Genomic DNA, 115,343 nt, shown 5'->3' with positions numbered 1-115,343 from the left:
GGCCGCCCTGTGCCAGGGAGTTCATCCGGCGGCCCGCCTCGCGGATGAGGAGGGGGACGGCCGCGGTCATCTTCGTCTCGATGAAGCCGGGGGCCACCGCGTTGACCGTGACGCCGTGGTCGGCGGCGGCGCGCGGGGCCAGGGAGCGGACGAGGCCGATGACGCCGGCCTTGCTGGCCGCGTAGTTGGTCTGGCCGTTGTTGCCGGCGATGCCCGCGATGGAGGCGGTGGCGACGATCCGGCCGCCCCGGTTGACCGTGCCGGCCTTCAGCAGGGCGTCGGTGGTGCGCAGGACGCTGTCGAGGTTGACGTCGATGACCGAGGCCCAGCGTTCGGCGGGCATGTTGGCGAGCCGCCGGTCGCGGGTGATGCCGGCGTTGTGGACGAGGATGTCGAGCCCGTCGGGGGCGGCGGCCGCGATGCGTTCGGCCGCGTCGTCGGCGGTGATGTCCAGGGGGAGGGCGGTGGCGCCGAGGCGGTCGGCGGTGCGCACCAGGTCCTCCTGGGCCTGCGGGATGTCCAGGCAGATGACGTGGGCGCCGTCGCGGGCCAGGACCGAGGCGACGGAGGCCCCGATGCCCCGGGCGGCGCCGGTGACCAGGGCGGTGCGGCCGGCGAGCGGGGCGGCCCAGTCGGCGACCGGGTCGGGGGCGGCGGCGGTCACCTCGATGACCTGGCCGCTGATGTACGCGGACCGGGGTGAGAGCAGGAAGCGGAGCGTGGACTCGGCCGAGGCGACGGCCTCGGGGACGATGCGGACCAGCTGCACGGTGGAGCCCTTGCCGATCTCCTTGCCGAGGGAGCGCACGAACCCCTCCAGCGCCTGCTGGGCGGCGGCCTGGTGGTGGTCGTCCGGGGAGGGCCGCACCCCGAGGACGACGACCCGGCCGCCGGGGGCGAGCGAGCGGACGACCGGGTGCAGGGCCGTGTGCACGGCGGCGAGCCCGGCGGCGGTGTCGACGGCCGTCGCGTCCAGCACGAGCGCGGCGGGCCGGTCGGCGCGCGCGACCACCTCCAGGCCGGTCGCGGCGAGGATCGCGGCCAGCTCCTGGGTGACGGCGGACTCCCCGGCGGTGAGGTGGAGGACCGGGCCGGTGAGCGCCGGTGTCTCCAGGGTCCAGCGCCGCAGCCGCGCGGGCTGCGGGAGGCCGAGCTTCCGGGTGAGGAACTTGCCGGGTGCCGTGCCGGTCAGGTGCAGATAGCGGTCGGCCATTGTCCAGACTCCCTGCTCGGTCGTAGATTTACTCCGGAGTAAGGTTACTCAAGAGTCAGGAGCTGGTCGAGATGAGTTGGTCGAGTTGATCCCCCTCGCACTCCCGCAGCCCCGCCGGGTCGCGGTCATCGGCGGAAGTCGCATTCCCTTCGCGCGCTCCGACGGGCCCTATGCACAGGCATCCAACCAGCAGATGCTGACCGCCGCGCTGAACGGGCTCGTCGAGCGTTTCGGGCTCCAGGGGGAGCGGGTCGGCGAGTTCGCCGCGGGCGCGGTCCTCAAGCACAGCCGGGACTTCAACCTGGCCCGCGAGACCGTGCTCGGCTCGCGGCTCGACCCGCGCACCCCCGCGTACGACGTCCAACAGGCGTGCGGTACCGGCCTCCAGGCGGTCATAGCCGCCGCGAACAAGATCATGCTCGGGGCCGTCGACTCGGCGATCGCGGGCGGCACCGACACCACGAGCGACGCGCCGCTCGGCGTCAACGACGAGCTGCGCAGGCTGCTGCTGTCGGTCCGGCGCGCGAAGTCGGCGGGCGGCCGGGCGAAGGCCCTCACGGGCGTACGGCCCCGGCACCTCGTCCCCGACATCCCGCGCAACGCCGAACCCCGCACCGGCCTCTCGATGGGCGACCACGCGGCGGTCACCGCCCGGCAGTGGGACATAGCCCGCGCCGACCAGGACCTCCTGGCCGCCACCAGCCACCAGCGCCTCGCCGCCGCCTACGAACGGGGCTTCCTGGACGACCTCGTCGTCCCGTACCTCGGCCTGGACCGCGACCAGAACCTGCGCCCCGGCTCCACCGTCGAGAAACTGGCCACGCTGAAGCCGGTGTTCGGTACGGACCACCCGGACGCGACGATGACCGCGGGCAACTCGACCCCGCTCACGGACGGCGCCGCGACCGTGCTCCTGGCGAGCGAGGAGTGGGCCGAGCGGCACGGTCTGGAACCGCTGGCATACCTCTCCCTGTACGAGACGGCCGCGGTCGACTACGTGGGCGGCGAGGACGGGCTGCTGACGGCGCCCGCGTACGCCGTGCCCCGGATGCTGGAGCGGGCCGGGCTCTCCATCGAGGACTTCGACCTCTTCGAGATCCATGAGGCGTTCGCCTCCCAGGTGCTGGCCACGCTGGCCGCCTGGGAGAAGCAGGGGCTCGCGCCCGTCGACCGGGACCGGCTCAACGTGGCGGGGTCCTCCCTCGCGACCGGGCACCCGTTCGCCGCGACGGGCGCCCGGATCGTCGCCACGCTCGCGAAGCTCCTCGCGGAACGGGACGCCCCGGGCCGGGGCCTGATCTCGATCTGCGCGGCGGGCGGCCAGGGCGTCACGGCCATCCTCGAACGCGTGTGAGGACGCGCCCCGCGAGGACGTGCGCGGTGCGCGGCGGGACCGCCCGCCGTGTCCACCCTCGCGGGGCCTGGCAGCACCCCCCGGCCGCCGGCCACGCCCAGCGCCAGCCGTACAACACCAGCCGTCCAGCGCCGACCGGCCCCAGCACCTCGTACGAGCACCAGCCGGCTGTCACCGCCGGTCCCAGTGAAGCGCCCGACCCCGATGCCGAGGAGCCGCACGTGTCCACGCCACCCGCCCCGTCCCCCGCACCCGCCGCCCCCGTCCTGGTCGAGCCGGCGAAGGTCCGGGCCGCCGACGGCACCGTCCGGCAGGTCTCCGTACCGGCGTTCGCCCCGCCCGTCCGGCGCGGCTCGCTCGCCGAGATACCGTTCGACAACGCCCGCGAGGCCCCCGCCGACGCCGTCCTCAGCCGCAAGCAGCCGGACGGCGGCTGGCAGGACGTGACGGCGGCCGAGTTCGCCGCCGAGGTGCTCGCCGTCGCCAAGGGCCTGATCGCGGAGGGCCTGCGCGGCGGCGACCGCATCGCGATCATGGCCCGCACGACGTACGAGTGGACGCTGCTCGACTTCGCCGCCTGGGCCGCCGGGCTGGTCACCGTCCCCATCTACCCGACCTCCTCCGCCTTCCAGGCCCGCTGGATACTCCAGGACTCCGGGGCCGTCGCCTGCGCCGTCGAGACCGCCGACCAGGGCCGGATCATCAGCCAGGAACGCAAGCAGCTCGGCGGCCTCGTCCACCTCTGGCAGTTCGACACGGGCGCGCTCGGCCGGCTGAAGAAGCTGGGCAAGGACCTCCCGGACGACGTCGTCGGCGCCCGCCGCGCGACCCTGGAACCGGAGACCCCGGCCACCCTCATCTACACCTCGGGCACCACGGGCCGCCCCAAGGGCTGCGTGCTCACCCACGGCAACTTCTTCGCCGAGGTCGACAACGCCATCGAGCTGCTGCACCCGGTCTTCAAGTCGGTCAGCAAGTACCCCGCGTCCACCCTGCTGTTCCTGCCGCTCTCGCACGTCTTCGGCCGGATGGTCGCGATCGGCTGCCTGCGCGCCCGGGTCCGCCTCGGCCACGCCCCGTCGATCCGGACCGAGGACCTGCTCGCCGACCTGGCCGGTTTCAAGCCGTCGTTCCTGCTGGCCATCCCGTACGTCCTGGAGAAGGTCTACAACACCGGCCGGGCCACCGCCGAGAAGATGGGCCGCGCCTCCTCCTTCGACCGGGCGGCCCGGATCGCCCAGCGCTACGGCCAGGCCGTCGAGGCCGCCGAACACGGCACCGGCCCAGGCCCCGGCCTCGGGCTGCGCGCCGCCCGCGCCCTGTACGACCCGCTGGTCTACCGCCGCATCCGGGCCGCGCTCGGCGGCCACGTCCGGTACGCGATCTGCGGCGGCTCCCCGCTGGGCCGCCGGCTCGCCGCCTTCTACGCGGGCGCCGGCATCGAGATCTTCGAGGGGTACGGACTGACGGAGACCACCGCCGCCGCCACCGTCACCCCGCCGCTCAAACCCCGCCTGGGCACGGTCGGCTGGCCGATGCCCGGCACCGCCGTCCGCATAGCCGACGACGGCGAGGTGCTGCTCAGCGGCGGGCAGGTGTTCAGGGGCTACTGGGACGCCGGGCGCGGTGAGGCCGTGCCCGTACTCGACGGCGGCTGGTTCGCCACCGGCGACCTGGGCGCGCTGGACGAGGACGGCTACCTCACGATCACCGGCCGCAAGAAGGACATCATCATCACCTCGGGCGGCAAGAACGTCACCCCGGCCCCGCTGGAGGACTGGCTGCGCGCCCACCCGCTGGTCAGCCAGTGCATGGTGGTCGGCGACAACCGCTCGTTCGTCACCGCCCTGATCACCCTGGAGCCGGACGGGCTCGCGCACTGGCGGCGGATGCGCAAGAAGCAGGACGTGCCGATGCGCGAACTCGTCCACGACGAGGAGCTGCGCACGGCCCTCCAGCGCGCGGTGGACGAGGCCAACCGGCTCGTCTCCCGGGCCGAGTCGATCCGCAAGTTCACGGTCCTGCCGGTGGACTTCACCGAGGAGGGCGGGCACCTCACGCCGTCGCTGAAGCTGAAGCGGGACGCCATCGCGCGGGACTTCGCGGAGGAGATCGAGGAGCTGTACCGGAAGTGAGGGTGGCGACCTGACCGCGTCCGGGCGGGGACGGGGCGCGGTCAGGCGGGGGTGTCGGGGGGCGGCGTACCCGGTTTCGTGTGGAGGAGTTCGCGGGCCTGCTCAGCCGCGCGGGCAATGGCCTCGGACACGTGGTCCAGGAACCGGGCCATGTTCTCCAGGCGGGTGCCCGCCGGGGTGTCGTGGCCGAGGACGGGGGCGCCCTGGCGCGCGGTCAGCGCGAGCTGGGCGGTCGAGTGGGCGCTCGCCATCATGGACTCGTACATGATGTCGTCGTCCACGGTGTAGCGCTCGCGGCGGCCCCCATCACGCTTCCTGCGGACCATGCCCTGGCCCTCCAGGTACGTGATCGCCTTGGAGACGGACGCCGGGCTGACCCCGAGGCGCTCGGCGAGACCGGCGGCGGTGAGGCTCCCGCTGTCGGTGAGGGACAGGCAGGCCAGCACCCGGGACACCATCGGCGGCGCGCCCGACGCCATGATCACCGCGGTGAACACCTCCTCGTACGCGCGCACCGCCTCGGGGTCGCGCCCGTACGGCTGCGGGGCCGGGCGCGCCTCGCGGGGCTCGGCCTTCCTGCGGCGGTGGGCGCGGTGCTCGGTGGCGCGGTGGGCGGCCTCGGCGCGGTAGCCGGAGGGGCCGCCGTTGCGGGTCACCTCGCGGGTGACCGTGGAGGTGGGGCGGTCCAGGTTCCGGGCGATCTCGGCGTAGGCCAGGCCGTCGGCCAGGCCCCGGGCGATCTGCCGGCGTTCCTGCTGGGTGAGCCTGCCTCCCGGCATCGCGGTCTCCTTCGTGGCCCGGGCGCGGTGGCCCTGGGACGGCCGATGGGCCGACTATAGCGTTCGCGCTCATTCCATTGCAACGAGCGGTGTGGCTGATCGTTGCGTTATGTGTGTGTCATTGCATCAACTTACTGGCTATGAACTGGGGTTATTGGGTTCCGATGCGCGTGAGTCGTTGCCCGTATCGTGAACGCAACGTAGCGTTTCTGGCATCGGAAAGTACGGGCCGGTGGGGCCCGCACGACCGGAGAAGGCCCTGAAGGAGCTTCTGCCATGACGAACCCGGCCATCGCGGCGAGCGGGCTGCGCAAGGCGTACGGCGACAAGGCCGTGCTCGACGGGATCGATCTGCGCATCCCGGCCGGGACCGTGTTCGCGCTGCTCGGCCCGAACGGCGCCGGCAAGACCACCGTCGTCAAGATCCTCTCCACCCTGATCTCGCCCGGCGCCGGCTCCGGCGGGATCAGCGTCGGTGGCCACGACCTGGCCGCCGACCCGCAGGCGGTGCGCGCGGCGATCGGCGTCACCGGGCAGTTCTCCGCCGTGGACGGGCTGATCACCGGCGAGGAGAACATGCTCCTGATGGCGGATTTGCACCACCTGTCCAAGGCCGAGGGGCGGCGGACCGCCGCCGAACTCCTGGCCCGCTTCGACCTCACCGACGCGGCGAAGAAGCCCGCCTCCACCTACTCCGGCGGCATGAAGCGCCGCCTCGACATCGCGATGACCCTCGTCGGGAACCCGCGCATCATCTTCCTGGACGAGCCGACCACCGGCCTCGACCCGCGCAGCCGCCACACCATGTGGGGCATCATCCGGGGCCTGGTCGCCGACGGGGTGACCGTCTTCCTCACCACCCAGTACCTGGAGGAGGCCGACGAACTCGCCGACCGCATCGCCGTACTCCACCGCGGCAGGATCGCCGCGGAGGGCAGCGCCGACGAGCTGAAGCGGATCGTCCCCGGCGGGCACGTACGGCTGCGCTTCACCGACCCGGACGCCTACCGCGCCGCCGCCCTCGCCCTCGCCCTCGGCGAGGCCACCGCGGACGACGAAGCCCTCTCCCTGCAACTCCCCAGCGACGGCACCCAACGCGACCTGCGCGCCATCCTCGACCGGCTGGACGCCGCCGGCATCGAGGCCGACGAACTCACCGTGCACACCCCCGACCTGGACGATGTCTTCTTCGCGCTCACCGACGCCGCCGTCCCCGCCCCGGCCGAGGAGGCCGTCCGATGAGCACCCTCTCCCTCGCCGTGCGCGACTCGGCCACCATGCTCCGCCGCGACCTGCTGCACGCCCGGCGCTACCCCTCGCTCACCCTGAACCTGCTGCTCACCCCGGTGATGATGCTCCTGCTGTTCGTCTACGTCTTCGGCGACACCATGAGCGGCGGCGCGGGCCGCTCCGCGTACATCGCGTACATCGTGCCGGGCATCCTGCTGATGACCATCGGTTCGACCACCGTCGGCACCGCCGTCTCGGTCTCCATGGACATGACCGAAGGGATCATCGCCCGCTTCCGCACCATGGCCATCCACCGCGGCTCGATCCTGTTCGGGCACGTCATGGGCAGCGTCCTGCGGACGCTCATGAGCGTCGTGGTCGTCGGCGGGGTCGGGGTGGTCATGGGCTTCCGCTCCACCGACGCCACCGTCCTGGAGTGGTTCGCGGCCTTCGGGCTCCTCGCGCTCTTCGCCCTGGCCTTCACCTGGATAGCCGTGGGTATGGGCCTGGGCAGCCCCCATGCGGAGGCCGCCGGCAACAACGCCACGCCGCTGATCCTGCTGCCGCTCATCTCCAGCGCCTTCGTCCCGCTGGAGTCGATGCCCGGCTGGTTCCGGCCGATTGCCGAGTACCAGCCCTTCACGCCGGCCATCGAGACCCTGCGCGGCCTGCTGCTCGGTACGGAGATCGGCCACAACGGCTGGCTCGCGGTGGCCTGGTGTGTCGGTCTTACCGTCCTCGGCTACTTCTGGTCCAGGGCGCGGTTCGCCCGCGACCCCGAGTAGGCGGTCCGCGCGGTTCACCCCTTCCCCTTGCCTGATGACCCGTCAGATAAGACGATGGCCCCCAACGGCCGTCGCATGACGGGTCGTCAGGTAAAGGGGAAGGGGTCGTGCGGTGCCGATACCACTCACCGGGCCGCTGTCGTACGGGATGCAGCTGCCGATCCAGTCGCAGAGCGCCCTCTACGCCGAGCCGTGGGAGGCCGGGGCCACCCCGGCCGACCTCGCCGAGATCGCCAGGACCGCCGACCGGACCGGATTCGCCTACATCGCGAGTTGCGACCACGTGGCCGTACCGCGGCGGCTCGCGGCGGGCATGGGCACCGCCTGGTACGACCCGGTGGCCAGCCTCGCCTTTCTCGCCGGGGTCACCGAGCGCGTCCTGCTGATGAGCCACGTCGCCGTCGTCGGGCTGCGCCACCCGCTGGTCACCGCCAAGCAGTACGCCACCCTCGACCACCTCAGCGGCGGCCGGCTGATCCTCGGGGTCGGGGCCGGCCATGTGCGCGAGGAGTTCGATGCGCTCGGGGCCGACTTCGACGGGCGCGGGGCCCTGCTGGACGAGACGATCGACGCGCTGAAGGCCGCGCTGGGGCCGGAGGAGTACCCGGAGTTCGCGGGGGAGCGGTTCTCCTTCGCCGGGCTCGGGCAGCTGCCGCGCCCGGCCCAGGAACGGGTACCGCTCTGGGTGGGCGGCTCCTCGCCCGCCGCGGTGCGCCGGGCCGCCGTGCGGGGGGACGGGTGGCTGCCGCAGGGCGACCCCCGGGACCGGCTGCCCGCGCAGATCGCCCGGCTGCACGCCCTGCGCGAGGAGGCCGGGAACGCCGAGCCGGTCGTCGTCGGCGCCCTCACCGAGCCGCTGTACGTGGGGGAGCCCGGCTGGCCCGTGGGGCGGCGCACGCTCAGCGGGAAGCCGCAGGCGCTGGCGGAGTCGCTGCGCGCGTACGCCGCGATGGGTGTGCATCAGATCCAGGTGCGCTTCCGCAGCCGGGGCGTGAGCGAACTGACCGATCAGATGGCGGCGTTCGCCGCCGAAGTCGCACCTCACCTCGACAGGTAGGAGTCAGGCCATGGGCAAGCTGGACGGGCGGACCGTGCTGATCAGCGGGTCCGCGCGCGGGCAGGGCGAGCAGGAGGCGCGGCTCTTCGCCGCCGAGGGCGCCCAGGTGGTGATCGCCGACGTGCTGGACGAGCAGGGCGCGGCGCTGGCGAAGGAGCTGGGCGAGGAGTCCGCGCTCTTCGTGCACCTGGACGTGTGCCGGGAGGAGGACTGGCAGGCCGCCGTCGCCACCGCGAAGGGCGCCTTCGGGAAGATCGACGGGCTGGTCAACAACGCGGGCATCCTGCGGTTCAACGAGTTGGTCTCCACGCCGCTGGAGGAGTTCCAGCAGGTGGTGCAGGTCAACCAGGTGGGGGCGTTCCTCGGGATCAGGACCGTGGCGCCGCTGATCGCGGAGGCCGGGGGCGGCACGATCGTCAACACCTCCTCGTACACCGGGCTCACCGGCATGGCGTTCGTCGGGGCGTACGCGGCGAGCAAGCACGCCGTGCTGGGCCTGACCCGGGTGGCGGCGGTGGAGCTGGCGGCCAAGTCGGTCCGGGTCAACGCGCTGTGCCCGGGTGCGGTGGACACCGCGATGACCAACCCGGCGGCGCTGGACCCGGACGCGGACCCGGAGGAGACCAAGGAGGCGGTGGACGCGCTCTACCGCAAGCTCGTGCCGCTGGGCCGGATCGGCCGGCCCGAGGAGGTCGCGGCCCTCGCCCTCTTCCTGACCTCGGACGACTCCTCGTACATCACCGGGCAGCCGTTCGTCATCGACGGCGGGTGGCTGGCGGGCGTCAGTCTCTTCTGACGTAGCGTCAGGTATTGACGGGCCGGGGCCCCGGTGGAACAGTCGGACACACATCACGACCTGACGGAGCGTCAGAAACGATTGAGGACGGTGAACCCCCTTGGAATTCGGGCTCTTTGTACAGGGGTACGTGCCCGCCGCGCGGGCCCAGGCGGACCCCGGGGCAGAGCACAAGGCGCTGATCGAGGAGACCGAGTACGTCATCCAGGCGGACAAGTCCGGCTTCAAGTACGCCTGGGCCTCCGAGCACCACTTCCTGGAGGAGTACTCGCACATCTCCGCCAACGACGTCTACCTGGGCTACCTCGCCCACGCCACCGACCGCATCCACCTCGGCTCCGGCATCTTCAACCCGCTCGCCCCGGTCAACCACCCGGTCAAGGTGGCCGAGAAGGTCGCCATGCTCGACCACCTCTCCGAGGGCCGCTTCGAATTCGGCTCCGGGCGCGGGGCGGGCAGCCACGAGATCCTCGGGTTCATGCCGGGCATCACCGACATGAACCACACCAAGGAGCTCTGGGAGGAGACCATCGCCGAGTTCCCCAAGATGTGGCTCCAGGACGAGTACGTCGGCTTCCAGGGCAAGCACTGGTCGCTCCCGCCCCGCAAGATCCTGCCCAAGCCGTACGGGAAGTCCCACCCGGCGATGTGGTACGCGGCCGGCTCGCCGTCCTCGTACGCCATGGCCGGGAAGAAGGGGCTCGGCGTGCTGGGCTTCAGCGTGCAGAAGGTCTCCGACATGGAGTGGGTCGTCGACTCCTACAAGACCGCCGTCAAGGACGCCGAGCCGGTCGGTGACTTCGTCAACGACAACGTGATGGTCACCTCCACCGCGATCTGCGCCGAGACCCACGCGAAGGCGGTCGAGATCGCGGTCGGCGGCGGGCTCAACTACCTCCAGTCGCTGCTGTTCCGCTACCACGACACGTTCCCCCGCCCCGAGGGCATCCCCGAGTGGCCCGAGCTGCTGCCCGAGTACACCGAGGAGATCATCGAGCTGCTGATCGCCGAGGAACTGATGATCTGCGGCGACCCGGACGAGGTGCTGGCCCAGTGCCGGAGGTGGGAGCGGGCGGGGGCGGACCAGCTGAGCTTCGGGCTGCCGATCGGGATCGGGCGCGAGGACACGCTCGAATCGATCCGGCTGATCGGTGAGCACGTGATCCCGAAGATCGACACGGACCCGGTCCACCGGACGACCCGGTTCCGGGACGCGGCGTAGTCCCGGGGGCGCTGCCCCCGAACCCCCGCGCCTCAAGCGCCGGCGGGGCTGGTTTCTCAAGCCCCTCCGGCGCTTGAGGAGCGGGGCCGGGGCGGAGCCCCACAAACCCAGCCCCTCCGGCGCTTGAGGAGCGGGGTGCGGGGCGGAGCCCCGGTAACGGGAAGGGGCGGGTAGGGGAACAGGCCCGCCGCAGGCGCCCCGCCCCCCATCGCACCCGGCTCGCCCCCCCGCACGGGCGGCGTCTTCCCGGACCGCCGCTCCCCGCCGGGGTGCGTACCGCGGCCGTACGCACCCCGGCGCACCACCCACCATCCACAGGAAGGGACCCCCCATGCTCGACCACCTCATCCGCGGAGCGACCGTCGTGGACGGCACCGGCGGTCCCTCCTACGCCGCGGACGTCGGCGTCCGCGGCGGCCGCATCGCCGTCATCGCGGAACCCGGCACCGTCACCGAGGAGGCCGTGACCAGCGAGGACGCCACCGGGCTCGTCCTCGCACCCGGCTTCGTCGACCCGCACACGCACTACGACGCCCAGCTGTTCTGGGACCCGTACGCCACCCCCTCGATGAACCACGGCGTCACCACCGTCGCCGGCGGCAACTGCGGGTTCACGCTCGCCCCGCTCCACCCGGACCGGCCCGAGGACGCCGACTACACGCGGCGCATGATGGCCCGGGTCGAGGGCATGGCCCTCAAGGCGCTGGAGGAGGGCGTCGACTGGACCTGGTCCGGCTTCCGGGAGTACCTGGACGCGCTCGAAGGCCGTATCGCCGTCAACGCCGGCTTCATGGTCGGCCACTGCGCGCTGCGCCGCCATGTGATGGGCGCGGACGCGGTCGGCGGGCAGCCGACGCCCGAGCAGATGGACGCCATGCTCGGCCTCTTCCACGACGCGATGGACGCCGGCGCGTGGGGCCTGTCGACCACGCAGTCCTCCACCCACTCCGACGGCGACGGGCAGCCGGTCGCGTCCCGGCACGCGCTGCCGGAGGAACTGCTCGCGCTCTGCCGGGCCGTCGGTGAGCACGAGGGCACGCAGATCGAGGCGATCGTGGCGGGCTGCCTCGACCAGTTCGCGGACGAGGAGATCGACCTGCTCGTGGACATGACGGCCGCCGCCGGGCGCCCGCTGAACTGGAACGTCCTGACCATCGACGCCGCCGTCCCCGAACGCGTGCCGCGCCAGCTGGTCCCCAGCGAGCGCGCCCGCCGGGCGGGCGGCCGGATCGTGGCGCTGACCATGCCGATCCTGACCCCGATGAACATGTCGCTCGGCACGTTCTGCGCGCTCAACCTGATCCCCGGCTGGGGCGACATCCTCGCCCTGCCCGTACCCGAACGCATCGAGCGGCTGCGCGACGCGGACACCCGCGCCGAGATGCTGCGCCGCGCCGACAGCAAGGAGGCCGGGGTCTTCCGCCGCCTCGCGGACTTCGGCCGGTACGTCATCGGGGACACCTACAGCGCGGCCAACGAGGGCCTGACCGGCCGGGTCGTGAAGGACATCGCGGCCGAGCGCGGCCAGGACCCCTTCCACTGCCTGGTCGAGATCTGCGCCGCCGACGAGCTGCGGACGGTCCTGTGGCCGATGCCCACCGACAACGACCCGGACTCCTGGGCGCTGCGCAAGGAGACCTGGGAGCACGAGGACGTCCTGCTCGGCGGCTCGGACGCGGGCGCGCACCTGGACCGGATGTGCGGCGCCCCGTACACGACCCGCTTCCTCGGGGACTGCCTGCGCGGCCGGAAGCTCGTACCGCTGGAGCGGGCGGTGAAGATGCTGACCGACGACCCGGCGCGGCTGTTCGGCCTGCGCGAGCGCGGCCGGGTCGAGGAGGGCTTCCACGCCGACCTCGTCCTGTTCGACCCCGAGCGCATCGACGCCGGCCCGGCGACCCTCGTCCACGACCTGCCGGGCGACAGCCCCCGGCTCGACTCCAAGGCGCTCGGGATCGTGTCGGTCCGGGTCAACGGGGTGGAGACCCTGCGCGACGACAAGGTGACCGGGGCGGTCCCGGGCACGGTCCTGCGCTCCGGCCGCGACACCCGGACGGTGAGCACGCAATGACCACCACGCCCCAGCGCCTGTTCATCGGCGGCGAGTGGACCGAACCGGCCGACGGCCACTACGAGGTGACCGACCCGGCCACCGAGGAGACCGTCGGCCTCGCCCCCGAGGCGAGCCGCGCGCAGGTGTACGAGGCGGCGACCGCCGCCCGCGCCGCCTTCACCTCCTGGTCCCGCACCCGCCCCGAGGAGCGCGCCGCGATCCTGGACCGCGCAGCCACCCTGATCCAGCGGGACGCGGCCGCCCACGCGGACCTCGCCCGCGCGGAGAGCGGCGCCACCACCGCGACGGCCCGGGGCATGCAGGTCGCCGTGGGCGCGGCCCGGTTCCGGCGGTACGCGAAGGGGGCGCTCGAACCGGTCGAGGAGGCGGTCGCGCCGCAGATCAACGAGGCCGGGCCGATGGGCCGGGCCGGGGTCTTCGGCGCGCTCGCCGTACGTCAGCCGGTCGGCGTCGTCACGTGCATCACCTCGTACAACAACCCCTGGGCCAACCCGGCGGGCAAGATCGCCCCCGCGCTCGCCATGGGCAACACCGTCGTCGTGAAGCCGGCCCCGCAGGACCCGCTCTCCGTCTACCGGATGGCCGAGGCGCTGGCCGAGGCGGGCGTCCCGCCGGGCGTCGTCAACGTCGTCAGCGGCTCGGCCCCGGCGGTGGGCGAGGCGGCCGTCGACGCGCCGGACGTGGACATGGTGAGTTTCACCGGTTCCACGGCGGTCGGTCAGCGGATCGCGGAGGTCTGCGGCCGTTCCATGAAGCGGCAGTTGATGGAGCTGGGCGGCAAGGGCGCGGCCCTCGTCTTCGAGGACGCCGACCTGGACGCGGCGGTGGCTGGCATCGGTACGACGTTCTCGTTCTACAGCGGACAGATCTGTACGGCTCCGACCCGCGTCCTGGTCCAGCGGGGCGCCCAGGACGCGCTGATCGCCAAACTGGCCGCGTACGCCGGGTACTTGACGGTCGGAGATCCGGCGGTGAAGGGCACGGTCGTCGGCCCGGTCATCTCCGCCGCCCACCGCGACCGCGTCGAGTCGTACGTGGAGCTGGGCCGCAAGGAGGGGGCCCGGATCGTCACGGGCGGCGAGCGCCCGGACCCGACCGGCCGGGGCTTCTACGTCGCCCCGACCCTGCTGGCGGACTGCACCCCGGACATGCGGGTGGTGCGGGAGGAGATCTTCGGCCCGGTCGTGGTGGTGGTCCCCTTCGACGACGAGGAGGAGGGTATCGCGCTGGCCAACGACAGCGACTACGGGCTGATCGACTACGTCTGGTCCGGCGATGTGGCCCGCGCCTTCCGGGTCGCCCGCAGGCTGCGGGCCGGCGGGGTGGGCGTCAACACGATCGGCCGGAACATGGAGGCGCCGTTCGGCGGGTTCAAACGGAGCGGCGTCGGCCGGGACGTGGGCTCGTACGCGCTGCACGCGTACAGCGAGGTGCAGGCGATCGTCTGGCCGGGGTGAGAGAACCCATTATCTCGCCATCAAGTATCTTGACATCGAGAGAGTGACCCGGCAGGCTTCCCCAGGTCTGTTGATCTCTTGATGCCGAGATACCTGGGGGTGGGCGGCGGTGCGACGCGCAGGGGCGGGCACGCGCGGGGCGGCGAGGACGGCGGGGGCGCCGAAGCGCGGCCCGGGTCTGCTGGCCCAGCTACGCAACCCACCGGGCGGCCGGGACGCCCGGATCATGCTGCTCGCCTTGGCCGTCGACCGCACCGGCTCCGGCCTGTGGGCGGCGTCCTCGGTCCTCTACCTCACCTTCGTCACCCACCTGAGCGCCCAGCAGATCGGCGTCCTGCTGGGCACGGCCGGTGTCGCGGGCATCGCGGGCTCACCCCTCGCCGGGCGCCTGGCCGGTCGCTTCCCGGTCCGCCCGCTGCTCATCGGCTGCCACCTGCTGCGGCTGGTGACGCTCACCCTGGTGCTGCTCTGCGCGGACTTCGAGGCGCTGCTCCCCGTGATCGCGGTGACCTACCTGGGGGACAGGGCGGCCAAGACCCTGGAGATGCTGTTCGCCACCCGCGCGGCGGGCGAACGGCGCGCCGCCTACCAGGCGTTGTCCCGCAGCGCCGCCAACGCCGGGTACGGGGTCGGCGCCGGGATCGCCGCCATCGGCCTCGCCATCGGCACCACGGACGCCTACCGCGCCCTGATCCTCGGCAACGCCCTCTCCTTCGTCGTCGCCGCCGCGCTGGTGTGGCGCACGGGCGAGCCGGACGGCCGGACGACGGAGGTGGCGCGGGCGGTGCCCGTACCCGGTGCCGCGGCCCCCGCCCGCCCCAAGGGCCCCTGGCGGGACCGGGGTTACCTCCGCTTCGCCCTGCTGGACATCCCCATGAACCTGGACGACTCCGTCCTCGGGGTCGGCCTGCCCCTGTGGCTCGTCAACCGCACCTCCGCCCCGCACGCCCTCGTACCGGCCTTCCTCGTCATCAACACCGTGCTCGTCGTCGTACTCCAACTGGCCGTCTCCCGAAGGGCCGAGGGCCCGCGCCAGGCGGTACGGGCGGTGCTGCTGTACGGGGTCCTGATGTTCGTCTCCTGCGCCCTGCTGGCCGGCGCCACCGGCGGCGGGACCTGGGCGGCGGCCACCGTCCTGCTCGCGGCGGCGGTCCTGGTCACGATGGCCGAGCTGATGCGCTCGGTCAGCTCGTGGGAGCTGGCCGTACTCCTGGCCCCGCCGGACGAACGGGCCGCCTACCTGGGCGTGGCAGGCATGTCCCAGTCCATCCAGAAGTCGGCGGGCCCACCGCTCCTGACGGGCGTGGTGATGGCCGCGGGTCCGGCGGGCTGGTTGGCGCTGGGGGTGGTGGTCGCGGGGGTGGCGGTGGTCCAACAGCGGTGCTGCGGACGGAGGTTGCGGACTGCGGAGGCCCCGGCGGCGGAGCGGACCCGGCCGGCCGGTGCCCCCGCCGGCGGGACGGCCTGACGCCCGCTCTCGGGAACACCGGGCTCGCGATCCGCCGGTGCCTCGGCCTGGCGCCCCGGACCGCATACGTTGGAGCGGTCACGCGACAACGACGGAGGTGCCTTCGTATGCGGATCGCCACCACGATCTTCCTCACCGACGAGACCATCACCCCGGTGCGGCTCGCGCACCAGCTCGAACAGCGCGGGTTCGCCGGGCTCTACCTGCCCGAGCACACCCACATCCCGGTGAGCAGGGAGACCCCCTATCCGGCGGGCGGCGAACTGCCCCGCGAGTACGGGCGCACCCTGGACCCCTTCGTCGCCCTCGCCCAGGCCGCGGCGGTCACCGAGCGGCTGGCCCTGGGGACCGGCATCACGCTGATCGCCCAGCACGACCCGATCGACCTGGCCAAGCAGATCGCCACGCTCGACCACCTCTCCGCCGGCCGCTTCACCCTGGGCATCGGCTACGGCTGGAACGTCGAGGAGGCCGCGGACCACGGGGTGGCCTGGTCGACGCGCCGGAGCCTGGGCCGCGAGCGGCTGGCGCTGATGCGGGCGCTGTGGGCGGCGGAACCCACGCCCTACGAGGGGGAGTTCGCCTCGGTCCGGGCCAGCCACGCGCACCCCAAGCCCTTCCAGCAGCCGCGCGGCCCGCTGACCGGCCCGCGCACCCTGATCGGCGGCGCCGCGGGCCCCAGGCTCTTCGCCCACATCGCGCAGTCCGCGGACGGCTGGCTCCCGATCGGCGGCCGGGGCCTCACGGAGTCCGTCCCCCGGCTCCGCACCGCCTGGGAGGCGGCGGGCCGCGACCCGAAGGACCTCCACGTCGTCCCGTACGCGGTCCTCCCGGACCCGGGCAAGCTGGCCCACTACGCGGACCTGGGCATCGAGGAGATCGTCCTCCAACTGCCCCCGTCCGCCGAACCGGAGGTGCTGCGGACGCTGGACGCGTACGCGGCGTACCTCTGAGCGCGCGCAGGTCCTGTTCGGCCTCGTCCCGCTCGCGGAAGCGCAGCGTCGAGTCCGACGACATTACGTCTCCGTCCGCCGCGAACCGGTAGGTCCAGCGGAACGTGACCAGGGGCCCGGCCACCTCGGTCACCTCGACCCAGGACTCGACCGGGCCGGTGCCCGGGACCTCGGTCACGCTGCGGGAGTTCTCGGGGGTCCACTCCTCCCAGGTGCGCCGCGCCGGATCGCGCGTCTCGAAGACCAGGCGTCCGCCGGGGCGCAGCGCCTCATGGGCTCCCCACAGGGACGCGTGCCAGGCATCGGGGTCGGCGATGGCCTGGGCGGCGTTCGCGGTCACCGTCGCGTACCCGGGCGCGACGCCCGTACACCGCATGCTGGTTGGTCACAATAGAGTCACCCAGCCTCCCCAATTCCCGCACATCTTGTCCAAAGTAATACTGTCATTCCACTCGAAGTGGCGTATGCCGAGACGTGGGGGGACCACATGGCCAAGGTGTTGAGCCGGCGCAAGCGGATCTGGATAGGCGGCATCGCCCTGTTCGCCTTCGGGGCGGTGGGCTGTACGCAGTCCGGGCAGGACGACGCGGCCTCCGTGGCGGCGACGAGTGCCGCGCCGGCCCCCACGGTCACGGTGACCGTCACGGCCACGGCGACCGAGACCGCCACACCCGCCCCGGCGCCCACGGTGACCGAGACGAAGACCGTGAAGGTGCCCGGTCCGACCGTCACGGCGACCGTCACCAGGGCGACCTCCTCCGGGTCCGGTGGCAGCGGGTCCGGCAGCGGTGGGTCCGGTGGCGGTGGGACCACGGCGACCAGCACGTGTTCGATCCGCTCCAACGCGGGGAACTGCTACAGCGCCGGCCAGTTCTGCCGGAACAGTGACCACGGCGCCCTGACGACCACGGCCGCCGGTGCCCGCATCAAGTGCAGTTACAGCGGGAGCGCCTGGCGGTGGACGTACGCGTGAGGGCAGGGCGGCGGCGGAGCGATCTGCCACCCCGGGGCTGACCGCTCCGGCTTCGATCGTCCGTTCGGAGCTCGGTGATAGCTTGGCACGCCAGTTCTGACGTGGACGCTTTGCCAAGGGGGACCCATGCAGCAGTCGGTGCGGAGTCGGATGGTGGCTGGAGCGGCGGCCGGGACGTTGGCCCTGCTCTTTGCCTCGGGCTGTTCGTTCAGCGTGGGTGGCGACAAGGTCGTCAAGAAGGCCGAGGTCGCCAAGCGGGCCTCGGCCGGCCTGGGCAAGGTGGCCGGCCGCGAGCCCGAAGGCGTGACCTGCAAGGACGACCTCAAGGCCAAGGTCGGCGAGACCGTGCGCTGCACGTTGACCGACAGCGGAACGAAGCAGGGCATGACGGTCACCGTGAAGTCGGTCGACGGCGACAACGTGAAGATGGACTACAAGGTGGACGGCGGATTGGACACCGGCGCCTCCCCGGACCCCCAGCCCAGCGACTCCGCACAGCCCACCGACACGTCGAGCGGCGACACCGGCGGGGCGCACTCCGTGGACAAGGCGGAGGTCGCCCGCAAGGGCAAGGCCGCCCTGGCGGCCCAGGTCGGCAAGGAGCCCGACGCCTTCTCCTGCCCCGTGAACCTTCCCGCCCGGATGGGCGCCACGATCCGATGCCGGCTGACCGATGGCAGCGAGCAGTACGGCGTGACGGTCATCGCGAAGTCCGTCGTCGGCGGCAAGGTGGACATGGGCTTCAAGGTGGACGAGACGCCGGCCGGCTGAGCGGGGCCGGACGGACGGCGAGCGTCGGGCCCGTGCTCGCCGTCCGGCTGGTCAGCCCTGACGCGCGTACGTGACGAACGCGGCCCAGGCCGTGGGCGCCACGTCGAAGTGGGGACCCGGGATGTTCTTCGAGTCGCGGACGTGGACGGCGGAGGCGCAGGAGGCGACCTCGATGCACTGCCCACCCTCGCCGCTGCTGTAGCTGGACTTGCGCCAGTCGTAGGCGACCTCGATGCAGTTGCCGCCCTCACCCGTGCTGTAGCTGCTCTTGAACCAGTGCAGTTGCTCGGTGTTCATCGCTCTCCCAACATCTTCTCAATCAGTGCTAGGGACTCCCTCGGGGAGAGAGCCTGCGCCCGGATAATCCCATAGCGCTCGCTGTAGAAGCGCACCTCTTCTGGCTCGGTGATCAGCCGTGCATGCCCGTACAGCTCGGTGTAGGCCACTTGGGAGCGTCCCTTGGGGGTGATCAAAGTGAACGTGCCGTCGAGTGCGGGATGTTCATCGCGATCCGTAGGCATTACCTGAATCTCTACGTTACGCAGGCGTCCGACCCGCAGGAGTTGCCGCAGCTGGTCCACGTGCACATCACGCCTCCCGAGGGGGCGCCGTAGGGCGGTTTCCTCCAGTACGTAGCTGAAGGTTGGCGCAGGCCAGCGTTCGAAGACCTGTTGTCGCGCGAGCCGGTCGGCGACTCGCTTCTCGATGGTCTCCTCGCTCAGCAGCGGACGCCGCTGGGTGAATGTGGCTCGCGCGTACGCCTCAGTCTGAAGCAGGCCAGGCACCACCTGCGCGCTGTACTCATGCAACGCAACCGCCTCCGCCTCCGTCCGGGCGAAGTCCCGGAACCACCCCGGATGCCGCGTACGCGACCGCGCCAACGCTTCCCGTACCTCGTCCGCCGCCGCCTCCAGCAGACCGCCCGTGTTCAGGGCGCGGTCGGCGAGGACCAGGAACTCCGGCTGCGGGGTGCGGACGCCCCGTTCCATCGCGGAGATCAGGTCCTCGCCGCAGTGGGTCGCCGTGGCCAGTTCCCTCTGGCTCATGCCCGCGCGTTCGCGCAGGAACTTCAGCTGCCTGCCCAGCGCCCTGAACAGGTGCGCGGTCCCGTCCGATTCGGCCGGACGCTCCGGCCGCTCTTCACGTTGCGTGTTCGTCATCTTCCCCGTACCGCCTCTGTCCGTCCGGTCACGGCCGACGTCCCGTACAGCCGGTCGGGCGGGCCCGTACAGCGTTACGGAGTCGTGGTGTCACTCCTGGTCAGCGTACGAGCACACGGCCACGCTGAGTCACATGAACGCCGAAATCACCCTTGTGGGTACCGAATTCGTCCAGCGCTTCAGCGCATCCCGTCGAGGCGCCCGGCTCGCCCGCCGTCTCGCCGTGCACCAACTGGACGCGTGGGGCGTGCCGTACGGGAGCGAGCTGTCCGACGACGTGGCGGTGGTGGTGGCCGAGCTGGCCGCCAACGCGGTGCTGCACGGCCATGTGACGGGGCGGGACTTCGAGCTGCGCGTGCTTCCCGTGGCGGACGGGTTCCGCGTCGAGGTGTCGGACGCGCGCGGGGAGCGGCGGCCGGAGGTGTGCGCGGGCGGTCCCGGTGCGGAGGCCGGGCACGGGCTCCGCCTGGTCGAGGCGCTGGCGGCGGAGTGGGGCGTGGCCGAGCGGGTGGTCGGCAAGACGGTGTGGGCGCGGGTGGCTCGGGGGGATGACCGCCGGCCGGCGGTCAGCCGACGCGGCCCACGTGAATGACGATGATCGTGACGTGGGTGTCCTTGATCTCGTACAGCACTCGGTAGCGCCCGACGTGCATGCGGCGCAGTGCGGACGAGCCGTAGGGCGCCGCTCCTTCGGGGAGCGGGTTCTCGGCGAGCAGATCGACGGCATCCATGAGCAGGCGCAGTCCGTCCGGGTCGTCCTTGAGGAACCGGGCGGCCCGGTCGATGGCGTGCTCGTCCCAGGTGATCAGGTAGGTCAACCCTGCTCCAGGCCGAGCCGCGCGCGCACCTCGTCGTGAGGAACGGTTTCCACGGCACCGGAGGACCGGCGGGCCTGGTACTGGGCGAGAGCTAGAGCGTCTTCCAGCTCGGCGAGCTCCTGAGGGTTGATCAGTATGGCCGCCGGCTGACCGTGGTCGGTGATCGTGATGCGCTCGCGGGCATTCGAAGCACGACGGACAAGCGAACCGAAGCGGGCGCGGGCCTCGGTGATCGGGAATGTGTCACTCATGTAATGAAGTGTACACTTTGTTGCGGTTCTGTTCAGTGGGTCGCGCGTCCCGTACCCGAGAGGGGTGAGCGCCCCCTACAACGCCCGCAGCGCCCGCACTCGCGTCCGTCCCGGCGCCTCCTCCGTCGGTTCCGGCGGCTCCGCCGGCCCCGCGCCCTCCACCAGCCCCGGCAGCTCCGTCAGCGCGGACACGTGGAAGTCCGCCGTCTCGACCACGTCCGGGTGGTCCGCCCACCAGTAGCCGGCCGCCCCGCGCCGGATGTGGGCCGCGCGCAGGCCCGAGGACTTCGCCGGGAACAGGCCGCGCGCCGGGTGGGCGCCCACGTAGAGCGTGGCGCGGGGGTCCGCGCCGGAGGCATCCAGGACGCGGGCGAAGAACTCCGGGTCCGGGGGCGCAACTCCCCACTCCCCGGAGGTGGCCACCAGGTCGGCCGGGAGGTCGAGGGCGCGCAGCAGCTCGCCGGCCTTCGCCGTTCCGTTGCCCGCGACCACCACCCGTACGCCCAGCTCCCGCAGCCGGGCCAGGGCCGGGCGTACGTCCGGGTAGAGGTCCGACTCGTCGAGGTGTTCGCCGCGCCCGGCGGCCGCGCGGGCGTGGGCCGCCTCGGTGACGTCCATACCGGGGCGCAGCAGGGTCAGCGCGTCGGCACTGTCGCGGCCCTGGGCGACCGCCGCCCCGACCAGGGCGCTCAGCGTGTGCGGTGGGACGCCGAGCCAGTCGGCCCAGGACGCCCAGTACCGGTCGTCGCGGATGAGTGTTTCGCCGATGTCGAGGACGATCGTTTCCATCACCGGGCCGAGCCTACGGGGCCCGGACCCGCGTACGGCCGAGGCACAAGGGGCGTGCGTGACCTGCGGGAGAACCGCGCATTCGGCGGTCACCCGCTCGCTCGTATGCTCGTTGGCATGACCGATCCTCAGCGCGGACGCCCCACCACCAATTCGATGAGGCGTGCGCTCAAGCGTGCGCGTGACGGAGTCGCCCTCGACAGCGCGGAGGCCGCGGTCCTGCTCCAGGCGCGCGGCGACGATCTGACGGATCTCGCCGCGTCCGCCGCCCGGGTGCGGGACGCGGGCCTGGATGCGGCGGGGCGGCCGGGCGTCATCACGTACTCCCGCAAGGTCTTCATCCCGCTGACCCGGCTCTGCCGCGACAAGTGCCACTACTGCACCTTCGTCACCGTGCCGGGCAAGCTGCGGCGGGCCGGGCACGGCATGTTCCTGTCGCCGGACGAGGTGCTGGCCATCGCCCGTGAAGGTGCCGCGATGGGCTGCAAGGAGGCGCTGTTCACGCTCGGGGACCGTCCGGAGGACCGCTGGCCCGAGGCGCGGGAGTGGCTGGAGGCCGAAGGTTACGACGACACCCTCGCGTACGTACGCGCCATGGCGATCCGGGTCCTTGAGGAGACCGGGCTGCTGCCCCACCTCAACCCCGGGGTGCTGACCTGGACCGACCTCCAGCGCCTCAAGCCGGTCGCGCCGTCCATGGGGATGATGCTGGAGACGACGGCGACCCGGCTGTGGTCGGAGCCCGGCGGCCCGCACCACGGCTCACCCGACAAGGAACCCGCCGTACGGCTGCGCGTACTCGAAGACGCCGGCCGGTCCAACGTGCCGTTCACCACCGGCGTCCTCATCGGCATCGGCGAGACGTACGAGGAGCGGGCCGACGCGCTGTTCGAGCTGCGCCGCACCGCCCGCGCCTACCACGGCATCCAGGAAGTCATCGTCCAGAACTTCCGCGCCAAGCCCGACACCGCGATGCGCGGGATGCCGGACGCGGAGCTGGAGGAGCTGGCCGCCGCCATCGCCGTCGCCCGGCACATCCTCGGCCCGTCCGCCCGCATCCAGGCCCCGCCGAACCTGGTCGACGCGGAGTACGCCCTGCTCATCGGGGCCGGCATCGACGACTGGGGCGGGGTCTCGCCCCTCACCCCGGACCACGTCAACCCCGAGCGCCCCTGGCCGCACATCGACGAACTCGCCGCCCGCACCGCCGAATCCGGCTTCACGCTGCGGGAACGGCTGACCATCTACCCGGAGTTCATCCAGCGCGGCGAGCCCTGGCTCGACCCCCGGCTGCTCCCGCACGTGCGGGCCCTGGCCGACCCGGAGACGGGCCTCGCCCGCGAGGGCGCGATCCCCGCCGGGCTGCCCTGGCAGGAGCCCGACGAGGGCTTCAACGCCTCAGGCCGCACCGACCTGCACCGCACCATCGACACCGAGGGCCGCACCGGCGACCGCCGCGACGACTTCGACGTGGTGTACGGGGACTGGGAGGCGCTGCGCGAGGCGGCGGCCCCCGGGATGGTGCCCTCGCGTATCGACGGCGATGTGAAGACCGCGCTCAGCCAGGCCGCCGACGATCCGACGCGGCTCACCGACGACCAGGCGCTCACCCTGCTCCACGCGGACGGCCCGGCCCTGGACGAGCTGTGCCGGATCGCGGACACGCTGCGCCGGGACGTGGTCGGGGACGACGTCACGTACATCGTCACGCGCAACATCAACTTCACCAACGTCTGCTACACCGGCTGCCGCTTCTGCGCCTTCGCCCAGCGCCGCACCGACGCCGACGCGTACACCCTCTCCCTGGACCAGGTCGCCGACCGGGCCGCCCAGGCGTGGGACGTCGGCGCGGTCGAGGTCTGCATGCAGGGCGGCATCCACCCGGACCTGCCCGGCACGGCGTACTTCGACATCGCCCGTGCGGTGAAGGAGCGCGTGCCCGGCATGCACGTCCACGCGTTCTCACCGATGGAGGTCGTCAACGGGGCCACCCGCACCGGCATGTCGATCCGGGACTGGCTCGTCGCCGCGAAGGAGGCCGGGCTCGGCTCGATCCCCGGCACGGCCGCCGAGATCCTGGACGACGAGGTCCGCTGGGTCCTCACCAAGGGCAAACTGCCCACCGCGACCTGGCTGGAGGTCATCAGGACCGCCCACGAGACCGGCCTGCGCTCGTCCTCGACCATGATGTACGGGCATGTCGACCAGCCCCGCCACTGGCTGGGCCACCTGCGCACCCTGGCCGCGCTCCAGCAGGAGACCGGCGGCTTCACGGAGTTCGTGACGCTGCCGTTCATCCACACCAACGCGCCCGTCTACCTCGCCGGTATCGCCCGCCCCGGCCCCACCGACCGCGACAACCGGGCCGTCACCGCGATGGCCCGCCTGCTCCTGCACCCGCACATCACCAACATCCAGACCAGCTGGGTCAAGCTGGGGACGGAAGGCGCGGCGGAGATGCTGCGCTCCGGCGCGAACGACCTGGGCGGCACGCTGATGGAGGAGACCATCTCCCGTATGGCCGGGTCGGGTTACGGCTCGTACCGGTCGGTCCAGGATCTCGTCGCCATCGCGGACCTCGCCGGGCGGCCGGCCAAGCCGCGTACCACGCTGTACGAGGAGGTGCCCGAGGAGCGGGTCGCGGCGGCCGCCGCGTCGGACGGGCACCTGCCGGAGCTGCTGCCGGTGCTGCCCGACTGACGGCCGGTGCTGCCCGACTGACGGCCGGGGGTGTCCGGCCGGCCCGCCCGCTGTTCATGCGGCGCGGGCCGGTCGGGGAGGGCGAGGGAAGGGCGGCCGAGGCTGCCCGGACGCGTCGTTGACGGGTGGAAATCAGCTCAGTAGTAGTAGGGACCGAGTTCCGTTCTGGCCTGCTTCTCGGCGTCCTGCCGGCTCATCGAGCGCATCAGGTGTGCCGTTCGCTGTTCCAGCAGTTCCTCCCACGAGAGCTGTATGTTCTGGACCACGTTCTGCCCGCCGGCACTGGCAGCCATGTCGACGCCCCGCCGCGCCTGCGCGAAGATCATTTGGAGGTGCGAGTCGTTCATCGCCTGAACGTTGGGGTCGTTGAGGTCCAGCCACTGCCCGTTCTGGTTGTGGACGTACCCGATCGTGTTCAGCTGACCGGCCGCACCGGCCTGATGTGCCGAAAGCAGGCTGTGGGTGTCGTCCCGGTACGTCACCGCGTTGAACCCCGAGGGGCCCACCTTCTTCGAGGTGCCGGTCCCCGGGTGGGCGCGATGCGCCCCATGCAGCTCCTGGTAGGCGAGGGCGTTGTTCTCCAGGTTCCTCGCCGCATCCGATTTGCCACGCGTCAGAGAGCTGTCCCCCTGGAGAACCCGGTATCCGAACAGATGCTCCGACTGATGCGTCGTGCCGTTCACCGTGGTGTTGTACTGCGCACTCAGGCGCGCCTGCTCCTTCTCCTTGATGCCGTGCTGGCCGAGCATGTAGGAGGGCGTCGCGTGGGAGCATCGTTCTCCGGCGTTGCAGTACGGGTCGGTGCAGGGGCAGGTCTTGACCCGCTGGATCGACTCCTTGCCGGGGGTGCCGGTGGTGCTGGGCATGCCGGTGGTGCCGGTGGTGCCGGAGTGCTTGGACTGCGGGGCGGAGGCGGAGGCCCGTTGGACCGGGGTACGGGCGGTGCCCATCGCCCGCTTCGCGTTGGCTTCGGCTTCCCGTTCGAACCGGTCGGACGGGTCGGAGACCTTCAGCCCACTGCCGTCGTCGGTGCCGGCGACGGGGCCCTGTCGTTGCTGGATCACATGGGTCAGCTCATGGGCGAGCGTGTGTCTGTCCGTGCCTCCCCGGCCGAGGACGACGTGGCTGCCGGACGTGTAGGCACGGGCGCCGACTTCGGCCGCTGAGGCCTTCGCGGCGGCGTCGTTGTGGATGCGTACATCGGAGAAGTCGGCGCCGAGCCTGGCCTCCATGTCGGTGCGGGTCGCCTCGTCCATGGGCCGCCCGGGACGGCGGAGTACGTCATGGACCGTGGACCGCTGCACCGGACGGGGTTCGCGCCCGGTCCCCTCGTGGCCGCACCCCGGGGCATGGCGGTGCTCCTCCTGCTCCCGGAGCTGCGCCGCCCGGCGCAGCATCTGGACGACGACCTCGTTGCCGACGGTGGCCTGGAGGCCGAGCAGGCCCTCCTGCTGGGTGGCGGGGGGCGGGACGGAGACGGCCCTGCGCGCGGTGGTCCGGGCGCCGGTCTCCCGGACGTTCTTGTGATCGGGCAAGGCCGGCTCCTTCACGTGCGGCGGTGCGGGGTTCCTGGATACACGGTGGGAGGCACGGGTGACCAGGTCGCAGCGGACACTGTGGAGGGCCCGAGGGGGCAGCACGCGACGGGGCAGGACTACCCCCGGCCGGGTAGGCGCCCGGCGCTTTCGTGCCGGGCGCGTGCTGCCCACAGCCGTACGGGACTCCGTCAGTCCAGGCGGCGGGGGCCGCCGAGGAGCCCGGCCTCGACGTCGGTCGGCTGCACCTTGACCAGCTTGCGGTGCTGGGGCGTGCACCACAGGACCATGTCGTCGCCGAGTTGGGACAGCGCCTCCGTGTTCGCCCGGGGCAGGCGCAGAATCCGGCCGAGGACCGCCGCCTCCTCCGGGGAGACCCGCTGGATGCCGACCAGGCCGGCATGCTCCACCAGCTTCGGTGCCGCCGGCCCCAGGAACGGCAGCAGCGTCAGCACGGACTGCCAGGGGCCGGGTGCCAGCCGGCTGCGCGGGGGACGCATGCCGCAGTCCCGTACCACCAGGACCGGGCTGGTGACCGACGCGCCCTGCGGCCCCACCTGCTTCACGTCGTGCACCGTCATGCACTGCTGGCCGCCGCCCGCGGCCTGCGCGAGCCCCGTCCACGCCTGCGGCCGGGCCGTTTCGACGGCGACCCGCGCACCGGTGCCGGCCGCACGCAGCGCCAGCACCTGCGCCGTCCACACGCTGCCGATGACGACGACGTCGAGCTGGACGGGGCGGAAGAGGCCGAGGACCGCGGGCTGCCCCTTCGCATCGGTGCCCGCCACGACCCCGTCGTCCCCGAGCGGCAGCCGCAGGGCGGCCAACTGCTCCACGGGCAGCGCGTGCCGGCCGCGGCGCGGGCCGAGCAGCCCGCGCCCGGCCCGGCCCCGCCCGGCCGCCGGCGGGGCGGAAGCGGCGGGGCCGGTGGCGGCGGCCGGGCTCGTACGGTGGACGGTCAACGGGTACCTCCGAGCGGCAGGGTGGCGAGCACACCGGGCAGTTGTTCGCGGTCCAGCCGTACCAGGCCGACCTTCACTCCACGCGCGGCGCGCTCCAACTCCCGTCTTACCGCGACCAGTTCCTCCGCCCCGCGCGCGGTGAGGCGGACGTGTCCGCTGACGGCCGGCGTACCGCCGGTCCCGCGCGACACCGTCAGACTGAAGGTGCTGACCGGAGCCGGCATCGACGTCAGGAGTGCCACCACCTGTGCCGACGCCGCAGCCCCCGCGCCCAGGTGCGGCCAGCGGCCGACCCAGTACGTCGTGTGCCAGCGGTCGTCGCAGCGCCAGGTGCGGCTGGACTCCGCGGTGCGCCGCACCGGCACATCCGACCGCACCGCCAGCGCGCTGGCCTGCGAGTTCACCCCGGCGGACGTCGCGAGGGCGGAGGTCAGCTGCGCCTCGGTCAGGATCGAGGCGTCGAACCCGGCCGCCGTCAGCCGGCTCGCCAGCTGGTCCGCGGCCCGCAACAGCGCGCGCTGCGCCCCGCCGAGCCCGCCGCCGCGCGCCTGCACCGCCTCCGGGCACAGCTTCGGGTCGAGCTTCAGGGCGATCCACGTCAGCCGGACCGCGGGCGTGCCGGCCTGCGCCTGGAGCGCAGCGTACGAGCGTGCCGCGGCGGCCTGTTCCGGCAGGTGCGGGCCGGGCGCGGGCTGCGTGTGCTGCACGACCTGCACCGACTCCAGCCGGATGCCGTCCACGTCCAGGGCCTCGTGCAGCAGACCGAGCTCCAGCGGACGCGTCTCACGGGCGGTGCGCAGCGGTTCGTCCCGCGGCTGCACGAGGAGCAGGGCCGTCAGGAACGTACCGTCGCCCACCATCCCTACAGCGCGCTCGCGCTGCCGGTCGGTGTAGGTGTACGTGCGCAGCGCCGCATCGCATTCGAGGACCGGTGCCAGCGCGGGGTCGACGCCTTCGGTGGACCACGGCCGTCGTGCGGCCCTCAGCCGTCCGCGCAGCGTCAGGTAAGCCTTGAGCCATTCCAGCACCGGCCGCCCACGCCACCGCAGAACCGCCATCAGCACCAGTACCGCCGCGACCAGTCCCAGCGGCACCAGCAGGACTCTGTTCGTCACCCACGCGATCAGCATCAGCGCGCCGGCGACCTCCAGCAGCACCACCTGGTGCAGCCGCACCCCACCGATCCGTCCAGGTCGCGGATGCAACCTCGTCACTGCGGTCGTCGTGCTGCTCATCCCCCGGTCTGTCCCTCCGTGTCACGGCGCTACGGCGTGTGCGAGCCGGACCCACGCTATCGGCACACCGGCCCGCGACCGCCCACTGTCCCACGCCCGGAAGCGAGCGCTTCGAACGGGGCCAGGCCCTGTCCGGGGCCGGACACAGGCGCCGGCGGACCGGCCGAGGCCCGCACCCGGACAGCGGCGGACGAGGACTGGCGGGCATAGTGGGGGCGGTTCGCGAGGCGTCCACAATCACGGGGAGAAGTCGGGCAGATGGCATCACGGCGTGACGAACTCAATGCCTACACCTTCGCGAAGAAGCGGCTGGTCGCCGCCTTCCTGCAGCCGTCGGCAGCGGGTACGGACGAGGCGGCGCCGCGCCCGCTGCGCGCCTTGGTGCCGGGAGTGGTGGTGGGCGCCCTGCTGCTCGCGGGCTTCGGGGCCTGGGGCATCTTCAAGCCCAAGGTCCCCGAGGGCTGGACCGACCCCGGTGCCCACGTCATCGTCGGCAGCGAATCGACCACCCGTTACGTGGTCCTGGAGACCAAGGGCGTCAAGCGGCTGCACCCGGTGCTGAACTTCGCCTCGGCGAAACTGCTTCTGGACCCGGACAACTCCTCGGTGATGCAGGTGCCGGAGTCCGAACTCGACAGCGGGAAGCTGCAGCGCGGCCCGATGCTCGGCATACCGTACGCCCCCGACCGGCTGCCCGGCGCGGACGAGGCGGGCCGCAGCAAGCTCTGGGCGGTCTGCGAGCAGCCGGGCGCCGGCTCCGGGGGCAGGGTGCAGAAGGCGGTCTTCCTGCTCGCCGACCGGGAAGCGGACAAGGTCGGCGGCAAACGGCGGCTCCACGACGGGCAGGCCCTCTACGTCGAGGTGGACGGCGGGGACGGCACCCGGTACCTGGTGGACGCGGACGGTACGCGGCACGCCATCGGGACCACCGGCGGTGACAAGCCCTCGGCCCGCGACGAGGTGCTGCGGCGGTCGCTGTTCAGCGAGGGCGCACAGCCCCAGAAGGTCACCAAGGACTGGCTCGGCACCCTCCACGCCGGTTCGGCCATCGACTTCCCGAAGCTCCCCGGCAAGGCCGGCGACCCGGCCGGCGTCAACGGGCTGGACCCGAGCCTGAACAAGGTGGGCACGGTGCTCAAGGCCGTCGCCGGCACCGGAATGCAGCACTACGTCGTCCTGCCGGGCGCGGTCTCGCCCGTCTCCGACCTCGTCGCCAGGCTGCTCCTGACGAGCCCGGAGGCGGAGGCGCTGGGCCAGAAGGCACAGGCCGCCGAAGTCGCACCGCAGTCCTTCACCTCGTCGCCGGAGGAGTTCTACGCGGCGAAGGGCTGGCCGAAGAGCGTCCCGACCCAGGCCAACGACACCTCGGCCCGTACCGGAACCGTCTGCAATGTGCTGCACGGCGTCAGTTCCAAGGGCGTGCCCGAACTGACCACCTGGGCCGGCCCCGGCTACCCGGTGAGCTTCCTGGACGGTGCCACCAGCGCGTACGTCACACCGGGCAGCGGTCTGCTGTACCGGCAGTTCAGCGGGGCGTCCCCCAGCACCGGGTCGATCTTCCTGGTGACGGACACCGGGCTGCGGTACGCCGTGCAGTCCAACAACGACAGCAGCGCGGACCCCTCGAAGATCGGCGAGACCGCGAAGCCCGAGACGGCCGAGGAGCAGGTGGCCGAGGTGAACCAGGCCCAGATCAGGCTCGGCTACAAGAACGTGAAACCGCTGCCGGTGCCGGAGAACTGGTCGAGCCTGCTGCCCAAGGGGCCCCGGCTCGACACCAACAGCGCGAAACAGCCGCAGAGTTCCTGAGGACGGAAGAGGAAGAGGAAGAGGGGGAAGCGCGAAATGATCAACCGCACCGCATTCCGTTGCCAGGCTCCTTCCGGATCGCGTTCCGCATCTCGTTCCCCGGCTCGCTCCGCAGCCGTCGCACTGCTTCTGACATGCGCGGCGAGCGTCGTCCTGCCGGTATTTCCGGCGGTGCCCGCGGCGGCCGAGGATTCCGTTCCGCAAACGGGTTCCGAGGGCAGCGGCGAGTGCACTTTCCCGATGCCGAAGCAGATTCAGGGCCGCCCCTGGGCGCTCCAGCGACTGGTCTTCGACCAGCTCTGGCAGGACACCAAGGGCAAGGGCGTCCGGGTCGCGGTGATCGACACCGGGGTCGACGTCACCAATCCGCAGCTGACGACCGCTGTCGACCGGAGCGCCGGAGCCGACCTGCTCACGGCGGCCAAGACCTCGGCCGGCTCGAAGGGCAAGGCCAAGGCCAAGGGCAAGGGCAAGAGCGGCGGCGGTGACGGGACGACGGACCTCGTCGGCCACGGCACCAAGGTCGCCGGCATCATCGCGGCCCGCCCGCGTACGGGCACGGGGTTCGTCGGTCTCGCTCCGGAAGCGACGGTCATACCCATCCGGCAGAACGACGACAAGGGCACCGGCACCGCGGCGACGATGGCCGCGGCCATCCGCCACGCCATCAAGAAGCACGCGCGGGTCATCAACATCTCGCAGGACACCGCCAAGCCCCTGCGCGCCGACTCAGACCTGGCGCTGGCGGTGCGCGAGGCGCTGAGGAACGACATCGTGGTGGTCGCCTCCGCAGGTAACGACGGGCTCACCGCCCAGGTCAAGGCGACCTATCCGGCGGCCTACCCGGGCGTGCTCGCGGTGGCCGCCTCGGACCGCAACGACGAGCGGGCGCCGTTCTCCCAGACCGGCGACTTCGTCGGGGTCGCGGCACCGGGCGTCGACATGGTGTCCACCGTCCCGAAGGGCGGCCAGTGCGTCGACAACGGCACCAGCTTCTCGGCCCCGTACGTCGCCGGAGTCGCCGCCCTCATCCGGGCCAAGCACCCGCGCTGGACGCAGGCCCAGGTGGTGGCCCAGATCGAGCAGACCGCCGAGCGCGCGGTGAACGGACGGGACGACTTCATCGGGTGGGGGGTGGTCGACCCGGTGCGCGCCCTCAACGACGACGAGCACCCGGTGAAGGCGCCGACCCCGGACCGCGCGGTGTCGGACGGACCCGTGGGGCCGGAACCGGTCGCGCTCCAGCTGCGTGAAACCAGGCAGGAGCGGATGACGCGGATCTCGACCTACGTGCTTGCCACGACGGGCCTTCTCGTCGCGGTGATCGCGGGTGTCGCGATCACGATGCGCGACCGGCGCCGTCCGTGAATAGATGAATGCCAAACAACTTGCTGCAAACATAAGCATGTTGGAATCGTTGGCCATCACAGCTAAAGTGATAACCGCAAAATTGCGGTCCGATCTGGACGCGGTGTCCGACGGTCTGGCAGCCAGCAACATCCAATTCATGGGGGAAGGTGCGCTATGGGAGACAAGCTCAAGCTTTCAGCCGGAGAGATCAACCAGCTCATCAAGGATCTCGGCCACATGCACGAAACGCTCGAGAGCAGGATCACCGCCCTCAACGGGGTCATCGACTCCGTCGAGGGTCACTGGAAGGGTGTCGCGGCCAACGCGTACAACGGCCTCCAGACGCAGGTCAACCTCGATGTGCGCAACCTGAAGGAGCTTCTGGCCTTCACCCACGAAGCCGTCCAGATGAGCCGCGACGGCTTCGACGCCGAGGAGGTCGAGCGGCTGAACAGCTTCAAGGGCATCGACGGCGCCGACCACACGGGCAGCAACGGCATCCTGGACCGGTTCCAGGTCTCGTAACAGCCGACCCGACCCGCCCTCATTCCGTACCTTCGCGTCAGGAGACCATTCCATGGAGATCACGTACTCAGGGGTCGTCGAGGCCTCTAACCAGGTCAGGATCACCGCCAACACCATCAAGGGCCAGCTGGACGAACTGAACGGCAGGGTCAAGGCCGTCGTCGCCACCTGGGACGGTGAGACACAGCGGGCGTTCTACGACCGCCACAGCGGCTGGGACGTCAAGGTCAACCACATGCACGAGACGCTGCTGAAGATCTCGACCAAGCTCATGGAAGCCACCGAGGGCTACCACGCCAACGACCTGGCCCAGTCCCGCCGCTTCCACGGCTGACGCAGGCCAGATGAACCGCAACGGAACCGGCACGCCGTGGGTGCGGGGCGCGGACCCTGCGACCGGCACCCACGCCTGCGGTACCGCGGCACTTTAGGGGAGGTGCTTCCATGGGATCGCGACTTCCGGACGATCCGCCACTGCCCGACAACGGCAAGGGCAAGGGCGCGCCGGACCTGGACACGCCGAGCGAGTCCCTGAAGAGCTTCAAGACGCGGGTGGACAAGCTCCTCACCGCGCTCGACGGCTCACCGGCCGCCCACAGCCGCATCACCGAGCAGAAGGTCACCGCCGCCGCGTACGGCACGGGCTTCCCGGAGGCCATCGGGCTCTCCGGCACCTACGACATCGTGCACGCGCGCCTGACCGAGCTCTCCAGGACGCTCGGCGAGCAGCTGGAGGCGATGGGCATCACGGTCGACCTGGCCGACCGCGGGTACCAGAACGTCGACCAGGAGTACGCCGAGCGCCTGCACGCCATCCAGAAGCGCGTCGAGGTCGGCTACCGGAAGCCGGGTACGGACCATCCGGAGACCGGACTGCCGAAGGACGACGAGGCCACCGGCAAGGGCTCTGTCACCGATCAAGAAGGTTTGTAGGCAAGGGAAGTGCACGGGGGAGAGGGATAACCATGGGGGACAAGGGCAAGCTGCCGCCGCTCAACGCCTGCTACCTCACGACCGACTTCGAGAACATGTCGTACGAGGACATGCTCGCCATGGTCCGCGGTGTGGACCCCACGGCGATCATGGCCCGGGGCACGGCGCTGATCGACGCGCAGACCGAGATCGAGAAGATCGGCACCGAGCTCAAGGAGCACGTCAGCCGCACCACGTGGAAGGGCAAGGGCGGCGACGCCTTCCGCGAGTGGGGCGACGACTTCGCCAAGGAGACCATCAAGCTGGCCGACTACGCCGGCGCCGCGGGCGCTTCCCTGCAGACGGCCGGCCAGGCGCTCAGCGAGGTCAGCAAGGTGCTTCAGGGTCATTCCGACGCCACGTCCATGTGCTACGCGGACGAGGCGAAGGAGAAGGCCCGGCTGGAGGCCGTCGAGAAGGCGCGGAACGAAGCGATTCCGCAGATGAACAAGCTGGCCTCGTACTACCTGATGGCGCAGCAGACGATCTCCGCGCAGGACGAGCCGAACTTCAAGCCGCTGCCGGAGGCGGTGATTCCGGACAGCCAGTACGAGACCTGGAAGTCGGGCTACGGAGTCTCCGGGGGCGATTCCGGCACGCAGTCGGTGTCGGGTGTGCCGAGCACCGGCCCCTCGACGGTCGGCCACCACTCCGTCACCGCGCAGCCCGTCGACGCCAGTACGTCGTCGGTCAACAGCGTCTCCGCTCATGTGCCGCAGCACGTCAACGTGGTGTCCGGGGCCCCGGACACCACCGGGACGAACATCGACACGGTGACCATGCCGGACGCCCCACCGATTACGGCGACCCCGCCCACCGGCGGGCTCCCGCCGCAGAGCCCGGTCGGCGGCGGGGGGCAGAACCCGATTCCGCCGGTGGTCCTGCCCTCGCAGTCGGGTCCGCTCGGTCCCGGCGCCAATGGGGAGCGACGGACGATGCCCGTCGGCCCCGGCACCGACGGGAACCGGCGCACGATCCCTGTCGGGCCGGTGGGCAGGGGCGGTGCCGAAGGTGTCCGTTCGCCCGCGATCACCCGGACCGACACGGGCATCCACGGCGGGACGCCGGCCCGCAGCGTGACCGGCCCGGTCGGGAACGGACCGCGCGGAACGGTGATCGGCGGGGAGCGTCAGGTGACCAGCCACGGGATGATGGGTGGCCACGGCGGTGGCGCCGTCGGGTCGTCCGCCGGACGCGGCGGTGTCGGCGGCATCGGCGGCTCACAGCGCCTCGTCACCCAGCCCGGCGGCACGGTGCGGACACCGCGCGGCATGGGAACCGGGCGGGAGTTCACGCCCGGTGGCAGCGGCCTCGTCCGCGAATCGGCGCGCCCCGGTGCGATGGGTCCGATGGGCGGTGCGATGGGCGGGTCCCAGAGCGCGCGCCGGCGTCCGCAGCGCCGGGACGGCGAAAGCCCGGGCTACCTCGAAGAGGACGAGGAGACCTGGGCCACGGGGGACGACGTGGTCCCGCCCGTGATCGACTAGCAGCCTGTATCCGAGCACCGCGCCGGTGGGGCGGACAGAACACGAGTGGGTGGCATGAGGTCAACGGTCTGGCGACGGCGCGGGCGGACGTCGGCGGTGGTGTCCGCGCTGGGCGCCCTGCTCCTCCTGGGCGGCGCCGTCGCCCCGGCCGCGACCGCGGACACCATGCGCGACCGGGAGTGGTACCTGGACCGCATGCAGGCCCCGGCCATGTGGAAGGTCAGCACCGGCAAGGGGATCACCGTCGCCCTGCTCGACACCGGGGTGATCCCCTCCGTCCCCGAACTGACGGGGAAGGTGCTCAAGGGCAAGAACTTCGTGGAGCCCGAGCGGGGAGCGCACAAGGACAAGGACGGGCACGGCACCGCCATGGCGATGCTGATCGCCGGCAACGGGGTGAACGACCAGGGCGTGAAGGGCCTCGCGCCCGACGCGCGCATCCTCCCGCTCACCGTCTTCGGGTCCTCCAAGGAGTCGGGCACCAACAGCATTCCGGCACTGGTCGAGGCCATCCGGTACGCCGCCGACAGCGAAGCCAAGATCATCAACATGTCGTTGGGCTTCGAGTACTACATGCTCGACGACAAGGAGCGGAAGCTGCTCCAGGATGCGGTGGATTACGCCATTGAGCACGGAAAGCTGCTTCTGGCGGCCACCGGTAACCGGGGCGACAAGGAGAACGATCCCTCGTACCCGGCGGCGAGTCTCGGCGTTGCCGGAATCGGGGCCATCGACAAGACCCTCACGGTGACGAAGTACTCCGTGTCGGGCCCTCAGGTGGCGCTCGCCGCACCGGGCGAGAACATCCCGATCCTCTGCGGCGGCGGGATGGCCGGGTACTGCGACAGCGGTGGCACCAGCCAGGCCACCGCCATCGCCTCCGCGTCCGCCGCCCTCATCTGGTCCATGCACCCGGACTGGACCGGCAACCAGGTACTGCGCGTTCTCATGGACACCGCGGGCAAACCGACCGAAGGCAAGGTTCCCAGCCGCTACCTCGGCTACGGCACGGTCCGCCCCCGGATCACCGTCCTCGGAGGCAAGGTCGACCCGGGCCCCGCCGACGTGAACCCCCTGGTCGCGGCCCGCGCTTCCGCGTCGCCGTCGCCCAGCGTCTCCGCTTCCGCGTCCCCCTCGGAGGACCCGAAGCCCTCCGCCAGCCCCGCGGCGAAGGACGACGACGGACAGGGCGGCACGGACACGACCGTCTGGATCGTCGTCGGGGCGGTCGCGGCGGTGATCGTCGTCGGCGGCGCGGTGCTCCTGGTACGCCGGAGGAGTACCGGCTCGACCTTCTGACACCAAACCCCATCTGCGTGCGCAGAGGCTAGGAGGAGGCACCATGGACGATGAATTCATCAAGGGCCTGCAGCAGTTCCAGCAGCATGCGCTGGGCCTGCAGAGCCTGATGACGGACATGCAGAACCGAATGCCCCAGGGTGGCGAAGGGTCGGACCCTCAAGGTGCCGTGACCGTACGGCTGGCATCGGACGGGCTTCCGGAATCCATCACGGCCGCTACGGACTGGCAGCGCAGGCAGGGCCCGGAAGCCATCGGAGGCGCCGTGGTCGATGCCTACGGCGTGGCCATGAGCGAACAGATGTCGGGATGGGCCCGAGCCTTGGAGCGGAGCGACTGGCAGGCCAAGGCCGACCGTCTCGACGGACCGATCGGTCAGCTCGGCCCTTCGTCTGTTCCCGCGACTCCCCCCGAGATTCCCGAGCGGGACCTGCGTTACGTCGTCGCTCGCCCCCTCGACGAGCTGGCCGAGGATGTCCTTTCGGCCTTCGACGTGCTGGACCGGATGGACGAGACGGCATCCGAGCCGGCCGAGGTTGAGGGAACGTCCGCCGGCCGCCATGTGACCCTCGTGGTGACCAAGGGCGCTCTGCGCTCCTGTGAGGTAGATCGGCGATGGGCGGCCGGACAGTCGTACATCGGACTGAACCAGGCTTTTGAAGAGGCACTCGGAGATGCCAGGGACAAGCTGAGCGGCACTGAGGCTGTCGGCGCGAACGGCATTGCAGGCCTGCAGGTGGACAGTTTGCTTGATGAGGCGCTGGTCATACTCCGAAATCCGCAACGTTTCATTGACTGACTTTCGAAGGGCAGGTCGAAATGGCGGATCTGAAGCACATAACCGATGCGCTGCGGACCGAAGCGAGAATGTGGGACGAGCAGAGTGTTTCCGTGGGGGAGGTGGCCCGTGCGACTGATGGGATGAGACTCACACGCCTCGAGGCCGGCCTCTTTTTTCTGGTTGTCTCCAACTACAACGAGGCCATCGATCACATCTCGGCCCGATGCTCCGAGGGAGAAAGCCGCATGGCGGAGGTCGCGGATGCGTTGATCAGGAACGCGAACGCCTATGACAATCACGAGGTGGAAACCACCAAATCCGTCGAAGATGCCTACTGATAAGGAAAACTTGCAGTGGCGTTCAATGTGGCTCAAACGCAGGCGACAGTGGAGAAGTTGAACTCCGGCGTTACGAAGATGTCGGCCAAGTTGGATCTCATCGGCCCGGCCGTCGAAAAAGCGATGAACCATTGGTACATTCCGGATGCCGTCGCCAAGCCGGTGATCTGGGCTGCAAAAAGATTGATAGAGCTGGGGTGCCGAATCCGGGACAAGGTCATCGAATGCCTCAAGGGCGCTGCCGCGCCGGTGATGTTTTTTTTGGATGCGCAGGAGTGGCAAGGTCCGTCGATCCGGGGCAAGGTGTCGGGCGTTGCCGGAAACGTTGCGGGGGAAGCGCTCAAGGCGCCCCTCACCTGGACGGGCGAAGGTGCCACGGCGTACGTCGGGGCCGTGAAGGGCCAGCCTCTCGCAGCCACTCAGATCGAGACGACGTCCGATAAGCTTGCCACGGCATTGACGCTTTGTGCGGTGGCCGGAGCGGCATTCTATTTGGCGCTGCTGGCCGTTCTGATCAAGGCCATTCTTGTCATGGTCGCGGCAGCTGCTGCCGCGGCGACTGGTGTAGGTGCGCCGATGGGCTTTGCGGCGGCCGTAGTTGAAGCGCTGACGGATTTCGGCATCATCTCCGGACTCGTGGTGACGCTGGCAGGTACGGTGACAGCGCAGGCTGGGCAAATTTCCGTTGCCAAGGGTGAAGCAAACGACAACAGTGCCTTCCCGGGAGGTAAGTGGCCGTCCGCGATAGTTTGATGCGGGTGCGGTGCTGTCGAATTGGTTTTGCAAGCTCGGCAGTGCTTGATGATGCCGGGAGGCAGGTTCTCTGAAAGACAGGTGATGGTTTCGCATGTACTGGATTCGAGTACCGCTTTGGTGTGCCTCCCTGGCCTGCTTGTATGTGGTGTTCGCTGTTCGGCCTCATAGTCTGCCGTTGACGATCCTTCTTTACGCGCTTTTCGTTCTCCTTCCGAGTTTGGGCGAGGGGTACGCGCAGCGGCGGCGCCAGAAGGACTGGTACGGAAAATTCGGCTCCATCGACGCGTTGCGGTCGATCGTGACGGACGAGGCGGAACTTCGTCGGATCCGTGACGAAAAGGGGTTGCTGGTGGCTGCCCGCCGGTTCAGGCGCCAATTTCCTCGGTGTCCCTTGCCCGAGGCCCTGAAGCTGGTTCAGTCGCTGTGACCACTCCCGCCCACCCCCTCGGCGTCGCGACCCGGGTACGTACGTCGCCGGGCCCTGGCCCGTGGGCAACAAGGGCCGCGCGCGCGGGACGGGCGCCCCGGCGTAGCGGAGCAGGCGCCCCGGCGCGGCCCGCCCCTCAGTCCACCTCCGGCTCCAGCCACCCCGTCTGGATCAGGGCCGGGTTACCCCGGCGGGCCACGAACATGCCCCGGCCCGGAGGCAGCGGGCGGCCCTTCACGGTGCCGAGGAGCTCGCCCTCGTTGGGGTGGCCGGACAGGACGACGCCCTGCGCGCCCAGCTCCTTGAAGCGCTGCATGAACGGCTCGTACGAGGAGCGGCCGGCGCCCGCGCTGCTGCGGGCGATGATGAAGTTGACGCCGGTGTCCCGGGCGAACGGCAGGTTGTCGACCAGCTGGGCCAGCGGGTTGGCGGAGGACGTGGCCACCAGGTCGTAGTCGTCCACGATGACGAACGCCCGGGGACCGCGCCACCAGCTGCGGTTGCGCAGCTGCTGCGGGGTCACGTCCGTGCCGGGGGTGCGGCTGCTGATGAGGGTGTTCATGTCGCCCAGGTACGACTCGAACGCGTGCTGCGTCGTCGCGTAGCCGACCAGGTACGGCTCGGGCACGCACTCCAGCAGGCTGCGTCGGTAGTCACCGACGCAGATCAGGGCCTCCTGCGGGGTGTAGCGGGCGGTGATCTGCTGGATGAGCAGCCGCAGCAGGGCCGTTTTGCCGGACTCCGACTCGCCGAAGACCGCGAACAGCGGGTCGGTGTCGAAGTCGACGTACACCGGCGCGAGGTTCATCTCGTCGATGCCGATCGCGACACCGCCGCGCGTGGGGTCGGGGCCGGTCGGCAGGTCACGCGCGGACAGCATCCGGGGCAGCATCCGGACGGCCGGGGCGTGCGGGCCCGGCCAGTTGTCGGTCATCGCCCTGACGAAGGCGGCCGTGGCCTCGGACAGGTCGTCGCCGCCCCCGCCCGCCGAGTCGTCGATGCGCGGCAGGGCGCCCATGAAATGCAGCCTCTCCGCCGTCAGACCGCGGCCCGGGGTGCCGACGGGGACGTTCTTGGCGATCTTGCGGTCCAGTTCGGAGTCGGTCGGGTCGCCGAGGCGCAGCTCCAGGCGGTTGAGCAGCTGGTCCTTGAGCGCGGCGCGCATCTCCATGTACCGGGAGACGGTCGCGACCAGGTGGACGCCGAGGCCGAGGCCCCGGGCGGCGATGTCGGCGACGACGGGCTCCAGGAACTCGTAGTCCGTCTTGAAGGACTGCCAGCCGTCGATGACCAGGAAGACGTCGCCCCACGCCTCGTCCGGCAGCCGGCCGGCGGCGCGCAGCCGGCGGTAGGTGGCTATGGAGTCGATGTTGTTGTCCCGGAAGAAAGCCTCGCGCCGGTTGAGGATGCCGGCGACCTCGGCGACCGTACGGCGGATCTTCTCCGGGTCGAGCCGGGAGGCGACCCCGCCGACGTGCGGCAGGCCGCCGACGGCGATCATGCCGCCGCCGCCGAAGTCCATTCCGTAGAACTGCACTTCGTGCGGGGTGTGGGTGAGAGCGAAGGCGCTGATGAGGGAGCGGACGAGGGTGGACTTGCCCGACCGCGGGCCGCCCACGATCAGCATGTGGCCCGCGGCGCCGGAGAAGTCCCGGACCAGGGTGTCGCGGCGCTGCTCGAACGGCTTGTCCACCAGGCCGAAGGGCACGACGAGCGCGCCGTTTGGCTGGTACTCGGGCGCGTGCAGGCCGCGTTCGGGCGTGACCGCGAGCGGCGGCAGCATCCGGTCGAGGGAGGGCGCCTCGGTGAGCGGCGGCAGCCATACCTGGTGGGCGAGGGGGCCCTGACCCTCCAGGCGGCGGGCGATGACGTCGAGGACGGTGTCCGCCAGCGCGTCGGGGGTGGCGTGTCCGGGCGTGAAGGAGACGTTCGGCTCGGGCTCGGGGTAGTGGACCGCCACCGGGGCGGCGGTGAACAGGACGGGGCGCCGGTCGATGGCGAGTTCCCCGTTGCCGGAGACCGGGGCGGCCCCGGGCCGGTAGGTCCCCGACACGTAGGCGGCCTTGAAGCGGGTCATCCCCTCGGTGCCGAACTTCAGGAACCCGGAGCCGGGCACCGACGGCAGGTGGTACGCGTCGGGCACACCCAGCGCGGTACGGGACTCGGCGGCGGAGAAGGTACGCAGACCGATCCGGTACGACAGGTAGGTGTCCAGGCCGCGCAGGCGGCCCTCCTCCAGGCGCTGCGAGGCCAGCAGCAGGTGCACGCCCAGGGACCGCCCGATGCGGCCGATCTGGATGAACATGTCGATGAAGTCGGGCTTGGCGCTGAGGAGTTCGCTGAACTCGTCGATCACCAGGACCAGCGAGGCCAGGGGCTCCAGCGGGGCTCCGGCGGCGCGCGCCTTCTCGTAGTCGGTGAGGTTGGCGTAGTTGCCCGCCGACCGCAGGAGTTCCTGGCGGCGCTGGAGTTCCCCGGTGATGGAGTCCCGCATGCGGTCGACCAGGGTGAGGTCGTCCGCCAGGTTGGTGATGACCGCGGCGACGTGCGGGAGCTCGGACATCCCGGCGAACGTGGCGCCGCCCTTGAAGTCGGCCAGGACGAAGTTGAGCGTTTCGGAGGAGTGGGTGACCGCCAGGCCCAGCACCAGGGTGCGCAGCAGTTCGGACTTGCCGGAACCGGTCGCGCCCACGCACAGCCCGTGCGGGCCCATGCCCTCCTGCGCGGCCTCCTTGAGGTCGAGCATGACGGGAGAGCCGTCCTCGCCGACGCCGATCGGCACCCGCAGCCGGTCGGCCGTCGAACGCGGCCGCCACACCGTGCTGGTGTCGACCGCGGCCGGGTCGCCGATGCCCAGCAGGTCCGTGAAGTCCAGGTTGGCGAGCAGGGGCTCGTCGTCCTCCGCGCCGCTGCCCATCCGGAACGGGGCGAGTTGTCGGCCCAGCGCCTCCGCGGTCTCGACCGGCAGGAGGTCGGGTGTGCCGTGGTAGGAGGCCGCGGCCGACTCCAGCCGCAGCCGGCCCGGCCGTACGGCGATGTGCAGCCCGCCGCGGGGCTCGGCCAGCTCCTCCGGGACGACCTCCACGACGGTCACGCCCTGCAGGCCCTCCGCCGAGGCGAACAACGAGTCCGGCGGTACGACGCCGCCGTCCAGCACGAGGACCACGTGCGGCTGGTCCAGGAGCGGTGTGCCCTCGCGGTTGAAGCGGGAGCGGCCGTCCAGGGTGCTGTGGAGCAGCGCCTCGACCTCGGGCAGGTCGTCACTGAACAGCCGCTTGGTGCCGGCCCCGTCTGACGACCCGGGGACCTGGGTGTGCGGCAGCCACTTCGTCCAGTCCCACTGGTCCGTCACGTCCGTGGACGCCACCACCGCGACCACCAGGTCCTCGGGCGAGTGCAGCGCGACGAGGCCGGCCACCAGCGCGCGTGCGGAGCCGCGTACGGATTCCGGATCGCCGGAGACCACGACGTGGTAGAAGGCGCGGAGGGACACGGCCATGGGAAGCCGCTCCAGCGCACCGTGGGTGGCCAGGAACCGGTGCATGGCACCGGCCGACAGCGGTTCCAGCTCCTCCACGGGTGCGGTGGTCGGCGCGACCAGCGGTGTCCACAGCTGCTGCGGGCCCAGACCGACGCGTACCTGCCCGAAGTCGTCGTCGGCGATCCGCCGCTCCCACAGCCGCTCGCCCTCGGCGACCAGCGACCACAACTGGTCCGGGTCCGGGTGCAGATAGAACTGCGCGTCGCGCTGGGCCCGCGCGGTACGGCGCACCTTGCGCCGGGTCTGCGCGAGGTACTTCAGGTAGTCCCGGCGCCCCTCCAATGCCTCGCCCTGGGTGCCCTTGCGGTACCGCATCACCTGCGCCACCGCCATGGCGGCCGTCGACAGCAGCATCATGACGCCCATGATCTTCATGAACGGCTGGGAGCCGGGCATGAAGAAGAACACCACCGAGGAACCCATGCCGAGCATCGGCAGCAACTGCATGGCCATGCCCTCCTGCTGCCCGCGGGGCAGTTCAGGAGGCGATTCGAGCCGCAATTCCGTCGTGGACGCCTCGGGCGGCAGCGCGCGGGGCGGGCGCTTGACGACGATCTGGGTCACCGGCGAATCAGTCCCTCAGTGCGGCCCGGAGAGTTGTGGGCCGGCACCCCCGTGGCAGCGACCTACCTCCGCGCGCCGATCATCCTAATGTAGGCACGGAAAGGGGCCCCGATAGGGTGACGCCCTGCGGCCGTACGACGGGACTCTGCCGACACGGCCTTGCCCAGGAGCGCGGCGTGCAGCGAACGAGGGGACCCCACAGGTGAGTTCGACCCTGACAACCACCGGCTTTTGCCGCATAACGGTCGTGGCGCCGGACAGTCGCATCGACGTAGCCCTGCCGGACGACGTCGCCGTCGCCGATCTCCTGCCGGAGATCCTGCGCCTGACCGGCCAGGAAACCCCTCCGGGAGCGCCCCCCGGCTACCACCTGACCCGCCGCGACAACACCGTCCTGGACGCCACGCACACGCTGGCCGTCCAGCGTGTCCTGGACGGTGACGTCCTGCGGCTGAGGCCCTTCACCGAATCGCTCCCGCCGGCCGTCTTCGACGACGTCGCCGACGCGGTCGCCTCCGCCGTCCGCCGCGACCGCGCCCTGTGGAGCGACCAGCTGCTCGGCGTCGCCGGTCTCTTCGGCGGGGCGCTCCTGCTCGTCCTCATGGGCTTCGTGGTCTGGTTCGCCGACCCGGTCCGGCACGACATGCACGGGCTGCCGGGCATCGTCGCCGCCGCCGTCGGCACGCTGCTCGCCGTGCTGGCCGGCGTCCGGGCCCGCCGCTACGCCGACCGGGCCTCCGCCATCGCGCTCGGCCTCGCGGCCCTGCCGCACGTCATGATCGCCGGGTCCGGCGTCCTCGCGCTCGACCCGGGGACCGGGGTCGGGCGCCTCCAGTTCATGCTGGGCTGCGCCACGGTGCTCCTCGTCTCCGCCGGGCTCGTCGTCGCGATGCCGACCGGCGACGCCCCGTTCGTCGCGGTGGTCTTCGCCTCGGCGGTCGGCACCCTCGCCACGTTCTGCTCGATCGTCACCGAAGCCCGCCCCCGCGACACCGCCGCGGTCTGCGCGGTCGTCGCGATCGGCGCCATCGCCTTCCTGCCCGGACTCTCCGCGAGGGTGGCCCAGCTGCCGATCGGCTACGCCGCCCCCCGCCCCACGACGGACGCCGACCTCGACCACGAGCCCGGCCTCGGCGACCCCGACCCCGTCGACACCGAACGCATCGCGGCCCAGGCCCGGCGCGGGCACGAACTGCTGCTCGGCCTCGTCGGAGGCTGCTGCGTGGTGGTCGTCGCCTCGGCCGCAGTCCTGGGCTTCTCCTCCGACATCTGGGGCCAGATCCTCGCACTGGTCGCCGGGCTGGCCATGCTGCTGCGCGCACGGATCTTCCGCTACACCGCCCAGGTCGCCGCCGTGCTGAGCGCGGGCCTCGCCGCCCTGGGCCTGCTGGTGCTCGGGCTGTCCCTCAACCCGCCGGCCGACGCCGTCGTCAAGCTCCTGACCGAGCACGACCGCGGACCGCTCGACATCCGTACGCTGTGGCTCGCCGCGGCCGTCACGGCCGGCGCCGCCCTGCTGACCGGCATCGCGCTGATCATCCCCAAGAAGGGCCTCTCCCCCTTCTGGGGCCGCCTCTCCGACCTGGCCGAGGTGCTGCTCCTCCTCGCCCTCGTCCCGCTCTGCCTGGCCGTCCTCGACGTGTACTCCAAGGCACGCGGCATGACCAGCTGAGCGGACGCCCTCAGCGCAAGGCCTCGTGGTCGGCCAGGACCGCGTCGATCACGCGCCGTTCGGCCGCCGCCCGCACCGGGTCCGACCCGGCGTCCCCCGTCAGATTCAGCAGCGCCTTCCACAGCGCCCAGCCCCGGGCCCGCGCCCAGGTCCCGGCGTCCTGGCCGACCGCGTCCCGGAACGCCTCCCGGCTCTCACCGTCGAACATGCCCCAGGCGATCACCAGATCACAGGCCGGGTCGCCGACCCCCGAGGTGCCGAAGTCGATGACGGCCGACAGTTCGCCCCCGTCGACCAGCAGGTTCCCGGAGGCGGTGTCCCCGTGGAACCACACCGGCGCCCCGGACCACTCGGCGGCGAGGGCCGCCTCCCAGACCGCCCGCGCCCGGCCCGTGTCGACGCGTCCCTCCAGCGCGGCCAGGCAGCGCCGGGTCTCCTCGTCGTAGTACGCGGGCGAGGCGCCCCGGTACCAGCTGTGCTCACCGGCCGCCGGACCACCTGCCGGGTCGCAGCGCTGGAGAGCGCGGACGAACTCCGCCACCGAGACCGCGAACCGGGACAGGTCGTCGATCCGCCCGCGCGCCGCCGTCTCGCCGGGGAGCCAGCGGCGGACCGACCAGGGGAAGGGGTAGCCCTCACCGGGTGCGCCCAGGCCCAGCACCGGGGGCACCGGGACGGGCAGCGAGGGGGCCAGCCTCGGCAGCCAGTGGTGCTCCTTCTCCATAGCGGGGACGTAGCCCGCCGCGGTGGGGAGCCGGACCGTCATGGCGTCGCCGAGGCGGTACGTCCGGTTGTCCCAGCCGTCGACCTCGACGGGGACCACGGGCAGGCGGCTCCACTGCGGGAACTGGGCGGCGAGCAGACGCTCGACCAGCGCGGCGTCGATGCCGGCGCGGCCGTCGGGGTGAGATGAGGGCATCGGGCGATCATCGTGCCGGTCACCGCGCGCCGCAACGGAATTCCGGGCCGGGCAGGACACCCCCGATGGGCCGGTCACGAGAGCGGCACACCGGATTTCGGGGCCCAAAACCGAACCGACGCCGCCACCTCGTACATACCGTTCCGGCCCCTCGGCCGCCGTACCCGTTCGATTACAGTGCTGCGCAGTCACCGCACAGTCGCACAGGGAAACGCCGCACAGGGAAGCGCCGTACAGAGAAGCGTCGCACAGGGAAACGTCGCACAGGGAAACGAATCGACGGGCAGGCGGGAAGGGGCACGGTGAGCACAGGGACCTCGGCCGTCTGGGGCCGTGCCGAGCAGCAGGACTTCCGCAGCCGGGTACGCGGCGCCCTGCTCGGCGGCGCCATCGGTGACGCCCTCGGGGCCGGCGTCAGCGCCCTCTCGCTGGAGGAGATCCGCGCCGCCCACGGGCCCGAGGCCGTCACCGACTTCGTCCCCGCCCACGGCGGACGCGGCACCGTCACCGCCGCCACCCAGCTCACCCTGTTCACCGTCGACGGGCTGATCCGCGCCCAGGTCCGCCGCGACACCGGCGCCTGGCACCCGCCCACCGACGTGCACCGCGCCCACCTGCGCTGGGCCGCCACCCAGCACGACTGGGGGCCCGACGAACGCCGCGAGGACAACGGCTGGCTCGCCGTGCAGGAATGGCTCTACGCCCGCCGCGCCCCCACCCGGGAATGCCTGGGCGGCCTCGGCGACGACATCATGGGCACCCTGGACCGCCCCAAGAACCCCGCCGCGCACGACTCGGCCGCGCTCACCCGCTCCGCGCCCTTCGGGCTGCTCGTCGGCTGGGAGCCGCAGCTCGTCCTCCAGCTCGCCGTCGAGTGCGCCGCGCACACCCACGGCCACCCCACCGCCCTGCTCTCCGCCGGCGCCTTCGCCGTCATCGTGCACGGGCTGGCACGCGGCGAGACGCTGGACGGCTCCGTACAGCACGCGCTCGGGCTGCTCGCGGAACGCCCCGGCCACGAACCCGTCACCGAGGCGCTGCGCCAGGCCCTCGGCACCGTACGCCAGGGCATTCCGGGCCCCGCGCTCGTCGAGTCCCTGGGCGCCACCGAATCCGCCGAAGAGGTGCTGGCGGTGGCGGTGTACTGCGCCCTGGTCGGGGAGGACGTACGGCACGGGCTGCGGCTGGCGGTGAACCACGGCGGCCCGTCCTCGGCCACGGGGGCGCTGTGCGGGGCGCTGCTCGGCGCGCTGCACGGGGAGACCGCGCTGCCGCCGGGCTGGCTCGCCGAGCTGGAGGGGCGGGCCACCCTCCTCGAACTCGCCGACGACTTCGCCATGGAGATGACCCAGGGGCCCGCCCTGCACAGCCCGGCCACCGCGGCCCGGGGCTGGCTGGCCCGCTACCCGCGCGGCTGAAGGGGCCTACTCCTTGGCTCCCTCCGGCACCGCCGCCTCCTCGGGCCCGCCCTGGGCCGGTACGGCCGCACCGGTCTCCGAGCCGTCGCCGTCCGAGTTGATCCGCTCGATGAGCGCGTCCCGCTCCGGGGTGTCCTCCGGCCGGACGAAGCCGATGACGATGTAGAGCACCAGCGAGATCGCCAGCGGCAACGCCACCTGGTACTGGAGCGCGACGTCGTTCTTCACCGAACCGTCCAGGTCGTAGTTGGTGAAGTAGAACGCCAGCAGCCCCGCCGCCCAGCTGATGAGCGCCGCAGTCGGCCCCGACCTGCGGAAGCGCCGCAGCAGACCCAGCATGAACGGGATCGCGATCGGGCCCATGAGACCCGCGACCCACTTGATGACGACGGAGATGATGTCCTTGAACGTCGGCGAGTTGATCTGGGTCGCCAGCGCCATGGACAGGGCGAGGAAGCCCAGCGTGGACAGGCGCGCGGCCAGCAGCCCGGCCCGGCTGCTCCAGTTGCGGGCGGCCTTGGAGAACACCGGGACGATGTCCCGTGTGAAGACGGCCGAGATGGCGTTGGCGTCCGATGAGCACATGGCCATCGTGTGCGAGAAGAAGCCGACGACGACCAGGCCCAGCAGTCCGTGCGGCAGCAGTTGTTCGGTCATCAGCGCGTAGCTGTCCGAGGCGTCCGGCTTCTGCGCGTCGACGAGCAGCGGGGCGCACCACATCGGGAAGAACAGGACCGTCGGCCACACCAGCCACAGGATGGCGGAGAGCCGCGCCGAACGGGTCGCGGAGGCGGCGGAGTCCGTGGCCATGTAGCGCTGGGCCTGGTTCCACATGCCGCCGTTGTACTCGAAGGTCTTGATGAAGAGGTACGCCAGCAGGAAGGTCACCGTGTACGGGCCGGCCGTCGGGTCCGCGTGGCCCTCGGGCAGCTTGTCCCAGACCGTCCACAGGGTGCTGAAGCCGTCCAGTTCGTGCATGGCGGTGATGAGCATCGCGAGGCCGGCGAGCAGCTGGATGATGAACTGCCCCAGCTCGGTGAGGGCGTCCGCCCACAGGCCGCCGACCGTGCAGTAGACGGCCGTGATGATCCCGGTGATGAAGATGCCCTGGGTGATGGTGATGCCGGTGAATACGGAGAGCAGGGTGGCGATGGCCGCCCACTTGGCGCCGACGTCCACGATCTTCAGCAGCAGCCCGGACCAGGCGAGCGCCTGCTGGGTCGGGATGTTGTAGCGGTTCTTCAGGTATTCGAGCGGTGAGGCCACGTGCAGCCGCGAGCGCAGCCGGTTGAGCCGGGGCGCGAAGAGCTTGGCGCCGATCCCGATGCCGATGGCGATCGGCAGCGACCAGGTCACGAAGGACGTGACGCCGTACTGGTAGGCGATGCCGGCGTAGCCGGTGAACATCACCGCGCTGTACCCCGACATGTGGTGCGAGATGCCGGACAGCCACCACGGCATCCGGCCGCCGGCCGTGAAGAAGTCGCTGACGTTGTCCACACGTTTGTGGGACCAGAGCCCGATCGCGATCATCACGCCGAAGTAGCCGATGAGCACGACCCAGTCGAGACTGTTCATGTGTCCCCTCCCGGGGTCCGCCTTGTGAACGGGAAAGCACTTCGCCAGTACGGCCGCTCAGCGGTGTCCCCGTGCGGGAGTGGGGACTTGGGGGATTGAACCGTCTGCTCGGCACCCCGGTCAAGGACCATGTCGGTCAGAGATGTGAACGTCGATCAGTAACCCGAACGATTTTGCCGGTTCTTGACGCACGGGAGCGTTGTCGTGAACGTGACGACGGCCACACGATGAGCGAGCACTTCGTCAGGCTGTGCGTGCGGAGACGGCACGAAGAAGACCGCACGGGATGCGGGTCCCGTGCGGCCGGTGAGGAGGAGAACTGTCGGAGAAGGGGCGGGCGGCGGCGCCGGCGGTACGTCAGCGCATCAGCTCGCCGGCGTTGACCAGCAGGGACTGCCCGGTGATCGCCCGTGCCCGGTCGGAGGCCAGGAACACCGCGGCCTCCGCCACATCGAGGTCCGTGGCCAGCTCCGGAAGGGCCATGCGCCCGGAGAGCCTTCCCAGCACCTCGGCCTCGGAGACGCCCTCGGTGTGCGCGGTGAACCGTACGTACGCCTGCACCGGCGGCCCCCACATCCAGCCCGGCAGCACGGTGTTCACCCGGATGCGGTGCGGCCCGAACTCCTGGGCCATGGAGTACATGGCCGAGGTGAGCGCCCCCTTGGAGGCCGCGTACGCCGCCTGCCGCACCTGCGAGGGCGCCGCCACCGCGGACTGCGTACCGATGAGGACGACCGATCCGCCCCGCTCCTTCAGCGCGGGCAGGCAGGCGCGCGTCATCCGCAGGGTGCCCAGCAGATTGACGTCGACGACCTCTTTCCAGGTGTCCAGGTCGGCGTCCTCGATTCCGCCGAAGTAGCTGTCCCGCGCGGCGACGTGGACCACCGCGTCGATCCGCCCGAACCGCTCGACGGCCAGCGCGGCAAGGGCCTCGCACCGCGACGCGTCGGTGATGTCGGCGGCCAGGTGCGCGGTGCGCAGCCCCTCCGGGTCGATCTCGGCGGCCGCCTTCGCGAGCCGGGCCCCGGTCCGCGCCCCGAGGACCGCGTTCCCCCCGTCCCGTACGACCGCGGCCGCGACCTGGTGTCCGAGACCGGCGCCCACGCCGGACACGATGACGGTCCTCCCCGCGAGCAACATCGGCGCCTCCCGGCTCTGGCCGTTCACCTGACGGAGCGTCAGAGTAGGTCCCCCGGGCGTCGTACGGAAGGGGAACGGCATGAGCGAGGAAACGCCGGACAGGGCGGCGGGGAACGAGGGGACGCGGAGCGGGACCTACGGCGAGCTGGCCGCACTGGGACCGTACGGAGTCCACCCCGGCCACGCGCTGATCACCCTGGTGGAACCCCACCCGGGCCATGAGCACGCGTACAACCGCTGGTACGAGGACGACCACTACTACGCGGGGGCGATGGCGATGCCCTGGATGTTCGCCGGGCGGCGCTGGGTGGCCACCCGGGAACTCCAGGAGCTGCGCTACCCGAAGGAGTCCGCCGTCGCCCGGCCCGTCGGCGCCGGCTGCTACCTCTCCACGTACTGGGTGACCGAGGGGCGGTACGACGACCACATGCGGTGGACCGTCGGGATCAACAAGCGGCTCAACCGCGACGGCCGGGTCCACCAGGACCGGACCCACGTCTTCACCGCGTTCCAGGACCACGAGGCGACGGTCTACCGGGACGGGGCCGCGGGGCCCCGGGACTTCCACGCCCTCGACCACCCCTACCGGGGGCTCGTCCTGGAGGTGATCGACGCCGAAGGTCCCGAGGAGCGGGGCCGGTTGCTGGAATGGCTGCGCTCGCACCATCTGCCGCAGCGGCTGGACGGGTCGCCCGCGGCGATGGTGACCGTGTTCCGGCCCACGCCGTTGCCGGGGGACCGGATGGCGTACGTGAAACAGGTCGAGGGCGTCGACACCCGGCTGACCCTGCTCTGGTTCCTTCAGGAGGACCCGAGGAGCTGTTGGGCCGAGCGGTTCACCGGGCTCGACGCGGCGGTCGCGGAATCAGGGCTGGGGCGGGTGGAGCTGGTGGCGCCGTTCATCCCGACGGTGCCGGGGACGGACCGATACGTCGATCAGCTGCGCTGACCGGGGTCCGTGATCAGCTGCGCTGGCCGGGGGCCGTCGGGGGTGGTGCGGGGAGCCCTCTCGGCCAGGACGGCGGACCGGACGAGAGGGCTACCGGCGGCACCGAAACCGGTGCGGCGATACGGCGTAAAGGGAGCATCGGTCAGGCGTTGACGACACCCTCGGCGACATCACGCACGAACGCGTTCCAGGCGCCGGGGACGAAGGTGATCGAAGGACCCTCGGGGGCCTTCGAATCGCGCACGTCGATTGCCTGCACGAGAGGGGACTTGACTTCGACGCAGGCGCCGTTGCCCCCGGAATACGAAGACTTCGTCCAGTTTTCCGTAGCACCCTGACGAATGGCCATGTTCACTCCGGTTCAGAGAGTTGTGTGAGGCGCCAACGACGTTCCCGCTGGCGTGATCGACGCTACTCGCCAAACTTCTTCAGTGAAGGGGCCGTTCACTCGTCCGGATGATGTCTACCGCGTATATCTTCCGGGGAATGGAGGCGGCGGTGTATCGTGCCGCCGCTCCATCCACGTTTCCGCTCATTTCACGCATAACGGGCCTTGTCGCCCCGGGCGTTCAGATGCGTCGTTCCGGCCGGATTTCATTCCGTGTTCAGCCGGGTGTACTCCTTTGCGATCTGGTCGATGAAATGCCGGGTCTGGTCCGCGTTCAGCGCCTGGGCCCGCAGGTGTTCGTACATGACGCTGTACCGCTGGACGTCATTCGCCTTCTCCAGATAGAGATCGCTGGTGACGCCTTCGATGTAGACGACACTCGAATCCGCCGCGTCCGGGAATTCCAGAATGGCGTACTGCCCGTTGATGCCGGGGTGCGCCCCCATGTCGAACGGCAGCACCTGCACGGTCACGTGCGGCAGGTGGGAGAGCTCCACCAGGTGCTCCAGCTGCTCGATCATCACCTGCTTGCCGCCGACCAGCCGGCGCAGCGCGGCCTCGTCGATCACCACCCACAGCCGCAGCGGGCGTTCGGGGTCGGCGATCCGCTCCTGGCGCCGCGAGCGGACGCTCACCCGCTTGTCGATGTCGGACTGCGGCGCCTCCGGCAGGGCCCCGCTGATCACCGCCTCGGCGTACTGGCGGGTCTGGAGCAGACCGGGGACCACCTGCGGCTCGTACACCCGCAGGGATTCCGCGTCGGTCTCCAGCCCGATGTAGACGCTGTACGGGATGTCGCCGAAGGCGTGCCACCAGCCCTGCTGGCGGGAGTCCTTGGCCATCTGCATCAGCGAGTCCACGACGCGGTGGTCCTCGACCTCGTACACCCCGCAGAGATCGCGCACGTCGCGCTGGCTGATGGAGCGGCGGCCGTTCTCCAGGCGGCTGATCTTCGACTGCGAGACCAGCAGCCGCTCCGCCACCTCCTCGGCCGTCATGCCCTTGACCTCGCGCAGTCGGCGCAATTCCTGACCCAACCGGCGTCGCCTGACGGTGGGATTGACGTTGGACGGCACGGAAACGGCACCTCCGGCTATGTAGCTGTGCGTATCTACTGCTGAGCAGATTGCCACCCCTTCCCCCGGCCGCGCTGGGAAATGGCCACACACAGCGGCGCGGGGCAGCCGGTGGTATCCGGCTGCCCCGCGTCTGGTGCGGCTCCCGAACCGGGTCTTGAGGACGACGGCGCGGCGGTATTCGGTTGTTGACGCGGCGGTGCGAGTCCGTGCGTCGTGGTGCGAGCGGCGCGTGTACGCGGTTCCTAATGGACCGCGGTGTGCGCCATGCTGCCGCGGCGTGACTGCGACTGCGCTTGCGGTTGCAACGGAACGCCGGCCGCCTGATTGCGGCGCGGTTGTGCGACCGCCCCGTTCTGGACGTCCATCACGGCGTGCGCCACGAGTCCGCCCATCGGGTCGTGCCTGATCAGGTCCCGGAGCCGGGAGCGCGATGAACGCCCCTCGTTCCCGGGGTACAGGTGCTTGCCGAGTCCGACCGCGTGGGCCAGTGCGGCGAGCGCCGCGGTCCGCGGGTCCGGCGGTACGCCGGTGCGGATCGCACTGTCCAGCCGGGCTCTGATGTCCCGGCTGATCGCCGTGTCCGTCGCCTGGTAGCGAGTCGTCGGCAGCACTCCGCACATCTGGCCCGCCACGGCATGCACCATGCCGCACCGCTCCAGATGAGCGAGGTAAATCTGGCGGAGCCCCAGCCGGGGTCCGCCGATCCAGTGGACGGCCCGGACCGGGCTGCCGCGCCTGCGCAGCAGTTCCAGTGCGGAGTCCAGAGTCGGATCTCCTGTCGGCCGTGGCATCACCACGGCGATACGATCCCCGTCAGGGGCTATCCGTCCTGCCAGGGCCAGCTCCACTAGCTGGGCTCCGGCGAGGCCGAGGTCGAGCGACTGCGGCTGCGCTGTGGTACCCGTGGTCGGGTCCAGAGCGAGCAGCAGAAGCTCCTCCGGAATTGTTCTGCGGCTCCTGCCCATCCATGCCTCCCCGCGTGGATGAATGACAGGGTGACCCCTCTCACATCCGTCTGTCGAGGGTGCCTGGGGGCTTTGTATGGGAACCGGCAGGTATGTCGTTCTCGTCTAGCAGCCCGGCCAAGGGTTCACACGGGACACTGGTAGATGGTTCGGACAGCGCGGGGGTTCCCCGCGCCGCATGGAGGAGGCATCGGTGGCGGGCGAGTCCCCCGACAGGTCGAAGCAGCAGAAGTCGTCGGGAACGACTCGGAACGAGCGCGATCCGCGGCTCGACGTCTTCCGCGAACCCGCTTCCGGGGGTGCCGGGACCGCAGAGAGTGCTCCGCCGGGCCCGGCCGGTGACGCGGGGGAGGCCCCGGAGACGGCTCCGGCAGCCTCGGACGCCCCTGAGTCCCCGGAGACGGCTGGGGAGGCCGCGGAGCCCGGCGAGGGCGATGCGCGGCTCCGTGCGGCGGTGGCCGCGTGGGTGTCGAAGACGGACGACGCCGATGCCGATGCGGATGGCGAGGGTGGCGGTGACGACGCGGCGTCCGACGACGCGGTGCCGCAGGAGCCGGTCGGCCGCGTGCCCCGGTCCCGCGAGGAAGCGGTTACGGAGCCGGAGGCCGAGCCCGCCGCGGTGTCCGAGGCCGAGTCGGAGTCCGATGCGGTGTCCGACGCCCGGGCCGAGTCCAAGTCCGCCCGATCCACTCAGGGTTCCGACGAGGCCCCCGAGGGGGCATCCGCCGAGCAGGCGACCCGGACAGCGACCAAGACCGCCCCGGAGAAGCCGGAGAAGGCGGAGAAGCCCGCCCCGGAGAGGGCGGAGCCCGAGCCGGCGGCCGATGAGGAAGAGCCGGACGCCGAGGAGAAGCCCGCCGCCGGGTCCGGTGCGAAGGCCCCCGCGCCCGCCGCCGACAAGCCCGAAGGCAGCGCCGAGAAGCCCGAGCCCGACCCGGCCGCCGCCGATCCGGATGACGTCCCCGATCCGGACGCCACCCCCGCCCCGGACGACTCCGCCGACAAGGCCCCCGCGGTCGATCAGCCGACCGCCGTCTTCAAGGCGCCCCGGCTGCCCCGTGTCGACCAGCCGACCACCGCGCTGAAGATCACCCGGTCGCCCTCGGGCAAGCCGCAGCTCGCCTCCGAGCCGGAGTCCCTGACCGAGCGGACCAGCACTTTCGTACCGCTGCGCGCCGACGACGTACGGCCCGCGCCCGCGCCCGCGGCGCGCAAGCCCGAGATCCCCGCGCCCGGCAGCGTCGGCCCCGGTGTGCGCCCGTCCGCCGCCTCGCTCAGCGGTGCCGAGCGGACGCGGCAGCAGCCGATGCCGCCCAAGCCGCCGCTCGACCTGCTCGCCGAGCTGACGAACACCCCGCCGCCGCCGGAGACCCCGGCCCGCACCGCCGTGCGCCGGGTCAAGATCTGGACGCCGCTGGTCCTCCTCCTGCTCATCGTGTTTGCGATCGTGCAGATGGTGCGGCCGCTGCCGGACCCGTCGCTCACGATGACGGCGAAGCCGACGTACAGCTTCGAGGGCGGCACCCCGAAGCTGCCGTGGCCCGACCAGGGCCAGGGCTACATGGCGGCCACCGGCCTCGGGAAGGTCGACTCGTTCGGCGAGCAGAAGCCGGTGCCGATCGCGAGTGTCGCCAAGGCGATGACCGCGTACCTCGTGCTCAAGAGCCACCCGCTCAAGCGCGGCGCCGACGGCCCGGACATCGAGATCGACGCCAAGGCGGAGTCGGACGGCAAGCTCTACACCGAGGGCGAGTCCACGCTGAGCACGGTGAAGGAGGGCGACGTCCTCTCCGAACGCGAGGCGCTGACCGCCATCATGATCCCCTCGGCGAACAACATCGCCCGGCTGCTCGCGCGCTGGGAGGCGGGCTCGGAGAAGGCGTTCGTCGAGAAGATGAACGCGACCGCCGACGAGCTGGGCATGAAGAACACCACGTACACCGACCCCTCCGGCCTCACCGCTTCGACGGTCAGCACGGCCGAGGACCTGGTGAAGCTGGGCGAGAAGCTCGTGGAGATCCCGGCGCTGATGGACATCACCAAGCTGCCGGAGTGGAAGGACCCCTCGGGCCACGTGTGGCGGAACTACAACACCCTCGTACCGTTCGACGGCGCCCTGGGCATCAAGACCGGCTCCACCTCCAAGGCGGGCGGCAACCTGCTCTTCGCCGCGCACAAGATGATCGACGGCACGGACCAGCTGATCGTCGGCGCGGTGCTGGGGCAGTACGACAAGGACTCGATCATCGACGAGGTGAACCGGGTCAGCAAGAAGGTGATGCTGGCCACGCAGGACCTGCTGAAGGGCTCCAAGATCGTCAAGAAGGGCGATGTGGTCGGCGCGGTCGACGACGGCATGGGCCACACCACGCCCGTCGTAGCGACGAAGGACGTGAAGGCGATCGGCTGGTCCGGCCTCACGGTCAAGCTGGAACTGACCGACGACGGCAAGACCATCCCGCACGAGGCGGTGGCCGGTACGCACGTGGGCACGCTCACCGTGGGCGAGGGCGCCAGCCAGGTGGAGGTGGCGGTCGCGCTGCAGAGCGACCTGGAGAAGCCGTCGGCCGGGTCCAAGCTGACCCGCCTGGGCTGAGCGGAACGGGGGCGCTTTCGCGAGTCTCACCGGCCCAGCGGGGGCGCCCCGGAACAGCGCCGCGACCGCCCCCGCTCCCGGCCGGACCGGGGCCGCCTTTCCGTACGCCGGAAGGCGCCGCGTGTTAGCGTCCCGGGGGCAACGCGTGGACCCTGGAACGCGTCTTTCGGCCCATGAGACCCGAGCAGGAGAGCCGGCGGAAACCACGCGTCCGGGGAGGGACGGGGAGAGACGCAGTGACCACTGCCGAGCCGACACGGGCGGACGACGACGCCGGCGCGGGCTCCACGGAAGCGGGAGCGGAACCGGGATCGGAAGCGAAGTCCCGGGGCGCCGGTGAGCGGACCCCGGACTCGCCCGGGGTCGGCCGGTCGGGCGACCGTTCCGGCGGCCGGTCGGGCGGCTGGTTCGGAGGCCGGTTCGGTGGCCTGAAGGAGCTGTGCCTGCTCCACCCGGTCCTGCTGACGACCGCGGTCGCCGCCGCCGTCCACATCCTGTGGTTCTTCTTCTTCGCGAACAGCGGGGGCGACATCGCGGCCCAGGACGCCTGGGCCGAATTCGTCGGCCGGCACCCGGGCACCGCGTACAACCTCGCCTGGTACGGGGGCATGCACCCCGTCTCGTACAGCGTCGTCTCGCCGTATCTCATGTCGCTGCTCGGTGTGCGTACGACGATGATGATCGCCGGCACGATCTCGGCCGGGCTGACCTCGCTGATCCTGTACCGGGTGAAGGCGGTCCGCAACCCGCTGGCCTGCTCGATGGCGGGCGTCTTCGCGTACCTGTGCAACGCGCTGTCGGGCCGGGTGACGTTCGGGCTCGGCATGATGTTCGCGATCGGCGCCGCCGCGGCGGTGTTCTGCTGGCCGTACCGCTGGCGGTACAGGCGCTGGGCGAAGGCGGCCGTCGCCGCGCCCCTCGCCGGCCTCGCGACGGCCGGGAGCCCGGTGGCGGGCCTCTTCCTCGGAGTGGTCGCGGCCGCGCTCTTCCTGAACAAGCGGCGCCCGGGCGCGTACGCCCTGGGGCTGGCACCGGTCGCGGTGGTCGCGCTGTCCGCGTGGCTGTTCCCGTTCTCCGGTACGCAGCCGATGTCCGTCGCCACGCTGTCGGGGCCGTTCATCTTCGCGTGGCTCGTCTTCTTCCTCGTACCGCGCGACTGGAAGACGGTACGCACGGCGTCGGCCGTCTACGGCGTCGGGACGCTGCTCACGTACGTCATCGACTCGCAGATCGGCTCGAACGTGTCGCGGATGGCGATGCTGTTCGCGGGCATCGTCCTGCTGGCCGCGCTGCCGTACACCGCGCCCCGCTCCCGCCGCTGGTACGCGCTGGTCCTCTCCTTCGCCGCGCTGAACTTCTGGATCGGCTTCAAGGGCGTGGACGACATCGTCAGGACCGCTCCCACCGCCTCGTGGACGCGCTCGCTGGCCCCGCTGGTCGACCAGCTCCAGCGGGTCGGGGCCGAGCGCGGCCGGGTCGAGGTGGTCCCCCCGAGCAGCCACCGCGAGGCCTCCGCGCTCCCGCGGTCCGTCAACCTGGCCCGAGGCTGGAACCGCCAGGCCGACATGAAGCGCAACCCCCTCTTCTACGACGACACCCTGGACGCCATCAACTACCGCCAGTGGCTCGACCGCTGGGCGGTGCACTACGTGGTGCTGCCGCAGGGCGACCCCGACTCCAGCGGCGCCCGCCAGGAGGCCGAACTGGTCGGCAAGGGCCTGCCGTACCTGAAGGCGATCTGGGCCAACGCCGACTGGCGGCTCTTCGAGGTCGACAGCCCGGTGCCGCTGGCCGATCCGCCGGCGACGGTGGAGCGTGCGGGCGAGGGCGAGCTGACGATCCACGTGAAGAAGGCGGGCCGGGTGCTGATCCGTATCCCGTACTCGCGCTGGCTGGCCGTCGTGGACGAGGCCGGCAACGGCCTGGAACGCCCGCAGGAGACCGAGGCGTCCAAGCACCGCGCGGACGGCACCCCGAAGTCCTTCGTCAACACCAACGGCTGCCTGATCAAGGTCGACGAGGACGAGGACGGCGACGAGTGGACGGAACTCCTGGCACCCCGCCCCGGCCTCTACCGCCTCGGCGCGCCGTACCAGCTCCCACCCGGCACCCCGTGCCCGGACGAACTGCGGTGACGGGCCCCGGTGGGTCGGTTGGCGGGTCGGTCGGCGGGACTGGGGCGACAGGCCCCGGCGGCTCGGTCGGCGGGTCGGTCAGTGGGACCGCGCCCTGCGCGGCGCGTCCGAGGCGGCCGGGTCGGCGGCCCGGCCGCCGTACCTGACGGTCGAGGTGACGACGGAGACCGGGGGCTGAGGCTCAGGGAGTGCCGACGACATCGCGCACCTGCCCCAACGACGGGCCGCGAACCTGCTGACCTCCCCGGGCGCGGAGCCCTCGGCCGGCTCCAAGAGCCCACCAGGTGCACGACCAGGTGCACCACCGGGCGCATACACGACGTCCGTCCGACGACGTCCGTCCGACGACGTCCGTCCGACGTCTTGACGCGACTGCCGCTCAGCCGCCCGCAGGAAAGTCGTACATGGCGAAGTCCGTGACCGGACGGTAGCCGATGCGCTGGTAGAGGCCGTTGCTGGTGGGGTTGGCGAGATCCGCGAAGAGCAGCACATCGTCCGCCCCCTCGGCCAGAGCGGCGCGACTGGCCTCGACGGCAGCGGCGCCCGCGTAGCCGCGTCCGCGCAGGTGGGCCGGGGTGTAGACGGGCGCCAGCCGGATCTGCCCGGCGACCAGGGCCGTCACCCCCGCCATGGAGACGGGGACGCCGTCGGGGGTCTCCCAGAGGGTGATGCGGCGCTCGGCTATCCGCGTATCGGCCCAGGCACCGGCGTTGGTGCCACCCACCTCGTCGATGGCCGCGACGAACTCCTCGTACCACCGCACGAGCAGTTCACGGTCCCGCTCACCGGCGATCCGGCTCCGCCCTTCGGGCGCCGGCCCGGGCCGGGTGAGCGTCCCGAGCCGGTAGAGCCGCATGCGCTCGTGGAGCCGGGGCGCCGCCCCCGTACGCAGTCGCCACACCTCGGCGAACGCGGCGGCGGTCCCGCTGTCCGCGGAGATGCCGGGGACGGCGTGGCCGACGGCACCCAGATGATCGGCCAGCGAACCGGCCTCCTCGGCGGTGAGGGGCGTGACGGCCAGCCGGTGGGGCGGTGTCCGGAAGTACGCGGCACGCACGTCACCGGCCTGCTCCAGCACCCCGAAGACGGGCACCCCGTCCCCGTAGGCCGTGGCCCCCCGCGTACGCAGGCCCTCGGTCACGGTCAGGGGGAGGGTGTGCAGAGCGGGCCGTGAACGCAGGAAGTCGCCGGCGCGGGCGAGGAAGCCGTGGACGTCGGGGAAGAGATGCCAGGATCGGGCGCCGGTGTCCGTATCGGTGTCCATGACTCATCCTGGCCCGGCGGACGGACGGAGCGCCTGCGATTTTCGGCGCGGCGCACTTTCACCGCCGGCACCGCCCCTGCTTCCCCTGCTTCCCCTGCTGCCCCTACCCCCCGCCACTCCCCCTGCTGTCCCTACTCCACCTCGATGCCGTAGTCCTGGACCAGTTCCTCCAGACCGCCCGGGTATCCCTTGCCACCGGTGACGAACTCCCAGTCGCCGTTGGCGCGGCGGCGGAAGGAGCCGAGGACGAGGGCGGTTTCGCCGGGGCGGCCGTCGGAGACGTCCAGCTGGTCGAGGGGGTTCCGCTCGGCGTCGAGCAGCCGGATACCGGCATCGGAGAATCCGGACAGATCGGCGTCGGGGTTGGCGACGGGATCGATGGCGGCGATGATGACGAGCCGGTCGGCGCGGGCCGGGAGGGCGTCGAAGTCGACCTGGATGGCGGCCTTGTCGGGGGCGACGGGGATGAGCTCGCGGACCGTGCCGTCGGGGGTGCGCGGGTTGTTGTAGAAGACGAAGTGGTCGTCGTCCAGGACCCGGTTGCCGTGGCAGACGAGGGCGCAGACGTCCAGGCCGACGCCGCCCGACCAGTACATGCCCAGCACGTTGTGGTCGCCGCCGCGGCTCTCGCTGTCCGGTGCGGTCCGCTGGGCCGGGACCGGCTGCTCGCCACTGCCACCCAGCCGCCCGCGCAGCCCGTGCCGGTGCAGCAGGTCGACGAGCTCGGAACCAGGCACCAGCTCCAGCGGCTTGCCGTTGGCGAAGGTGTGTGAGCCGGGGCCGAACTTGGACGTGGTGACCAGGACGCCCTTGTTGGCGCCGGCGTCCTGGACCGTGCCGTACAGGTCGCGGACGGCCGTGGGCGGCACGGTGTTGCGGTAGCGCTTCACCTGGACGACGATCTTGCCGCCGCGGATCGGGGCCGGGTCCAGCGCATCGACGTCGACGCCCCCGTCGTTCGAACGCTGGGTGGTCACGGCCTGCATGCCCATGGCCCGGAAGAGTTCGGCGACGAGCGCCTCGAAGGCCAGCGGGTCCATCGCGTACAGGTCCGGCTCCTCGTCGCCCCCATGGGTGACGACGCCGTTGCCGACCTCCTCGGGAACCCGGCCGGGGCGCACCGCCGCGTACTGGTCGGGGCGCGCGGACAACTGCCCGTGCAACCCGTCCACCAGGCAGTTGACCGCGTTCACCTGCTCCAGGTGCAGTCCGGCGAAGTCGGCGCGCGATGCCATGACGGTACCGAGGAACATGGGCGTCCGCCGCCCGGTCGTCGGGTCGTGGTCGTCCACGAACCCGTTCAGCGCGACCGACTCCAGCGCCCCGAACTCGTCGGCCGCGAAGAGGTCACGCAGGACGAGCAGCAGACACTGGGCGAGTACGTCCCGGTACAGGGCCCGGCGCTGCGTCACCGGCCGCGGCGACTCCTTCTCCTCATCCGCGTTGATCATGTACCGCACGGACTTCGCCTCCGGGACGACGTCGTACTTGGGCAGCTCCCAGTTCAGCACCAGCTGCCGGGCACCCGAGTCGTACGCCGCGGACACCTGGCGCGGCAGATCGTCGGGCCAGCCGGTGGAGGCGTAGAGCGCGGCCGAGAAGTACGCGACGGCGGCCTCGGCATCCCCGTTGCGCAGCCCGGCCGTCATCTCCGCGATGCCCGCGTTGTGCCGCCGGATCTCGCCCAGCTGCGCGTCGGCCCACTGCTGGTACTGCCGCTGGTACGTGGCGAACTGCGCCTGCCGCTGCGCCTCCGCCGCCTGCGCCGCCTGCCAGTCCCGCTCGAACCTGGCCCGCGCCTCCGCCTCCGCCTGAGCCCGCCGCCCAGCGGTCCACCCGCCACCCTGCGCCCGGTACTGCTCCGGGTCCGGCATGCGCACGGGATGCGCGAGCGTCCCCGGCGCGAACGCCTCGACCCGCTCGACCCGGGTCAGCGCGGAAGCCCGGAACGCCGGCGCCCGGCACCCGGCCGCGAGCAACCCCTGCAACGCCTCGACCCGCGCATCCAGCTCCCGCGTACGCCGCCGCGCCTCCGCCTCGCGCTGCTCCCGGTACGCCGCCTTCCGCTCCCGCTGACTCCGCGCGAGTTCCCGCTGGTACGCCCGCTGTTCCCGCTCCCGATCCCGCTGATACCTGGCTTGCGCCTCACGTTGACGTTGCTGTTGGCGCTGCGCCTCGGCCCAGACCCCGACCAACCCATTGGAGCGACGACTCATGCCTCGCAGGCCCTCCCCACCAGGACGTCAGGTGCGCGTACGCACGGCGAGCCCCGGCCCCATAACCAGCAGTGATGGGACAACTTTAGTGCGCAACGAACGCGGGGCCCATCCACTTGACGGGAGAGACTGAACCCGACGGTCCGGGGCCCGGATCAAATCCGTCAACCCCCGAAAAGCCAGCGCTCGATCTCGTCCCGGCCAACGTCCCGCCCGAGCCGCCCACTCTCCTCCCGGGCCCACCGCCCCAGGAGCGCGCAGTACCGCGCGTAGGTGCCGGCAGGCCATCCGCCCACACCCAGCGAGCGCCACCCGCAGGTGTTCCTGAGCGTGACGGCCACCCGGGAATCGAGGATCACGCACGGGTGGCCGAGCTCGCCACCGCCGGCGAAGTACAGCACCTTGGTCGAGAAGGCCGGCCCCAGATACGCGACGGCGTTACGCCCACGGGGGCGCAGAACCTCGTACGCCCGCGCCGGATCGTCCTCCCGGGCCACCCGCAGCGCCTCCCGCAGAGCCGCCACGGCGGAGGCCCGGTCTGCCGCCACAGCCTGTATGCGTGCACGGTTGAGCCGAAGCTTCATGCCGCTGCCCCAGGCGAGAACGCGCCACAGAAACCGCAGCAACTCCTCGTCGGAGCCCGCATCGAGCCCGGGCGCTTCCACGAACAGGTCGCCCCGACTGAGCCCCGCGACACCGGGCTCCGCTACGGGCGCACCCGGCAGGCGAGCGGCGGCTGTCTCGGCATTCCACCAGGCGGCGGCGATGGGAACGGTATGCCCGTGGACCCGCTCCGACCGGTGCCCGGCGAGAGCCGCACGGCAGGCGGTCGGTAACTCCAGGAGGGAGATGGATGTCAAAGGGCAGCTACTGGATCCAGTAGCTGCCCTTTCCCTTGTGCCCCCGGCAGGATTCGAACCTGCGACACCCGCTTTAGGAGAGCGGTGCTCTATCCCCTGAGCTACGAAGGCTGGGATCTGTCCAAAGTGTGTCGAGTGGGCCCCGTGCGCGGAGCCGGTTCTTGACGTGTCTGGGCAGGTTGGCGATCGACCTGCGAGGGTCTGCTCGCCGCCCGCCAGTGTAGCGGGTGGCGTTCTCGGCGCACGGGGGGTTCGGATGGCTGGGGATCTTGTCTCACCCTGGCCCGGCTCGGACCGTCCGACGATGAGCCGTACCACGGTCGTACGGTCACCGCGGTCGAGGCGCCCGTTCGGCAGCTGCCTCGGGAGGCCGTGGCAAGGGACCCGGAGGGTGGGCTCCGCCGGGGATTGTCGGGTGCCTCCGCGGGGCCCGCCACGGCCGGCTGGTGGTGGTGTCGCCGGCCGGAGCCCATCCCTTGGGACAGTGGCCCCGGCCCTCAAGGCCGCGTCACCTGCACCCGGTAGTCGCCCTTCGCGTCCTTCTCCAGCACCGAGATCCGTATCCCGTTGGCCCGGTCCGTGAAGGTCTGCCCCGGCTGGAACGCGGCGTCGGAGAGTTCGGCGTGGACGTTGGGGAGGCGGGTGCAGCCGGGGCTGTCCTTGGTGCTGTCCGCTACCGAGACCGGGCCCTGGCCCGTGTCCACGTTGGAGTTCACCTTGTAGATGAGGACGCCGGGGCGGCAGATCGCCTGGTCGTTGCCTGCCTGGGTGCGGACCTCCACGGCGTAGCCGGATTCGGCGGTCAGGGGGACGAAGGCCAGTTTCAGGCCGCCTCGGGTGGCCAGGGGTTCCAGGACGTGGTCCGTGGTGCCGGGGCGGGCGGCGCAGCTTACCTGGTCGTTGTCGAGCCAGCCGAGCTTCCACTTGTGCCAGCCCAGCAGGTCGTTGTTGGCGCCCCAGTCCTCGGACATGATGTCCCAGTGCCCGACCGAGCCGCCGCCCTCCACCGTGTAGAGGTCGGGCAGGCCGAAGACGTGGCCGTTCTCGTGGGGCAGGACGCGGTAGCCGGTCTGGGCGTACGAGCCGGAGCCGTCGTCCTGGCGGCTGTAGACGAAGGACGTGTTGGCGAGCGGCACCCCGTCCGCGAGCGGGGCGTCGTCGTTGCCGGAGAAGGTCACCGACAGCACGGTGTCCAGGGCGGAGGGGCCGGCGTTCGGGGTGACCAGGATGTTGATCAGGTCGTACGCGCCGAAGTCCACCTTCGGGTCGGCGGCCGCGACGATGTCCTTGACCAGGTGGCGGTAGCCCGGTTCGTACGGCGAGCCGCGCTCGATTCCGTACTCCGAGAAGGGGAGCGGCATCCGCAGCCAGGAGGTGATGGGGGCCTCGGGTATGTAGGTGAGCCGGCCGTAGGAGCTCGTGCGGAACCAGTCCGTGGTCTGCGGGAAGAACTCGGCGAGGCGGTCCATGGCCGGTTCGGTGCCCGGCGCGTCCGGGAAGTCGATCATCAGGTTCAGTGCGTGGATCTGGCCGGTGGAGCGCGAGTAGCCGGGCTGGGTCGGCATGCCCTCCGACATCTGCACGCCCATGGACGACGCGATGCGGCACGGGCCGAGTCCGGTCGCCAGGGGAGCGGTGGCCACCGGTCCCGCCGAGGCCCGGCTGGGTACAGGCAGCGTGCTGCTCGCCGATGCCATCGCCGCGATGACCAGGGCCGTTGCAGCGCCGAGTACGACCGGGCGGCGGTGCTTGCGTATCCGGTGCCGGGGCTGCTGCATGGAGGCGCCTTCGGGGCCGCGGCAGTCGGCCGACCCTGACTGCGCTCTGCCGTCAGCCTCTGCCGGGTGATCGCGGGCCGCGCGTTGGGTGCGCCGATCGGTTGGTTTTTCCGATGCGAGGAGTGGAGTGGCGCAGGTCACTAAACGTGCGGAAATAAGTGGGGACGCCCTCCCCGTTTGCACTCGTGTCCCCGCTAAACGGGGAGGCGGTCCCCGGTTCGTTTCCCGGTCGTGGCCGCCCCGGAAGAGAAGGAGCGCCGCAGTGGTCACCGCCGCCCGTACCGCCACCGCACCCGCACAGCCGCGCACGCCCCGGCCGCGGGCCGACGCGCTGCGCAACCGGGAGCGGATCGTGACGGCCGCGCGCGAGATGTTCGTCGAGTTCGGGCCGGACGCGCCGCTCGACGATGTCGCCCGCCGCGCGGGCGTCGGCAACGCCACCCTCTACCGGAACTTCCCCGACCGGGCCGCACTGATCAACGAAGTCGTGCTCTCGGTCACCTCCCGCACCACCGACCGCGCCGAGGAGGCCACCGCCGAGGAGGCGGACCCCTTCGCCGCCCTCAGCCGCTTCGTCCACGCGGCGGCCGACGAACGCATCGGGGCCCTGTGCCCCATGCTGTCCGGCGGCTTCGACAAGGACCACCCCGAACTGCTCGCCGAGCGCCGGCGCCTCGAAGAGGCCGTCGAAGGGCTCGTCGCGCGCGCCATGTCAGCGGGGCGCCTGCGTACCGACATCGCCGTCGGTGACGTAATGGTCGCCCTCTCCCAGCTCACCCGGCCGCTGCCCGGCATCGCCTGTCCGAACATCGACCGGTTCACCCATCGCCACATCCAGCTGTTCCTGGACGGACTGGAGGCCCCGGCCCGGTCCGCACTCCCCGGGACAGCGGCGACCTTGGAGGACCTGCGGCGCCGGGCGTGATCCGAGCCCGCCTCCTCTTCCTTCCACTCCGACCCGAGCCTGACCGGCCCCGTCCTTCCTGACCCGAGCCCGACCGACTCCGTCCTTCCTTTCGCCGTGCCTTCGACGACCCGAACGCACGGTTGACGATCCCGCGCGCCCTCGCGCGTCCCTAGGTGGCTACTTTCATGTCGAAAACAGCTGATATACGACTCCCCGATCCCAGTCGCTGGAAGGCGTTGGCGTTCATCGCGCTCGCGCAGTTGATGGTCGTGCTCGACGCCACGATCGTGAACATCGCCCTGCCGCACGCCCAGACCGCCCTCGGCATCACAGACGCCAACAAGCAGTGGGTCATCACCGCCTACGCCCTCGCCTTCGGCGGGCTGCTGCTGTTCGGCGGGCGCATCGCCGACCTCTGGGGCCGCAAGCGCACCTTCGTCGTCGGACTCGTCGGGTTCGCGCTGGCCTCGGCGCTCGGCGGCGCGGCGCAGAACCAGGGCATGCTGTTCGGCTCCCGCGCACTCCAGGGCGTCTTCGGCGCGCTGCTCGCGCCGGCCGCGCTCTCGCTGCTCGCGGTGATGTTCACCGACGCCAAGGAGCGCGCCAAGGCGTTCGGTATCTACGGGGCGATCGCCGGTGGCGGTGGCGCCGTCGGTCTGATCCTCGGCGGTCTGCTCACCCAGACGCTGAACTGGCGCTGGACGTTCTTCGTCAACATCCCGTTCGCGGTCGTCGCCGCCGCCGGTGCGTACTTCGTCATCCGTGAGCCCTCCGGCAGCCGTAACCGCTCCTCGCTCGACATGCCGGGCGTCGTCCTGTCCGCGCTGGGCCTGGTCTCGCTGGTGTACGGATTCACCCGCGCCGAGTCCGCGGGCTGGTCGGACGCGCTGACCATCGGCACGTTCGTCGCCTCCGGCGTCCTGCTGCTGGCCTTCGTCCTGACCGAGTCCAAGGTCAAGTCGCCGCTGCTCCCGCTCCGCGTCGTGATGGACCGCAACCGCGGTGGCGTCTACCTCTCGCTGGGCCTGGCCGTCATCGCCATGTTCGGCCTGTTCCTCTTCCTCACGTACTACCTCCAGGTCGTCAAGGGCTACTCGCCGATCAAGACCGGCTTCGCCTTCATGCCCATGATCGCGGGCATGATCACCGGGTCCACGCAGATCGGCGCCCGCCTGATGACCCGGGTTCCGGCCCGCAAGCTGATGGGCCCCGGCTTCCTGACCGCCGCCGTCGGCATGCTGCTGTTGACGCGGCTGGGCATCGACTCCTCGTACGCGTCGGTCATCCTGCCGGGGCAGCTCCTGCTGGGGCTGGGCATGGGTACGGCTTTCATGCCGGCCATGTCGCTGGCCACGCACGGGGTCGAGTCGCGTGACGCGGGTGTCGCCTCCGCGATGGTCAACACCTCGCAGCAGGTCGGCGGTGCGATCGGTACGGCCCTGCTGAACACGATCGCCGCCTCGGCCGCCACGGCGTACGCCACCTCGCACGCCGCGCTCGGCGCCGGCGACCCGGAGCTGCTGAAGCTCCAGTCGATGGTGCACGGCTTCACCGGTGCCATCTGGTGGGCCGTCGGCATCCTGGTGGTCGCCGCCGGGATCGCGGTGACCTTCATCAACGCCGGCCGTCCGGCCGCGACCGGTACGTCTGCGGGCTCCGGTTCCGGTTCCGCTTCCACTTCCGCTTCCGGCTCCGGTTCCGGTGAGGCGGACGGTGTCGAGGACGAGCTCAAGGTTCCGGTCGTCGCCCACTGATCCACGGCTGCGTGGATACGTTTCTGCCCCGGTTCCCGTCGGAAGGTGACGGAACCGGGGCAGCGGTGCGTGCGTGAGGGTGGCGGGGCGGCGGTGCGTGCGTGAGGGCAGCGGTGCGTACGTGAGGGTGGCGGGGCGGCGGGTCAGCGCAGCCAGGGCAGGTCGGCGTCCGCGCCCTCGGGCTGCAGGCCGGCGGCCAGGACCTGCATGATCTCGCCCAGCGAGCGCACCTGCTCCGATGTCAGGCGGTCGAACATCGCCTGGCGGACGGCCTTCACGTGGCCGGGCGCGGAGCGGCGGAGCATCTCGTGGCCCTCGTCGGTGAGGACCGCGTTCTGGCCGCGCTTGTCGGAGGGGCAGTCCTCGCGGCGTACCCAGCCGTTCTTCTCCAGCCGGGCGACGGCGTGCGAGAGGCGGGAGCGGGTGATCTTGGCGTCCTTGGCCAACTCGGTCATCCGCTTCCGGTGGCGGGGCGCCTGTGAGAGCTGGACGAGCAGGCCGTAGTAGATGTGCGGCATGCCGGCATCGCCCTGCAACTGGCGGTCGAGGTGATCCTCCAGAAGCGTGGTGGCGTGCAGGTACGCCCGCCAGACGCGTTGTTCTTCGTCGGTGAGCCAGTGCGGCGCACCGGTTGATGCCGTGGTCATGTACTTCACTGTACGACCTTTTCTTGAAAGTTGAACAAGATAGAGCTAAGGTCTCTGAAGGTAGGAGCTTGAAGATTAAAGCATCCTTCTTCCTGAGGCCTTCAGTAGAAGACTTACCTTGAGTAGCAGCGGATGGGGAGTGTCATGACTGTCACCGCGGAGCGCATGCCCGCCCTCTACCTCTCCCACGGCGCCCCGCCCCTGGCCGACGACCCCGTCTGGCCCGGCGAGCTGGCCGCCTGGTCGGCGGGGCTGCCGCGCCCCACCGCCGTCCTCATGGTCTCCGCGCACTGGGAGGAGGCCCCGCTCGCACTCGGCGCGACCGAGACGATGCCGCTGGTCTACGACTTCTGGGGCTTCCCCGACCACTACTACCAGGTGCGTTACGCCGCCCCGGGCGCCCCGCGCCTGGCCGAGAGTGTGCGCAAACTGCTGCGCGGCGCCGGTACGCCGGTCCAGGACATCCCGGACCGCGGCCTCGACCACGGGGCGTACGTGCCGCTGGTCGAGATGTTTCCCGAGGCCGACGTCCCGGTGCTCCAGATCTCCCTGCCGACGCTCGACCCGCAGAAGCTGATGGACATCGGGCGCAAGCTCGCGCCGCTGCGCGACGAGGGCGTGCTGATCATCGGCAGCGGCTTCTTCACGCACAACCTGGCCGCCCTGCGGCATGCGGGCGGTACCCCCGGCTGGTCGGCGGAGTTCGACGACTGGGGGCGCCGCGCGCTCCAGGAGCAGGACATCGACGCGCTCCTGGACTTCGAGCACAAGTCCCCGGCAGGCCGGCTGGCCCACCCGCGCACCGAGCACTTCGCCCCGCTCTTCGTCACGCTCGGCGCGGCCGAGCAGGAGCTCGACCAGGGGCGCAGCGTGATCGACGGCTTCTGGATGGGACTGGCCAAGCGCTCGCTGCAGTACGGGTGACGCTCGCTGCGGTACGGGTGTGGGCTCGCTGCGGTACGGATGTGGGGGGAGGGGCGGCGGGGCCGGAGAGACCGGAAGGCCTGATTTGGGTCTGCTTGCGTACGGGACGGGGCTGAGCAACCGGAGACCAGTACCGGGCGTCTTCCGGGGTACCAGCGCAACGGAGCAACCGCCGAGCAACCCCAGAGCAACCGCCGAGCAACCCCAGAGCTCCGCCAAGAGCGACGGCGAGGGTCGAACGCCCCGGAAAGCCGCTCTGACCTGCACGTTCGTGCCCAGCCGCGCCAGGTGCCCGTCCCGGTGGCGCAACAGGGTACTGCATGACCGCGAAATTGAATGCCGGGCATGGGAATTCTGTCCGGATTCCAGTCGTTGTTTCCAACGGATGCAGGGCACCCGAGAGGGTGTCGCGACCTACTCAGCAAGGGAGCACGCATGGCAACCCGTGCCGTCGCCCGTCGTTCGTCCGCCACGGGCGGGACCAACCGGGCGAGCAGTGGTCGCGCCGTGGGCGGAGAGATCGCCGATCGCGACCTGGTCGGCATGTACCTGGACGAGATAGCGCGTACGCCGCTGCTCGACGCCGCCAAGGAGGTCGAGCTCTCGCAGTCCGTGGAGGCCGGCGTGTACGCGCGCCAGATCCTCGACGGCGAGGTGGAGAGCGAAGCCGGCGGTGCCTCGCGCGAGGAGCTGGAGGCGCTGGCCGCCGAGGGCGAGCGCGCCAAGGACGTATTCATCCGTTCCAACCTCCGGCTCGTCGTCGCCGTCGCCCGCCGTTACCCGCGGGCCGGGCTCCCCCTGCTCGACCTGATCCAGGAGGGCAACGCGGGCCTGGTGCGCGCGGTCGAGAAGTTCGACTACGCCAAGGGCTTCAAGTTCTCCACGTACGCCACGTGGTGGATTCGCCAGGCCATCACCCGTTCCATAGCCGACCAGTCGCGCACGATCCGGCTCCCCGTCCACCTGGTGGAGGAGCTGGGCCGCATCCGCCGCGTGCAGCGCGAGTTCAACCGCGAGCACGGGCGCGACCCGGAGCACGCGGAGATCGCCGCCGAGCTCGACTCCACCCCGGGGCGTGTCGGTGACGTCCTGGACTGGGCCCGCGACCCGGTCAGCCTGAACATGTCCGTGGACGACGCGGGCGACACGCAGTTCGGCGACCTGCTGGAGGACACCTCCGCCGTCTCGCCCGAGCAGTCGGTGCTCACGCTGCTGCGCAGCGAGGAGCTGGAGGACCTGATCGGCAAGCTCGACAACCGGACCGCGTCGATCATCCGCATGCGGTACGGCATCGAGGACGGCCGCGAGCGGACCCTGACCGAGGTGGGCAAGCAGCACGGCCTCACCCGGGAGCGCATCCGCCAGATCGAGAAGCACGCACTGCTCGAATTGAAGCGAATGGCTCACGACACGGGCTTTGACGCTGCGGCGTGAGCCCGCGTCCAGTAACCTCCGAATTGGGCCGCTTCACCTGGCCCCCCTGAGCTGAGTCCCGGCGCCCACCCCCCCCTGGCGCCGGGGCTCATCCTTTTGTGCGCCGCCTGCCCGGAGACGTCAGGATGCCGCCGCGCGGGTGAGCCGGGCGCCCAGGTCGTTCAGGTACGCCACCAGCTGCGGCGGCTCGTGCGCGGTGAACTCGCAGTCCACCAGCGCCAGGCGCAGCGCCACCCACTCCAGCGAGTCCCACAGCACACCGCGCAGCCGGCAGCCGCCCTCACCCTCCGGCTCCAGCGGACCGACCGCACCGGGCAGCCGCGAGGCGACGAACTCCGCCGGAGCCGCGAAGCTCACGTCCACCACCAGCTCCGGCTGCCGGCGCGCCATGGAACTGCTCAGGAACTCCGCCGCGTCCCCCGTCGGCAGCTCCCGCGGCGTGAACCGCGACCCCGTGGCGAACGGCTCGCTCACCCGGTCCACCCGGAACGTACGCCACGCCTCCCGCTCCAGGTCGTACGCCACCAGATACCAACGCCACCCCGTGCTCACCAGCCGGTACGGCTCGACCTGCCGCCTCGTCTCGGCGCCGTCCCCCGCGCGGTACGCGAACCGCAGCCGCTCCCGGCCGGTGACCGCCGACGCCATCACGGTCAGCGTCTGCGGATCGATCGTCGAACCGTCGCCCCTGGCCAGCGGCACCGTCGCGTTCTGGAGGGTGGAGACGCGGTGGCGCAGCCGTGAGGGCAGCACCTGCTCCAGCTTGGCCAGCGCGCGTACGGATGCCTCGTCCACGCCCTCGATGGCGTGGCCGGCCCCGGCCCGCAGCCCCACCGCGATGGCCACCGCCTCCTCGTCGTCCAGCAGCAGCGGGGGCATGGCGGTGCCCGCCACGAGCCGGTAGCCGCCGACCGAGCCGCGCGTCGCCTCGACCGGGTAACCCAGGTCGCGCAGGCGGTCGATGTCGCGGCGGATGGTGCGCGGGCTGACGGCGAGCCGGTCGGCGAGCTCACTGCCCGGCCACTCGCGCGGCGTCTGGAGCAGTGACAGCAGGTTCAGCAGTCGTGCCGGGGTATCGGTCATGTCACTCAGGATGCGCGCCCATTGGGTCATGAACTGACCTAGTGGGCGTTTAACTTCTTCCTATGACTTCCTCCGCTCCTCTGCCGTCACCGGCGGCCGCCGCCGCGGCGGCCCCGGCCCCGTCGGACCGCCGCCGGTGGTTCGCCCTGGCCATCGTGATGACCGCGGCCTTCATGGACCTCGTCGACGTCACGATCGTCAACATCGCCATCCCCAGCATCGAGCGGGACACCGGCGCCTCGTTCAGCTCGATCCAGTGGATCGTCGCCGGTTACGCCCTGGCCTTCGCCGCCGGGCTGATCACCGGCGGCCGGCTCGGCGACATCTACGGCCGCAAGCGGATCTTCCTCATCGGGATAGGCGGCTTCACCCTCGCCTCCGCGCTCTGCGGCTTCGCCGCCAACCCGGAGATGCTGGTCGCCTCCCGCTTCCTCCAGGGAGCGACGGCGGCGCTGATGGTGCCCCAGGTGCTGTCGATCGTGCACGCCACCTTCCCCGCCCACGAGCGCGGCAAGGTCTTCGGCCTCTTCGGCGCGATCGTCGGTCTCGGCGCGGTCTCCGGACCGCTGCTGGGCGCCCTGCTGACCGAGTGGAACATCGCCGGCCTGGAATGGCGCCCGATCTTCCTGATCAACCTGCCCGTCGGCATCGTGGGGCTCGTCCTGGGCCGCAAGTTCATCACCGAGTCCAAGTCGCCCAAGGCGCTGCGCCTCGATCTGGTCGGCGTCGTGCTGGTGACGCTCGGCATGCTGATGCTGATCTACCCGCTGACCCGGGGCCGTGAGCTGGGCTGGCCGCTGTGGGGCTACCTGTCGATGGCCGGCAGCGTCCTCGTCTTCCTCCTCCTCGTGCTGTTCGAGCGCGCCAAGGGCCGCCGGGACGGCTCGCCGCTGGTCGAACTGTCACTGTTCCGGGTCCGCAGCTTCGCCGCCGGCATCGCCGTACAGCTGACCTTCGGCGTGGGGCTCGGGATCTTCTTCCTGGTCTGGACGCTGTACATGCAGCAGGGCCTCGGCTGGAGCGCCCTGCGGGCCGGCACGACCGGCATCCCGTTCTCCGTGTCCGTCTCCGTCGCCGCCGGCCTGTCCGTGCAGAAGCTGGTGCCGCGCTTCGGCCGCAAGGTCCTCCAGGCGGGAGCCCTGCTCATGGCCGCCGGTCTGCTGCTCTACATCTGGGAGTCCGGCCACTACGGCATGGGGATCACGTCCTGGCAGATGGCGCTGCCGCTCGTGGTCATGGGCGTCGGCATGGGGCTGATCGTGGCCCCGCTGGCCGACGCGGTGCTCTCCGAGGTGCCCAAGGAGCACTCCGGTTCCGCCTCCGGTCTCTTCAACACCGTGCAGCAGATGGGCAACGCGCTCGGGCTCGGGCTGGTCTCCGTCGTCTTCTTCGGTGCGATCGGCGACCGGCTGACCCCCGCGCAGGTGGGCCCGGCGTTCGCCGACGCCTTCGAGCAGTCGCTGTGGTGGGTGGCCGGGGTGCTGCTCCTGATCTTCGTGGTGATGTTCGCGCTGCCGGCCAAGCCGAAGCAGCACGTGGAGGGCGCCGACGAGGAGGCCGTCGAGGACCCGGCCGGTGAGCTCGTGGCGGAGAGCGACGACGCCGGTGAGGCCGCCGGGGAGCCCGTGCTGACGCACTGAGCCACGGCGTGACGAGGCAGAGGCGCCGGTGGCCGCGTCCCCCCGAGGGACGCGGGCACCGGCATACGCGGCCCGGGCCCGTGGCGGCGGGGCCGGGGCAGTAGCAGATCCGCGGGCGGCGGTCAGCAGGTGCGCGGGCGCCGGTCAGCAGATGCGCGTGCGGCTCTCCATCGCGCCGCGCGCCGTCTCCTCGTCGCCGTACACCTCGCACATGTGGCGGCCGTCCGGCGTCGCCGTGTGCTCGACCTCCCACAGGCTCGTCTCGCTCCCGTCGAGGAGCAGGAACGCGTGCTCGTACAGCGTGAAGCCCGCGTTCCGGCCGCCGACCTGGCACTGACGGCCGGAGACCTGCGTGATGTGGTGGGCGAAGGCGGCCCGCAGCAGATGGGCCGTCTCCTCACCCGGCACGTCGCCGTTCTCCGCGCGGCGCAGGACCCGGCGGGCGTGGTCCGCGGAATTGTCCGGGGCGTACATCCGGGGGTGCGGGGCCGGGGGCGCGGCCATCAGGGCGGACAGTATCTCCAGGTCGGCCTGCGCGTGGTCGCCCCCGAAGTCGGGGGCCTCCCAGAGCCCGCCGGTCAGCCGGGCGGCCGCGATGTGGGCGTCGGCCTCGTCGTCGTACAGCTCATGCTGCCGGGTGTCGGGATGCCCGGCCCCGCGCGGGCCGCCCCGCACCAGCTCCCACAGCGTGAACGCCGAGCCGTCGCTCAGCAGATACGTATGCCGGTAGGTCTCGCGGTGCAGGGTGGCACTGTGGTGCGAGGAGTGCAGGGAACTGCTGTGGGCCAGCGCGGTGCCCAGCCGTTCCACCGTGCTGTCGGGCAGGTCGAACGAGTTGAGAGCCCGTCGCAGGATTCGCTCGAGGTGCTGCTCGGTTGTCTCGTACGGATCGCTCAAGGTGCTGTCTCCAGGCCGTCGCCGCGTGTGACTTGATGCGTGCTTAACGTAGCCCCTGGGACTGACATCGGGACCGGGGTTCGGGAAAACGTACGGCGCGTACGGAAGGTTTCGCGTGTCCACCCGAACTTCCTTACGCTGACGGCGATTCGGTTCCCCAGCTGTGGCCGCCCGGCGCGCGTTCCGTGCGCGGGGGTGTCCCGTAGAGGTCGCTGTACGCCGGGTAGGCGCCCCCGCCGTCACGGCCGTCGGTGCCCGTGGCCGCCCGCACCGCCTTCACGATGGCCCGCGCCACGGCCTCCGTACCCGCCGCGAGCAGAGGATTGAGCGCGACCGGGTCCTCCGCGTCCAGCGGCTGCCGACCGGTGGCCAGGGCGAAAACGGTGTCCCCGTCGGTCAGCAGGTGCACGGGCCGGATGGCGCGCGCCAGTCCGTCGTGCGCCGTGCCCGCGAGCTTCTGCGCCTGCGCACGGCTGAGATCGGCGTCGGTGGCGACGACGGCGAGCGTGGTGTTGAGCGGGGGGCGCGTGTCCGCGTCGCACGCCTGCGCCAGGCGCCGTTGCGCCGCCTCGTGGACCTCGGCGGGCGGGGCGACGGCCGGTTCGGCGCCGCCGTACTCCCCGTACAGCACCCCGGTACGGGGATCGAGCACCGAGCCCGCCGCGTTCACCACGACCAGCGCGCCCACGGTGTGCCCGGACGGCAACAGGACGCTCGCGGTCCCCACTCCGCCCTTCAGCCGCCCCGCGACCGCCCCCGTGCCCGCGCCGACGCACCCCTCGGCGACCACCGCACCGGCCTCCGTACCCGCCGCGTCCTCCACCGCGGCCCGGCCCGTCGACGCGTCCGGCCTGGCCCGCCAGTCGCCGCCCCGCCCCAGGTCGAACACGCAGGCAGCCGGCACCACCGGAACGACCTGCGCCGCATCGGGCCCCACCCGCACCCCGCGGCCCCGCTCCTCCAGCCAGGCCATCACCCCGGACGCCGCGTCCAGCCCGTACGCGCTGCCGCCGGTGAGGACGACCGCGTCGATGCGCTGCACCAGGTTGCGCGGGTCCAGCGCGTCCGTCTCCCGGGTTCCCGGCCCACCGCCCCGCACATCGACGGCCGCCACCGCCCCGCCCTCGGGCGCGAGCACCACCGTCGTACCGCTGAGCGCCCCCTTGCCGGGAACCCGCGCATGCCCGACGCGCAGTCCGGCGACATCGGTGAGCGCGTCCTGACGGGTCATCCGGTGCTCCTCGGGGTTGGGGGCGGGAGGGCGGCGTACGCGGCCAACGTACCGGCGGGGGCGGACGCAGGAGGAGGTGAGCCCTGCCGGGACTCGCTCACCCCGTAAGGCTATAAAACAGGCTCAATCGCCCCATGTGGCGGCCCTACGGTGACGGGGTGACCGAGCCACCCGAAGCCGCAGGCGCAGCCGCGCAGCCCGCCCCCGGTGCCCGTACCGGTTCCTCCGGCGGTTCCGGTGTGCCGCCGCCCGGGGGCGGGTCCGGCCGTGCCGGCGGTGTCCTTCCCCGGTCCGTCACCGCGCGGGCGACCGGGGCGGGTGCCCTCGTCTCCCTCCTGCTGGTCGTGGCGATCGTGCTCGGCAGCCGGTTGCTGGAGAACTTCGACTCCGCGCTCCTGCCGTACGCCGTGGCCTCGGTCTTCCTCGCCTTCGGTGTCGCCTACCGGTACACGGTGTGGGTGTCCGCGCCCGGGGTCGCGCGGCTGTTCAAGAAGGGCTGGGGGAGTCTCTTCTCCGTCGCCAACTTCCGCAGGACGCCCACCGCGCTGCCGAAGATGATCGCACCTACCTCGGCTTCCAGAAGTTCCTCGGCGCCCGCTCCCACGCCCGCTGGGCCGCCCACCAGCTGATCTTCTGGGGCTGCGTCCTCGGCGCCCTGATCACCTTCCCGCTGACCTGGGGCTGGTTCACGTTCACCTCGGGCACCGGCTCAGGGCCCGGCTACGAAATGCGTATCTGGGGCTTCGAGATCATCGGGTTCGACTCCCTGGACATCCTCGGCTGGCCGATGTTCCACGGTCTGGACATCGCGGCCGTCCTCGTCATCCCCGGCGCCTCCTACTTCCTGTGGCGCCGGATGAAGGACCGCGCGGCCATCACGGGCCAGCGGTTCGGCTACGACCTGGTGCCGCTGATCGCGCTGATCTCTCCGACGTTGGAGCCCCCGATCAGCAGGCAGTCGGTGAGCAGCATGTCCGCGAAGGGGTTGCCGGCCCGGTCGATGATGCCCGCATGATGGGCCGAACGATCTTCACCGACCCGGGGCGCTGCATCGGCTGCCAGGCCTGCGTCTCCGCCTGCCGTGAGTGCGACTCGCACCGCGACAAGTCCATGATCCAACGGCACCCTCGTCGGCTACTCCGCGATCTGCACCCACCTCGCCTGCGCCGTGCTCTGGCAGAAGAACCGGGGCACCGAGGGCGAGCTGTACTGCCCCTGCCACGAGGGCGTCTTCGACGCCCGTACCGGCGAGGTCACCGCGGGCCCGCCGCCCCGGGGACTGCCCAAGGTGGCGCTCACCGAGCAGGCCGACGGCAGCATCTGGGCGGTCGGCACCACCCGGTCCGGCGAGAGCATCGAGCACGGGCTGTGTCGCCGGTTCGCCGAGGACCGCCCCGACCTGGCCTCCCGGCTCGGCTGCCCCGGTGCCCGCGACGGCGCCGAGGCCCCCGCCGCACCCGGAGCCGCCCGCACGGTGGCCCCCGGCCCCTCCCGCCCCCGTACCGGAGCCGGCGCCTCCGAGACCCCCGGGAGCCCGACATGAGCGACGACCGGCAGCTCCCGGGCTCGCAGCCTTCCGGCCATCCGCAGCCCCCTGGCCGGCAAACGTCCGGCCCGCAGCCCCCCGGCCCCCACACGCCCGGCTCGCAGCCGCAGCCCTTCCGGCCCCCACACGCCCGGCTCGCAGGCCCCCGGCCCCCGCTACCCCGAGTACCACCCGGGCAGTTGGCGGGCCGAGCTGAACCGGCCCGTCCATGAGCGGTACCCGCAGATCCGGCCCACCAGCGGCTACGGCGACCCCCGCGTCCGCCACACCGGCCCCGGGCCCGGGGGCGGCACCGACCAGGAGCCGGAGCGGTCCTCCAAGCTCACGGCCCGGCTCGTTCTGGCCATGAGCGTCGTCATCGGGCAGCTGTGGGGTCTGACGGTGATCGTCGACGAGTGGATGAAGGGTCATTCCGCCACCGCGTGGTGGGGCGCCGGGTTTCTCTGCCTCTCGTTCCTCGTCGTCCTCGGGCTGTGGCTGCTCGACCCCAAGGACCGCTGACCGCCGTCCGGGCCCGGGGCGCGGTCGGAGCACGGCCGACAGCCGTACCCTGGAGGTATGAGTACCGCCCCCGCCCCCGGACCGCGCGATGCGGAGCCGACTGCGCCGGACCGGCCCCGGCCCAAGCCGGCGCTGATCTTCGACGATCCGCTGGACCAGCAGTCCGCGGACGATACGGACCAGGGGTGGGGTGAGCGGGCCCCCTCCGGCGGCAGCGCCGCCGACCTCGCGCGCTTCCTCGACGAGAAGCCGCCGCACCACATCTGACCCCGCGCACCGCGGCCCGGCAGCGGCAGCCGCGCCGGCCATCCGCCGGGGTGCCTTATGCCTGGTGGCTGCCGCCGCGCTGGGCGACCAGGGTGTCGCGGATCTCCTTCAGCACCTCCAGCTCGCTGACCTCGATCGTCTCCTGCACGCCTTCCTTCGCCGCCTGCATCGCGGCCCGCCTGGCGAGGTACTTCGCCATCGGCAGGACCATCAGGAAGTAGACGACGGCAGCGGTGATCAGGAAGCTGAGCGTCGCGCTGAGGACCGAACCCCACAGGATGGGGATGCCCTTCGTCGCCTCGCCCGTCGCCGGGTCCGTCGCACACGGGCCCCTGAGGCAGGAGCTGTAGTTCTCCAGGTCCTGGGTGCCGAACGCACCGACGAGCGGATTGATGACCCCCTTGACGATCGAGTTCACGATGTTCGTGAACGCGGCACCGATGACGACGGCAACCGCCAGATCGATGACGTTGCCACGCATCAGGAAGGCCTTGAAGCCGTCCAGCAGACTGACCTTCTTCGTCTCGCTCACGGGTGCGCTGTCCTCCGTATGTGCCGCAATGGGTATGAACTGCCTCGCAATCTACGGCAGTTCGTGCGGGGACCACCCAATCCGGGCCCGTCGTCAGGTGAGGTGATAGTTCGTCAGTGCGAATCAACACAGGATCACCGCGAATCCACCCGAGATTCCGGCACCCGCCAGATCGGTGGCCGTCGTCCTCGGCACCGCCAGCACGATCAGCGCCCCCTCCGATGTCCCCTGGTCCGACACACCCTCGGCGGACACCGGCGGCACCTGCTCCACCCGCGCTCCCTTGGCCAGCACCCGGGCCCGTGCCCCGGCGCCCTCGGACGTCACCACGTCCACCCGGTCGCCCGGCCGCAGCAGCCGCACGGTCGCCGCATCCGCGATCCGCACCGGCGCCGACACCAGCCGCACCGGCGGCGAGGCCCGCCCCGGGGCCGCCCCCTGCGCCGCGCCACCGCCATGCCCGCCCCCGCCGCCACCGAACCCGGAGACAGCCAGCGCGGCCGCGGTCAGCGCGAGACCCGCCGCCACTGCCCGACGCTGCCGCCACACCGCCCGGCGCAGCCGGTGGCCCGAGCCCCCGCGCACCCGCAGCGGCGGGAACGCCGGCACCCCGCACGGCGGCGGAGCGGGCAGCGGCCCCGGCGGCGCACCTGCGGAGGAAGTGGTGGGGCCGGGCAGGGAAGGAAAGTGAGAACCGGGCGTGGGCATCGCGAACACCGCCTGCGTCAGGGAGTCGGTCGGACGGGTCTCCTGGTCGTGCCGTACCGGCGGCAGGAATGCCGACATCCCGGCCGCCGCACAGACCTCACGATCCACCAATCGGCCCGTCCCCGCCGGACCCTGTGGACCGTCCACCCGATGTGGAAAACTCCCTCACCCGCAGGACGGCAGGACAACCCTCACGGCAGGACAACCCTCACCGCAGAACAACCCCACCGCAGAACAACGCCCTACGGCGGAGCCCCCCTACGGCGGAGACCCCCTACGGCAGCGCGATCCCCGTCTCGATCCCGTCCAGCGCGTGCCCGCACGGGCAGTCCCGGTCCGCCTCCGCCGGCAGCGCGGCCACCGCGTCGAAGAGGACCGTGCGCAGCCGGTCCACATTGGCCGCGAACACCTTCAGCACCTCCTCGTGGGAGACGCCCTCGCCGGCCTCCGCCCCCGCGTCCAGGTCCGTCACCAGGGTCATCGTCGTGTAGCAGAGGCCCAGTTCGCGGGCGAGCACGGCCTCGGGGTGCCCCGTCATGCCGACCACCGACCAGCCCATGGCCGCGTGCCAGCGCGACTCGGCGCGGGTCGAGAAGCGCGGCCCCTCGACGACCACCAGCGTGCCGCCGTCCACCGCCTCCCATTCCCGGCCCCGCGCGGCGGCCAGCGCCACCTTGCGCCCTGCGGGGCAGTACGGGTCCGCGAAGCCCAGGTGCACCACGTTCGGCACCGCCCCGTCGGCCCGGGTCTCACCGTCGTAGTAGGTCTGGACGCGGGTCTTCGTGCGGTCCACCAGTTGATCCGGCACGAGCAGGGTTCCCGGGCCGTACTCCGGGCGCAGCCCGCCCACCGCGCACGGGCCGAGCACCTGGCGTACGCCGACCGAGCGCAGCGCCCACAGGTTGGCGCGGTAGTTGATGCGGTGCGGGGGCACATGGTGGCCGCGGCCGTGCCGGGGGAGGAAGGCGACCCGGCGGCCGTCTATCTCGCCGAGGAAGACGGAGTCGCTGGGCGCTCCGTAAGGGGTCTCCACGCGGACCTCGGTGACGTCCTCCAGGAAGGAGTACAGCCCCGAGCCGCCGATCACGCCGATCTCTGCGTTTGCCATGCGGTCACAGTAGGCGTACGCCCCCGGCCCCCGGCAGAGCGGTCGGGGAACGCCGACGACCCCGCCGAGCGGGTCGGCGGGGTCGGTCGGGAAAGCCTGGTGACGCCTGGTGAAGCGGCCGCTCAGGCGGCCGAGGAACCGCTCGACGAGGACGAGGCGGTGGACGACGAGGACGTCGTCGAAGCGGTCGAGGACTTCGTGTCCGACGACGTCGAGGACGAGGAGTCGGACGACGACGATCCGGAACCGGAGGTCTTCGCGGTGGCCGACGCCGACGTGCTGCTCGACGAGGAGCCGCGGCTGTCGTTCCGGTAGAAACCGGAACCCTTGAAGACGATGCCGACCGCCGAGAACACCTTCTTCAGGCGTCCGTCGCAGTTCGGGCACACCGTGAGGGCGTCATCGGTGAACTTCTGCACCGCTTCGAGGCCCTCGCCACACTCGGTGCACTGGTACTGGTAGGTCGGCACTTTGTTCCTCCTGGCACTCTGACTCGATGAGTGCTAACGACGCTCCATAGTGACGTATTCCGCTGGATCAGTCCACCGTGACCGGCCCGCGGTGACCGACACCACGCGCCACGGTGTGCCCCGCGCCCGTCGGCAGGAGCCGCGAACGCAGCGCCACCAGGGTGATCAGCGCCAGCACCGTACCCGCCAGCGGAACCAGGAATCCGGCGCTCGCCCCATGGGAGTCCGCCAGCTGGCCGGCCACCGTCACCGCGCCCGCCTGGCCGAGCGCGACCGCGCCCGTCAGCCAGGTGAACGCCTCGGTCCGCGCGGACCCGGGCACCAGCGCCTCGACCAGCGTGTAGCCGCTGATCAGGGCGGGGGCGATGCAGAGGCCCACCAGGAGACCGAGCGCGGCGAGCAGCGGCACCGAGTGCACCGCCCACAGGCCCGACGCGGTAAGCGCGAGGGCCGTGTAGCCGATGATCAGGCGGCGGCGGGGGCCGATCTTCCAGGCGATGGCCCCGCAGGCGATCCCGGCGAGCATGTTGCCGGCGGCGAAGATCCCGTACAGCACTCCGTTCGCGCCCGGGTTGCCGATCTCCTCGGCGAACGCGGTCAGCGAGACCTGCATGCCGCCGAAGACCGAGCCGATGCCGAGGAAGGCGACCGCGAGCACCCGCACGCCGGGGATGGAGAGGGCGGAGGCGTGCCGCTCGGCGCCGGGCAGGGCGCGGTCGCGGACGGGCGGCTGCGTGGCGCGCCGCGCGGCGAAGAGCAGGCCGCCGACCAGGGTGAGCGCGGCTTCGGCGATCAGGCCCGCCGCCGGGTGCACGCCCGTGCACAGCGCGGTGGCGAGGACGGGGCCGATGACGAAGGTGAACTCGTCCGTCACCGACTCGAACGCGGCGGCCGTCGCCATCAGCGGCGAGGCCTCGCGTCCCGGGGCCGCGCCCAGCATGGCCGCCCAGCGGGCCCGCACCATGGGGCCGACCTGTGGGACGGAGGCGCCCGTGGGGACGGCCGCCGCGAACAGCGCCCACAGGGGTACGTCCGCGAGGGCGAGCGTCACCAGGAGCGAGCCGGCGGCGGCGTGCACCAGGACACCGGGCAGCAGCACGGCACGCTGGCCGAACCGGTCGGCGAGTTTGCCGGTCTGCGGGGCGAACAGGGCCATGGAGACCCCGGTCACGGCGGCTACGGCGCCGGCGCTGCCGTACGAGCCGGTGGTGTGCTGGACGAGCAGGACGATGCCGATGGTCAGCATCGCGAAGGGCTGCCGTGCGGCGAAGCCCGGGAGGAGGAAGGTCCACGCACCGGGGGTGCGCAGCAACTGCCCGTATCCGGGGCGGTCGGAGACCGTGGACGCCACGGTCCTTGCCTTTCTGCCGCCTGGTGGCCGTGCTCCCGGGGGCGGCCCCGCACCTGCGTGCGGGGCCGGGCCGGAGCTGCCGAGAGCTGTCCTCTTCGCGCGGAACTGCGGTAGATGCCGGGCGCTCGCCACCGGTGCGCGGTGCGCTGCCGGTCCGGAGGACGCCACGACCGCCATACGGTCGCGCCAGCTCTGCGTCAGGCAGAGTTGGTCGTCAATCGGTTGACCAACTGGTCGTTCAGGAACAGTTGATCTGGGTTTCCTTCATGCTACAGGCAGAAGGCGGGGCGGCCCTGTGATTGTGTGCACGCCGCCGTTCATCGCCTGTGAACGTTGTGTGTTCTCAGTGATGTGCCTTCGTGTTGCGCTTATAGGGCTCGTTCTTGTCGGCTTCGCGCTTCTTCGCGTCGTCCGTCCTGCCGAGCTTCTTGACCGCCTTGAGCGCACCGGTGGCGTGGGGCCCCGTAAGGTCTTCCTCGACTCCGCCGTGCCCGCCCGTGCCCAGCCAGCCGGCCAGCTTGCCGCCCTCGCCGACCGCGCGCAGCCGTGCCTCGGCCGCGTCGCGCACCGGGTTGGTCGCGACGACCAGGAGTTCGTCGCCGCGCCGCAGCACGGTCGACGGGGTGGGTACGAAGCTCTTGCCGTCGCGGACGACGAGGGTGACGGCGGCGCCCGAGGGCATGCGCAGTTCCCCGACCTCGACGCCGTGCATCTTCGACTCCGCCGGAATGGCCACCGACAGCAGGTGCCCGCGCAGCCGTTCCAGGGGCGCCGATTCGATGCCCAGGTCGGCCGCCTCGGAGGGGTCGTCCGCGATGTTCAGGGCCTTGGCGAGCCAGGGCAGGGTCGGGCCCTGGATGAGGGTGTAGACGACGACCAGGACGAAGACGATGTTGAAGACCCGGGTGGAGCCGTCGATTCCGGACACCATCGGAATGGTCGCCAGGATGATGGGTACGGCGCCGCGCAGCCCGGCCCAGGACATGAGGGCCTTCTCCTGCCAGGGCAGCCGGAAGGGCGCCAGCGAGATGAAGACCTCCAGCGGGCGTGCCACCACGGTCAGCACCAGGCCGACGACGACGGCGGGCCAGAAGTCGTCCAGCAGGTCGTGCGGGGTGACCAGGAGGCCGAGCAGCACGAACATGCCGATCTGGGCCAGCCAGCCGAGCCCGTCGGCGAATCCGCGGGTCGCCGGCCAGTGCGGCAGCTTGGCGTTGCCGAGGATCATCGCGGCGAGGTAGACGGCGAGGAAGCCACTGCCGTGCAGCATGGCGCCGGCCGCGTACGCGGACACCGCGATGGCCATGACCGCGATGGGGTAGAGGCCGGACGCGGGCAGCGCCACATGGCGCAGCCCGTACGAGCCGAGCCAGCCCACCGCGAGGCCGACGGCGACGCCGATGGCCAGCTCCAGGGCGATCTCGCCGATCAGCACGTACCAGCTGTCGACGGTGCCCACGGTCGAGAAGGCGACCACGAGGATCACCACGGGGGCGTCGTTGAAGCCGGACTCGGCCTCCAGGACACCGGTGACACGGGCGGGCAGCGGGACCTTGCGCAGCACGGAGAAGACCGCGGCGGCGTCCGTGGAGGAGACGACCGCGCCGATGATGAGCGCCTGCCGCCATTCCAGGCCGACCAGGTAGTGCGCCCCGGCCGCGGTCACACCCACGCTGATGCCGACGCCGACGAGTGACAGCACCACCGCCGCGGGCAGCGCCGGTCTGATCTCTTTCCACTTCGTGCCGAGGCCGCCCTCGGCGAGGATCACGACGAGTGCCGCGTAGCCGATGACCTGCGTCAGCTCCGCGTTGTCGAACTTGACGTCGAAGAAGCCGTCCTGGCCCATGGCGATACCGATGCCGAGGTACAGGAGCAGGCTGGGGAGCCCGCTGCGGGACGAGATGCGTACCGCCGCGACGGCGACGAGCAGGACGAGTGAGCAGACGAGCAGGAGTTCGTTGAGCGTGTGGACAGTCAGTGGCCGGTCCTTCCCTGCGTACGCCTGCCGGAGCCTCTTCCGGCGGCCAGTACTTCGTTACCTTACCTAATCTTTAACGTTTTCTTGATGCGTTCGAGTATTCGTACGATCGCTACGCAATTCGAGCCATCCTGATACCGCGTCCGAGTGGCTTACGCGCTGCGCCTATGGTTGCTCCTGCACTCCCAGGACCGCCCTGCCCTCGAAGGACAGCGATGCCCGCCACAACAACCGCCTCGTCCGGCTCCACCGGTACCGCCGGTGGCGGGTCGCGCAAGAAGAAGGGGCGACGAGCCCGCCTGATCGTGATCGTCCTGGTGCTGGCGCTCGTCGCGGGTATCGGTTACGGAACGTACTGGTCCGTAACCACCGTGCGCGCCTCGTACCCGCAGACCAACGGGTCCATCCACCTCGACGGCCTCGGCGGCAACGTCGAGGTCAAGCGCGACGGCTACGGCGTCCCGCAGATCTACGCGGACTCCGACGCCGACCTGTTCCGCGCCCAGGGCTTCGTCCAGGCGCAGGACCGCTTCTGGGAGATGGACGTCCGCCGCCACCTGACGGCCGGCCGGCTCTCCGAGATGTTCGGCTCCGGCCAGGTCGAGACGGACTCCTTCCTGCGCACGCTGGGCTGGCGCAAGATCGCACAGGAGGAGTACGACACCGTCCTGTCCGCGGAGACCAAGAAGAACCTCCAGGCGTACGCGGACGGCGTGAACTCCTACCTCGAGGGTCGCGACGGCAAGGACATCTCCGTCGAGTACGCCGCCCTCGGCTTCACCAACGACTACAAGCCGTCGAAGTGGACCCCGGTCGACTCGGTCGCCTGGCTGAAGGCGATGGCCTGGGACCTGCGCGGCAACATGCAGGACGAGATCGACCGCTCGCTGATGACGAGCCGGCTCGACAGCAAGCAGATCAAGGACCTGTACCCGGACTACCCGTACGACAAGCACGAGCCGATCGTCACCGAGGGCGCCATCTCCTCGCTCACCGGGAAGTTCGACCCCGAGGCCACGGACTCCGACGGCAGCGGCGCGTCCACCGTGGAGGGCGCCACCCAGGGCCTGACCACACAGCTCGGCGCGCTCTCCGACACCCTGGACGAGATCCCCGCGCTGCTCGGCCCCAACGGCACCGGCATCGGCTCGAACTCCTGGGTGGTCTCCGGCAAGTACACGACCACCAACAAGCCGCTGCTCGCCAACGACCCGCACCTCGCGCCGATGCTGCCGTCCCTCTGGTACCAGATGGGCCTTCACTGCCGCGCGGTATCCGAAACCTGCAAGTACGACACCGCCGGGTACACCTTCTCCGGCATGCCCGGTGTGATCATCGGCCACAACCAGGACATCGCCTGGGGCTTCACCAACCTGGGCGCCGACGTCACCGACCTCTTCCTGGAGAAGGTCTCCACCGACGGCTACCTGTACGACGGCAAGACGAAGCCGTTCACCACCCGCGAGGAGACCATCAAGGTCGCGGGCGGCAAGGACCGGCACATCACCGTCCGCGAGACCAACAACGGCCCGCTGGTCTCCGACCGCAGCAGCGAGCTGGAGAAGGTCGGCCAGAAGGCGCCCGTCACCAACTCCGCCCCGGACCGCGCGGACGGGTACGCGGTCGCCCTGAAGTGGACCGCGCTGGACCCCGGCCACTCCATGGACGCCGTCTTCGAGCTCAACCGCGCCAAGGACTTCACGACCTTCCGCGCGGCGGCCCAGCACTTCGAGGTTCCCTCGCAGAACCTCATCTACGCCGACACCAAGGGCCACATCGGCTACCAGGCCCCGGGGAAGATCCCGGTCCGCAAGAAGGGCGACGGCACCACGCCCAGCCCCGGCTGGTCCTCGGCGTACGGCTGGGAGAAGGACCCGATCCCGTTCGACGAGCTGCCCTACGAGTACGACCCGAAGCGCGGCTACATCGTCACCGCCAACCAGGCGGTCATCGACGAGGACAAGTACCCGTACCTGCTTACCAAGGACTGGGGCTACGGCACCCGCAGCCAGCGGATCAACGACCTCATCGAGTCGAAGATCAAGGGCGGCGGGAAGATCTCGACCGAAGACATGCAGAAGATGCAGATGGACAACACCAGCGAGATCGCCGCGCTGCTGGTGCCCGAGCTGCTGAAGATCAACGTCTCGGACAAGGACGTCCGCCAGGCGCAGAAGCTGCTGGAGGGCTGGGACTACACCCAGGAGGCCGACTCGGCCGCCGCCGCGTACTTCAACGGCGTCTGGCGCAACATCCTGAAGCTGGCCTTCGGCGACAAGCTGCCCAAGGAGATGCGCGTCGAGGGCGAGTGCCTGAACGTGCGTCCCGCCAACAGCTCGGGCCCGGTGGACGAGCAGGACCGCCTCGTACGCGAGTGCGGCCAGCGCTCCCCGGACTCGGCGCAGCCGGACGGCGGCGACCGCTGGTACCAGGTCGTCGCCAACCTCATGGACAAGCCGGACAGCGACTGGTGGAAGTCGCCCAAGAGCCGCAAGGACAAGGCGACCGAGACCCGTGACGAGCTGTTCGCCCGTGCCATGGAGGACGCGCGCTGGGAGCTGACGGCCAAGCTCGGCAAGGACATCACCACCTGGAACTGGGGCCGGCTGCACCAGCTGACCCTGAAGAACCAGACCCTCGGTACGGAAGGCCCCGGCTTCCTCCAGCGGGTCCTCAACCGGGGCCCGTGGAACCTCGGCGGCGGCGAGGCCGCGGTGGACGCCACCGGCTGGAACGCGGCCGGCGGCTACGAGGTGGTCTGGGTGCCGTCGATGCGGATGGTCGTCAACGTGGGGGACTGGGACAAGTCCCGCTGGATCAACCTCACCGGCGCCTCCGGGCACGCGTTCAGCGCGCACTACACCGACCAGACCGACAAGTGGGTCAACGGCGAACTGCTGCCCTGGGCCTACGGCACGAACGCCGTGGCCGGGGCGACGAAGGACACGCTGACCCTGAAGCCGTAGAAAGCCCGTACGAGGGGCCCCCGGCGTTTCAGCCCGCGCTGAAGCGCCGGGGGCCCTCCGGTGTCACCACCGCGTCCACGGGGTGGTCGTGCGGCTCCTCCGGGACCCGGGCGGCCACCTCGTTCGCGTACAGCAGGACGACCAGCGCGGGCGTGGCCCCGGCGGCCGTCAGGCGGGCCAGCACCCGGTCGTAGCTGCCGCCGCCACGCCCGAGGCGCATCCCGCGCGCGTCCACCGCGAGACCGGGCAGCAGCACCGCGTCCGCCTCCAGGACGGCGTCGGGGCCCAGCCGCTCACCGACGGGTTCGAGCAGCCCGCGCCCCGCCTTCGCCAGGGCGCCCGGGCCCTCGTACAGCGCCCAGTCCAGGTCGTTGTCGGCCAGGAGCACCGGCAGCAGCACCCGTACGCCCCGCGTGCGCAGCGCGTCCAGCAGCGCGCGGGTGCCCGGCTCGCGCCCCACCGAGACGTACGCGGCGACGGTACGGGCCTCGCGGAGCTCGGGGAGGCCGAGCGCGTGCCGGGCGAGAACCGTCGCGGCCCGCTCGACGTCCTGGTCCGTCAGGAGGCGGCGCGCGGCGAGCAGTTCACGCCGCAGCAGTGCCTTTGCGGACAACTCGGTGTTCAACGGGGCACCTACCGGCCTCTCGTACACGGCTATATGAGGACAAAGTTAACCGGAGGCTCATCTTCCGCCCATGTCCGCCGGTTAAGGTTCAGGCCATGACCCAGTCGCACCCCAGGATCAGCAAGGCCGTCATTCCGGCGGCGGGCCTCGGCACCCGCTTCCTGCCGGCCACCAAGGCCACTCCCAAGGAGATGCTGCCTGTCGTCGACAAGCCTGCCATCCAGTACGTCGTCGAGGAAGCGGTGGCCGCGGGACTGCACGACGTCCTGATGATCACCGGCCGCAACAAGCGTCCCCTGGAGGACCACTTCGACCGGAACTACGAACTGGAGGGCGCGCTGACCCGCAAGGGCGACGCCGACCGGCTGCGCAAGGTCCGGGAGTCCAGCGACCTCGCCACCATGCACTACGTGCGCCAGGGCGACCCCCGGGGCCTCGGCCACGCCGTGCTGTGCGCCGCGCCGCACGTGGGCGACCAGCCGTTCGCGGTGCTGCTCGGCGACGACCTGATCGACCCGCGCGACCCGCTGCTGTCCCGCATGACCGAGGTCCAGGAGCGCGAGGGCGGCAGCGTCATCGCCCTCATGGAGGTCCCGCCCGCGATGATCGGCCAGTACGGCTGCGCGGCCGTGGAGCCCACCGCCGAGGCGGACGTGGTGCGCGTCACCGGCCTGGTCGAGAAGCCGGAGCCCGCCGAGGCGCCCAGCAACCTCGCCGTCATCGGACGCTACGTCCTGGACCCCGCCGTCTTCGGAATACTGCGGAAGACCGAGCCGGGCCGGGGCAACGAGATCCAGCTCACCGACGCGCTCCAGCTGCTCGCCGAGGACGAGAAGGCAGGCGGCCCGGTGCACGGCGTCGTCTTCAAGGGCAGGCGCTACGACACCGGCGACCGCAGCGACTATCTGCGTGCCATTGTCAGACTCGCGTGCGAACGTGAAGACCTGGGGCCGGAGTTCCGCAGCTGGCTCCGCAGTTACGTCACCGAGGAGATGTAGCACCGTGAGCAGCACGATCTGGTCGGTGGACGAGCACCTGGAAGACATCCTCGCCGCGGTGAAGCCGCTCGAACCCATCGAGCTGCAACTGCCCGAGGCCCAGGGCTGCGTCCTGGTCGAGGACGTCGTGGTGGAGGTCGCCCTGCCGCCCTTCGACAACAGCTCGATGGACGGTTACGCGGTCCGCGTCGCCGACGTCGAGGGCGCCACCGAGGAGTTCCCCGCCGTCCTCACCGTCATCGGGGACGTCGCCGCCGGCGACGACGGCCTCGGCGCCGGCAGGCGCGTCGGCCCCGGCGAGGCCGCCCGCATCATGACCGGCGCCCCGCTCCCGGAGGGTGCCGAGGCCGTCGTCCCCGTCGAGTGGACCGACGGCGGTACGGGCGAGGGCCCCGCCGCCGCGATGCGCGCCCACAGCGACGCCCCGGAGGGCGCGGGCGGCGAGGTCCGCGTCCACCGCCCGGCCGAGGCCCGCGCCCACGTCCGGGCCCGGGGCAGCGACGTACGCCCCGGCGACCTGGCGCTCAGGGCGGGCACGGTGATCGGCCCCCCGCAGATCGGGCTGCTCGCCGCGATCGGCCGCTCCACCATCAAGGTGCGGCCCCGCCCGCGCGTCGTCGTCCTGTCCACCGGCAGCGAACTGGTGCAGCCGGGCGGCGAGCTGACCGGCGGCCAGATCTACGACTCCAACAGCTTCGCCCTCACCGCGGCCGCCCGGGAAGCCGGAGCGATCGCCTACCGCGTCGGTGCCGTCGCCGACGACGCCGAGACCCTGCGCGCCACGATCGAGGACCAGCTGATCCGCGCCGACCTCGTCGTCACCACGGGGGGCGTCAGCGTCGGCGCGTACGACGTGGTCAAGGAGGCCCTGTCCTCGGTGGGCGACGAGGACGAGCCGGGCGGCGGCGTCTACTTCCGCAAGCTCGCCATGCAGCCGGGCAAACCGCAGGGCTTCGGCTCCATCGGCCCCGACCACACACCGCTGCTCGCCCTGCCCGGCAACCCGGTCTCCAGCTACGTCTCCTTCGAGCTGTTCGTCCGGCCCGCGATCCGCACCCTGATGGGCCTGCCCGAGGTCAACCGCCCCACTGCCAGGGCCACGCTCGCCACCGACAAGGCCCTGACCTCACCGGCCGGCCGCCGTCAGTTCCTGCGCGGGACGTACGACGCCGAGGCCGGCACCGTCACGCCCGTCGGCGGTTCCGGATCGCATCTGATCGCCGCTCTCGCCCAGGCGGACGCGCTGATCGTGCTGCCCGAGGACGTGACCTCCGCCGAGCCCGGCACCGACACCGAGGTGGTCCTGCTCCGCTGACCACAGGCCGGTGGCGGTACGGTATCTGCCGCTGTGCCTTCGGGGGACACCCCCCGGACCCCGTCCCGCACCCCGGTGCAGCGCCGGGGAATCGGCGCCCTACCGCTAGGCGGAGTGAGTTGAGTACGCAGAACAGGCTGACGCACATCGACGAGGCGGGGGCCGCCCGCATGGTCGACGTCTCCGGGAAGGACGTCACCGCGCGCGTCGCCCGCGCCAGCGGCCGGGTCCTCGTGTCGCCGCGTGTCGTCGAACTGCTCCGGGGCGAGGGGGTCCCGAAGGGCGACGCCCTCGCCACCGCCCGGATCGCCGGGATCATGGGCGCCAAGCGGACCCCGGACCTGATCCCCCTCTGCCACCCGCTGGCCGTCTCCGGCGTCGGCGTCGAGCTGAGCGTGGCCGACGACGCCGTGGAGATCACCGCCACGGTGAGGACCACCGACCGCACGGGCGTGGAGATGGAGGCCCTGACCGCGGTGTCGGTCGCCGCGCTCACCGTCGTCGACATGGTCAAGGCCGTCGACAAGTCCGCGGTCATCACCGACGTCCGGGTCGAGGCGAAGTCGGGCGGCAAGTCCGGCGACTACGTCCGCACCGCGCCGTCCGGGGCCGGCGCGTGAGCGCCGCCGAGCCCCCGTACCGCGCCCTCGTGGTGACCGCCTCGAATCGCGCGTCCGCCGGGGTCTACGCCGACAAGGGCGGGCCGCTGATCGCCGAGGCGCTGACCGGGCTCGGCTTCACCGTCGACGGCCCCGAGGTCGTGCCCGACGGCGACCCGGTCGAGCAGGCGCTGCGCGCCGGGGTGGCCGCCGCGTACGACGTCGTCGTCACCACCGGCGGTACGGGCGTCTCACCCACCGACCGCACCCCCGAGGCCACCCGCCGCGTCCTGGACCACGAGGTCCCCGGCATCCCGGAGGCGATCCGGGCCGAGGGCCGCGACAAGGTCCCCACCGCCGCGCTCTCGCGCGGTCTGGCGGGCGTCGCCGGGCGCACCCTGATCGTCAATCTGCCCGGCTCGACCGGCGGGGTGCGCGACGGGCTCGCCGTCCTGGACCGGCTGCTGGTGCACGCCGTCGACCAGCTGCGCGGTGGCGACCACCCCCGACCCGGGAGCCCGAGCTGAACGTCGCGACCTGGCCGGTGATCCTGGCGGACGGCGATGTCGCCCTCCGGCCCATCAAGCTGCGCGACCAGCGCGAGTGGCGGGAGGTCAACCGGCGCAACCGGGACTGGCTGCGCCCCTGGGAGGCGACCGTCCCGCCGCCCGCCCCCGGCGGCCCGGTCGCCCAGCGGCCCACGTACCGCCAGATGATCCGCCACCTGCGCGCCGAGGCCAACGCGGGCCGGATGCTGCCGTTCGCCATCGAGTACCGGGGCCGGCTGGTGGGTCAGCTGACCGTCGCCGGGGTCACCTGGGGCTCGATGTGCTCGGGTCACATCGGCTACTGGGTGGACCAGGAGGTGGCCGGACGCGGAGTGATGCCCACCGCTGTCGCCCTCGCCGTCGACCACTGTTTCCGCGTGGTCGGACTCCACCGCATCGAGGTGTGCATTCGCCCGGAGAACGGGCCGAGCCGGCGCGTCGTGGAGAAACTCGGATTCCGCGAGGAAGGGCTGCGCCCCCGATATCTGCACATCGACGGGGCCTGGCGGGACCACCTGATCTACGCGCTCACGGCGGAGGAGGTGCCGGACGGGCTGCTGCGCAGATGGCACCGGGCCCGGCCGGACCGGCCGGAGCGCCCTGCGAAATAAAATGTATGTTCGAATTAGATCGGGACTGTCCGTGTGGAAGGCGAAGCCTGACCGCTGACGAACGCACAAAGACCCACTGTTGCTCTGAACAATCACAAAAAAAGTCCGCGATATCAGCCGGAACGTGCGACACACCGCGCCAATTGGCGGATGCCTCCGCGCAAACCCCTCTACGGTGTGAGATGTGAGCAGCAGCGGCCTCATCTACGCAGTCATCGTCGGGGCCTGGGCCGCCTACTTGGTGCCGATGTGGCTCCGCAGGCAGGACGAACTCAACGAAGCGCGTCCCACGGAACGCTTCAGCACCGCCATCCGGCTGTTGTCCGGCCGGGCGGCGATGGAGCGCCGGTATGCCAAGGGGCTGCAGGAGCGCACCGACGACGAGGCGGCGCCCGACGCCGACCCGGACGTGAGCACGGACCGAATGGACTCCGTCGACGTCCGGGCCTTCTCCGCGCCTCCGGCGCACACCGAGGTCCGGATACACGACCCGGCCGGTACGCCGGAGCGCGCCCCGCGCAAACGGCGCGAGCGGGACGCCGAGCCCGCCGCCCCCGGCCCCGCCCGGCGGCGCGTGCGCCCCGGCGGGATCGACGCGGAGCGCGCCCGGCGCGCGCAGCGCCTCCAGGTCCTCGCGCGCCGTCGGCGCACCACCGTCGTCCTCTTCCTCGCCTTCACGGTCGGCGCGATCGTCGCGGCGGTCGGCGGCCTCCGCTTCCTGTGGGCCCCCGCCGTCCCCGCCGTCCTGCTCAGCGCCTACATCGCGCACCTGCGGACGCACGAGCGGCGCAGGTTCGCCTTCACCATGGACCAGCGCCGCGCCGAGGTGGCCGCCCAGCGGCTGCGCGAGAACCGCCCCCGCCGCCACCAGCCCGCCGCGCCGGCCCCCGCCGACGCCGACGAGGAGTCCGAGGCGCGCCACCCCGTCCCCGAGCCCACCCCCACGGTCTCCCCCCAGGAGGCCGGCCGCCGCGCCCTGGTCGAGCAGACGGACCACGCGGAGTGGGTCGACCAGCAGCGCGAGCGCGGCCGGGTCCAGGGCGACAGCTGGGAGCCCGTCCCGGTCCCCCTGCCCACCTACGTCACCGCCCCGGTCGCCCCGCGCGCCACGGGCGGCGTCGAGGTCGGCAACCCGGAGACCTGGAGCGCGGCCCGCTCCAGCACCGCCGAGCCGACCACCCCGGACACCGCGACACCCCCGGCCGACCCGGCCCCGCGCCGGCGCTCGGCCCAGTCCCGCCGCTCCCGCGACCGGGGCCGCACCCCGCTCTTCGACCAGTACGAGGACGGCGACCGCCCCCGCGCCGCCAACGAGTGACCCGCCCGCCGGGCCGCCGCGACCCCGCCACGGCTGACCAGCGCGGAACGGATTTCCGAGCACCCCGGTGAGGGTGCTAGAGTTTCACTCGTTGCAAGGGCCTGTGGCGCAGTCTGGTAGCGCACCTCGTTCGCATCGAGGGGGTCTGGGGTTCAAATCCCCACAGGTCCACCGCACGGGCCGTTCACGAGTTAGCTCGTGAAGGGTTCACGAGATCCCGTTCAGTTGATTCAACTGGGCGGGATCTCGTCGTTTCAGGCTTGGTACGACGCGGATGCCGCCCGGGGAAGCCCGGTTCGGTGCCGTGGGCACGGTGAGCGGAGCTGGCTGTGGTGGTGCGGGCATGGCGAAGCGGCCGCAGGGCTCGGGTGGCCCTGCGGCGCGCTGGAGGCTGTGTGGTTGTGCCTGTTTCGCAGACGCCGCTTTTACGGTTCGGGCGGCGGGGCGGAGTCGTGTTCCTCTGTCTCGTCGACGGGGTCCTCGTACGGGTCCGGGGTCTCGGGGATGTGGCCGAGGGTGTAGTTCTCTTCCTTCCACAGGCGCTGGTCGCGCAGGAAGGACTCGATGGTCCTCACGTTCTCGACCATGAGCTGGATGGCGCTGAGCAGTGTCTGGGCGACACGGCCCCGGCTCTGGCGTTTTTCGCGGGAGTGCAGAAAGGTGTCGACGTTCTTGGCGCGGCCGTTGAGTCCTTCGACGTGGCTGCGCAGGCTGCGGTAGGCGCGCTGCCAGGCCTCTCGGCCCCAGGGCAGGTCCTGGCGGAGCTTGGGCATGCTGTCGACCGGCACGGTGATCGTGGACTGCTGGCAGATGGCCGGACGCTGATGGGCGGGTCGTTCCGGTGGGCGCACGGTCGGTTTCGCATCCGGGTGGGCGTGCCTGGCGCGGTGGTTGGTCAGATCGATCGTGTGGGGCCGGCCTGGGGATGGGCGCCGTGCTGTGTGGCCTCGGCGCCGGTGCGTGCCGGAGGCGTCGCGTTCCTGGGCCCAGGGGCAGGTGACGCGTGGGCTGGTGCCGGCGGCGGGGCACTGGCGGCGTTCCAGGCCGCGGTGGTCGGCGGATTGCTTGAGCGGGAGGACGTAGGGGTCTGCCTCCTGCATTTCGGGCAGCAGTTCTTCGCGTGTCCTGCTCTGCTTGGCGGCGGCCATGCGGTGGTAGGCGTCGATGATCCGCTGGGGAGTGTGGGGGCAGAGCAGGTCACCCGCGATGGCGAGGGTGCCTTCGACGGCGCTCTTGTCCTTGCGGACCATGGTGGTCTTGTAGTCGAGAACGGGTTTGTAGCCGACGGCACGTACGGGGTTGTGGAAGTTCTCGACCTTGGCGCCGGAGTAGGCGAGGTCCCCGGCCAGGTACCCCTGGACGGGCCACAGCCGCTTGACGATCTGGAGCAGGCGTACGGCCTGGGGGCCGATCTGCTTGCCGGGTGTGTGCATGGACATGCCCATGCACAGCTGGGGGTAGCGGCCGGCGCGGGACGGTTCGGCATGTCCGGCCACCAGCAGCGTGGCGCTGTAGCCGAAGGTTTTGTGGCCGCCGCCGGAGACGTGCACGCCCGCGCTCACTTCGAGCGAGGCGCGGCGTTTTGTGCTGTGGCGGGCCCAGGTGGGGATGGCGGTGGCGTCCACCGACAGGTCGCCGGCCCAGTCGTCCATCAGGCCGCGGGCAACGGCCGTGCGGACGGGCGTGAGCACCAGCTTGTTGGCGATCCGCGACAGCACCGGCGTCGAGTCGTGATGCGCGCGTTGCAGCCAGGCGCGCCGGTAGGTGACGGCCTGGTCGCGTGGCATACGGGTCCGGCGGTCATGCCGGGCCGGGTCAAGCACCGTCGTGATGCGCGACCAGGCATCGTAGAAGCGCTTGGCCGACGCACGCGTCGCCTCGACGTCCGTGCGGTCGACTTCCGGCAGTCCGAAGTACCTGAGCCAGGGTTTGCGCAGGCGGAACTGAACGCACTCCCAGGCGTCGTCCACGTTGGTGCTGCGCAGCTCTCGTGCCGCCAGCACCATGCCGACCAGTACGGTCTCCGACCGGAGGCCGCGAGGGCCGGGGCGGCGGGCCTCAAGTACTGCGAGTTCGTCCAGGGCCCCGCTGGCCCGGACGAGATCGACGACCTGCCGCACGAGGCGGTCGTTCAGCTGGGAGGGGTGCGGTGAGGGGGCGGGCCGGTGCTGCCCGTTGCGCCGCTTCATGCCCAGCCGCGCAGCATGCGCACGGCGGCGTCCCGCGAGATCGCCGGCACCCAGGCCATGTAGGGGGCGAGTGCGGCGGTCGTCTTCATGCCTGCAGCCCGGGCCACCAGGTCGGCCGGCACATGGTCGCGCAGGAGGGACACGATCCAGGTGGCTCGCAGGCGCCGGGTGTCCAGCGCAGGGATCTTCGGGTCGCCGGGCTTGGTGCGCTTTACCCAGTTGCTGATGGCGTTCTTCGGGTAGGTGGCCTGCCGGTCGGGTGCGTACAAGTAGTTGTCCCCGGCGGTCCGGGCAAGGGCGGCGAGCGTCTCCTCCCACAGGGAACGACACACGATGAGCCGGTCGGTGCGCGGGACGTGGACGACGACGGCGTCGCTGGGCAGTACGTGGATGTCGGTGCCGCGCACGGCGAGGATCTCCTTGGCCGGCAGACCGCACCCAGCTCCGAGTGCCAGCAGCGCCTTGGCGTTGCCCCGGCCGGTGGGGACCGGCGGAAGGTTGTCGGACCAGGCGTCCAGACGTGTCAGGTCGCTGGTGCCGTAGGGCTCGGCGCGGGATCGGTCACCACTCAGGTGAGGGCGAGGTGCTTCACCGCGCTCGACCCAGATGAGGGTCTCCCGCACGCGGGCCAGGATCGAGGCGTAGGTCTGTGTGCTGTTGGGGGCGATGCTGTCGTTCAGGAGCAGCGAGCGGGTGATGGTGGCTTGTTCCAGCCAGACAGCCGGATCACGCGTCAGCCCCGCGCGCTCGGCCGTGATGGCGAGAGTCGCCATCACGCCCAGCACGGTGGTGAGCCGGTAGGGAACGTGGTCGGCCACGGTGGCGACGACCATCCGCACCCCGTCGGCCACCGCCTCCCACTCGGGAGGGGCGTCCTTGGGGCGGTACCGCAGGATTGCCTGACTCATCTCGGTCTCCAGCGCGATGCACCACGAATATCGGCTGAACAAATAGCCGCTTTACTCGACATAGTGCACATCAACCTGGAGGAGTGCATCTCGATGCCCGGTGGCACCCAGCGCAGTACGACGCCGAGGGACCTGGCCGCGGACCCGGACGCTTGGCCCCACGCGACCGTGCTCGGCCACCCGCAGGCGCGGGTGGTTCAGGCGCTCGCACGCGCCCTCGGGGCGAGGCTGGAGGAGCAGGGGCTGAGCCTGCGGCAGGCTGCAGCCCTCACAGGGGTCAATCGGCAGGCGATCGTCAACCTGCTCGGCGGAATCAGCTGGCCGGACGTCGTCACCGTGAGCTTGCTGGAAGACGGGCTCGGCGTCGCGCTGTGGCCGGGGGCTGCGAGCCCCGCCTCGACGGAGTGCTGATGAATTCGCTGGAATAACCGACACGAAGACCTACTTTCCATGCCATTAGCGTGTAAATGGCATGCAGAATGAGGCCACGCAATCCCAGTGGACAGGCTGTCCACTACACTGGAACACACGTGAACCATGATCAGGGGCACGTATCGGTGCCGCCGGACGGCAATCCGGCGGCACCACCCCTCTCACACAACTGATCAGAGGCGCGTATTTAAGGTCAGGCGGCCTCCGCTTTCCCAGCTGGCGGAACATCCCGTGCCACGGCGTAGGTGGCGGTGGCGACCTTCTCCACGCGCCCCTTCCCGACCAGCCGGTTGAGCGCCGTGCGCACGTCCTCGCTGGGGCGCTTGGAGTTCCCGAGCTTCTCGGTGCGCCCCTTGGCCCGCAGGAGTTCGATGGTCTCGAGCACCTCATCGACGTGCATGGCGCGTTCGGAGGTGGCGAGGATCGTCAAGATAAAGTCCTGCAGACTGTTGGATCCGTCATCCCGGAGCTCTTCCAGTGGGGCCGGGGCGTCGCTCGGCTGTGGTACGGAAAGCTCTGCTCCCCCGATCCGCGACGCGGGGAACTCCGTGTCGGGGCTCTGCGGCGCTGCGTGTCCAGGCTGCGCAGCGGCTCCGAGCCCGGGAAGACGGGCCTCGACGAACTCGTACATCGTCTCGGCCTGCTCCAGGCCGTGCTCCTTGTCTGCGAGCCGGTCTTGGAGCTCGGAGACTCGGCGGAGGGCTTGCGTAAGCTCGTCGCGTAGCGCGGCGCAGTCGGCGCGCCGCTCGTCCCGGTCCTGGCGTATCAGAGCCAGTGCATCGACGAGCAGGTCCGGGCGCTTTTCCGCCCCGTGCGCCATGTGACCTCCCGTGTCTGGCGTTGCCTACAGGCACACCCTACGGGGTTCACCAGGCAGAACGGAATATGATCTTCAATTCTGTAGGCTCTGCGGCTTGCAGCCCAGGCTGGCCTCGACCGTGCCTGGGCTCCGTGCAGGCGTCGCGATGGAGCGATTCTCCGGCACCAAGCCCACGGCTGGCGTCAGGGAACGAGTGACAATGGTCGGTGGGTACCCAGTTCCGTATGCTCGACCTCACTTTCATCGTGGGTGGTCGGTACGACGACGCCGAAGAGCATCTTGTTCATTTCCTCGGCGTTCAGGCCCAGTTCGGCTGCGATGGTGGCGGGGCGGACGCCGGTGGCCCACAGTGCTTGGAGGACCTTGGTGAGGATCTGGGACGTCTCCCGCTTCTTCATTCCATGTGGCTCGTCTGTGCGGTAGCCCCGTTTGCTCAGTTCGGTGCAGGCTGACCGGTATTGCCAGTCGGTGAGGAGCCCTAGGTCGTGCATTCGGTAAGTCAGGGCCATCGCCGAGACTTTCCAGATGCTCCTGGCCTTGATGATCTGGTCGACGTGGGCACCGCGAGGCATATGGCCGAGGACGCTGGAGGCGGGCATGAGGAAGGCACTTGCGAAGTCGTTGGCCTGGCGTTCGGCCTCCGGGCCCGAGCATTCCCGGTCGCTGCCGTGCATGACGAGGTGTCCGAGTTCGTGTGCGGCGTCGAAGCGGCCCCGCTCTGCGGTTTTCATGGTGCTGAGGAAGACGAAGGGGGTGCCGTCCCGCCACACGGCGAAGGCGTCCACCTCGGCGTGGTCGGGGGCGAGAGAGAAGACGCGGACACCGTGTGCCTCCAGCAGGTGCACCATGTTGGGGGCTGGGATGACTCCGAGGCCCCAGCGGGTGCGGACCATGCTCGCCACCGTCTCCGGGTCCGGCTTGGTGAACGACGGGACGTCGGTCGCGGGGAGCCGGAAGCGGTGGTCGATCCAGTCGTAGAGCATGGCCCCGAGGGTTCCGGCCGCACGTGCGGCGTCCAGCGTGCGTGCCGATGTCTTGCTGCGAGCTCTCCAGGAGATGCCGTCGGTCGGCAGTTCGTCCAGATCCGGGCCTTCGAAGAAGATTTCCGGGAAGGCGAGGGCTTCTGCGATGCGGCCCATCGTGGTCCGTCGGGGTGTTGTGCGGCCTGTTTCGTAGTTGGACAGGCTCTGCAAGGAGATCTTGGCGCCTTCGGAAAGGTCGGCGAGTGTCATGCCCCGGCGCTTGCGGGCGAGCGTGATGCGGGACGGGGTCACCATGGTGAGACTGCCTTGGGATCGGTGGTACGGGGCGGGGCAGCGTACGGTCCACCGCCCCGGCCAGGAGCGTCAGCGGAAGTCGACGGGGATGTCGATCTCTTCTTGCCCATCTTCGTCTGGAGGCTCGATTCCGTCCATTTCGAGAACGGGCAGGGGGATGCGCCGCTTCCACCCCACGACGAACTCGTTCTCAACCTGAGCCGGCAGCGACAGCTCACTGTGGATTTGTACGGCGTCGCCTGCCTGGACACGGTATGAGACGAGAAACCAGACCTGCAGCGCCTCGGCCTCGTCGTCACTGAGAACCGCCTCGTCCGGTCCTGGGGGAGGCAGGAACAGCTCCAGCTGGGCACTGTTCTGCTCGGCAGCCCGAGCCGTCGCGGCGCCCCGCTTACGGAGGTTCGTGGGTGAGTGACGGTGATTGCCGGTCGCGGCGTCGCCGATCATGACACCGATCGCAATCGACTTCTCCGGGTTGTAGACGAGCTCCAGATGATCGTGGAGGAGGCGCTGCCATCCCTCGCTGCGGATGTGCTCCTCCCGCAGGACTCTCACGTGCTCCTGGTAGGCGCGAGTGCCCGCGGTGTTCGCCGGGTGGTTGGGGGTGGCCGTCCGCCGCGCCGCCTCGCCGGCGTACAGGGCCGGATGCAGGTACTCCAGCTTCGTCCCCAGGGTGGCCAACTGTTCTGCTGTTCCTGCTGGTTCACGTGTGGGGGCGACGAAGGGCAGGGGCATGGAACCTCCGGCGATGGGCGGCAAATTAATCGTACCGCAAGCGCGGGCGGTAAATTATAAGAAACGCGCGGGGATCTGCGCGTGGCCGGAGTGGTGCCGGGATCTGCGTGTCCGGTGCGTCTCGGGAGTGGTCGCCGACGCTCGCCGCGGCGCTGTGGCGAGACCTGGATTCGGCCATCTTGGTGGCCGTGGCCCGCCTCCCCGGCGTCGGATGGTGCGCGGCCTCATGGCCTGAACCGCATCGAACTATTGATCGTAAATGCGCTTCATCAGTCACATGTCGAATTGATTCACCATGGAATGGCTTATTCCGGGCGGTGTGCGAAGCTCGTGATGGCTTTGGTTGCCCCTATCCGTTTTCGTCAGGCCTTCACATCTCGCGGCTCTGCGTGCCCAGTTGATCGCACACTGTTGTCCGGTCGTCGAGTGGCGGCATACGGACGAGGGGGAGCGATGGCTGTGGAACTGGATGCGATGGCAGTGGCGGCGCCGGCGGCGGCCGCCCTGGTCGCGGAGGTGGCCAGGGGTGGCTGGGCGGCGCTGCGCGAAGCCCTGGCCCGGTTTCTGAGGCGGGACGGGGAGCCGACCGTGGAGCGGCAACTGGTGCTGCTCGACGCGGCGGAGCGGACCCTCGCCGAGGCAGCAGAGGAAGACCGCGACGAAGCGCGCGGCCGGCTGGAGCAACGGCTCGTCCTCCAACTCGCCGCTTACCTGGACCGCTATCCCGACATGGGGGAGGAGCTGGAGGCGCTCCTGCCGGTATGCCAGGACGGTCCGCCGCCGTCGGGCACCCCGGCACTCGCCGCGTACAACAACATCAACAGCCAGGTCCTGCAGGCGGGCGGTGATCTGGACGCGGGTAGTGGAGGCATCAACTACGGGGTCCCGCCGAGGAACCCGAAGGCTTGAGTGCCGTGACCTCCTCCACAGTGCCGCCCGGCGACCGTGTGTCCGGCGGCAGCGGGATTCACGCCAGCAACCTCACCTACTCTACCCTGCTGCAGGCAGGACGGGACATCAATCTGCAGCAGCAGGAGCCCCTGTCCACCGAGCCCGTGACCAAGACGGAAACCGATGCGGTACGCCACGCTTGGGTCGCCGAAGACTCTGAAGGCAAGGAGATCGCGACCGCTCCCACCGTGTTGGCGATGCTCGGTCAGGACGAGCGGGTGGTCGTGATCACCGGCTCCTCCGGGACGGGCAAGACCGCGGCGGGGCTGCGCGCCCTGTCCGAGTTGCGGCCCACACTGCCCGGTACCGGCGGGCAGAGGCTTCGCCTGCGCCTTGAGCACGTTTTGCCGGACTGGGACTTTGTCGAGAGGGACAAGTTCCTGCTTCCCGCCGAGCCCGGCCGCGGATACCTGCTCGACGTCTCGGGCGAAAGCGCACGCTGGGAGAAGCCGGGTGCGACGGCCAGGAAGTTCCTCGGACACGCTGAGACCCTGCGCGGGAAGGGCTCCTATCTTGTCGTGATCGCGGGCGAGCACGGCTGGCCCGAGAACGATCCGGACCTGGGGCGCAATGTCGTCCGGGCCGTCACCGCACCCCCGGGCGACCGCATCGTGCGTCGCCATATCGAGGAGCTCCACCCGCAGGTCGCGCGTCGCGGCTGGCTGCAGGAGAACGTTCCGGAAGCCGACGAGCGAGGCGACGCCGAAGCCGGTGACGACCGCGGCCGCAGGTCACCGCTCGCCGACCTCCTGCACGCCGACATGCAGCCGGGCGACGCCGCGACACTCGCCGCCGAACTCGGCCGCATCAGCGACTCCGGTGGCACCATCACGGACGCCCGCGACCTCGTGCTTCGCTGGCGTGAACGGGCCAGCACCGTCTTCCGGGCAACTCTGGAAAGCGCGGACGACCGAGCGTTGCTGCTGGCCGCCGTGATGTTGGAAGGACTCGGCCCGGCCGAGGTTCTGCACGGGGCACGCCTGCTGCTCGAGGATCAGAATACGCGTGGCATCCGGGACATTCTCACCGGCCGTGACCTCGCCACACGTCTGGCTGCGGTTCAGGCGAAAAGCGATGGGCGGCGCGTCACCTTCAGCCACCTGCCGGGCTATCCGTCCGCCGTACTGCGGCACTTCTGGCGCCAGCTCAGCGACGTCCAGCCCAAACTGATCTCGTGGGTGAAGCAGCTCACCGGGCCCAAGGGTCTCGGCGTCGGGCGTATCCGGGAGATCGCGGATCTGCTCGCACAGCTCGCTGTGGACGAAGGTGACCTACGCCCGCTGGACGTCGCTCAGGCATGGGCGGCCTCCGGCGACGCGGGACAGGACGGCGCAGCCCGACTCCTCGCACGCGTTGCCAGAGACCCCGCTCTGGGCCAGGAAGCCCGCACAAAACTGCGTTCCTGGGCCGGCCAGGAGCCCCGGGCCAACGCCACCATCTCCGCGGTGGTGTGCCAAGGGTCCTTCGCCAAGGAGTACCCGCGCCAGGCACTCACCTGCCTGCGCTGGGTACTCGGCCGACCCGAACACGACAGTGCCGTATTCACAGCTGAAGAGGCCCTTCGCGCTATGGGCGCGGACACCCGTCTGCTTCCGCGCGTATGGGACACGGTCAACAGGTGGTTCACCGAGTACGAGCAACCGGAAGACCGGCACCATCTCGCCGCACGTCGCGCCTTCCTGGCCCTGCTCCATCCCGCCACCGACCATCCCGCGGCGACCCTGCTCCTGGGCAATGCCCTGGATCACGCGGACACAGCCGACGAGCTGGTGCGAGGCTGGTCCGCCGCCTTGTCCGTACCGGCTCTGGAATCACAGTGCGAGAAGGTCCTCACCGCGTGGGCCAAAGCGGTGGCCGAGGGCGCGCTCGACGCCGACGCAGTGGTTGAGGTACTCAACCAGGTCATCCGCGAGAACTGGATGACGGGCCCGCTGTCCACCTTCATCGCCGGACGCGCCGGTACCGAGTACACCTCACAATCGGTCGTCGACCTGCGAGGGCGCCTCATTCTGCGCTGGAACGACACCCGGCAGCCGCCCCGGAAGCCGCTTGACAACCAGACCGTGCAATCGCAGCCCGCGACGCGACTCGAAGATCACCTCGACGCACGCGTCGAGACAGAGGACGAGGCGTGAGACACACCTCCAAACGGGCCCGCCGCAAGCAACTCCGAAGGAGAATAAGCGCCTTCACCGCAGTGCTGCGTAGTAGCCGCCCCGGCATCCACTACGCAGCCACCATCCATGCCACCCTGGCCCCGGAACCAACCGGCCCCTACGACCCGGACGAGATCGCCGACCGCGTCCGCACGATCCTACGCATTACGGCGGCGGCGGCAGTACGCGATCAGGATCCGATCGACCTCCCGACCGCACAGGACATCTGCGCACAGCAGCTACGAAGGCCCCAGGAGCTTGATCTTCCTGGCCAGGTCACCCGGGTCACAGCCTCCGTCCACCTCGACCTCGCGGACGAGGACCGTGCCGCGGTCAAGGAACTGCTCACCGCCGTACGCGCGCAAGGAACCACGGACGCCCTCACCAGTCAGCGCGCACAGGCCCTCGCCAAGGAACTCGCCCATCCAGCGGCCCTCCTGGCCCGTTGGTTGCAGCAGCCTGATGCGCACATCACCCAACCACCCGACGAAGCGGATCTGGAAACGCTCGCACGACGACTGCGCGGCTATCCGAAGGACCGCGACGAGCCTGTTGAGCTGCAACTCCTCGACATCCTGCGGGATTTCCTCGCCGAATTCCCCAAGGAAGAGCAGAAGCGGTTACTGGTGATGCTCCTCGCCAACGGCATGCGCGCTGCCCGGAAACCCGTCCATGCAGACCAGGTGGAAGCTCTGATGAACCTGCGCATCATAAACGGCGAGCACTCCGTCTCCGAGGGGGCGCCGTGAGTGCCGTGCATACGACATTGTGGCGTCTTCTGCTGTCACCACGCACCAGCTGGGCTGCGATACACCTCATGCGCCGAGCCCGGACACACGCTTCACCAACGCGGCACTTCTCCTTTGACGCCGCCTGGCGGCAGTCCCGGGTGCGGCATCACCCAGGAGACTCCCACTACCTCCTGCACGGCCATGGCGACGGGACCTGAGTGAGTCAGGGCCAGTGGAATCCGGGCATCCTCGGGGCTGGATACGACGCCCCAAGCACGGCCTACCTTTTGACCGGCCTGCCCATCGAGGCGGTCGGCCGGATGCGCACGGACCGCTTCACGCGACGACCGTCACTCAAATTCTAGAAATGCGCTGCGGCCTATTGGTCCGAGACGCTTTTGGTTCAGGCTCATTGACGGTGTGTCAGTGGTCGAGTGGGTGATGCGCGGTCCTGGTACCCGGACGAGCAGGAGGCTGTGTGGTTGCTGGCGGTATACGCACCGTTGGAAGGGCGGGACCTGGCTGAGGTCGCGGCTCTGTCCAACGTGGGTGAATCGGTCCTTGATCAGGACGGGGCCGGAGGCGGGGTTTTCGGGGTGGTGTATGGCCTCCAGTCGATTGATGCCGGAAGTGGTAAAGGGGCGTGCGGACGTCCTTCCACTCGATGGCATGTGCTCGAACACGTCAGAGTATTCTGAAGAAGGGGGTACGCAGGAAGTAGGCCATGTCGGCCCACACGAAGAGGCAGATACTCATGATTCCTGCTGGTGAGGGTGTGATGATGTTCCAATCGCCCGCGACTGCCGTGGCTACGCAGTTGTCACCTTCATGGGCATAGACCTTTAGCCTGCGCACGGTGAATGTGATTCCCAAGCCGTCAAACGAAACGATTCTGGCGGATCGACGAAAAGATGAATGGGTGCGGATGCTGAACTCTGTACCGTTCAACTCACCCTCAGCCCCGGACTCCAGACGCTTTCGACCCACGTAGAGGGGTACGCCCAGGTCCCTGACCTTTACCTCGGCTACCCCTGTCAGGGTAACGACCCAATCCTCCCAGGCGTCAGCCAGGGCGGCTGGGGTGCGAGTGCTGGACGGGCCGCGAAGCAGTGTTACCTCGCCAAGTGGCGTCTCCACTCTCGAGTAAACCGCTTCGGTTTTCGCGGGTGAGCTCCACAGCGCCCCAGAGATGTCGTATTTGAAGTCCTTGTATCTCACAATTCCTCGCGAAGTTCGGGTGACGCATCGGGGGCCCTGGTGGATACAGGGACCCCGATGCGCCGAATCTTAGTGGTCTTGCCGCGGGTCTCCTGCAGGAATCGCGTGCGGGTCAATTCCGCCACTCCATGCTGGGCCCGACACGAAGTTCATGAGCCAGGAACCCGCCTTCTTGGCGCCCTGTGCCGTAGCGCGACCCGCAGTTCTCGCCCCGCTCCATGCAGCCTTGCTCCCCTTCACTGCAGGGCTGGTTCCGTATTGCATACGGAACCAGCCCTGGAAGGCCCCCTCCGGCCGCCCAACTATCTTCCGCAACCTGCTCCCAGCCCGGCGCAGCCGCTGCGGTTAGGGTGACGTCGCCCTCTCAGGCGAGCCCTTCGGGCCCATCGGGGGCCGGTGCGTAATAGGCGTGGCAGCGGGGGCCGTACAGGCTGAACCGGGTGATGCGGTACGCCCCGGTGGTTAGTGTGTCCTCGGTCCAGCCGGTGACGTCGAGCAGCTACCCGTTCATGCTGCGAGACGGCCTACCATATAAGCCTTAAAGGAATTTTATGGAATCCTTGAGGATTCGGTGCATTTTGCCAAAGATGGTAGCCGATTTACGCCAATCGGCTTCCTCGCGTAGGCTGATCTTAGTGACGCCGGCTTCCCCGGTCGGGCTATGGGCAGGCGCCAAGTGGCCTGTCGATATCAGCATGCCAATTCTTCCCACAGAAATCCCCAATATGCGGGCTGCCTCGTGCTGAGAGATCCAATCTTCCATTGCAACTGTCGGAACCCTCAACAATCCCTTTGGGTACCCATTGTCGGTGACCATATGCCCTTTCCTTCAGCGGTTCCCTTGAAGCTTGCATTGTTTGTGATTGATTTAAATGCGGGAGGGTGCGGAAAAGTGTCACTTTTCCGCACCCTCCGAGATTTCGACTAAAAAACGAATTCCCTTATGGCGCGAAGGGAAACCCTTGCCGCCTCTCGTGGGAGTTGCATCCTTGCTGTGCCTGCCAAGGGGGTTCCTGCTTTCGGCCCAAAGGCGAAGCACCCCCCTGGGCCCCTGCCGCAGAGGGCGCCCGCAGCAACCCCCTTAACCTCTGAGATCGCTGTCCTTTTGATGAATTTTGCTCCGCCGTCAGCCCGCTCTTCAGGCGTGGACACTGCCATGTGTGCGCCCAGGCCAGCTACGAACACTGCCCCCACGCCGACGACGAACATACCTCCACCACAAACCACACTTGCGATGCATGCTGCCGTTCCCACGGCTGCGACGGCCGTGATCGCAATGTCTACGATTTTATGGTTTCTCCATCCTGAGCTTCCAAGGCTATTGTCCCAAGCGGCATGGAAGTTTCCCTTCTTTATGTTTCCCCAAATTCCGTCCTTCTTTCGGCGTTCTGCCTCGACCCGTGCCCGAGCCGCCGCCTCTGCCTTTGCCCTGGCGTCGGCCGCCGCTTTGGCGTTGTAGTGGAAGACTTTGTAGCTGCTTGGGTTTGCCCGGTACGCCTGGTAGCGGGGGTCGAACCAGGACTTGGGGGTGAAGTGCCAGACCCACTTGCCGCTCTTGTACGTGTAGCCCGAGTTGCCACCGCGGTCCTGGGACCACCGGTCGTCGTTGTACGTGGCGCCGCCGGCGGGGCCGTCGGGGCGGAGGCCGTCGGGGTCGGACTTGGTGAGCGGGTTGTTGTGGGCGTAGCTGTAGGCGTTCATCTGCGCGGGTTCCGCCGTGTCGATGATGGGGTCGACGCTGAGGAAGCGGCCGAGGGTGGGGTCGTACTCGCGGGCGCCTAGGTGTACGAGGCCGGTCGAGTCATTGGTTCCGCCTACGAAGCCGTGGTTGCCGAATGCCGTTGACTGCTGGGACCTGAGCTGCCCGAAGGGGAGTTGTTTCCTCCGGGTGATTGCGAGGGTTCCGGCGGCGATCGCGGTCATCGCGGTGCCTTGGTGGTCGCCGATCAGGTAGGAGATGGTGCTGCCGGTGCGTACGGCGACGGTTTCGCCGTTGTGCGTGTAGTAGCGGGTGGCGGTCTTGGTGCCGTTCGCGGCGACGTTGAGCTGGTCGCCGTTGGGGAGCGTCAGGATGCTGGAACCGTCGGCGTTCCTGGTGATGAGGCGGTTGCCGTCCGCGTCGTAGAGGTAGCTGCTGGTTTTGCCGGCCTCGGTGAGGGTGGCGAGGTGGCCTTCCGCGTCCCAGGTCAGGTTCTGGGTGGTGGTGCCGATGGTGCGCTTGGTGGTGTTGCCGGTCTTGTCGTACGCGAAGGTGCTGGTGCGACCGTCGTCCGGCCCGCCGCTGACCGTGGCCTGCTGTACACCGTGCGGCAGACCCGTGCCGGGCGCGGGCTGGGTGTAGGTGGTGGTCGCGTCCGTGTCCGCGGTCGTGGTGGCGTGCTCGGTCTGCTTCGTACGGTTGCCCAGGGCGTCGTAGGCGAAGCTTTGCCAGTAGGCGTCCGGGCCGCCGACCGTGGCCTTCGAGGGAGCGGTGGCGCAGTCGGTCTTCGCGGTCCACGCCTCGGTGAGGCGACCCAGGGCGTCGTTGGTGAAGCACTGGGTGTCGGTGGACTTTTGCGCGTCCTGGCCGCTGGCCGTGGTCACTCCGGTGACGTTACCGGAGGGGTCGTAGGAGTACGAGGTGTCGTCCACTCGCTGCGGGGCGAGGTCCCGGTCGGTGAGCTGCTGGGTCAGGCGCCCGGTGTGCTCGTCGTAGACCTGGGTCTTGTAAACCTTCTTGCCCAGAGTGGCCCCGAACTCAAGCCGCTGGACCCGGGAGTACACGTCGTAGGAGGTGTTGGACACCAGGGCGCCGAGTGCGGCGCTGGTGCGGAAGGGGAGGTCGTCGCTGTTGTAGTTGGTGGTGACCCGTTCTGCGGGGATGTTGCCGATGGCGGGGTTCAGGGTCCAGAGCGTGGCGCCGGTCTCGGAGCTGTAGCCGTGGGTCCAGGTGTACGTGCCGGCGAGCCCGGTGGCCGCGGAGGGGATCGTGGTCGTGGTGGAGGTGGGCTGGTAGCGGTCGTTGAACGCGTCGGTTGCCGTGGTATAGGCGGCGCCGTCCACGTAACGGGTGCTGCTGGTGAGCTGGCCCTTGGCCAGCGTGTCGTACGTCCACTTGGCCAGGACGGTGTCGCCCTGCTGGACGGCGGTCTTGCGGCCGAGCTTGTCGTACTGCGTGGCCAGCGTGATGCCACGGGCGTTGGTGACCGAGGTGAGGCGGCCCTCGTCGTCGTAGGTATTGCGCGCCACGCCCTGGTCGGGGTCGTCGATCACCGTCTTCTGGCCGCGGCTGTCGAAGGTGTACTTCCAGACGTTGCCGTCGGGGTCGGTGACCGACGACGGCTCGTCGTACTTGCCGTAGGCGTACGTCGTCTTCTGCGACATGGTGCGGGCGGTGTCGGTGTACTCCAGCAGCGCGATTGTGCGGCCGCGGGCATCGGTCACCGTGGTCGACGCGGTGCCGCCCTTCGGTGGGATCACCGTGGTGCGGTCACCCTCGTAGGCCTTCTTGGTGCGCCACTGCTCGTCGCCGTACTTGAGCGACAGGGCATTGGTGACGCGTCCGGTGCCGTCGAAGAGGTTCTGCGTGGCGGCAGGAACCTTGTTCACCGTCGTGGACGCAAGCGTGGCCGAAGGCGCCCCGGCCGCGCGGTAGGCGGCGAAGGACTGCCAGGCCCAGCCACGGGTGTCGTACATCGTCTCGGTCATGATCCGGTCCTGCGTACCGGTGGCTGGCGCCTGAGTCTGGCGCTCGCGCAGGAGACCGTCGTAGAGCTGATAGGTGGTGCGGTACTCGCCGTTCTGCTTGAGCGACTTGGTGGCAACGGAGTTCGCCGCGGTACGGGAGATCGTGTAGGCGTACTCGACGGACGGTTTGTCCTCGTGGCCGGCCTTGGCCCATCCCGGCTGCCACACCTTCAGCAGCCGGCCGAGGCCGTCGTAGGTGGCGTCGGTCTGCTTGCCGTTCGGATCGACCTCCGCAGTGGCGACCCCGCGGGCGGGATCATAGGACGTGGTTGTCTCGTGCTTCGCCGCGTTGGTCACCTTCACCGAGGTGGGTGCCTCGGTCGTGGCAGGCGTGTACGCGGTGCTCGTGTTGTTCCCGAGGGCGTCGGTCGCGGTCAGTTCGCGGCCGTGCCGGTCGTAGGTGTGGGTGGCGGTGGTGAGGTAGCCGGTGCCCTTGGCGTCCTGTTCGTCCAGCCGGGTCACGTCACCCTTGACGGGAGCGGTCGAGAGGCTGGTCGCACCGTCGTAGTAGTTCCGCTGGACCGAGATCAGGTCCGCAGGCAGGTCGGGCTGAGTCCCGCACGCCTTGGCGACGGTCTTCGCCTCGGAGACGAGACCGAGAATGTTTTTGGCCGTGTTGGGAGCGTAGGTAGTGGTGGTGCACTGCTCGTCACCGGTCTTCGAGGTGTCACCGAGCTCCGACTCGGTCAGGATCTGGCCTATGCCGTCGAAGGTTCTCTCGATCCGGGTGGTGCGCCAGTCGTCGCCGACGGCGGTGCGCGATTCCTGGTTGCCGCTGGCGGTGGCGTACGCCTTGCGCGCAGGCAGGTCCTCAGAGCGGGTCTCGGTGGCCGTCGCCGCAGACAGCCACGGTTCGTAGCTGGTCGTGGTCTCCAACTTGCCGCCGTCGCCGTTGTAGACCGCTTCTTCGCGGGTCATGCCGGCGAAGGCTTCCTTGTCGGTGACCGCAGTGCCTTTGTGGTCCTTGACAGTCGCTCCGTCTATGCCCCTGAAGTAGCGGTACTCCTTGAGGGTCTGCTTGTCGGGTGCGGCACCGGTGCGGACCTGGACGCGGCCGTATCCCTTGCGGTCGCTGTAGGTCAGGTGCTTGGCCTTGGTGAACTCGTCGTCTTTGGACTTGGCCCAGGCCATGCCGTCCAGGTAGCTGTAGTCGGTCTCCTTGGCGGGCGCGCCACCGGTGTTGTCGGATTCGAGGATCTGAGTGACGACGTAGGCGTGGAACCAGTCGAGGTAGGGCTCGTAGTTCGCGGCGGGGGCGTCCGGCGGTGACCACTTCACGGGGTAGCAGCGCCGCTTGTTGTCCTCGGGGGCCGGTACGTCTCCGGCCTTGCAGTCCTCCGGTGAGTAGGTGATGCCGAGGGTGCTTCCCGATTCGGTCTCGATGCCGTAGACGCGGTAGCGCCACATCGCCGGCACGGGGTCGGGGTCTCCGCCGGTGGTTGCTCCCTCGACGCGGTTACGCAGGGTCTGGCCCTTGAAGGTCACCGCGGGCAGCTTGACGTCGCCGGTGCCGGTGTGGCCGGTGCGGGTGATGGAGGCCAGCCACAGGGCCGGGTCGCTGCCGTCACCGGTGGCCGGGAACTGATGGGTCAGGGCCCAGGTGTCGACCGGCTTGTACGCACCGCCGGTCAGTACCGAAGTGTCGATCTTGGTGATGCGGTTGCGGCTCCAGAAGGACGGGGAGTACCGGTCCTTGCACTCGGTGCCCGAGGCACAATAGCGATCGAACGGGACGTCGGGCCAGTTCTTCGCGTGGGCCTTGTCGAAAGTGCAGTCGCTCAGGCAGCGGGGGGAGAAGGTGAAGTCGACCTTGGCCGCCGGCTTCGCGTAGAAGTTGTCCGAGCGCAGGCCGTACTCGATGCGCTTGAGGGAGCCGCCGCGGTCGTAGACGGTGGCGGTGGAGTCACCGGTGGACGGGTTGACGTTGCGGCCGTAGTAGTTGGACTCCTTGTCCCAGTAGTACGTCATGGCGTCGCCGTGCCGGTCGACGACCGCGTCGAGATTCCAGCGCCATGCCTGCTGGCACCAGGAGTCCTTGAACGCGGTAGCGTGGCAGGGCTCACCGGACTGGTTCCCGTAGACGGGCACGGTCCAGGTGGAGTTGGTCTCGTCCTTGCCGGTGGCCCAGCCGTTGGGGCGGTTGTAGCCGAAGTAGTAGCGGGTGCCGTCGGGGGTGGTGACGCGCCAGTACTCCCCGTCGTTGTCACCGTTCTTGAGTGCGGTGTTGGTGAGCTTGACGATCTTGGTGCCGTCGTCGCTCTCCAGGTGCCACTCACCGGAGTCCGTGTCCTTGATCAAGGTGTTGGACTGGCCGCCGAGGTTGATGACGGCGTTGTCCTTCTTCCAGCACAGGTCGCCGACCTTGGCGGTGGTGTTGCTGTTCTTCGTGTCGTCCGTGCAGGAGATGTACTGGCGCTCGATGTAGCCCGGCTCCATCGACCATCCGTCGCCGATGTTGTTGGCCTGGTTGTTCGTCGTGGCGGTACGCCCGTCCACCGACTGCGAGGAGTAGGCGAGCTTCAGATCCGGTGCCGTCTCACCAGGAACGTCAGGGACGGCAAGCGGGTAGTTCCAGGAGAACGCGCCATTCGATCCGCCAGCCGACCATGACGCGGAGGGGGCGAGCGAAGTCGCCTTGAAGCTGCCCGAGGGTCCTGACTCTGCCGCGGTCGCGGCCAGGAGCACGGTTCCCTGGGCCACAGCCAGCTTCGCGCTGGATGCCGCCACAGGTACTGAGAGTTGGTCGCGGGCCTGCGTGGCGGGAGTCGCGGACGGAAGCTCCAACCGGGCGGTCAGAGAACCGGCCTTGGTGTCATTCTCCGTGGGCAGCGTGCGGCCTACGGCGCATCCCATCTTGCCGGGGGAGGTGGCGGCACATGCCGGCAGTTCGCGAAGAGTGAGGCGTGAGGCCCAGTCACCGCCGTAGGCGTTGCGGAAGCTGGAGTAATCGACCTTTACGTCCACCACGCCCTCGGCGCCCTTTGTGGGCCGCAGCGCGAGCACGATTCCGTCGACACCCAGATCCTGCGTGGCCGCGCGGTCAAGCACCTGGACCTGGACATTGTCCGGCCCCTGCTTCCCTGCTTCTCGCTGCTTGCCCGGGCCGGAAGCCAGGTGAACCGGCAGCGAACCCGCTTTGATGGAACCGGATCGGGTCAGCTCCGCTGTGGCTGTGCCAGGCTGCGGCCATGCCACCTGGGGCTTCTTCCACGGGTGCTGAAGCGTCACATCGCGTATCGAGGAGGGCTGCTTCCTCACCGCGGTTGTCGGTACAGGATCACTGCTTGCCAGTTTCGCGAGATGCAGCTCGGCTGCCGCCACGACAGGCCCAGCCAGCAAGCTTGCAAAGAGAAAACCGACCAGCGCGACGGCTATCAGCCGTGTTCGCTGCCCCATGCGTCTCGCATCGACGCCCCCACCCCACTGCATGCGCGAAAACCCCCAACTGTTCAAAGAACGGAACACAGTCGGGCACGGAAGGTAGCAGCGCCTTCATACTCCCTTCACGCCACGGGAGTAGATCCTTATGCATTTCAAGCCGATTTGAAGACCGAGGAGGATTCGTTATTTCGCAATTTAATTGCAAATGTCCCTTTTTTAATGCCTGATTTAAGTCGAACTTTGTACCCATTGAATGGCTCATCGATTCTCGATGCCAAAACCACACCCCTCACAGTTCCCTCACGCTCTAATGTGCGAACCGATCAGATCCGGGAGGGGATTTTCGTAATGGGTTTTTGGAGACAAAGGCGCAGGCAGGGCGCATCAAGGACACCCGTGGTGGGCGCTGCGGCCACGATCGCGGCGCTCGCCATATGCTTGCCGTCGCAAATGACACCTACTGCTGAGGCGGCGGCAAGTACTCAGGCCGGGGAGGGGGCACCTCGGCAGTTCAGGGCCGACGAGAGTGCGCTAGCCGAAGCTGCCAGTACCGGCCAGCAGGCAGAGGTCCTTGCCCGTCGTACAGAAACTTCCCAGGTGTTCGCCAACCCCGACGGGACGTTCACCCAGGACACCTATGTTCTGCCCCAGTTCGTCCGAAAGAGCAATCAACTCGTCCCCATCGAAACCGACTTGGAGCCGAACCCGGATGGGACGCTGGCCCCGAAGGCGGCGGAGGTGAGCCTGCGGTTTTCCGGCGGAGGGGACGGTCCGCTGGCAACCATCATTCGAGACGGCCGCAGCATGTCGTGGAGCTGGCCCCACGCCCTGCCGGCACCTCGGATCGATGGCGACACGGCAACCTTCGTAAATGTCCTGAATGATGTGGACCTCAAGCTGCGCGCGAGTTCCTCAGGCTTCACCAGCCTATTCGTGGTGAAAACACCCCAGGCCGCCGCCAGCTCATCGCTCAAGCAAATTCACTTCAATCTCGACACCGAGGGAGTGGAGGCGAGCACCGACGCGGACGGGAACCTCACCGCCGTCAACCCGGCAGGGCAAGAGGTCTTCACCGCTCCCACGCCTCTTATGTGGGACAGCGGAACGGCCGAAGCGCCTCAGGCGCGAACGCTCGACACCGAAGGCAACGCTGGCCCGCCACCGCCAACCGACGAATTCGAACCGGGCTACGGGTCCCAGCAGGCGGCTATGGACGTGGCCGTCGAGGACGGCAAGCTGAGTCTCACACCAGACCAGGATCTCCTGACCAGTGAGGACACCCAGTATCCCGTCCTGCTGGACCCGGCCGTGTCCGGTTCCAGGTACGCCTGGACCATCGCCTACAAGAAGAACCGGAAGACGTCCTATTACAACGGGGCGAACTGGTACAACGGGACCACGACGGCCCGGGCCGGCTACGAGAACGAGACAGATGGCCTGGCCCGCTCCTACTTCCGCATGAACACCGGCAACCTCTGGTCCACAGACAAGGTCATCTCCAGTTCCAAGTTCACCATCAAGAACACCTGGTCCTGGTCGTGCGACAAGAAGCCGGTGGAGCTGTGGCATACCGAGTACATGAGTTCGGCCACCACTTGGGACCATCAGCCCAAGAAGATCCGCACCCTGGCCACGGTGACCGACGCGAAGGGCTGGGGCCCCGGCTGCCCCGCGGGCAATCTCGCCTTCGACGCGACCGCCGCTGCCAAGGATGCCGCCAAGGGCCACTGGAACACCATTACCCTGGCGCTCAAGGCAAGCAATGAGAAGGACGTCTTCGGCTGGAAAAAGTTCGACGCCAAGTCGGCCTCGCTCTCGACCACGTACAACACTCGTCCGAACACCCCTACGAGTTTGGACACCATCCCCTCAACCAAGAACAGCACCGGCTGTGGCAGCTCTGCCCCTTATGGGCTGATCGGGAACACCGACCTGTACCTCACCGCAAAGGGCTCGGACCGGGATGGCGGCACGGTCAAGGTTCAGTTCAGCCTCTGGGCCACTGGACACCACCCCGTCGATGACCCCAACGGGGTGATCATCGTCAACAAGACGGTCTCCACCACCTCCGGAACCGTCGCCAAACTCAAGGTCACCAAGGCCCAGCTCACGCCCTACCTGTCCAAGGCCAACGGAAACTTCTCCTGGAAGGCGCAGACTCAGGACGGCTCGTTGTCCTCCGGCTGGGTACCGGCCACAGGCAAACCGGGCTGCCGCTTCGTCTACGACCCCACTCGGCCCTCCACTCCGCCCGGCGTGACTTCGACCCAGTTCCCGGATGGCTCCGACGGCTGGCCCGCCACCACCGGAAACGCGCGTTCCGAGGGCACCTTCACTCTCAGCAGCGGGGGAGTGACGGATGTCGCCAAGTACGAGTACTGGACCGACTGGAACAACAAGGTTCTGTCCGCAACCCCCTCTCAGCAGGGCGGATCAGTGAGCATCAAACTCCGCCCACTCGCAGCGGGTAACCACACGCTGTACGCGAACAGCATCGACAGAGCCGGCAACGTCTCAGACCGCGCCGTCTACATCTTCTACGCCAACAGCCCCGGCATCACCGACAAGCCCGGTGATCTCAACGGCGACGGCAACACCGACAAGTACGGCGTCCGCACCGACGGGACCCTGTGGCTGTATCCCGGCCAGGGCAACGGACAGCACGCCCCCTACACGGTCGCCAGCGGTACGAACTTCAACGGAGCCTCGGTCACCCACCGCGGAGACTGGACCAACGACGGCTATGAAGACCTCATCGCCGCCCAGCCAGGAGCGGACAACGAGAAGGACCTCTACGTCTACCCGAACAACGGCCTGGGTTACGCCTGTACGGCCCGCGGGGAGGAAGCCGACGGTGCCTCACAGGAGTGCACCTTCGACCGGGTCGCGCTCGACGTCTACAGCCCCGAGAACAACCACTGGGCCAACGCCGACCAGATCCTCGCGATCGGAGACGTCGATGGCCCGCTCGACGTCGACGCGGACGGCACAGTCGACGTGCCCGGCCATACCGACCTCCTGGTCAAGGAGGGCGACCACCTGTGGCTCTACTACGGCTCCGACTCCTTCTACCTGGACGACGTCACCGATCCCATCCTCATCGGTGACGGTGCCTGGGCCAACTACGACATCACCGCCCCGGGCGATGTCGACGGAGACGGACAGGTCGACATGCTCGCCAGACAGCGCACCGACGGACGCCTCCGCCTCTACACAGGCACCGGCCCGGCTGGTGAAGGTCTCGGGCACACCACCAACGACCTCAAGACCAGCGGCTGGGACAGCAACGCTCACCCGCTGATCACCTCTGAAGGCGACAGCAACGGAGACGGCAAGCCCGACCTGTACGCAACCAGCCACGACACCGACAAGGGAATCTACTTCTACCCCTCCATCACCCCAACCGGCATCGGAACGCCTACCGTCGCCGGCACCACCGGCTGGCTCAACTTCCAAGCGCTCAGTTAGATCGCCTTGCATCCGGCTGGGAACGAAGAGCCTCAGCCGGATGCATCGGGTGTTTGCGCCGCCGAAACCAAGGATCAACATGCCGCTGGGGCCCGGGATCTATCCGCGAAGCGGGCGAGGAAGACGAGTGATCCTTCGTGGACCGGATCTGGGCTCCAGGGCAGTGCACAGGCCGACGGCCGGCTCGCCGAGGATGGCGACCGCAGGGCGCCCGATTATGGGCATGGCGAGATCCAATCGTTCCAGTAGCTCGGCGGTGCCTCGCAGCTCCTCCTCGCTGGAGGAACTCCGAGAGGACCCGCTCGGCGCTCCGCGTTTCCTGGCTCAGTCCAGAGTGATCGGCCCATCTGGCAGCCAACCGTCGAGGTACCCGTCCACGAGAGCCTTGACTGTTTCGACATCGGGACGCCCCAGCCAGAGCTCAAGCACGGCGCGAGGGGCCCACAGAGTGCCCCGCCCGGGGCCTTCGTTGACCGGTTTCGCGTGGACCCGGACGATGTAAAAGCGAGCCTCCGCTCGTGGCCCGAGACCTTCCGGCACCGGAGCCCAGCGGTGCCCGGTGACGCTGCCGAGTCGGATCGGGTAGGAGGCGAGCAGATTTCCGCAGAGCTCGGCGACCACGTCTCCATACGTCTCGTCGAGCCGTGCGCAGCGCTGGGGCAGGACCCACGTTCGGTGTCCGGCGTGGTGAGGGAGCAGAGCAATCCGGTGGGCGGAGTCGATCGCGACGAGCTTCGCGACCCGTCTGAAGCGGGGAGCGGGCAGGGTGCACATGAACAGAGCTTTACGAGCGGCTAATCAAGTAGCCAATCCTGTGAGGCGTAAGAGTGATGGGCGTGTCGTGTCCATGCCCCACTGGGAAGCGAGTGCTGATGTCGCGGGAAGGGGATGGAGAGAGCATCGCATCGTCGCAGGTCAGATGCACTCGTGAACGCCCCACCGCACGACTGTTCTTGGGTCAGCTCAGGAAGAGTTCACAAGATCCCGTCCGATCTGATTGATCGGGCGGGATCTTGGCGTTCCGGGGGTTGGCCGAGGCAGTGTCCGAATGAGGTCGGTGTCGGAGGCAGTCGCCGACCAGGCTCGCCGCGCGGTGACGAATGGGCTGACGCCAAGCGTCGCCGAGGGAAGCCCGGACCTGATCACCGAGAAGGAACGCACCTTGACCGACCGCATCCCCCCAGCGCCGTTCGACGTGGAATCGCTGATCCCGGAACTCGCGGGCTTCGGGCGGAAAACGACGCTGCTGTATCCACGAAGTGGCGAACCCGGCGTGCGGGACAGTTCCATCGGCGGGCCCCTGCTGTGGCCGGCCGGTGAGCCGTGGCCGCTGTGTACCGAGCCAGGGCACTGGAAGCCGCTGAGGACTCCCACCGAGGTCGTGGGGCCTGAGCCAGTGGCGATGGTGCCCGTCGTACAGCTCTGTGCGCGGGATGTGCCTGAGTTGCCGTTCCCAGCGGGCATGGACGTGCTGCAGGTCGTGTGGTGCCCCTTGATCCACAATGACGAGGCCGGGACTGTGCTGCCCAAGGTGTACTGGCGCAGCGAGCAGACAGTCGCAGGGGGACGGGTGTTGTCGGACCCGCCGGTGCCGTACGAGTACGACGAGGAGTTCGTGCCCCGGTCCTGCACGGTGACGCCGACGCGAGTGGTGGAGTACCCGAATGGGGACCTGCCGGAAGGTCTGGCCCAGAGCCTGAGCCAACGGTTCGATGAGATCGCGGAGGCGTTCGGCTTCTCGTACTACGAGACGGCCGTCACCGTCCAGAGCAAGGTCGGAGGGTACCCGGGTTGGCTCCAGCAGCCCAACTGGCCGGTCTGTGGCTGCGGCCGGCGCATGGACCACCTTCTCAGCATCACCGCCACGGAACCGGTCGAATGGCGCTGGTTCCCGCTCGACGAACAGGGACCGGAGAGCTCGGACCCGAGCATGTGGACCGGGGCCGACGACGTGGTCGTCGACACCATCGGCCACGGGATGGACATGGGCGATCTCGGCGGCCTGTACCTCTTCGTCTGCCCCGGGTGCCCGGACATGCCGTACGCACACCGCTACGACTGCTGAGCAGCCTCCGCTCGGGAGCCCCGGACCCATGCGACGCCGCTGTCGTGCACGGACGCCACACACGCGGGAGATCCGGCCCACTCGACTGCCTGTGCGGCGCGGTGGACGGCGGTGCGTGGGTTTGCTGGTGTCAACGTCGGCGTTCTCGGGGCGGTCCTCAGTCCCCGGCCGCGTCGACGGGAGCGCCGGTCGCGGATGCCCTGCGGGCGGCCGTCGGAGCCGTCTTGCTGGTGGTGGCGGGGCGGACGCCTGGCGGTTCGCAGGCCGGGCGGGCGTTTGATCGGATCGGCCAAGGGGCGGCTGTGCGTGGAGAGTTGAGGGTGATGCCGTGTGCAAATAGTGTTTGACGTGTTCAGTGTTGTGTGAGAGTTTCGAGGCCGTGGCCGCGGGGCCGGCAGTGTCTGGTCCGCGGTCATCGCTATGGCACCGGCAGGGCCTGACCAGCTCTCTGTCCGGCTCGTCAGGATGCCGGTTGCCGTGTTCGAAGAGCGCTCGCGACAGCGGGAGCTTGACTTTGTGCCTGCGAAGGCATGGGAGGGGAACACCATGAAGCGTCTTGGTAAGAAGAGCGGCATAGCCGCCGCCTCGGTGACCGCGGCTCTGCTGGGCGGTCTGGTCGCGGCGGTTCCGGCCTGGGCGGCCACCCCGAGTGGCTGCCCCGAGCCGAGCGTCGGCCTCACCAGCTCGTCGACCGGCTACCTGACGGGCAAGGGCACGGCGTCGTGCTCCAAGAACGCCAAGGGCACGTTGTACATCGAGGTCAAGTGGGACAAGAACCTGCTGCCCGACCCGCTGACCGCGA

90 protein-coding genes, 2 tRNA genes and 5 pseudogenes (2 of these 97 cut by a window edge) are annotated in these 115,343 nt (G+C 70.3%); 56 read left to right on the top strand and 41 right to left on the bottom strand.

The genetic code is table 11. The features are described 5' to 3' along the window. Nucleotides 1-1,213, bottom strand: partial view of a 3-oxoacyl-ACP reductase gene (locus E6P78_RS09340; protein ID WP_136203047.1) — the 5' portion only. Its footprint begins 107 nt before the window's first position; only the first 1,213 of its 1,320 coding nucleotides appear in the window; its start codon is at nucleotides 1,211-1,213; its stop codon lies beyond the left edge, outside the window. A gap of 76 nt (nucleotides 1,214-1,289) precedes the next feature. Here E6P78_RS09340 and E6P78_RS09335 point away from each other — a divergent pair, with 76 nt between their 5' ends. Beyond that, a complete protein-coding gene (locus E6P78_RS09335; protein WP_136203046.1) occupies nucleotides 1,290-2,567 on the top strand; it encodes an acetyl-CoA C-acetyltransferase in 1,278 nt (425 codons plus the stop codon). A gap of 221 nt (nucleotides 2,568-2,788) precedes the next feature. Next, nucleotides 2,789-4,702, top strand: coding sequence for an AMP-dependent synthetase/ligase (locus E6P78_RS09330; protein ID WP_136203045.1), 1,914 nt, complete (start codon nucleotides 2,789-2,791; stop codon nucleotides 4,700-4,702). A 41-nt stretch (nucleotides 4,703-4,743) separates the two neighbouring features. On the opposite strand, the gene E6P78_RS09325 is transcribed toward E6P78_RS09330, so the two are convergent. Then, nucleotides 4,744-5,481 (bottom strand): helix-turn-helix domain-containing protein, encoded by a 738-nt coding sequence (locus E6P78_RS09325; RefSeq protein WP_136203044.1) that lies wholly within the window; start codon nucleotides 5,479-5,481, stop codon nucleotides 4,744-4,746. 276 nt (nucleotides 5,482-5,757) lie between these two features. Between E6P78_RS09325 and E6P78_RS09320 the strand changes: the two genes are divergently transcribed. The 9 genes from E6P78_RS09320 to E6P78_RS09280 all read left to right on the top strand — a co-directional run bounded on the left by E6P78_RS09320 (nucleotide 5,758) and on the right by E6P78_RS09280 (nucleotide 16,523). Then, entirely contained in the window at nucleotides 5,758-6,723 is a 966-nt protein-coding gene (locus tag E6P78_RS09320; RefSeq protein WP_136203043.1) for an ATP-binding cassette domain-containing protein, read from the top strand. Continuing rightward, nucleotides 6,720-7,496, top strand: coding sequence for an ABC transporter permease (locus tag E6P78_RS09315; protein ID WP_136203042.1), 777 nt, complete (start codon nucleotides 6,720-6,722; stop codon nucleotides 7,494-7,496). The genes E6P78_RS09320 and E6P78_RS09315 overlap by 4 nt, the downstream gene beginning before the upstream one ends. Before the next feature lie 112 nt (nucleotides 7,497-7,608). After that, nucleotides 7,609-8,553, top strand: coding sequence for an LLM class F420-dependent oxidoreductase (locus E6P78_RS09310; protein WP_136203041.1), 945 nt, complete (start codon nucleotides 7,609-7,611; stop codon nucleotides 8,551-8,553). A 10-nt stretch (nucleotides 8,554-8,563) separates the two neighbouring features. After that, entirely contained in the window at nucleotides 8,564-9,349 is a 786-nt protein-coding gene (locus tag E6P78_RS09305) for a glucose 1-dehydrogenase (RefSeq protein ID WP_136203040.1), read from the top strand. A 100-nt stretch (nucleotides 9,350-9,449) separates the two neighbouring features. Next, nucleotides 9,450-10,571: an LLM class flavin-dependent oxidoreductase gene (locus tag E6P78_RS09300; RefSeq protein ID WP_136203039.1), complete on the top strand. Its 1,122-nt coding sequence runs from the start codon at nucleotides 9,450-9,452 to the stop codon at nucleotides 10,569-10,571. A 331-nt stretch (nucleotides 10,572-10,902) separates the two neighbouring features. Next, nucleotides 10,903-12,642 (top strand): D-aminoacylase, encoded by a 1,740-nt coding sequence (locus E6P78_RS09295; RefSeq protein WP_136203038.1) that lies wholly within the window; start codon nucleotides 10,903-10,905, stop codon nucleotides 12,640-12,642. Beyond that, nucleotides 12,639-14,102, top strand: coding sequence for an aldehyde dehydrogenase family protein (locus E6P78_RS09290; protein WP_136203037.1), 1,464 nt, complete (start codon nucleotides 12,639-12,641; stop codon nucleotides 14,100-14,102). The genes E6P78_RS09295 and E6P78_RS09290 overlap by 4 nt, the downstream gene beginning before the upstream one ends. A gap of 109 nt (nucleotides 14,103-14,211) precedes the next feature. Then, nucleotides 14,212-15,570, top strand: coding sequence for an MFS transporter (locus E6P78_RS09285; protein ID WP_240799124.1), 1,359 nt, complete (start codon nucleotides 14,212-14,214; stop codon nucleotides 15,568-15,570). A gap of 107 nt (nucleotides 15,571-15,677) precedes the next feature. Further along, nucleotides 15,678-16,523 (top strand): LLM class F420-dependent oxidoreductase, encoded by an 846-nt coding sequence (locus E6P78_RS09280; RefSeq protein WP_136203036.1) that lies wholly within the window; start codon nucleotides 15,678-15,680, stop codon nucleotides 16,521-16,523. A gap of 7 nt (nucleotides 16,524-16,530) precedes the next feature. Here the strand turns inward: E6P78_RS09280 and E6P78_RS33315 are convergent. Further along, nucleotides 16,531-16,869, bottom strand: a pseudogene (locus E6P78_RS33315) (SAM-dependent methyltransferase); the annotation flags it as partial. A gap of 141 nt (nucleotides 16,870-17,010) precedes the next feature. On the opposite strand from E6P78_RS33315, the gene E6P78_RS09270 reads away from it, so the two are divergent. Continuing rightward, a complete protein-coding gene (locus E6P78_RS09270; RefSeq protein ID WP_136203035.1) occupies nucleotides 17,011-17,496 on the top strand; it encodes a hypothetical protein in 486 nt (161 codons plus the stop codon). A gap of 150 nt (nucleotides 17,497-17,646) precedes the next feature. Continuing rightward, a complete protein-coding gene (locus tag E6P78_RS09265) occupies nucleotides 17,647-18,267 on the top strand; it encodes a DUF4333 domain-containing protein (protein ID WP_136203128.1) in 621 nt (206 codons plus the stop codon). A 51-nt stretch (nucleotides 18,268-18,318) separates the two neighbouring features. Here the strand turns inward: E6P78_RS09265 and E6P78_RS09260 are convergent, their stop codons facing one another. Together E6P78_RS09260 and E6P78_RS09255 are read right to left on the bottom strand one after the other, a co-directional pair. Then, the gene (locus tag E6P78_RS09260; protein ID WP_136203034.1) at nucleotides 18,319-18,564 is read right to left on the bottom strand and encodes a DUF397 domain-containing protein; all 246 of its coding nucleotides are present in this window, start codon (nucleotides 18,562-18,564) and stop codon (nucleotides 18,319-18,321) included. Continuing rightward, the gene (locus E6P78_RS09255; protein WP_136203033.1) at nucleotides 18,561-19,427 is read right to left on the bottom strand and encodes a helix-turn-helix transcriptional regulator; all 867 of its coding nucleotides are present in this window, start codon (nucleotides 19,425-19,427) and stop codon (nucleotides 18,561-18,563) included. The genes E6P78_RS09260 and E6P78_RS09255 overlap by 4 nt, the downstream gene beginning before the upstream one ends. Before the next feature lie 133 nt (nucleotides 19,428-19,560). On the opposite strand from E6P78_RS09255, the gene E6P78_RS09250 reads away from it, so the two are divergent. Next, nucleotides 19,561-20,019 (top strand): ATP-binding protein, encoded by a 459-nt coding sequence (locus E6P78_RS09250; protein ID WP_136203032.1) that lies wholly within the window; start codon nucleotides 19,561-19,563, stop codon nucleotides 20,017-20,019. Here the strand turns inward: E6P78_RS09250 and E6P78_RS09245 are convergent. The 3 genes from E6P78_RS09245 to E6P78_RS09235 all read right to left on the bottom strand — a co-directional run bounded on the left by E6P78_RS09245 (nucleotide 19,994) and on the right by E6P78_RS09235 (nucleotide 21,285). Then, nucleotides 19,994-20,245 (bottom strand): type II toxin-antitoxin system RelE/ParE family toxin, encoded by a 252-nt coding sequence (locus tag E6P78_RS09245; protein WP_136203031.1) that lies wholly within the window; start codon nucleotides 20,243-20,245, stop codon nucleotides 19,994-19,996. The genes E6P78_RS09250 and E6P78_RS09245 overlap by 26 nt on opposite strands. Next, complete coding sequence (locus E6P78_RS09240) at nucleotides 20,242-20,496, bottom strand: type II toxin-antitoxin system Phd/YefM family antitoxin (RefSeq protein WP_136203030.1); 255 nt, start codon at nucleotides 20,494-20,496, stop codon at nucleotides 20,242-20,244. Before E6P78_RS09240 ends, E6P78_RS09245 begins: the two co-directional genes overlap by 4 nt. Nucleotides 20,497-20,571: 75 nt before the next feature. Continuing rightward, nucleotides 20,572-21,285: an HAD family hydrolase gene (locus E6P78_RS09235; protein ID WP_240799130.1), complete on the bottom strand. Its 714-nt coding sequence runs from the start codon at nucleotides 21,283-21,285 to the stop codon at nucleotides 20,572-20,574. Between the two features lie 117 nt (nucleotides 21,286-21,402). Here E6P78_RS09235 and E6P78_RS09230 point away from each other — a divergent pair, with 117 nt between their 5' ends. Next, entirely contained in the window at nucleotides 21,403-23,985 is a 2,583-nt protein-coding gene (locus tag E6P78_RS09230; RefSeq protein WP_206307762.1) for a bifunctional FO biosynthesis protein CofGH, read from the top strand. Between the two features lie 137 nt (nucleotides 23,986-24,122). On the opposite strand, the gene E6P78_RS33310 is transcribed toward E6P78_RS09230, so the two are convergent. The 3 genes from E6P78_RS33310 to eccE form a co-directional block, all read right to left on the bottom strand. Beyond that, nucleotides 24,123-25,382 (bottom strand): DUF4157 domain-containing protein, encoded by a 1,260-nt coding sequence (locus E6P78_RS33310; protein WP_240799129.1) that lies wholly within the window; start codon nucleotides 25,380-25,382, stop codon nucleotides 24,123-24,125. A gap of 329 nt (nucleotides 25,383-25,711) precedes the next feature. Next, nucleotides 25,712-26,482: a hypothetical protein gene (locus E6P78_RS09215; RefSeq protein ID WP_136203027.1), complete on the bottom strand. Its 771-nt coding sequence runs from the start codon at nucleotides 26,480-26,482 to the stop codon at nucleotides 25,712-25,714. Then, entirely contained in the window at nucleotides 26,479-27,657 is a 1,179-nt protein-coding gene (gene eccE / locus E6P78_RS09210; protein WP_136203026.1) for a type VII secretion protein EccE, read from the bottom strand. The genes E6P78_RS09215 and eccE overlap by 4 nt, the downstream gene beginning before the upstream one ends. Nucleotides 27,658-27,975: 318 nt before the next feature. On the opposite strand from eccE, the gene eccB reads away from it, so the two are divergent. From eccB to E6P78_RS09155, 11 genes are all read left to right on the top strand, one after another. Then, a complete protein-coding gene (gene eccB, locus E6P78_RS09205) occupies nucleotides 27,976-29,526 on the top strand; it encodes a type VII secretion protein EccB (protein WP_136203025.1) in 1,551 nt (516 codons plus the stop codon). Nucleotides 29,527-29,766: 240 nt separating this feature from the next. Then, a complete protein-coding gene (mycP, locus tag E6P78_RS09200; RefSeq protein WP_136203024.1) occupies nucleotides 29,767-30,894 on the top strand; it encodes a type VII secretion-associated serine protease mycosin in 1,128 nt (375 codons plus the stop codon). Nucleotides 30,895-31,050: 156 nt separating this feature from the next. Further along, the gene (locus E6P78_RS09195) at nucleotides 31,051-31,401 is read left to right on the top strand and encodes a WXG100 family type VII secretion target (protein WP_136203023.1); all 351 of its coding nucleotides are present in this window, start codon (nucleotides 31,051-31,053) and stop codon (nucleotides 31,399-31,401) included. 52 nt (nucleotides 31,402-31,453) lie between these two features. Next, nucleotides 31,454-31,735, top strand: a complete 282-nt coding sequence (locus E6P78_RS09190) for a WXG100 family type VII secretion target (protein ID WP_136203022.1) — start codon at nucleotides 31,454-31,456, stop codon at nucleotides 31,733-31,735. A gap of 110 nt (nucleotides 31,736-31,845) precedes the next feature. Beyond that, a complete protein-coding gene (locus E6P78_RS09185; protein WP_136203021.1) occupies nucleotides 31,846-32,334 on the top strand; it encodes a hypothetical protein in 489 nt (162 codons plus the stop codon). A 32-nt stretch (nucleotides 32,335-32,366) separates the two neighbouring features. Further along, on the top strand, nucleotides 32,367-33,860 hold the full coding sequence (locus E6P78_RS09180) for a hypothetical protein (RefSeq protein WP_136203020.1): 1,494 nt from the start codon (nucleotides 32,367-32,369) through the stop codon (nucleotides 33,858-33,860). A 54-nt stretch (nucleotides 33,861-33,914) separates the two neighbouring features. Further along, entirely contained in the window at nucleotides 33,915-35,159 is a 1,245-nt protein-coding gene (locus E6P78_RS09175; RefSeq protein ID WP_240799123.1) for a S8 family serine peptidase, read from the top strand. A gap of 43 nt (nucleotides 35,160-35,202) precedes the next feature. Beyond that, a complete protein-coding gene (locus E6P78_RS09170) occupies nucleotides 35,203-35,958 on the top strand; it encodes a hypothetical protein (RefSeq protein ID WP_136203019.1) in 756 nt (251 codons plus the stop codon). A 20-nt stretch (nucleotides 35,959-35,978) separates the two neighbouring features. Next, the gene (locus tag E6P78_RS09165) at nucleotides 35,979-36,278 is read left to right on the top strand and encodes a hypothetical protein (RefSeq protein ID WP_136203018.1); all 300 of its coding nucleotides are present in this window, start codon (nucleotides 35,979-35,981) and stop codon (nucleotides 36,276-36,278) included. A 15-nt stretch (nucleotides 36,279-36,293) separates the two neighbouring features. Next, nucleotides 36,294-37,031, top strand: a complete 738-nt coding sequence (locus tag E6P78_RS09160; RefSeq protein ID WP_240799122.1) for a hypothetical protein — start codon at nucleotides 36,294-36,296, stop codon at nucleotides 37,029-37,031. Between the two features lie 178 nt (nucleotides 37,032-37,209). Continuing rightward, nucleotides 37,210-37,461 carry a hypothetical protein gene (locus E6P78_RS09155; RefSeq protein ID WP_240799121.1) on the top strand — a complete coding sequence of 84 codons (252 nt, stop codon included), beginning with the start codon at nucleotides 37,210-37,212 and terminating at the stop codon, nucleotides 37,459-37,461. A gap of 136 nt (nucleotides 37,462-37,597) precedes the next feature. Here E6P78_RS09155 and eccCa read toward each other — a convergent pair whose 3' ends face one another. Next, on the bottom strand, nucleotides 37,598-41,566 hold the full coding sequence (gene eccCa / locus E6P78_RS09150; RefSeq protein ID WP_136203017.1) for a type VII secretion protein EccCa: 3,969 nt from the start codon (nucleotides 41,564-41,566) through the stop codon (nucleotides 37,598-37,600). Between the two features lie 202 nt (nucleotides 41,567-41,768). Here eccCa and eccD point away from each other — a divergent pair, with 202 nt between their 5' ends. Further along, nucleotides 41,769-43,238, top strand: a complete 1,470-nt coding sequence (gene eccD / locus E6P78_RS09145; protein WP_136203016.1) for a type VII secretion integral membrane protein EccD — start codon at nucleotides 41,769-41,771, stop codon at nucleotides 43,236-43,238. Between the two features lie 10 nt (nucleotides 43,239-43,248). Here eccD and E6P78_RS09140 read toward each other — a convergent pair whose 3' ends face one another. After that, complete coding sequence (locus E6P78_RS09140; RefSeq protein WP_136203015.1) at nucleotides 43,249-44,157, bottom strand: aminoglycoside phosphotransferase family protein; 909 nt, start codon at nucleotides 44,155-44,157, stop codon at nucleotides 43,249-43,251. A gap of 302 nt (nucleotides 44,158-44,459) precedes the next feature. On the opposite strand from E6P78_RS09140, the gene E6P78_RS09135 reads away from it, so the two are divergent. Beyond that, nucleotides 44,460-45,575, top strand: a complete 1,116-nt coding sequence (locus E6P78_RS09135) for an ADP-ribosylglycohydrolase family protein (RefSeq protein WP_136203014.1) — start codon at nucleotides 44,460-44,462, stop codon at nucleotides 45,573-45,575. Between the two features lie 6 nt (nucleotides 45,576-45,581). Here E6P78_RS09135 and E6P78_RS09130 read toward each other — a convergent pair whose 3' ends face one another. Next, complete coding sequence (locus E6P78_RS09130; protein WP_136203013.1) at nucleotides 45,582-47,153, bottom strand: sodium:solute symporter family protein; 1,572 nt, start codon at nucleotides 47,151-47,153, stop codon at nucleotides 45,582-45,584. Between the two features lie 357 nt (nucleotides 47,154-47,510). Then, complete coding sequence (locus E6P78_RS09125; RefSeq protein WP_136203124.1) at nucleotides 47,511-48,293, bottom strand: SDR family oxidoreductase; 783 nt, start codon at nucleotides 48,291-48,293, stop codon at nucleotides 47,511-47,513. A 79-nt stretch (nucleotides 48,294-48,372) separates the two neighbouring features. On the opposite strand from E6P78_RS09125, the gene E6P78_RS09120 reads away from it, so the two are divergent. Beyond that, nucleotides 48,373-49,242 (top strand): hypothetical protein, encoded by an 870-nt coding sequence (locus E6P78_RS09120; protein ID WP_136203012.1) that lies wholly within the window; start codon nucleotides 48,373-48,375, stop codon nucleotides 49,240-49,242. A gap of 142 nt (nucleotides 49,243-49,384) precedes the next feature. Here the strand turns inward: E6P78_RS09120 and E6P78_RS09115 are convergent, their stop codons facing one another. The 3 genes from E6P78_RS09115 to E6P78_RS09105 all read right to left on the bottom strand — a co-directional run bounded on the left by E6P78_RS09115 (nucleotide 49,385) and on the right by E6P78_RS09105 (nucleotide 51,674). Next, on the bottom strand, nucleotides 49,385-49,591 hold the full coding sequence (locus E6P78_RS09115; protein ID WP_136203011.1) for a DUF397 domain-containing protein: 207 nt from the start codon (nucleotides 49,589-49,591) through the stop codon (nucleotides 49,385-49,387). A 245-nt stretch (nucleotides 49,592-49,836) separates the two neighbouring features. Continuing rightward, nucleotides 49,837-50,706, bottom strand: a complete 870-nt coding sequence (locus E6P78_RS09110) for a helix-turn-helix transcriptional regulator (RefSeq protein WP_136203010.1) — start codon at nucleotides 50,704-50,706, stop codon at nucleotides 49,837-49,839. A gap of 245 nt (nucleotides 50,707-50,951) precedes the next feature. Then, the gene (locus tag E6P78_RS09105) at nucleotides 50,952-51,674 is read right to left on the bottom strand and encodes a GPP34 family phosphoprotein (protein WP_136203009.1); all 723 of its coding nucleotides are present in this window, start codon (nucleotides 51,672-51,674) and stop codon (nucleotides 50,952-50,954) included. Between the two features lie 178 nt (nucleotides 51,675-51,852). Between E6P78_RS09105 and E6P78_RS09100 the strand changes: the two genes are divergently transcribed. Next, nucleotides 51,853-54,270, top strand: coding sequence for a serine hydrolase (locus E6P78_RS09100; RefSeq protein WP_240799120.1), 2,418 nt, complete (start codon nucleotides 51,853-51,855; stop codon nucleotides 54,268-54,270). 236 nt (nucleotides 54,271-54,506) lie between these two features. Continuing rightward, complete coding sequence (locus E6P78_RS09095; RefSeq protein ID WP_136203008.1) at nucleotides 54,507-56,405, top strand: MFS transporter; 1,899 nt, start codon at nucleotides 54,507-54,509, stop codon at nucleotides 56,403-56,405. 379 nt (nucleotides 56,406-56,784) lie between these two features. Here E6P78_RS09095 and E6P78_RS09090 read toward each other — a convergent pair whose 3' ends face one another. The 5 genes from E6P78_RS09090 to E6P78_RS09070 form a co-directional block, all read right to left on the bottom strand. Further along, nucleotides 56,785-57,669 (bottom strand): GNAT family N-acetyltransferase, encoded by an 885-nt coding sequence (locus tag E6P78_RS09090; RefSeq protein WP_136203007.1) that lies wholly within the window; start codon nucleotides 57,667-57,669, stop codon nucleotides 56,785-56,787. Between the two features lie 131 nt (nucleotides 57,670-57,800). After that, nucleotides 57,801-59,885: a restriction endonuclease gene (locus tag E6P78_RS09085; protein ID WP_206307761.1), complete on the bottom strand. Its 2,085-nt coding sequence runs from the start codon at nucleotides 59,883-59,885 to the stop codon at nucleotides 57,801-57,803. A 164-nt stretch (nucleotides 59,886-60,049) separates the two neighbouring features. Further along, nucleotides 60,050-60,745 (bottom strand): hypothetical protein, encoded by a 696-nt coding sequence (locus E6P78_RS09080; RefSeq protein WP_136203006.1) that lies wholly within the window; start codon nucleotides 60,743-60,745, stop codon nucleotides 60,050-60,052. Nucleotides 60,746-60,783: 38 nt separating this feature from the next. Continuing rightward, nucleotides 60,784-60,856, bottom strand: a tRNA-Arg gene (locus E6P78_RS09075). A 386-nt stretch (nucleotides 60,857-61,242) separates the two neighbouring features. After that, entirely contained in the window at nucleotides 61,243-62,523 is a 1,281-nt protein-coding gene (locus tag E6P78_RS09070) for a M6 family metalloprotease domain-containing protein (RefSeq protein WP_136203005.1), read from the bottom strand. Between the two features lie 262 nt (nucleotides 62,524-62,785). On the opposite strand from E6P78_RS09070, the gene E6P78_RS09065 reads away from it, so the two are divergent. Together E6P78_RS09065 and E6P78_RS09060 are read left to right on the top strand one after the other, a co-directional pair. Next, on the top strand, nucleotides 62,786-63,448 hold the full coding sequence (locus E6P78_RS09065; RefSeq protein WP_136203004.1) for a TetR/AcrR family transcriptional regulator: 663 nt from the start codon (nucleotides 62,786-62,788) through the stop codon (nucleotides 63,446-63,448). Nucleotides 63,449-63,615: 167 nt separating this feature from the next. Continuing rightward, on the top strand, nucleotides 63,616-65,184 hold the full coding sequence (locus E6P78_RS09060; RefSeq protein ID WP_136203003.1) for an MFS transporter: 1,569 nt from the start codon (nucleotides 63,616-63,618) through the stop codon (nucleotides 65,182-65,184). Nucleotides 65,185-65,327: 143 nt separating this feature from the next. Here E6P78_RS09060 and E6P78_RS09055 read toward each other — a convergent pair whose 3' ends face one another. Next, complete coding sequence (locus E6P78_RS09055) at nucleotides 65,328-65,840, bottom strand: MarR family transcriptional regulator (protein ID WP_206307760.1); 513 nt, start codon at nucleotides 65,838-65,840, stop codon at nucleotides 65,328-65,330. Between the two features lie 135 nt (nucleotides 65,841-65,975). On the opposite strand from E6P78_RS09055, the gene E6P78_RS09050 reads away from it, so the two are divergent. Next, entirely contained in the window at nucleotides 65,976-66,755 is a 780-nt protein-coding gene (locus E6P78_RS09050) for a class III extradiol ring-cleavage dioxygenase (protein ID WP_136203001.1), read from the top strand. Between the two features lie 435 nt (nucleotides 66,756-67,190). Next, entirely contained in the window at nucleotides 67,191-68,189 is a 999-nt protein-coding gene (locus E6P78_RS09045; RefSeq protein ID WP_136203000.1) for a sigma-70 family RNA polymerase sigma factor, read from the top strand. A gap of 120 nt (nucleotides 68,190-68,309) precedes the next feature. Here E6P78_RS09045 and E6P78_RS09040 read toward each other — a convergent pair whose 3' ends face one another. Beyond that, on the bottom strand, nucleotides 68,310-69,272 hold the full coding sequence (locus tag E6P78_RS09040) for a transcriptional regulator (RefSeq protein WP_168712590.1): 963 nt from the start codon (nucleotides 69,270-69,272) through the stop codon (nucleotides 68,310-68,312). Between the two features lie 62 nt (nucleotides 69,273-69,334). Here E6P78_RS09040 and E6P78_RS09035 point away from each other — a divergent pair, with 62 nt between their 5' ends. Next, the gene (locus E6P78_RS09035; RefSeq protein ID WP_136202998.1) at nucleotides 69,335-70,912 is read left to right on the top strand and encodes an MFS transporter; all 1,578 of its coding nucleotides are present in this window, start codon (nucleotides 69,335-69,337) and stop codon (nucleotides 70,910-70,912) included. Between the two features lie 144 nt (nucleotides 70,913-71,056). On the opposite strand, the gene E6P78_RS09030 is transcribed toward E6P78_RS09035, so the two are convergent. Continuing rightward, entirely contained in the window at nucleotides 71,057-71,809 is a 753-nt protein-coding gene (locus E6P78_RS09030) for a DUF6227 family protein (RefSeq protein ID WP_136202997.1), read from the bottom strand. 133 nt (nucleotides 71,810-71,942) lie between these two features. After that, nucleotides 71,943-73,040: a P1 family peptidase gene (locus E6P78_RS09025; RefSeq protein ID WP_136202996.1), complete on the bottom strand. Its 1,098-nt coding sequence runs from the start codon at nucleotides 73,038-73,040 to the stop codon at nucleotides 71,943-71,945. 158 nt (nucleotides 73,041-73,198) lie between these two features. On the opposite strand from E6P78_RS09025, the pseudogene E6P78_RS09020 reads away from it, so the two are divergent. From E6P78_RS09020 to E6P78_RS09000, 5 genes and pseudogenes are all read left to right on the top strand, one after another. Next, nucleotides 73,199-73,965, top strand: a pseudogene (locus E6P78_RS09020) (MFS transporter); the annotation flags it as partial. A gap of 86 nt (nucleotides 73,966-74,051) precedes the next feature. After that, a pseudogene (locus E6P78_RS09015) lies at nucleotides 74,052-74,156 on the top strand (4Fe-4S binding protein); the annotation flags it as partial. Between the two features lies 1 nt (nucleotide 74,157). Further along, nucleotides 74,158-74,583 (top strand): annotated as a pseudogene (locus tag E6P78_RS09010) (Rieske (2Fe-2S) protein); the annotation flags it as partial. A gap of 147 nt (nucleotides 74,584-74,730) precedes the next feature. Further along, a pseudogene (locus E6P78_RS09005) lies at nucleotides 74,731-75,087 on the top strand (hypothetical protein); the annotation flags it as partial. A 57-nt stretch (nucleotides 75,088-75,144) separates the two neighbouring features. Then, complete coding sequence (locus E6P78_RS09000; RefSeq protein WP_136202995.1) at nucleotides 75,145-75,354, top strand: hypothetical protein; 210 nt, start codon at nucleotides 75,145-75,147, stop codon at nucleotides 75,352-75,354. A gap of 55 nt (nucleotides 75,355-75,409) precedes the next feature. Here E6P78_RS09000 and mscL read toward each other — a convergent pair whose 3' ends face one another. From mscL to E6P78_RS08970, 6 genes are all read right to left on the bottom strand, one after another. After that, nucleotides 75,410-75,886 (bottom strand): large conductance mechanosensitive channel protein MscL, encoded by a 477-nt coding sequence (mscL, locus tag E6P78_RS08995; RefSeq protein ID WP_136202994.1) that lies wholly within the window; start codon nucleotides 75,884-75,886, stop codon nucleotides 75,410-75,412. 123 nt (nucleotides 75,887-76,009) lie between these two features. Beyond that, nucleotides 76,010-76,594: a hypothetical protein gene (locus E6P78_RS08990; protein WP_240799128.1), complete on the bottom strand. Its 585-nt coding sequence runs from the start codon at nucleotides 76,592-76,594 to the stop codon at nucleotides 76,010-76,012. Nucleotides 76,595-76,868: 274 nt separating this feature from the next. Further along, on the bottom strand, nucleotides 76,869-77,702 hold the full coding sequence (locus tag E6P78_RS08985) for an S-methyl-5'-thioadenosine phosphorylase (RefSeq protein ID WP_136202993.1): 834 nt from the start codon (nucleotides 77,700-77,702) through the stop codon (nucleotides 76,869-76,871). Between the two features lie 122 nt (nucleotides 77,703-77,824). Further along, nucleotides 77,825-78,172: an FmdB family zinc ribbon protein gene (locus tag E6P78_RS08980; protein ID WP_136202992.1), complete on the bottom strand. Its 348-nt coding sequence runs from the start codon at nucleotides 78,170-78,172 to the stop codon at nucleotides 77,825-77,827. A 67-nt stretch (nucleotides 78,173-78,239) separates the two neighbouring features. Beyond that, nucleotides 78,240-79,523 carry an MFS transporter gene (locus E6P78_RS08975; protein ID WP_136202991.1) on the bottom strand — a complete coding sequence of 428 codons (1,284 nt, stop codon included), beginning with the start codon at nucleotides 79,521-79,523 and terminating at the stop codon, nucleotides 78,240-78,242. Between the two features lie 343 nt (nucleotides 79,524-79,866). Beyond that, a complete protein-coding gene (locus E6P78_RS08970) occupies nucleotides 79,867-81,477 on the bottom strand; it encodes a potassium/proton antiporter (protein WP_136202990.1) in 1,611 nt (536 codons plus the stop codon). 242 nt (nucleotides 81,478-81,719) lie between these two features. Between E6P78_RS08970 and E6P78_RS08965 the strand changes: the two genes are divergently transcribed. After that, a complete protein-coding gene (locus E6P78_RS08965; RefSeq protein WP_136202989.1) occupies nucleotides 81,720-84,470 on the top strand; it encodes a penicillin acylase family protein in 2,751 nt (916 codons plus the stop codon). A 28-nt stretch (nucleotides 84,471-84,498) separates the two neighbouring features. Here the strand turns inward: E6P78_RS08965 and E6P78_RS08960 are convergent, their stop codons facing one another. After that, nucleotides 84,499-85,095 (bottom strand): 5-formyltetrahydrofolate cyclo-ligase, encoded by a 597-nt coding sequence (locus tag E6P78_RS08960; protein WP_136202988.1) that lies wholly within the window; start codon nucleotides 85,093-85,095, stop codon nucleotides 84,499-84,501. A 95-nt stretch (nucleotides 85,096-85,190) separates the two neighbouring features. On the opposite strand from E6P78_RS08960, the gene galU reads away from it, so the two are divergent. The 7 genes from galU to E6P78_RS08925 all read left to right on the top strand — a co-directional run bounded on the left by galU (nucleotide 85,191) and on the right by E6P78_RS08925 (nucleotide 90,655). Continuing rightward, the gene (galU, locus tag E6P78_RS08955) at nucleotides 85,191-86,093 is read left to right on the top strand and encodes a UTP--glucose-1-phosphate uridylyltransferase GalU (protein WP_136202987.1); all 903 of its coding nucleotides are present in this window, start codon (nucleotides 85,191-85,193) and stop codon (nucleotides 86,091-86,093) included. A 4-nt stretch (nucleotides 86,094-86,097) separates the two neighbouring features. After that, a complete protein-coding gene (glp, locus tag E6P78_RS08950) occupies nucleotides 86,098-87,408 on the top strand; it encodes a gephyrin-like molybdotransferase Glp (protein WP_136202986.1) in 1,311 nt (436 codons plus the stop codon). A 119-nt stretch (nucleotides 87,409-87,527) separates the two neighbouring features. Next, nucleotides 87,528-88,028 (top strand): cyclic pyranopterin monophosphate synthase MoaC, encoded by a 501-nt coding sequence (moaC, locus tag E6P78_RS08945; RefSeq protein WP_136202985.1) that lies wholly within the window; start codon nucleotides 87,528-87,530, stop codon nucleotides 88,026-88,028. Then, nucleotides 88,025-88,534: a MogA/MoaB family molybdenum cofactor biosynthesis protein gene (locus tag E6P78_RS08940; protein ID WP_136202984.1), complete on the top strand. Its 510-nt coding sequence runs from the start codon at nucleotides 88,025-88,027 to the stop codon at nucleotides 88,532-88,534. The genes moaC and E6P78_RS08940 overlap by 4 nt, the downstream gene beginning before the upstream one ends. 17 nt (nucleotides 88,535-88,551) lie before the next feature. After that, entirely contained in the window at nucleotides 88,552-89,166 is a 615-nt protein-coding gene (locus E6P78_RS08935) for a GNAT family protein (protein WP_136202983.1), read from the top strand. A gap of 184 nt (nucleotides 89,167-89,350) precedes the next feature. After that, on the top strand, nucleotides 89,351-90,484 hold the full coding sequence (gene glpR / locus E6P78_RS08930) for a gephyrin-like molybdotransferase receptor GlpR (RefSeq protein WP_136202982.1): 1,134 nt from the start codon (nucleotides 89,351-89,353) through the stop codon (nucleotides 90,482-90,484). 97 nt (nucleotides 90,485-90,581) lie between these two features. Then, nucleotides 90,582-90,655, top strand: a tRNA-Ala gene (locus E6P78_RS08925). A 254-nt stretch (nucleotides 90,656-90,909) separates the two neighbouring features. Here E6P78_RS08925 and E6P78_RS08920 read toward each other — a convergent pair. Both E6P78_RS08920 and E6P78_RS08915 read right to left on the bottom strand, forming a co-directional pair. Continuing rightward, complete coding sequence (locus E6P78_RS08920) at nucleotides 90,910-92,673, bottom strand: hypothetical protein (RefSeq protein WP_136202981.1); 1,764 nt, start codon at nucleotides 92,671-92,673, stop codon at nucleotides 90,910-90,912. Further along, nucleotides 92,670-93,581, bottom strand: coding sequence for a hypothetical protein (locus tag E6P78_RS08915; protein ID WP_136202980.1), 912 nt, complete (start codon nucleotides 93,579-93,581; stop codon nucleotides 92,670-92,672). The genes E6P78_RS08920 and E6P78_RS08915 overlap by 4 nt, the downstream gene beginning before the upstream one ends. A 63-nt stretch (nucleotides 93,582-93,644) precedes the next feature. On the opposite strand from E6P78_RS08915, the gene E6P78_RS08910 reads away from it, so the two are divergent. After that, complete coding sequence (locus E6P78_RS08910; RefSeq protein ID WP_240799119.1) at nucleotides 93,645-93,992, top strand: helix-turn-helix domain-containing protein; 348 nt, start codon at nucleotides 93,645-93,647, stop codon at nucleotides 93,990-93,992. A 214-nt stretch (nucleotides 93,993-94,206) separates the two neighbouring features. Here the strand turns inward: E6P78_RS08910 and E6P78_RS08905 are convergent, their stop codons facing one another. The 3 genes from E6P78_RS08905 to E6P78_RS08895 all read right to left on the bottom strand — a co-directional run bounded on the left by E6P78_RS08905 (nucleotide 94,207) and on the right by E6P78_RS08895 (nucleotide 96,845). Next, complete coding sequence (locus E6P78_RS08905; RefSeq protein WP_136202979.1) at nucleotides 94,207-94,833, bottom strand: hypothetical protein; 627 nt, start codon at nucleotides 94,831-94,833, stop codon at nucleotides 94,207-94,209. Nucleotides 94,834-95,015: 182 nt separating this feature from the next. Further along, the gene (locus E6P78_RS08900; RefSeq protein ID WP_136202978.1) at nucleotides 95,016-96,110 is read right to left on the bottom strand and encodes an ImmA/IrrE family metallo-endopeptidase; all 1,095 of its coding nucleotides are present in this window, start codon (nucleotides 96,108-96,110) and stop codon (nucleotides 95,016-95,018) included. Between the two features lie 69 nt (nucleotides 96,111-96,179). After that, entirely contained in the window at nucleotides 96,180-96,845 is a 666-nt protein-coding gene (locus E6P78_RS08895) for a hypothetical protein (protein ID WP_240799117.1), read from the bottom strand. Between the two features lie 453 nt (nucleotides 96,846-97,298). Between E6P78_RS08895 and E6P78_RS08890 the strand changes: the two genes are divergently transcribed. From E6P78_RS08890 to E6P78_RS08880, 3 genes are read left to right on the top strand one after another with little or no spacing between them, the layout of a single operon-like run. Further along, nucleotides 97,299-97,754, top strand: a complete 456-nt coding sequence (locus E6P78_RS08890) for a hypothetical protein (RefSeq protein ID WP_136202977.1) — start codon at nucleotides 97,299-97,301, stop codon at nucleotides 97,752-97,754. A 5-nt stretch (nucleotides 97,755-97,759) separates the two neighbouring features. Beyond that, nucleotides 97,760-99,931, top strand: coding sequence for a hypothetical protein (locus E6P78_RS08885; protein WP_136202976.1), 2,172 nt, complete (start codon nucleotides 97,760-97,762; stop codon nucleotides 99,929-99,931). Beyond that, on the top strand, nucleotides 99,928-100,701 hold the full coding sequence (locus E6P78_RS08880; RefSeq protein ID WP_136202975.1) for a hypothetical protein: 774 nt from the start codon (nucleotides 99,928-99,930) through the stop codon (nucleotides 100,699-100,701). The genes E6P78_RS08885 and E6P78_RS08880 overlap by 4 nt, the downstream gene beginning before the upstream one ends. 666 nt (nucleotides 100,702-101,367) lie before the next feature. On the opposite strand, the gene E6P78_RS08870 is transcribed toward E6P78_RS08880, so the two are convergent. Continuing rightward, nucleotides 101,368-101,901: a hypothetical protein gene (locus tag E6P78_RS08870; protein WP_136202974.1), complete on the bottom strand. Its 534-nt coding sequence runs from the start codon at nucleotides 101,899-101,901 to the stop codon at nucleotides 101,368-101,370. 924 nt (nucleotides 101,902-102,825) lie between these two features. Beyond that, entirely contained in the window at nucleotides 102,826-108,675 is a 5,850-nt protein-coding gene (locus E6P78_RS08860) for an RHS repeat-associated core domain-containing protein (RefSeq protein WP_240799116.1), read from the bottom strand. A 930-nt stretch (nucleotides 108,676-109,605) separates the two neighbouring features. On the opposite strand from E6P78_RS08860, the gene E6P78_RS08855 reads away from it, so the two are divergent. The 3 genes from E6P78_RS08855 to E6P78_RS08845 all read left to right on the top strand — a co-directional run. Then, nucleotides 109,606-112,476, top strand: a complete 2,871-nt coding sequence (locus E6P78_RS08855) for a VCBS repeat-containing protein (RefSeq protein ID WP_240799115.1) — start codon at nucleotides 109,606-109,608, stop codon at nucleotides 112,474-112,476. Between the two features lie 1,057 nt (nucleotides 112,477-113,533). Then, nucleotides 113,534-114,541, top strand: coding sequence for a hypothetical protein (locus tag E6P78_RS08850; RefSeq protein ID WP_240799114.1), 1,008 nt, complete (start codon nucleotides 113,534-113,536; stop codon nucleotides 114,539-114,541). Between the two features lie 546 nt (nucleotides 114,542-115,087). Further along, a protein-coding gene (locus E6P78_RS08845) for a hypothetical protein (RefSeq protein WP_136202971.1) crosses the window boundary here: on the top strand, nucleotides 115,088-115,343 show its 5' portion. 146 nt of this gene lie beyond the right edge of the window; the window shows 256 of its 402 coding nt (coding positions 1-256); its start codon is at nucleotides 115,088-115,090; its stop codon lies beyond the right edge, outside the window.

Origin of the sequence: Streptomyces sp. A0958, from assembly GCF_004795035.1 — a bacterium.
Taxonomy (GTDB): Bacteria; Actinomycetota; Actinomycetes; order Streptomycetales; family Streptomycetaceae; genus Streptomyces.
Note: the sequence above shows the minus strand (reverse complement) of the source record. Positions and strands in the feature narration are given on the sequence as shown.

Coding starts and splice junctions, on each gene's coding strand:
- E6P78_RS09235 (WP_240799130.1), bottom strand. CDS start 21,285: ATGGAAACGATCGTCCTCGACATCGGCGAAACACTCATCCGCGACGAC.
- E6P78_RS09190 (WP_136203022.1), top strand. CDS start 31,454: ATGGAGATCACGTACTCAGGGGTCGTCGAGGCCTCTAACCAGGTCAGG.
- eccB (WP_136203025.1), top strand. CDS start 27,976: ATGGCATCACGGCGTGACGAACTCAATGCCTACACCTTCGCGAAGAAG.
- E6P78_RS09185 (WP_136203021.1), top strand. CDS start 31,846: ATGGGATCGCGACTTCCGGACGATCCGCCACTGCCCGACAACGGCAAG.
- E6P78_RS09260 (WP_136203034.1), bottom strand. CDS start 18,564: ATGAACACCGAGCAACTGCACTGGTTCAAGAGCAGCTACAGCACGGGT.
- E6P78_RS09170 (WP_136203019.1), top strand. CDS start 35,203: ATGGACGATGAATTCATCAAGGGCCTGCAGCAGTTCCAGCAGCATGCG.
- E6P78_RS09250 (WP_136203032.1), top strand. CDS start 19,561: ATGAACGCCGAAATCACCCTTGTGGGTACCGAATTCGTCCAGCGCTTC.
- E6P78_RS09180 (WP_136203020.1), top strand. CDS start 32,367: ATGGGGGACAAGGGCAAGCTGCCGCCGCTCAACGCCTGCTACCTCACG.
- E6P78_RS09175 (WP_240799123.1), top strand. CDS start 33,915: ATGAGGTCAACGGTCTGGCGACGGCGCGGGCGGACGTCGGCGGTGGTG.
- E6P78_RS09280 (WP_136203036.1), top strand. CDS start 15,678: ATGCGGATCGCCACCACGATCTTCCTCACCGACGAGACCATCACCCCG.
- E6P78_RS08900 (WP_136202978.1), bottom strand. CDS start 96,110: ATGGTGACCCCGTCCCGCATCACGCTCGCCCGCAAGCGCCGGGGCATG.
- E6P78_RS08920 (WP_136202981.1), bottom strand. CDS start 92,673: ATGAAGCGGCGCAACGGGCAGCACCGGCCCGCCCCCTCACCGCACCCC.
- E6P78_RS09105 (WP_136203009.1), bottom strand. CDS start 51,674: ATGGGCAGGAGCCGCAGAACAATTCCGGAGGAGCTTCTGCTGCTCGCT.
- E6P78_RS09115 (WP_136203011.1), bottom strand. CDS start 49,591: ATGGCCATTCGTCAGGGTGCTACGGAAAACTGGACGAAGTCTTCGTAT.
- E6P78_RS08895 (WP_240799117.1), bottom strand. CDS start 96,845: ATGCCCCTGCCCTTCGTCGCCCCCACACGTGAACCAGCAGGAACAGCA.
- E6P78_RS09195 (WP_136203023.1), top strand. CDS start 31,051: ATGGGAGACAAGCTCAAGCTTTCAGCCGGAGAGATCAACCAGCTCATC.
- E6P78_RS08890 (WP_136202977.1), top strand. CDS start 97,299: ATGGCTGTGGAACTGGATGCGATGGCAGTGGCGGCGCCGGCGGCGGCC.
- E6P78_RS09320 (WP_136203043.1), top strand. CDS start 5,758: ATGACGAACCCGGCCATCGCGGCGAGCGGGCTGCGCAAGGCGTACGGC.
- E6P78_RS09230 (WP_206307762.1), top strand. CDS start 21,403: ATGACCGATCCTCAGCGCGGACGCCCCACCACCAATTCGATGAGGCGT.
- mycP (WP_136203024.1), top strand. CDS start 29,767: ATGCCGAAGCAGATTCAGGGCCGCCCCTGGGCGCTCCAGCGACTGGTC.
- E6P78_RS33310 (WP_240799129.1), bottom strand. CDS start 25,382: ATGCTGCGCCGGGCGGCGCAGCTCCGGGAGCAGGAGGAGCACCGCCAT.
- E6P78_RS08965 (WP_136202989.1), top strand. CDS start 81,720: ATGCCCGCCACAACAACCGCCTCGTCCGGCTCCACCGGTACCGCCGGT.
- E6P78_RS09060 (WP_136203003.1), top strand. CDS start 63,616: ATGTCGAAAACAGCTGATATACGACTCCCCGATCCCAGTCGCTGGAAG.
- E6P78_RS09090 (WP_136203007.1), bottom strand. CDS start 57,669: ATGGACACCGATACGGACACCGGCGCCCGATCCTGGCATCTCTTCCCC.
- E6P78_RS09025 (WP_136202996.1), bottom strand. CDS start 73,040: ATGACCCGTCAGGACGCGCTCACCGATGTCGCCGGACTGCGCGTCGGG.
- E6P78_RS09255 (WP_136203033.1), bottom strand. CDS start 19,427: ATGACGAACACGCAACGTGAAGAGCGGCCGGAGCGTCCGGCCGAATCG.
- E6P78_RS09130 (WP_136203013.1), bottom strand. CDS start 47,153: ATGAACAGTCTCGACTGGGTCGTGCTCATCGGCTACTTCGGCGTGATG.
- E6P78_RS08915 (WP_136202980.1), bottom strand. CDS start 93,581: ATGAGTCAGGCAATCCTGCGGTACCGCCCCAAGGACGCCCCTCCCGAG.
- E6P78_RS09290 (WP_136203037.1), top strand. CDS start 12,639: ATGACCACCACGCCCCAGCGCCTGTTCATCGGCGGCGAGTGGACCGAA.
- E6P78_RS09240 (WP_136203030.1), bottom strand. CDS start 20,496: ATGAGTGACACATTCCCGATCACCGAGGCCCGCGCCCGCTTCGGTTCG.
- E6P78_RS09140 (WP_136203015.1), bottom strand. CDS start 44,157: ATGCCCTCATCTCACCCCGACGGCCGCGCCGGCATCGACGCCGCGCTG.
- E6P78_RS09125 (WP_136203124.1), bottom strand. CDS start 48,293: ATGTTGCTCGCGGGGAGGACCGTCATCGTGTCCGGCGTGGGCGCCGGT.
- E6P78_RS09035 (WP_136202998.1), top strand. CDS start 69,335: ATGACTTCCTCCGCTCCTCTGCCGTCACCGGCGGCCGCCGCCGCGGCG.
- E6P78_RS09295 (WP_136203038.1), top strand. CDS start 10,903: ATGCTCGACCACCTCATCCGCGGAGCGACCGTCGTGGACGGCACCGGC.
- E6P78_RS09265 (WP_136203128.1), top strand. CDS start 17,647: ATGGTGGCTGGAGCGGCGGCCGGGACGTTGGCCCTGCTCTTTGCCTCG.
- E6P78_RS09070 (WP_136203005.1), bottom strand. CDS start 62,523: ATGCAGCAGCCCCGGCACCGGATACGCAAGCACCGCCGCCCGGTCGTA.
- E6P78_RS09165 (WP_136203018.1), top strand. CDS start 35,979: ATGGCGGATCTGAAGCACATAACCGATGCGCTGCGGACCGAAGCGAGA.
- E6P78_RS09315 (WP_136203042.1), top strand. CDS start 6,720: ATGAGCACCCTCTCCCTCGCCGTGCGCGACTCGGCCACCATGCTCCGC.
- E6P78_RS09000 (WP_136202995.1), top strand. CDS start 75,145: ATGAGTACCGCCCCCGCCCCCGGACCGCGCGATGCGGAGCCGACTGCG.
- E6P78_RS09100 (WP_240799120.1), top strand. CDS start 51,853: ATGGAGGAGGCATCGGTGGCGGGCGAGTCCCCCGACAGGTCGAAGCAG.
- E6P78_RS09040 (WP_168712590.1), bottom strand. CDS start 69,272: ATGACCGATACCCCGGCACGACTGCTGAACCTGCTGTCACTGCTCCAG.
- E6P78_RS08985 (WP_136202993.1), bottom strand. CDS start 77,702: ATGGCAAACGCAGAGATCGGCGTGATCGGCGGCTCGGGGCTGTACTCC.
- E6P78_RS09305 (WP_136203040.1), top strand. CDS start 8,564: ATGGGCAAGCTGGACGGGCGGACCGTGCTGATCAGCGGGTCCGCGCGC.
- galU (WP_136202987.1), top strand. CDS start 85,191: ATGACCCAGTCGCACCCCAGGATCAGCAAGGCCGTCATTCCGGCGGCG.
- E6P78_RS08905 (WP_136202979.1), bottom strand. CDS start 94,833: ATGGCGCACGGGGCGGAAAAGCGCCCGGACCTGCTCGTCGATGCACTG.
- E6P78_RS09085 (WP_206307761.1), bottom strand. CDS start 59,885: ATGAGTCGTCGCTCCAATGGGTTGGTCGGGGTCTGGGCCGAGGCGCAG.
- E6P78_RS09325 (WP_136203044.1), bottom strand. CDS start 5,481: ATGCCGGGAGGCAGGCTCACCCAGCAGGAACGCCGGCAGATCGCCCGG.
- E6P78_RS09045 (WP_136203000.1), top strand. CDS start 67,191: ATGGCAACCCGTGCCGTCGCCCGTCGTTCGTCCGCCACGGGCGGGACC.
- E6P78_RS09270 (WP_136203035.1), top strand. CDS start 17,011: ATGGCCAAGGTGTTGAGCCGGCGCAAGCGGATCTGGATAGGCGGCATC.
- E6P78_RS09120 (WP_136203012.1), top strand. CDS start 48,373: ATGAGCGAGGAAACGCCGGACAGGGCGGCGGGGAACGAGGGGACGCGG.
- E6P78_RS09050 (WP_136203001.1), top strand. CDS start 65,976: ATGACTGTCACCGCGGAGCGCATGCCCGCCCTCTACCTCTCCCACGGC.
- E6P78_RS08990 (WP_240799128.1), bottom strand. CDS start 76,594: ATGCCCACGCCCGGTTCTCACTTTCCTTCCCTGCCCGGCCCCACCACT.